Annotated in this window: 103 protein-coding genes and 2 pseudogenes (2 of these 105 running past the window's edge); 53 read left to right on the forward strand and 52 right to left on the reverse strand. The window is 72.0% G+C overall.

Annotated elements, in window-relative coordinates:
• Positions 1-63: the 5' portion of a MarR family winged helix-turn-helix transcriptional regulator gene (locus ACYVF7_RS50245; protein ID WP_460353868.1), read on the reverse strand. 501 nt of this gene lie to the left of the window's left edge; 63 of the gene's 564 nt are visible here — the first part of the coding sequence; it begins with the start codon at positions 61-63; its stop codon lies beyond the left edge, outside the window.
• Positions 64-141: 78 nt separating this feature from the next.
• On the opposite strand from ACYVF7_RS50245, the gene ACYVF7_RS50250 reads away from it, so the two are divergent.
• Positions 142-987 carry an SDR family oxidoreductase gene (locus tag ACYVF7_RS50250; protein ID WP_460353871.1) on the forward strand — a complete coding sequence of 282 codons (846 nt, stop codon included), beginning with the start codon at positions 142-144 and terminating at the stop codon, positions 985-987.
• A gap of 45 nt (positions 988-1,032) precedes the next feature.
• On the opposite strand, the gene ACYVF7_RS50255 is transcribed toward ACYVF7_RS50250, so the two are convergent.
• The gene (locus tag ACYVF7_RS50255) at positions 1,033-4,218 is read right to left on the reverse strand and encodes a LamG-like jellyroll fold domain-containing protein (protein ID WP_460353873.1); all 3,186 of its coding nucleotides are present in this window, start codon (positions 4,216-4,218) and stop codon (positions 1,033-1,035) included.
• A gap of 388 nt (positions 4,219-4,606) precedes the next feature.
• On the opposite strand from ACYVF7_RS50255, the gene ACYVF7_RS50260 reads away from it, so the two are divergent.
• The 3 genes from ACYVF7_RS50260 (at position 4,607) to ACYVF7_RS50270 (ending at position 6,586) form a co-directional block, all read left to right on the forward strand.
• Entirely contained in the window at positions 4,607-5,089 is a 483-nt protein-coding gene (locus ACYVF7_RS50260; RefSeq protein ID WP_460353875.1) for a hypothetical protein, read from the forward strand.
• A gap of 235 nt (positions 5,090-5,324) precedes the next feature.
• On the forward strand, positions 5,325-6,389 hold the full coding sequence (locus ACYVF7_RS50265; RefSeq protein ID WP_460353877.1) for a LacI family DNA-binding transcriptional regulator: 1,065 nt from the start codon (positions 5,325-5,327) through the stop codon (positions 6,387-6,389).
• 59 nt (positions 6,390-6,448) lie between these two features.
• The gene (locus ACYVF7_RS50270) at positions 6,449-6,586 is read left to right on the forward strand and encodes a hypothetical protein (protein ID WP_460353879.1); all 138 of its coding nucleotides are present in this window, start codon (positions 6,449-6,451) and stop codon (positions 6,584-6,586) included.
• A gap of 18 nt (positions 6,587-6,604) precedes the next feature.
• Here the strand turns inward: ACYVF7_RS50270 and ACYVF7_RS50275 are convergent, their stop codons facing one another.
• From ACYVF7_RS50275 to ACYVF7_RS50295, 5 genes are all read right to left on the reverse strand, one after another.
• Positions 6,605-7,552 (reverse strand): alpha/beta hydrolase, encoded by a 948-nt coding sequence (locus tag ACYVF7_RS50275; RefSeq protein WP_460353880.1) that lies wholly within the window; start codon positions 7,550-7,552, stop codon positions 6,605-6,607.
• Positions 7,553-7,790: 238 nt separating this feature from the next.
• Entirely contained in the window at positions 7,791-8,429 is a 639-nt protein-coding gene (locus tag ACYVF7_RS50280) for a response regulator transcription factor (RefSeq protein ID WP_460353882.1), read from the reverse strand.
• Positions 8,420-9,697, reverse strand: a complete 1,278-nt coding sequence (locus tag ACYVF7_RS50285) for a sensor histidine kinase (RefSeq protein WP_460353884.1) — start codon at positions 9,695-9,697, stop codon at positions 8,420-8,422. The genes ACYVF7_RS50280 and ACYVF7_RS50285 overlap by 10 nt, the downstream gene beginning before the upstream one ends.
• Complete coding sequence (locus ACYVF7_RS50290; RefSeq protein ID WP_460353886.1) at positions 9,694-10,794, reverse strand: glycosyltransferase family 4 protein; 1,101 nt, start codon at positions 10,792-10,794, stop codon at positions 9,694-9,696. The genes ACYVF7_RS50285 and ACYVF7_RS50290 overlap by 4 nt, the downstream gene beginning before the upstream one ends.
• A complete protein-coding gene (locus ACYVF7_RS50295; protein ID WP_460353887.1) occupies positions 10,779-11,975 on the reverse strand; it encodes a glycosyltransferase 87 family protein in 1,197 nt (398 codons plus the stop codon). The genes ACYVF7_RS50290 and ACYVF7_RS50295 overlap by 16 nt, the downstream gene beginning before the upstream one ends.
• 173 nt (positions 11,976-12,148) lie before the next feature.
• Here ACYVF7_RS50295 and ACYVF7_RS50300 point away from each other — a divergent pair, with 173 nt between their 5' ends.
• Both ACYVF7_RS50300 and ACYVF7_RS50305 read left to right on the forward strand, forming a co-directional pair.
• The gene (locus ACYVF7_RS50300; protein WP_460353890.1) at positions 12,149-12,892 is read left to right on the forward strand and encodes an ABC transporter ATP-binding protein; all 744 of its coding nucleotides are present in this window, start codon (positions 12,149-12,151) and stop codon (positions 12,890-12,892) included.
• A 2-nt stretch (positions 12,893-12,894) separates the two neighbouring features.
• On the forward strand, positions 12,895-15,471 hold the full coding sequence (locus tag ACYVF7_RS50305) for an ABC transporter permease (protein ID WP_460353892.1): 2,577 nt from the start codon (positions 12,895-12,897) through the stop codon (positions 15,469-15,471).
• A gap of 118 nt (positions 15,472-15,589) precedes the next feature.
• Here ACYVF7_RS50305 and ACYVF7_RS50310 read toward each other — a convergent pair whose 3' ends face one another.
• From ACYVF7_RS50310 to ACYVF7_RS50330, 5 genes are all read right to left on the reverse strand, one after another.
• Complete coding sequence (locus ACYVF7_RS50310) at positions 15,590-16,078, reverse strand: hypothetical protein (protein WP_460353894.1); 489 nt, start codon at positions 16,076-16,078, stop codon at positions 15,590-15,592.
• Complete coding sequence (locus tag ACYVF7_RS50315) at positions 16,021-17,154, reverse strand: hypothetical protein (protein ID WP_460353897.1); 1,134 nt, start codon at positions 17,152-17,154, stop codon at positions 16,021-16,023. Before ACYVF7_RS50315 ends, ACYVF7_RS50310 begins: the two co-directional genes overlap by 58 nt.
• Before the next feature lie 671 nt (positions 17,155-17,825).
• On the reverse strand, positions 17,826-18,395 hold the full coding sequence (locus ACYVF7_RS50320; protein ID WP_460353899.1) for a DNA-3-methyladenine glycosylase I: 570 nt from the start codon (positions 18,393-18,395) through the stop codon (positions 17,826-17,828).
• Positions 18,392-18,826: an SRPBCC family protein gene (locus ACYVF7_RS50325; protein ID WP_460353902.1), complete on the reverse strand. Its 435-nt coding sequence runs from the start codon at positions 18,824-18,826 to the stop codon at positions 18,392-18,394. The genes ACYVF7_RS50320 and ACYVF7_RS50325 overlap by 4 nt, the downstream gene beginning before the upstream one ends.
• Positions 18,823-19,527, reverse strand: a complete 705-nt coding sequence (locus tag ACYVF7_RS50330) for a hypothetical protein (protein ID WP_460353905.1) — start codon at positions 19,525-19,527, stop codon at positions 18,823-18,825. The genes ACYVF7_RS50325 and ACYVF7_RS50330 overlap by 4 nt, the downstream gene beginning before the upstream one ends.
• A gap of 86 nt (positions 19,528-19,613) precedes the next feature.
• Between ACYVF7_RS50330 and ACYVF7_RS50335 the strand changes: the two genes are divergently transcribed.
• Positions 19,614-20,138 (forward strand): hypothetical protein, encoded by a 525-nt coding sequence (locus ACYVF7_RS50335; protein ID WP_460353907.1) that lies wholly within the window; start codon positions 19,614-19,616, stop codon positions 20,136-20,138.
• A gap of 7 nt (positions 20,139-20,145) precedes the next feature.
• Here ACYVF7_RS50335 and ACYVF7_RS50340 read toward each other — a convergent pair whose 3' ends face one another.
• Together ACYVF7_RS50340 and ACYVF7_RS50345 are read right to left on the reverse strand one after the other, a co-directional pair.
• Positions 20,146-20,730, reverse strand: a complete 585-nt coding sequence (locus tag ACYVF7_RS50340) for an LOG family protein (protein ID WP_460353910.1) — start codon at positions 20,728-20,730, stop codon at positions 20,146-20,148.
• Positions 20,730-21,536 (reverse strand): LOG family protein, encoded by an 807-nt coding sequence (locus ACYVF7_RS50345; protein ID WP_460353912.1) that lies wholly within the window; start codon positions 21,534-21,536, stop codon positions 20,730-20,732. Before ACYVF7_RS50345 ends, ACYVF7_RS50340 begins: the two co-directional genes overlap by 1 nt.
• Before the next feature lie 115 nt (positions 21,537-21,651).
• Between ACYVF7_RS50345 and ACYVF7_RS50350 the strand changes: the two genes are divergently transcribed.
• Positions 21,652-22,131 (forward strand): hypothetical protein, encoded by a 480-nt coding sequence (locus tag ACYVF7_RS50350; RefSeq protein WP_460353914.1) that lies wholly within the window; start codon positions 21,652-21,654, stop codon positions 22,129-22,131.
• Positions 22,131-24,287 carry a bifunctional polysaccharide deacetylase/glycosyltransferase family 2 protein gene (locus ACYVF7_RS50355; RefSeq protein WP_460353916.1) on the forward strand — a complete coding sequence of 719 codons (2,157 nt, stop codon included), beginning with the start codon at positions 22,131-22,133 and terminating at the stop codon, positions 24,285-24,287. Before ACYVF7_RS50350 ends, ACYVF7_RS50355 begins: the two co-directional genes overlap by 1 nt.
• A 215-nt stretch (positions 24,288-24,502) precedes the next feature.
• On the opposite strand, the gene ACYVF7_RS50360 is transcribed toward ACYVF7_RS50355, so the two are convergent.
• Positions 24,503-24,898 (reverse strand): MerR family transcriptional regulator, encoded by a 396-nt coding sequence (locus ACYVF7_RS50360; protein WP_460353919.1) that lies wholly within the window; start codon positions 24,896-24,898, stop codon positions 24,503-24,505.
• A gap of 46 nt (positions 24,899-24,944) precedes the next feature.
• Complete coding sequence (gene dapE / locus ACYVF7_RS50365) at positions 24,945-26,000, reverse strand: succinyl-diaminopimelate desuccinylase (protein ID WP_460353922.1); 1,056 nt, start codon at positions 25,998-26,000, stop codon at positions 24,945-24,947.
• 214 nt (positions 26,001-26,214) lie between these two features.
• Here dapE and ACYVF7_RS50370 point away from each other — a divergent pair, with 214 nt between their 5' ends.
• The gene (locus ACYVF7_RS50370) at positions 26,215-27,033 is read left to right on the forward strand and encodes a peptidoglycan recognition protein family protein (protein ID WP_460353924.1); all 819 of its coding nucleotides are present in this window, start codon (positions 26,215-26,217) and stop codon (positions 27,031-27,033) included.
• Positions 27,034-27,206: 173 nt separating this feature from the next.
• Complete coding sequence (locus tag ACYVF7_RS50375; protein ID WP_460353927.1) at positions 27,207-28,031, forward strand: lysozyme; 825 nt, start codon at positions 27,207-27,209, stop codon at positions 28,029-28,031.
• 85 nt (positions 28,032-28,116) lie between these two features.
• Here the strand turns inward: ACYVF7_RS50375 and ACYVF7_RS50380 are convergent, their stop codons facing one another.
• Entirely contained in the window at positions 28,117-28,953 is an 837-nt protein-coding gene (locus ACYVF7_RS50380) for a 2,3,4,5-tetrahydropyridine-2,6-dicarboxylate N-succinyltransferase (protein ID WP_460353929.1), read from the reverse strand.
• Positions 28,954-29,023: 70 nt separating this feature from the next.
• Here ACYVF7_RS50380 and ACYVF7_RS50385 point away from each other — a divergent pair, with 70 nt between their 5' ends.
• Positions 29,024-29,848 (forward strand): hypothetical protein, encoded by an 825-nt coding sequence (locus ACYVF7_RS50385; RefSeq protein ID WP_460353931.1) that lies wholly within the window; start codon positions 29,024-29,026, stop codon positions 29,846-29,848.
• 55 nt (positions 29,849-29,903) lie between these two features.
• On the opposite strand, the gene ACYVF7_RS50390 is transcribed toward ACYVF7_RS50385, so the two are convergent.
• Positions 29,904-30,830 (reverse strand): LysR family transcriptional regulator, encoded by a 927-nt coding sequence (locus tag ACYVF7_RS50390; protein WP_460353933.1) that lies wholly within the window; start codon positions 30,828-30,830, stop codon positions 29,904-29,906.
• A 140-nt stretch (positions 30,831-30,970) separates the two neighbouring features.
• Between ACYVF7_RS50390 and ACYVF7_RS50395 the strand changes: the two genes are divergently transcribed.
• On the forward strand, positions 30,971-31,396 hold the full coding sequence (locus ACYVF7_RS50395; protein ID WP_460353935.1) for a nuclear transport factor 2 family protein: 426 nt from the start codon (positions 30,971-30,973) through the stop codon (positions 31,394-31,396).
• 31 nt (positions 31,397-31,427) lie between these two features.
• Positions 31,428-32,360 (forward strand): zinc-binding dehydrogenase, encoded by a 933-nt coding sequence (locus ACYVF7_RS50400; protein ID WP_460353937.1) that lies wholly within the window; start codon positions 31,428-31,430, stop codon positions 32,358-32,360.
• Between the two features lie 113 nt (positions 32,361-32,473).
• Here the strand turns inward: ACYVF7_RS50400 and ACYVF7_RS50405 are convergent, their stop codons facing one another.
• Entirely contained in the window at positions 32,474-34,078 is a 1,605-nt protein-coding gene (locus tag ACYVF7_RS50405; protein ID WP_460353940.1) for a flavin monoamine oxidase family protein, read from the reverse strand.
• A 224-nt stretch (positions 34,079-34,302) separates the two neighbouring features.
• Between ACYVF7_RS50405 and ACYVF7_RS50410 the strand changes: the two genes are divergently transcribed.
• Positions 34,303-35,958 carry an outer membrane protein assembly factor BamB family protein gene (locus ACYVF7_RS50410; RefSeq protein ID WP_460353941.1) on the forward strand — a complete coding sequence of 552 codons (1,656 nt, stop codon included), beginning with the start codon at positions 34,303-34,305 and terminating at the stop codon, positions 35,956-35,958.
• A 42-nt stretch (positions 35,959-36,000) separates the two neighbouring features.
• Here the strand turns inward: ACYVF7_RS50410 and ACYVF7_RS50415 are convergent, their stop codons facing one another.
• The 3 genes from ACYVF7_RS50415 to cysD are packed head-to-tail and all read right to left on the reverse strand — an operon-like array spanning position 36,001 to position 39,238.
• A complete protein-coding gene (locus ACYVF7_RS50415) occupies positions 36,001-37,023 on the reverse strand; it encodes a response regulator (RefSeq protein ID WP_460353944.1) in 1,023 nt (340 codons plus the stop codon).
• 50 nt (positions 37,024-37,073) lie between these two features.
• Entirely contained in the window at positions 37,074-38,327 is a 1,254-nt protein-coding gene (locus tag ACYVF7_RS50420; protein WP_460353946.1) for a sulfate adenylyltransferase subunit 1, read from the reverse strand.
• Positions 38,327-39,238 (reverse strand): sulfate adenylyltransferase subunit CysD, encoded by a 912-nt coding sequence (cysD, locus tag ACYVF7_RS50425; protein ID WP_460353948.1) that lies wholly within the window; start codon positions 39,236-39,238, stop codon positions 38,327-38,329. The genes ACYVF7_RS50420 and cysD overlap by 1 nt, the downstream gene beginning before the upstream one ends.
• A gap of 366 nt (positions 39,239-39,604) precedes the next feature.
• Between cysD and ACYVF7_RS50430 the strand changes: the two genes are divergently transcribed.
• Genes ACYVF7_RS50430 through ACYVF7_RS50450 form a run of 5 tightly spaced genes read left to right on the forward strand, consistent with a single transcriptional unit; the run spans position 39,605 to position 44,785 of the window.
• The gene (locus tag ACYVF7_RS50430) at positions 39,605-40,939 is read left to right on the forward strand and encodes a M20/M25/M40 family metallo-hydrolase (protein WP_460353950.1); all 1,335 of its coding nucleotides are present in this window, start codon (positions 39,605-39,607) and stop codon (positions 40,937-40,939) included.
• A gap of 5 nt (positions 40,940-40,944) precedes the next feature.
• Positions 40,945-41,835: a GNAT family N-acetyltransferase gene (locus ACYVF7_RS50435; protein ID WP_460353952.1), complete on the forward strand. Its 891-nt coding sequence runs from the start codon at positions 40,945-40,947 to the stop codon at positions 41,833-41,835.
• Entirely contained in the window at positions 41,832-42,437 is a 606-nt protein-coding gene (locus ACYVF7_RS50440) for a hypothetical protein (protein WP_460353955.1), read from the forward strand. Before ACYVF7_RS50435 ends, ACYVF7_RS50440 begins: the two co-directional genes overlap by 4 nt.
• Positions 42,434-43,453 carry a BtrH N-terminal domain-containing protein gene (locus tag ACYVF7_RS50445; protein ID WP_460353958.1) on the forward strand — a complete coding sequence of 340 codons (1,020 nt, stop codon included), beginning with the start codon at positions 42,434-42,436 and terminating at the stop codon, positions 43,451-43,453. The genes ACYVF7_RS50440 and ACYVF7_RS50445 overlap by 4 nt, the downstream gene beginning before the upstream one ends.
• Positions 43,454-43,465: 12 nt before the next feature.
• Positions 43,466-44,785 (forward strand): DegT/DnrJ/EryC1/StrS family aminotransferase, encoded by a 1,320-nt coding sequence (locus ACYVF7_RS50450; protein WP_460353960.1) that lies wholly within the window; start codon positions 43,466-43,468, stop codon positions 44,783-44,785.
• Between the two features lie 259 nt (positions 44,786-45,044).
• On the opposite strand, the gene ACYVF7_RS50455 is transcribed toward ACYVF7_RS50450, so the two are convergent.
• The 3 genes from ACYVF7_RS50455 to ACYVF7_RS50465 are packed head-to-tail and all read right to left on the reverse strand — an operon-like array spanning position 45,045 to position 46,832.
• The gene (locus tag ACYVF7_RS50455) at positions 45,045-45,350 is read right to left on the reverse strand and encodes an AzlD domain-containing protein (protein ID WP_460353962.1); all 306 of its coding nucleotides are present in this window, start codon (positions 45,348-45,350) and stop codon (positions 45,045-45,047) included.
• A gap of 2 nt (positions 45,351-45,352) precedes the next feature.
• Positions 45,353-46,120, reverse strand: a complete 768-nt coding sequence (locus ACYVF7_RS50460) for an AzlC family ABC transporter permease (RefSeq protein ID WP_460353964.1) — start codon at positions 46,118-46,120, stop codon at positions 45,353-45,355.
• Positions 46,098-46,832 (reverse strand): sulfotransferase-like domain-containing protein, encoded by a 735-nt coding sequence (locus ACYVF7_RS50465; protein ID WP_460353966.1) that lies wholly within the window; start codon positions 46,830-46,832, stop codon positions 46,098-46,100. Before ACYVF7_RS50465 ends, ACYVF7_RS50460 begins: the two co-directional genes overlap by 23 nt.
• 178 nt (positions 46,833-47,010) lie before the next feature.
• Between ACYVF7_RS50465 and lysW the strand changes: the two genes are divergently transcribed.
• Genes lysW through cutA form a run of 10 tightly spaced genes read left to right on the forward strand, consistent with a single transcriptional unit; the run spans position 47,011 to position 59,698 of the window.
• On the forward strand, positions 47,011-47,175 hold the full coding sequence (gene lysW, locus ACYVF7_RS50470) for a lysine biosynthesis protein LysW (RefSeq protein WP_460353968.1): 165 nt from the start codon (positions 47,011-47,013) through the stop codon (positions 47,173-47,175).
• On the forward strand, positions 47,172-48,032 hold the full coding sequence (locus ACYVF7_RS50475; RefSeq protein ID WP_460353970.1) for a RimK family alpha-L-glutamate ligase: 861 nt from the start codon (positions 47,172-47,174) through the stop codon (positions 48,030-48,032). The genes lysW and ACYVF7_RS50475 overlap by 4 nt, the downstream gene beginning before the upstream one ends.
• Positions 48,033-48,034: 2 nt before the next feature.
• Positions 48,035-49,060, forward strand: coding sequence for an N-acetyl-gamma-glutamyl-phosphate reductase (gene argC, locus ACYVF7_RS50480; protein ID WP_460353973.1), 1,026 nt, complete (start codon positions 48,035-48,037; stop codon positions 49,058-49,060).
• A gap of 22 nt (positions 49,061-49,082) precedes the next feature.
• Positions 49,083-49,925 (forward strand): [LysW]-aminoadipate kinase, encoded by an 843-nt coding sequence (locus tag ACYVF7_RS50485; RefSeq protein ID WP_460353976.1) that lies wholly within the window; start codon positions 49,083-49,085, stop codon positions 49,923-49,925.
• Entirely contained in the window at positions 49,922-51,979 is a 2,058-nt protein-coding gene (locus ACYVF7_RS50490; RefSeq protein WP_460353978.1) for a M20/M25/M40 family metallo-hydrolase, read from the forward strand. The genes ACYVF7_RS50485 and ACYVF7_RS50490 overlap by 4 nt, the downstream gene beginning before the upstream one ends.
• On the forward strand, positions 51,976-52,917 hold the full coding sequence (locus ACYVF7_RS50495) for a transketolase family protein (RefSeq protein ID WP_460353980.1): 942 nt from the start codon (positions 51,976-51,978) through the stop codon (positions 52,915-52,917). Before ACYVF7_RS50490 ends, ACYVF7_RS50495 begins: the two co-directional genes overlap by 4 nt.
• A 20-nt stretch (positions 52,918-52,937) precedes the next feature.
• Positions 52,938-56,975, forward strand: a complete 4,038-nt coding sequence (locus ACYVF7_RS50500; RefSeq protein ID WP_460353982.1) for a non-ribosomal peptide synthetase — start codon at positions 52,938-52,940, stop codon at positions 56,973-56,975.
• Between the two features lie 10 nt (positions 56,976-56,985).
• Positions 56,986-58,143 carry an acyl-CoA dehydrogenase family protein gene (locus ACYVF7_RS50505; protein WP_460353984.1) on the forward strand — a complete coding sequence of 386 codons (1,158 nt, stop codon included), beginning with the start codon at positions 56,986-56,988 and terminating at the stop codon, positions 58,141-58,143.
• 53 nt (positions 58,144-58,196) lie between these two features.
• Positions 58,197-59,351, forward strand: a complete 1,155-nt coding sequence (locus ACYVF7_RS50510; RefSeq protein ID WP_460353987.1) for an acyl-CoA dehydrogenase family protein — start codon at positions 58,197-58,199, stop codon at positions 59,349-59,351.
• Between the two features lie 32 nt (positions 59,352-59,383).
• Positions 59,384-59,698 (forward strand): divalent-cation tolerance protein CutA, encoded by a 315-nt coding sequence (cutA, locus tag ACYVF7_RS50515; protein ID WP_460353990.1) that lies wholly within the window; start codon positions 59,384-59,386, stop codon positions 59,696-59,698.
• Positions 59,699-59,751: 53 nt separating this feature from the next.
• Here cutA and ACYVF7_RS50520 read toward each other — a convergent pair whose 3' ends face one another.
• Complete coding sequence (locus ACYVF7_RS50520) at positions 59,752-61,026, reverse strand: helix-turn-helix transcriptional regulator (RefSeq protein WP_460353992.1); 1,275 nt, start codon at positions 61,024-61,026, stop codon at positions 59,752-59,754.
• Between the two features lie 137 nt (positions 61,027-61,163).
• Here ACYVF7_RS50520 and ACYVF7_RS50525 point away from each other — a divergent pair, with 137 nt between their 5' ends.
• Both ACYVF7_RS50525 and ACYVF7_RS50530 read left to right on the forward strand, forming a co-directional pair.
• Positions 61,164-61,496, forward strand: a complete 333-nt coding sequence (locus ACYVF7_RS50525) for a hypothetical protein (RefSeq protein WP_460353994.1) — start codon at positions 61,164-61,166, stop codon at positions 61,494-61,496.
• A 646-nt stretch (positions 61,497-62,142) separates the two neighbouring features.
• Positions 62,143-62,595, forward strand: coding sequence for a hypothetical protein (locus tag ACYVF7_RS50530; protein ID WP_460353995.1), 453 nt, complete (start codon positions 62,143-62,145; stop codon positions 62,593-62,595).
• Between the two features lie 141 nt (positions 62,596-62,736).
• Here the strand turns inward: ACYVF7_RS50530 and ACYVF7_RS50535 are convergent, their stop codons facing one another.
• The 3 genes and pseudogenes from ACYVF7_RS50535 to ACYVF7_RS50545 all read right to left on the reverse strand — a co-directional run bounded on the left by ACYVF7_RS50535 (position 62,737) and on the right by ACYVF7_RS50545 (position 66,101).
• Entirely contained in the window at positions 62,737-63,228 is a 492-nt protein-coding gene (locus ACYVF7_RS50535) for a hypothetical protein (protein WP_460353997.1), read from the reverse strand.
• A gap of 158 nt (positions 63,229-63,386) precedes the next feature.
• Positions 63,387-64,403 carry a DMT family transporter gene (locus tag ACYVF7_RS50540; RefSeq protein WP_460353999.1) on the reverse strand — a complete coding sequence of 339 codons (1,017 nt, stop codon included), beginning with the start codon at positions 64,401-64,403 and terminating at the stop codon, positions 63,387-63,389.
• Between the two features lie 79 nt (positions 64,404-64,482).
• Positions 64,483-66,101, reverse strand: a pseudogene (locus tag ACYVF7_RS50545) (acetolactate synthase large subunit).
• A gap of 176 nt (positions 66,102-66,277) precedes the next feature.
• On the opposite strand from ACYVF7_RS50545, the gene ACYVF7_RS50550 reads away from it, so the two are divergent.
• Complete coding sequence (locus ACYVF7_RS50550) at positions 66,278-66,454, forward strand: DUF3311 domain-containing protein (RefSeq protein WP_460354002.1); 177 nt, start codon at positions 66,278-66,280, stop codon at positions 66,452-66,454.
• A complete protein-coding gene (gene mctP / locus ACYVF7_RS50555; RefSeq protein ID WP_460354004.1) occupies positions 66,451-68,211 on the forward strand; it encodes a monocarboxylate uptake permease MctP in 1,761 nt (586 codons plus the stop codon). The genes ACYVF7_RS50550 and mctP overlap by 4 nt, the downstream gene beginning before the upstream one ends.
• Here mctP and ACYVF7_RS50560 read toward each other — a convergent pair.
• The 4 genes from ACYVF7_RS50560 to ACYVF7_RS50575 all read right to left on the reverse strand — a co-directional run bounded on the left by ACYVF7_RS50560 (position 68,186) and on the right by ACYVF7_RS50575 (position 73,653).
• Positions 68,186-69,328 (reverse strand): acyl-CoA dehydrogenase family protein, encoded by a 1,143-nt coding sequence (locus ACYVF7_RS50560; RefSeq protein ID WP_460358541.1) that lies wholly within the window; start codon positions 69,326-69,328, stop codon positions 68,186-68,188. The genes mctP and ACYVF7_RS50560 overlap by 26 nt on opposite strands.
• A gap of 59 nt (positions 69,329-69,387) precedes the next feature.
• The gene (locus tag ACYVF7_RS50565) at positions 69,388-71,958 is read right to left on the reverse strand and encodes an FtsX-like permease family protein (protein WP_460354007.1); all 2,571 of its coding nucleotides are present in this window, start codon (positions 71,956-71,958) and stop codon (positions 69,388-69,390) included.
• A 4-nt stretch (positions 71,959-71,962) separates the two neighbouring features.
• Entirely contained in the window at positions 71,963-72,709 is a 747-nt protein-coding gene (locus ACYVF7_RS50570) for an ABC transporter ATP-binding protein (protein WP_460354008.1), read from the reverse strand.
• Between the two features lie 182 nt (positions 72,710-72,891).
• On the reverse strand, positions 72,892-73,653 hold the full coding sequence (locus tag ACYVF7_RS50575; RefSeq protein ID WP_460354011.1) for a TetR/AcrR family transcriptional regulator: 762 nt from the start codon (positions 73,651-73,653) through the stop codon (positions 72,892-72,894).
• A gap of 134 nt (positions 73,654-73,787) precedes the next feature.
• On the opposite strand from ACYVF7_RS50575, the gene ACYVF7_RS50580 reads away from it, so the two are divergent.
• Both ACYVF7_RS50580 and ACYVF7_RS50585 read left to right on the forward strand, forming a co-directional pair.
• Positions 73,788-75,296, forward strand: coding sequence for an MFS transporter (locus tag ACYVF7_RS50580; protein ID WP_460354013.1), 1,509 nt, complete (start codon positions 73,788-73,790; stop codon positions 75,294-75,296).
• A 93-nt stretch (positions 75,297-75,389) separates the two neighbouring features.
• On the forward strand, positions 75,390-76,034 hold the full coding sequence (locus ACYVF7_RS50585) for a response regulator transcription factor (RefSeq protein ID WP_460354016.1): 645 nt from the start codon (positions 75,390-75,392) through the stop codon (positions 76,032-76,034).
• A gap of 18 nt (positions 76,035-76,052) precedes the next feature.
• Here the strand turns inward: ACYVF7_RS50585 and ACYVF7_RS50590 are convergent, their stop codons facing one another.
• A complete protein-coding gene (locus ACYVF7_RS50590) occupies positions 76,053-76,820 on the reverse strand; it encodes a sensor histidine kinase (protein WP_460358543.1) in 768 nt (255 codons plus the stop codon).
• An 858-nt stretch (positions 76,821-77,678) separates the two neighbouring features.
• On the opposite strand from ACYVF7_RS50590, the gene ACYVF7_RS50595 reads away from it, so the two are divergent.
• Complete coding sequence (locus ACYVF7_RS50595; RefSeq protein WP_460354018.1) at positions 77,679-77,993, forward strand: hypothetical protein; 315 nt, start codon at positions 77,679-77,681, stop codon at positions 77,991-77,993.
• Between the two features lie 37 nt (positions 77,994-78,030).
• Here the strand turns inward: ACYVF7_RS50595 and dapC are convergent, their stop codons facing one another.
• Positions 78,031-79,116: a succinyldiaminopimelate transaminase gene (gene dapC, locus ACYVF7_RS50600; protein WP_460354019.1), complete on the reverse strand. Its 1,086-nt coding sequence runs from the start codon at positions 79,114-79,116 to the stop codon at positions 78,031-78,033.
• 183 nt (positions 79,117-79,299) lie between these two features.
• A complete protein-coding gene (gene fdxA / locus ACYVF7_RS50605; RefSeq protein ID WP_345434536.1) occupies positions 79,300-79,626 on the reverse strand; it encodes a ferredoxin in 327 nt (108 codons plus the stop codon).
• Positions 79,627-79,669: 43 nt separating this feature from the next.
• Between fdxA and ACYVF7_RS50610 the strand changes: the two genes are divergently transcribed.
• Positions 79,670-79,975, forward strand: coding sequence for a putative acetyltransferase (locus ACYVF7_RS50610; RefSeq protein WP_460358546.1), 306 nt, complete (start codon positions 79,670-79,672; stop codon positions 79,973-79,975).
• Between the two features lie 148 nt (positions 79,976-80,123).
• Here ACYVF7_RS50610 and ACYVF7_RS50615 read toward each other — a convergent pair whose 3' ends face one another.
• The 4 genes and pseudogenes from ACYVF7_RS50615 to ACYVF7_RS50630 form a co-directional block, all read right to left on the reverse strand.
• Entirely contained in the window at positions 80,124-80,774 is a 651-nt protein-coding gene (locus ACYVF7_RS50615; RefSeq protein WP_460354021.1) for a DUF4241 domain-containing protein, read from the reverse strand.
• Between the two features lie 148 nt (positions 80,775-80,922).
• Positions 80,923-81,700: pseudogene (locus ACYVF7_RS50620) on the reverse strand (enoyl-CoA hydratase-related protein).
• A 331-nt stretch (positions 81,701-82,031) separates the two neighbouring features.
• Positions 82,032-82,979, reverse strand: a complete 948-nt coding sequence (locus ACYVF7_RS50625; protein ID WP_460354024.1) for a hypothetical protein — start codon at positions 82,977-82,979, stop codon at positions 82,032-82,034.
• A gap of 45 nt (positions 82,980-83,024) precedes the next feature.
• Entirely contained in the window at positions 83,025-83,918 is an 894-nt protein-coding gene (locus tag ACYVF7_RS50630) for a hypothetical protein (protein ID WP_460354027.1), read from the reverse strand.
• Positions 83,919-84,115: 197 nt separating this feature from the next.
• On the opposite strand from ACYVF7_RS50630, the gene ACYVF7_RS50635 reads away from it, so the two are divergent.
• The 5 genes from ACYVF7_RS50635 to ACYVF7_RS50655 all read left to right on the forward strand — a co-directional run bounded on the left by ACYVF7_RS50635 (position 84,116) and on the right by ACYVF7_RS50655 (position 87,936).
• A complete protein-coding gene (locus ACYVF7_RS50635) occupies positions 84,116-84,982 on the forward strand; it encodes a class I SAM-dependent methyltransferase (protein ID WP_460354029.1) in 867 nt (288 codons plus the stop codon).
• Between the two features lie 47 nt (positions 84,983-85,029).
• Positions 85,030-85,668 carry a hypothetical protein gene (locus ACYVF7_RS50640; protein WP_460354031.1) on the forward strand — a complete coding sequence of 213 codons (639 nt, stop codon included), beginning with the start codon at positions 85,030-85,032 and terminating at the stop codon, positions 85,666-85,668.
• A gap of 127 nt (positions 85,669-85,795) precedes the next feature.
• Complete coding sequence (locus ACYVF7_RS50645; RefSeq protein WP_460354034.1) at positions 85,796-86,398, forward strand: hypothetical protein; 603 nt, start codon at positions 85,796-85,798, stop codon at positions 86,396-86,398.
• Positions 86,392-87,141, forward strand: coding sequence for a hypothetical protein (locus tag ACYVF7_RS50650; protein ID WP_460354037.1), 750 nt, complete (start codon positions 86,392-86,394; stop codon positions 87,139-87,141). The genes ACYVF7_RS50645 and ACYVF7_RS50650 overlap by 7 nt, the downstream gene beginning before the upstream one ends.
• Positions 87,142-87,168: 27 nt before the next feature.
• Positions 87,169-87,936 (forward strand): hypothetical protein, encoded by a 768-nt coding sequence (locus ACYVF7_RS50655; RefSeq protein WP_460354039.1) that lies wholly within the window; start codon positions 87,169-87,171, stop codon positions 87,934-87,936.
• On the opposite strand, the gene rraA is transcribed toward ACYVF7_RS50655, so the two are convergent.
• Positions 87,933-88,415, reverse strand: a complete 483-nt coding sequence (rraA, locus tag ACYVF7_RS50660) for a ribonuclease E activity regulator RraA (protein ID WP_460354041.1) — start codon at positions 88,413-88,415, stop codon at positions 87,933-87,935. The genes ACYVF7_RS50655 and rraA overlap by 4 nt on opposite strands.
• A gap of 14 nt (positions 88,416-88,429) precedes the next feature.
• Positions 88,430-88,885 (reverse strand): Lrp/AsnC family transcriptional regulator, encoded by a 456-nt coding sequence (locus ACYVF7_RS50665; RefSeq protein WP_360880653.1) that lies wholly within the window; start codon positions 88,883-88,885, stop codon positions 88,430-88,432.
• Between the two features lie 127 nt (positions 88,886-89,012).
• On the opposite strand from ACYVF7_RS50665, the gene ddaH reads away from it, so the two are divergent.
• The 4 genes from ddaH to ACYVF7_RS50685 all read left to right on the forward strand — a co-directional run bounded on the left by ddaH (position 89,013) and on the right by ACYVF7_RS50685 (position 93,458).
• Positions 89,013-89,858, forward strand: a complete 846-nt coding sequence (gene ddaH / locus ACYVF7_RS50670; RefSeq protein WP_460354044.1) for a dimethylargininase — start codon at positions 89,013-89,015, stop codon at positions 89,856-89,858.
• A 49-nt stretch (positions 89,859-89,907) separates the two neighbouring features.
• Positions 89,908-91,101, forward strand: a complete 1,194-nt coding sequence (rocD, locus tag ACYVF7_RS50675; protein ID WP_460354046.1) for an ornithine--oxo-acid transaminase — start codon at positions 89,908-89,910, stop codon at positions 91,099-91,101.
• A gap of 150 nt (positions 91,102-91,251) precedes the next feature.
• Positions 91,252-91,848 (forward strand): helix-turn-helix transcriptional regulator, encoded by a 597-nt coding sequence (locus ACYVF7_RS50680; protein ID WP_460354049.1) that lies wholly within the window; start codon positions 91,252-91,254, stop codon positions 91,846-91,848.
• Positions 91,845-93,458, forward strand: coding sequence for an MFS transporter (locus ACYVF7_RS50685; RefSeq protein WP_460354051.1), 1,614 nt, complete (start codon positions 91,845-91,847; stop codon positions 93,456-93,458). Before ACYVF7_RS50680 ends, ACYVF7_RS50685 begins: the two co-directional genes overlap by 4 nt.
• Before the next feature lie 104 nt (positions 93,459-93,562).
• Here the strand turns inward: ACYVF7_RS50685 and ACYVF7_RS50690 are convergent, their stop codons facing one another.
• Genes ACYVF7_RS50690 through ACYVF7_RS50700 form a run of 3 tightly spaced genes read right to left on the reverse strand, consistent with a single transcriptional unit; the run spans position 93,563 to position 96,417 of the window.
• Positions 93,563-94,015 carry a DUF6113 family protein gene (locus ACYVF7_RS50690; protein ID WP_460354053.1) on the reverse strand — a complete coding sequence of 151 codons (453 nt, stop codon included), beginning with the start codon at positions 94,013-94,015 and terminating at the stop codon, positions 93,563-93,565.
• 6 nt (positions 94,016-94,021) lie between these two features.
• The gene (gene mshB / locus ACYVF7_RS50695) at positions 94,022-94,948 is read right to left on the reverse strand and encodes an N-acetyl-1-D-myo-inositol-2-amino-2-deoxy-alpha-D-glucopyranoside deacetylase (protein WP_460354055.1); all 927 of its coding nucleotides are present in this window, start codon (positions 94,946-94,948) and stop codon (positions 94,022-94,024) included.
• A gap of 11 nt (positions 94,949-94,959) precedes the next feature.
• Positions 94,960-96,417, reverse strand: a complete 1,458-nt coding sequence (locus ACYVF7_RS50700; RefSeq protein ID WP_460354059.1) for a serine/threonine-protein kinase — start codon at positions 96,415-96,417, stop codon at positions 94,960-94,962.
• Positions 96,418-96,515: 98 nt separating this feature from the next.
• Here ACYVF7_RS50700 and ACYVF7_RS50705 point away from each other — a divergent pair, with 98 nt between their 5' ends.
• The 5 genes from ACYVF7_RS50705 (at position 96,516) to ACYVF7_RS50725 (ending at position 102,605) form a co-directional block, all read left to right on the forward strand.
• Complete coding sequence (locus tag ACYVF7_RS50705; protein ID WP_460354062.1) at positions 96,516-98,603, forward strand: S9 family peptidase; 2,088 nt, start codon at positions 96,516-96,518, stop codon at positions 98,601-98,603.
• Positions 98,604-98,676: 73 nt separating this feature from the next.
• On the forward strand, positions 98,677-99,876 hold the full coding sequence (locus tag ACYVF7_RS50710) for a PP2C family protein-serine/threonine phosphatase (protein ID WP_460354065.1): 1,200 nt from the start codon (positions 98,677-98,679) through the stop codon (positions 99,874-99,876).
• Complete coding sequence (locus tag ACYVF7_RS50715; protein ID WP_460354067.1) at positions 99,873-101,471, forward strand: sensor histidine kinase; 1,599 nt, start codon at positions 99,873-99,875, stop codon at positions 101,469-101,471. Before ACYVF7_RS50710 ends, ACYVF7_RS50715 begins: the two co-directional genes overlap by 4 nt.
• Positions 101,468-101,911 (forward strand): response regulator, encoded by a 444-nt coding sequence (locus tag ACYVF7_RS50720; RefSeq protein ID WP_460354070.1) that lies wholly within the window; start codon positions 101,468-101,470, stop codon positions 101,909-101,911. The genes ACYVF7_RS50715 and ACYVF7_RS50720 overlap by 4 nt, the downstream gene beginning before the upstream one ends.
• 121 nt (positions 101,912-102,032) lie before the next feature.
• Entirely contained in the window at positions 102,033-102,605 is a 573-nt protein-coding gene (locus ACYVF7_RS50725) for a hypothetical protein (RefSeq protein ID WP_460354073.1), read from the forward strand.
• Between the two features lie 67 nt (positions 102,606-102,672).
• Here ACYVF7_RS50725 and ACYVF7_RS50730 read toward each other — a convergent pair whose 3' ends face one another.
• From ACYVF7_RS50730 to ACYVF7_RS50760, 7 genes are read right to left on the reverse strand one after another with little or no spacing between them, the layout of a single operon-like run.
• Positions 102,673-104,550 (reverse strand): ABC transporter ATP-binding protein, encoded by a 1,878-nt coding sequence (locus tag ACYVF7_RS50730; RefSeq protein ID WP_460354076.1) that lies wholly within the window; start codon positions 104,548-104,550, stop codon positions 102,673-102,675.
• On the reverse strand, positions 104,547-106,241 hold the full coding sequence (locus ACYVF7_RS50735) for an ABC transporter ATP-binding protein (RefSeq protein ID WP_460354078.1): 1,695 nt from the start codon (positions 106,239-106,241) through the stop codon (positions 104,547-104,549). Before ACYVF7_RS50735 ends, ACYVF7_RS50730 begins: the two co-directional genes overlap by 4 nt.
• Before the next feature lie 48 nt (positions 106,242-106,289).
• Positions 106,290-107,312 (reverse strand): ABC transporter ATP-binding protein, encoded by a 1,023-nt coding sequence (locus ACYVF7_RS50740; protein WP_460354081.1) that lies wholly within the window; start codon positions 107,310-107,312, stop codon positions 106,290-106,292.
• A complete protein-coding gene (locus ACYVF7_RS50745) occupies positions 107,305-108,315 on the reverse strand; it encodes an ABC transporter ATP-binding protein (protein ID WP_460354084.1) in 1,011 nt (336 codons plus the stop codon). The genes ACYVF7_RS50740 and ACYVF7_RS50745 overlap by 8 nt, the downstream gene beginning before the upstream one ends.
• Positions 108,315-109,241, reverse strand: coding sequence for an ABC transporter permease (locus ACYVF7_RS50750; protein ID WP_360880579.1), 927 nt, complete (start codon positions 109,239-109,241; stop codon positions 108,315-108,317). Before ACYVF7_RS50750 ends, ACYVF7_RS50745 begins: the two co-directional genes overlap by 1 nt.
• Positions 109,234-110,160, reverse strand: a complete 927-nt coding sequence (locus tag ACYVF7_RS50755; RefSeq protein ID WP_460354087.1) for an ABC transporter permease — start codon at positions 110,158-110,160, stop codon at positions 109,234-109,236. Before ACYVF7_RS50755 ends, ACYVF7_RS50750 begins: the two co-directional genes overlap by 8 nt.
• Position 110,161: 1 nt before the next feature.
• Positions 110,162-111,754, reverse strand: a complete 1,593-nt coding sequence (locus ACYVF7_RS50760; RefSeq protein ID WP_460354090.1) for a peptide ABC transporter substrate-binding protein — start codon at positions 111,752-111,754, stop codon at positions 110,162-110,164.
• A 580-nt stretch (positions 111,755-112,334) separates the two neighbouring features.
• Between ACYVF7_RS50760 and ACYVF7_RS50765 the strand changes: the two genes are divergently transcribed.
• A protein-coding gene (locus ACYVF7_RS50765; protein WP_460354093.1) for a helix-turn-helix domain-containing protein crosses the window boundary here: on the forward strand, positions 112,335-112,487 show its beginning. The gene runs 330 nt beyond the window's last position; 153 of the gene's 483 nt are visible here — the first part of the coding sequence; its start codon is at positions 112,335-112,337; its stop codon lies beyond the right edge, outside the window.

Consider the following 112,487-nt stretch of genomic DNA (forward strand, 5'->3'; position numbering starts at 1 on the left):
GATCCACTCCGCGAAGTCGGCGCCCACCGAGTCGGGCGGGAGGTCGTCCTGCTCTGCGGCCACTGGACACATCCTTCGGACTAAAATACTTTGAGGCTCAAACTTTGATGCTCAAAGCAACCTACCAAGAAGGATCCAAGCATGCCTGACACGGGAAACGACGCCCGCGTGTGGTTCATCACCGGCACCAGCAGCGGCCTCGGGCGTGCGATCGCCGATTCCGTCCTCGCCCGCGGTGAGCGTGTTGTCGCCACGGCGCGGGATCCGCAGACGGTCAAGGACCTGGTGGAGCGGGCGCCGGACCGCGTCCGCGCGGTCGCGCTCGACGTCACCGACCCGGCGCAGGTGGCGGCCGCGGTCGGCATGGCGATCGAGGAGTTCGGGCGGATCGACGTGCTGGTCAACAACGCCGGCCACGGTCTGCTCGGCGCGCTGGAGGAGTTGTCCGACGAGCAGATCCACGCGGTGCTCTCCACCAACGTGCTCGGTGTGATCGCCGTGACCCGGGCGGTGCTCCCCCACATGCGGGCCCGCAGGAGCGGGCACATCGTGCAGATGTCCTCGGTCGGCGGCGTGGTCGGCAACCCGGGCCACGCCATCTACGCGACCTCCAAGTTCGCGTTGGAAGGGATGTCCGAGGCGCTGGCCGGAGAGGTCGCGCCGCTCGGGATCCGGGTCACGATCGTCGAGCCGGGACCGTTCCGTACGGACTTCGCGGGCCGGTCGATGCGGTTCGCGGACCCGATCGACGACTACTCGGAAACGCCGGCCGGGGCGCTGCGGAAGCGGTTCTCCGCCCAGGACGGCGCGCAGCCGAACGACCCGGTCAAGGCCGCCGAGGCCATCGTCCGGGCCGTCGACGAGGAGGACTCGCCGCTTCGTCTGCCGCTCGGCCCTGAGGCGGTGGAGCGGATCCGGCGGAAGCTCCAGGGGCAGCTGGCCGACCTGGAGCGCTGGGAGCCGGTCTCGCTGGACACGCGCTACTGACGGCCGCGGCCCGGCGCGGCGGTCGCCGCGCCGGGCCGGTGGGGATCAGTGCAGGGTGAGCACGGTGACCGAGTAGGCCGGGACCGTGTGCGTGAAGGTGGAGCCGAGTCCGGTGATGGTCGTGGTCTTCGGCACCACGTTGGCGGGTTGGGAGATGGTGTTGGTGTCGGCGGGGTGCGCGGAGCTGAGCACCGTCGCGGTGCCCCTTGGTCCGATGTGTCCCGCGCCGCTGAGGTCGACGGCGACCGGCTGGGGCGCCGAGCTCGGGTTGACCACCGTCACGTAGATCCTGCCGCTCCGGCTGTCCTTCGTGGCGACGACGTTGATGCCGCCGACGCCGGTGTACGTCGCGCCGATCACCTGGTCGCCGTGGTTTCGCGCCAGCATGCTCTGTGCGTAGTAGCTGGGCGAACCGTAGCTGGTCAGCGCGTCGAACCCGATGAGGTTGGTCTTCCAGCGGTCGTCGTGGACGTTGACGAGCATCGGGGCGTACGCCTCCTGGACGACCAGGTCGGAGTTGCGTTCCAGCCCGGTGAGCCAGGACGCGTCGCCGATCGCGGCGTTCAGGTCCGGCGTGGGCGCGCCTTCCTGCGACGCCCACTCGCCCACCAGGACCTTCGGCCCGCTGCGGGAGTGGCCGTCGTACAGGTTGGCATGAGTGTTCATCCAGCCCGGCGACTGGTAGTAGTGATCGTCGACGATGTCGGGCGTCCGTGACGTCACGGGCGTCGTGGCGATCACCTGCATCGACGGGTACGCCTTCTTGACGGCGTCGTAGAACATCGGGAAGCGGTAGCCGTTGTAACCGCCGGACCTGTCGAACCAGTCCTCGTTGCCGACCTCCACATAGCGGATCTTGAACGGTGCCGGGTGCCCGTCCTCGGCGCGCTTCCTGCCCCACGTGCTCGTGACGGGACCCGTCGCGTACTCGATCTCGTCCAGGGCGTCCTGGACGTACGGCTGCAGTTGGTCCTGGGGCACGTAGGTGTGGTCCAGCGAGTAACCCGCGTAGACCGCCAGCATCGGTTGCGCGCCGAGCTGCTCGCACCACTCCAGGTACTCCAGCAGGCCCATCCCGTCCGTGGACCAGTAGCCCCAGGCGTCGTCCATGTGCCCGGGCCGGGTCCAGACGGGTCCGATGGTCTTCTTCCAGTCGAACCGGGTGCCGATGGTGTTGCCTTCGAGGTAGTTGCCGCCCGGTTCGCGGATGAAGGCGGGCTTGAGCCCGGCGAACAGCTTCATCAGGTCGGGGCGCAGCCCGTTCTCGACGTTCTTGTACGTGGGCGGGAAGAGCGAGACGTTGTCCAGCCACAGGGTCCGGCCGGCGTTGCCGCTCGTGGACAGGACGAAGCGGGCGTCGGCGGTCGTCGGCGCGTCCGCCCTGGTGCGCAGCGTCGCGGTGAACCGTTTCCAGTCGCCGCCCACGCCGTGGACGTCGGCGCTCGCGTAGACCTTGGTGCCGTCGGTGCTCTCGACGTCGGCGGTCAGCGGGCCGGTGAAGCCGGCGCTCGCCTTGGCGAAGAACGAGACCTTGTACGACCTCCGCGGGGTGACCGGGATGCCCCAGTAGCCGCCGTTGGCGACGCCCGCGTCACCGGAGAGGTCGACCTTGAGGGATCGCGTCAGCGCCGTGTTCAGCGGGTTGGCCGGATCGAGCGAGATGGCCGCGTCACCGACCGCCGACCACTGCACCGGCTTGGAAGCGTCGGCCATCATCGAACGGTTGTTGATCAGCTCGGGGTACAGGCCGCCGGTCATCGAGTGGTTGATGTCCTCGGTCATCAGGCCGAAGAAGGTAGACGGCAGCGGGTGCAGCGGTCTGCCCGCGTCGACGCTCAGCGAGCCGCCGATGTTGCCGGCGAGGTCCTGCACCTGGTGCGGGGACATCGCGTAGCCGTACATCCGCACGTCGTCCACCGCGCCGTGAAGGAAGTCGCCCGTACGGCCGGCCCCGATGACCGTGTCACCGGTGGCCTTCCACGGCGACGTATACGCGGCGGAGGCCGGCAGGCCGTTGACGTAGAGCTGCAGTTTCCCGGCGGCGACGTCGTCCACGCCGACCAGGTGGTACCACTGGCCCGTCTTGGGAGCGGTGCTCGCCGCGGCGTACGCGACGGCCGCCGACGAGGAGTCCGCGACCGGCCGGGCGAACGCGAACCTCCCGCCACGTAGCCGCAGCTCGTACGCGCTGACCTGCGAGCCGTTCACGCTCGCGAGGTCCTGGTCGCCGGTGGTCTGGTCGAGCTTCGCCCAGGCGGAGACGGAAAACGAACCGCCGGTGTCGACGGTGGGGCCCGGGGAGGTGACCTCGCCGTTCGCGGTGCCGTTCAGGGCGACGGCGTGGGCGCCGACCCGGCCGGTCGTCCAGCTCGCACCCGACCCGAGGGCGCCGGTACGACCGTTGCCGGAGGAGTCGGCGGCGGTGGTGCCGCTGCCCTCGTCGTAGGTCCAGTGCGCGGCCTCCTCGAGCGCCTCCACCTGGCCGGAGGTCAGCGCCCCCTGGTAGAACCGCACGTCGTCCACTGCCCCGTGGACGAAGTCGACCGGGTTGCCGCCGTACTTCCCGCGGCCGATGAGCGTGTGCCCGGTGGCCTTCCACCCCGAGGTGTACGCGGCGTCGGTGCCCTCGGCGCCGTCGACGTAGACCTTCAGCCTGCCGGAGGCGGCGTCGTCCACGCCGACGAGGTGGTACCAGGTGCCAGCGGCCGGCGAGACCCCGGAGTCCGCGCGGACCTCGGTCGAGTTCGAGTCGTCGGCGGTCCGGCGGGTGAAGGAGAACCCGCCGGACGCGGCGCTGAGCTGGAGGTAGAAGCCGCTGATCTGGTCACCGTCGACGCTGACCGCGGTCTGGTAGCCGGCAGTGGAGTCGAGCTTCACCCAGGCGGAGACGGTGAAGCTCTGCGAGGTGTCCACCACCGGCTCGGGGATGTCCACGTTGCCGTTGCCGGTGCCGTTGAACTGGACCGCGTGGGGGCCGATCTGCCCGCCGGTCCAGGTCGCGCCCGACCCCAGCGTGCCGGTGTTCCCGTTGCCGGAGGAGTCGGCGGCGGTGGTGCCGCCGCCCTCGTCGAGCGTCCAGTGGCCGGCCAGGGCGGGGCCGTCGGCGGCGGCCACGCCCGTGGTCGTCAGCATGCCGGCGAGCAACGCCGAACATGCCGTGACCACGAGCGCGGCTCGGGTGCGTGCTCTGTCGGCCGGACTTCGCCAGCCGATGCGATTCGAGGTGAACATGGCGCCTTCCGGTTTCTGGGGATCCGTGGGCTCCGTATTTCGGGCAGCGGGACGTGGGGTCCTCTCGGGATGAGACCGCTAACAAAGCTCGCGCCGACGAGCGAGGATTCGCGCCGAACCCTCGGCCGCCGGGAGGAGGCGCGTCGCCGGATGAACGGTCCCAGCCTGGGGTAATCGGGTCGATCGGGTGGTATCGAGCGAGTTACGCATGCACTGCCCCGGTATTGTTAGCGCTCACAATACGGAGTGTCAACGGACCCGACAGATCATGTTTCGGCGGGGCCGTACGACCGCGCCCCGTCGCCGACCACGGAGGATGTCGCGCGGGCTCGGGGTGGCGCTGCGCCAGGTTTGACATCCCACAGGGTCACATTGATAGTGGCGTGAGATGAGCTGGCGGCGTGTGCCGCGGAAGGCACAGCAGCAGGTCGCGGACGCGGCGACACCGCGTCGGCGGGGGTCGGCAATGCTGGTCACGGTCGGCCTGGTCGGCGCGGCGATCGGCTTCGCGGGTGCGGGCATCGATGCCGGGCCAGGGCCGCGCACGGTCCACGGGGCGCTCAGCGTCGGGCCCCTCTACCTACCGCCGCTGCTGGTCGCGCTGGCCGCACTCGCGCTGGCCGCCCTGGCGGCGACCCGCGTCCGCTGGACCACAGGCGTGGGCGCGGCCTTCGCCGCCATCCTGCTGATCGGCTCCGCCACCATGGGCGCCCCAGCGATCTCCTACCGGCTGACCCACCCGGCGGTGATCGTCCCATTCGCCGAAGACGTACTCCAGCTCCTCGGTGAGATGACCGCCACCGGAGCCGGCATCGCCGCGATCGTGCTCGCCCTGCGCAACCGGAACACGATGCGCCGGCACAGCGCCTGACCGGAGACCCGTTGCCTCAGCCGGGCGCGCGGCAGAACGGCGACGAGATGTCTCTCCGCGGTGTTCGCATGGGCGCGGCAGTGGATGGTCGAGAAGCCGCGTGCCGGCCTTCAGAACGGCATCCCGTCGCGCTCCGGCAGCCACATGCCGACGACGCTCGAATTCGGGTCCCGCTGCCGTGATGAGGTCGCTTGACCCCGGTAAGTTGTGAGCGCGAACATGGACCGAACAGGACGTGAACCCGGAGGGAGGAGTCCTGTCCTCGCCCCTGGATGACGTTCCGCTGCGCCGTCCGACCATGGAGGATGTCGCGCGGGCGGTCGGGGTGTCCCATCAGACCGTGTCGCGTGTCCTCCGCAACCACCCGAACGTACGGGACAGCACCCGCGCCGAGGTGCTCCAGGCGATCAAGGACCTCGGCTATCGCCGCAACTCCTCGGCCCGCGCGCTCGCCACCAGCCGCACGCACACCCTGGGCGTGGTCGCCGTCAACACCGCACTGTTCGGCCCGGCCAGCACCCTCGCCGGCATCGAGGAGGCCGCTCGCGCCGAAGGGTTCCTGACCTCCACCGTGAACCTCCGTCGGCTGAGCCGTGAGTCCCTGACCCAGGCGCTGGAGCACCTGGGTGAGTGGGGCGTCGAGGGCGCGGTCGTCATCACCCCGCAGCGTCAGGCGGTCGTCGCGCTGTCGACGATGCGACGCCCCTTCCCCATCGTGACCGTGGAGGGAGGACACGACCTCGACATCCCCGGCGTCTCGGTGAACCAGCACCTGGGCGCACGACTGATCACCGAGCACCTGCTCGCCGCCGGTCACCGCACCGTCTGGCACGTCGCGGGTCCGCAGGACTGGATCGAGGCGGAGTCGCGCATGGCAGGGTGGCGCGCGGCCCTGGACGACGCGGGGGCCGAGCCCCCGCCTCCCGTGCTCGGCGACTGGAGCCCGCTGTCCGGCTACCGGGCCGGGCAGCAGCTCACCGGAAAGGCCGTCGGCGCCGCGGGACGCCTGACGGCTGTTTTCGTCGCCAACGACCAGATGGCCCTCGGGGTGCTGCGCGCCTTCCGCGAGGCGGGCGTACGCGTGCCGGACGACGTGGCGGTCGCCGGATTCGACGACATCCCCGAGGCCGAGTACTTCGCGCCGCCGCTGACGACGATCCGCCAGGACTTCGAAACGGTCGGCAAGGCCAGCATCCGGCTGCTCCTCGACCGGATCGAGGGCAACAGCCCCGACGAGCCGCACCTGGTCATCGATCCCTCCCTGATCGTCCGCGGCAGCACCGCGACGCCCCTTTCCTAGGTGCGCAGGCGGGCGGCGAAGCCGCCGAGGAGGGACTCGAGGGCCTAGGTGAAGCGGGCGTGGTGATCTTCCGGAGTGCCGAGGCCGTCCCGGATCGCCTGGGCGAGGTCGGGGGGCGCATCGACGGCCCGGCGATGCCCGCCCGGTCCGCCGGCTCCAGCGCGGCGTCCAGCACCTTCTCGCGTGACAGTCCGTGAACCGATGTCTCCCGGCCGTCAGGCCTGGTCCGCGCGCAGGCCCCTGCGGAGCGCGTCGAGCTTGTCGGCGATCATCCGCCGGCTCACGGCGGCCTCGGTGACGAGTGAGCTGCCGTGGAACGTGCCGGGATAGTGCCGCACCTCGGTGCCGACCCCGGCCTGGAGCAGGCGCTGGGCGTAGGTGAGGCCCTCGTCGCGCAGCGGATCGAACTCGCAGGTCATCACGCAGGCGGGCGGCAGGCCGGACAGGTCCTCGGCGCGGGCGGGCGCCGCGTACGGGGACACGTCCTTCCCGGCCAGGTCCGCGAGGTAGTACTTCCAGCTCAGCTCGGCGTTCGGCCGGTTCCAGATCGGCGTGTCGACGAAGGCGCGCATGGAAGGGGTGTCGAGCCGGTCGTCGAGTGCGGGGATGCCGAGGTACTGGTAGCACAGGCGCGGGCCGCCCCGGTCGCGGGCGAGCAGCGCGACCGCGGCCGCCAGGCCGCCGCCGGCACTCTCCCCGCCCACCCCGAGCCGGTCGGGATCGATGCCCAGCTCTCCGGAGTTGGCGGCGGTCCACTCCAGCGCGGCGTAGCAGTCGTCGAGCCCGGCGGGGAACGGGTGCTCCGGGGCCAGCCGGTAGCCCACGGACACCACCACGACGCCGGCCTCGGCCGCGATCCGCGCCGCCTCGGAGTGCTCGGTGTCCAGGCCGCCGAGACAGAAGCCTCCGCCGTGGATGTTCAGCAGCCCGGGCAGGAGGCCGGCGCGCCCGGCCGGCCGGTAGATCCGCACCGGCACGTCCGCAGCGTCCTCGGGGCCGGGCACGGTGCGGGCCCGGACGTCGAGGGGGGACACGGGCTCGTACGGCGGCACCGCCTCCAGGTTCTTGCGCATGTCCGCGCGCGCCTCGACCGGGTCCACGATGGTCACGTCCGGCAGCATCTCGACCCAGGGGGCCAGCTCGGGATCGTACGCGTAGGTCATGTCGTCTCCTCGCTCGCGCCTGCCCTCGATCATGGCCCGAAGAGCAGCACTCCGTAAGCCTCCACGTGGCGCGAATCGCCCCGCCACCGCCCGCCGACCGGCGGGCTCCCCGCGCTGGCCCCCGACGGCCGCGTCTGGCTCGAACGCGACGGTACGCCCCTGCCGCTCGACGAGATCCTGCTCGAACGCCTCGCCATCGCCGCCACCGTCCTGCTCGACCACGTGCCGACCGACAGCGTCAGGCGCGGAGGTAGGTGAGGACGGCGAGGACGCGGCGGTGGTCGTCGGGGGCGGGTGGCAGGTCGAGCTTCATGAGGATCGAGCCGACATGCTTGACGACGGCGGCCTCGCTGACGACCAGGCGCCGGGCGATCGCGCCGTTGGAGCGGCCCTCGGCCATCAGCTCCAGCACCTGGCGCTCCCGGTCGGTGAGGCGCCCGAGGCGCGAGCCGTCGCGACGGCCGGACAGGAGCCGCCGGACCACCTCGGGGTCGATGACGGTGCCCCCGCCGGCCACCCGCTCCAGGCCTTCCAGGAACTCGGCGACGTCCCCGACGCGGTCCTTCAGCAGGTATCCCACTCCGCCGCCGGTCTGCAGCAGGTCGGCGGCGTAGGACTGCTCGACGTACTGCGACAGCACGAGCACCGGCAGCCCTGGATCGTCGCTCCGCAGCTCCAGCGCTGCGCGCAGTCCCTCGTCGCGGTGGCCCGGCGGCATGCGCACGTCGGTGACGACGATGTCCGGCCGGTCGTCGGCGACGGCGGCGAGCAGGGCCGGCGCGTCAGCGACCGCGACCGTCTCGTGGCCGAACCGGCCGAGGATCTGGATGAGGCCCTCGCGCAGCAGCACCGAGTCCTCGGCGAGCACTACCCGCATGGGATCTCCACCCGAATGATCGTAGGGCCGCCCGGCGGGCTGGACAGCCGGACCGACCCGTCGTAGACGGCGACCCGGTCGGCGAGGCCCTTCAGGCCGGTGCCGCCTTCCGGGTCGGCGCCGCCCGTGCCGTCGTCGCGGATCTCGATGACGAGCAGCCGCCCGTGCAGACGGGCGAACACGTGGGCGCGACCGGCCCCGCTGTGCTTCGCGACGTTGGCCAGCGCCTCGGCGACGACGAAGTAGGCGGCGGTCTCGACCGGTTCGGGCGGCCGGGCGGGCAGGTCGACGTCCACGTCGACCGGCACGGGGGAACGCTCGGCCAGGGCGCGTACGGCGGCCTCCAGTCCCCGGTCGGTGAGGATCGACGGGTGGATGCCGCGTACGAGGTCGCGCAGTTCGGCGAGGGCGGCGCGCGCCTCGTCCTGAGCCTTGGCGATCAGCTCGCGATCTCCGTCGAGCCGGGCCAGCCCGAGCGTCATGATCAGCCCGGTGAGCCGTTGCTGTGCTCCGTCGTGCAGGTCGCGTTCGATGCGCCGCCGCTCGGCCTCGAACGCGTCGGCCATCCGGGCCCGGGAGGCGGTCACCGCGACGAGCCGCTCCCCCAGCTCGGCGTCACGGGAGGGCACGAGCAGGGCGCGGGCGAGCGCGACGCGGGCGCCGGCCAGCACCGTCATGAGGTACACGCCCACGACCGCCACCGCCACTCCCATCGGAGCGGTCAGCCACGCCTCTCCGCGTGTGTCGACGGTCATTGCCGAGCCGTACTGGATCCGGTCACCGCCGCCCACCCACGCGGGCGCGCCGACCTGGACGACGGCGCCGACGACGAACACGAAGACGACGACGCCGTCGAAGGCCGACAGGACCGCGTGCAGGAACGCGTAGCCGAGCTCCCGCCACGTCGCCGCCTCCCGCAGCCGGAACCGGAACCGGAACCGTCTCACCGTACGGGGGACGTCCCGGTGCGGTGAGGGGGCCGCGCGTAGGTCGAGCCAGCGCAACCGCCGGCGCTCGACCGCCGCCAGCGCCACGGCCAGGAGCGGAACGCAGGCGAGCAGGCCGACGCCCGCGACCACCGGGGTCAGCAGCACGCCGAAGAACAGCAGCGCCGCGGTGAGGGCCAGCCACAGCAGCCCGATCGGCACGCCGGTGACGAGGTACGCGAACGCCCGCCACGGCCACGAGGAGCACAGGAACCGCAGCGGGTTCCGGGCCAGGGCCCGCCAGACGGTCACCCGTGGGTCCGTGGGCCGTACGTCGCTCACGACGCGACCGTACGCGACAGCAGCTCGCGCAGGCGTTCGTAGGAGCGGTCCCAGCTCCACGCGGCCGACGTCCAGGCGCGGCCCTTCTCGCCCATCGCGCCCGGGTCGGTCAGCAGCCCGATCAGCCGGTCGGCGACGTCCGGCACCGAACGCCCGTCGACGACGTGCCCGGTCTCCCCGTCCCGTACGGCCTCGGGCGCGCCGCCCGAGTCCCCGGCCAGTACGGGCAGCCCGGCGGCGGCCGCCTCCAGGAACACGATCCCCAGCCCCTCGGCCTCCAGCCCGTTCAGGCGGTTGCGGGACGGCAGCGCGAACACGTCCGCCGCCGCGAAGAACCACGGCAGCGCGTGGTGCGGATGCCCGCCGGCGAACACGACCCCGTCCCCGGCGAGCCACCGAAGGCGGCCCTCGTACGGTCCCGTTCCGACGATCAGCAGTGTCGCGTCCGGCACCGCGCGCCGAACCAGCGGCAGCGCCCTGATCAACCGGTCCTGGCCCTTGCGCGGCACCAACCGTGACACGGTCAGGATGACGGGCCGCTCCCCCAGGCCGTACCGCTGCCGGATCGCGGCCCAGGCCGCGGCGTCCGGGCGGAACATCGAGACGTCCACCCCGGGCGTCAGGCGCGCCATGCGCGGGAGCGGACCGAACGCCCCGGCGATCCGCCGCCGCGTGTACTCGGTCAGGTACGTCACGGTGCCCACCTGGTCACCGATCCGGCGCAGGACCCGCCGCGACCCCGGCAGCGCCGCCCACGCGACCTCATGACCGTGTGTGGTGGCGACCGACGGCAGGCCGAGCGGCCCGGCGAGCAGGCCCAGCGGCGCTGCCGCGCCGAACCACACCCGTTCGCAGTCGTACCCCTTCACCAGGGCCGCCGCCGTACCGGCCACCGCCCGCGTCGGCAGCAGGGTGCGGGCCCGGTCCCGTACGACCGGGAAGGGCAGCCGGGCGTCGAACCGGTCCCCGCCCGGCTCCCGCGACGTGTAGACGACGACCTCCTCCGGCGGGAACCGGCGCGCCAGTTCGTACGCGAACGTCTCGATGCCGCCCAGCCGTGGCGGGAAGTCATTGGTGACGATCAGGCAGCGGCGCACGGTGTGCTCCCTCCCGCGCTCGCTCCGGGCAGCGTGGCGAACGCGGCCAGGACCGCCGGGTAGAGGAAGTAGCCCCAGCGGGCGGCGGGGAGCAGGCAGATCGCCAAGGTGAGGCCGAGCGCCGCCCTGCGCGCCGCGCCGCGGACGTCCGAGGGCGGGCGGAGCACGAGCGAGACGCCGACGGCCACGGCGGCTAGGGCGAGCAGCGCCGCCGCCACCGTGTACCCGGCCGGGCCGAGTCCTGCGAGGAGGTGCCCGGGCAGGGGGCTCGCGGCGGGCGACGTCGCGGGCGTGAGGCCCAGGGGGAACAGCACGGCGTTGGTCGTGAATCCGGACGGGTCCAGCGCGGCGGGCACCCCTACCCCGGCGGTGAGCACGGCGGCCGCGGCGATGACGTACCTTCGCGCCTTCCGCCGCGCTCGCAGCAGGAAGAAGACCGTGATCAGGACCGGCCACGCGGTCGGCTTGAGCGTTCCGGCCGCGCCCAGCGCGAGTCCCGCCGCGCCCGGCCGGTTCCGGGCCAGCGCCAGGCCCAGGCAGGCGAACCCCAGGACGGGCAGGTCGTCGCCGCCGACCGCGACCGGCAGCGCGACCAGCGGGGAGGCGAGGGTGACGATCAGGATCCCCATGCAGCCGACCCGACGCGGTCCCCCATGTGACCGGCTCACCACCATCCCGGCGGTGATCGCGGCGGCGAACACTCCCGTGAACAGGACCCGCGGGTCCAGCCCGGTCAGCCCGAACACCGCCATCCCCGGCAGGTACGGGTCGTAGGAGGTGTACGCCGTGCCGGGCACGGGCGGGTACGGCGTGCCGTGGCGCAGGAGCGCGGCGCCGGACCGCGCCACCACGGAGACCTCCTCCTGCGCCTGTCCGGTGACGATGAGCACGGCGAGCGGGACCAGTGCCGCGCCCGCGAAGGCGCACGCCCTACCGGCGGTCCGGCTCGCGACGGCGACCAGCGCGGCGCACGCGTATCCGACCGCCGCGGCCGTTCCCCAGCCGCGATGCGCGGCCGTTCCCGCCGTTGCGGCGAAGACACCGGCGAACCCGCCGAACAGCGCGTACAGGTGCGGCTCCGGCACGAACCCCCGGCGGCCGGCGCGGTGCACACGCGTCCGCGGGTCGCCCGGGTGGCCTGCGATCGGCGGCGACGGACGGGGAGAGACGATGATCGTCATGCCTGTGCTCCTGCGTCGGGGGCGGGGTCGATGCCAGCCAACCGGCGGCGAGCCCGCGGATCACTACAGCGGAACGCCGAGACGCGGTAGACCCTGCGGGGTGGGGCCAGCCCTACTCCGGCTCTCCGGATCGCGCCAATGTGCCGCAGACCCGTACCGGATTGGCTTGAGGCATGACACAGACGACCGTCCTGGCGCCGGTGGCTCAGGCGGACTCACTCGTGAAGACGTACGGCTCCGGGGAGAACACCGTGGCCGCGCTGCGCGGCGTCTCGGCCTCCTTCGCGCGTGGGCAGTTCACCGCGATCATGGGGCCCTCAGGGTCGGGCAAGTCGACGTTCCTGCACTGCCTCGCCGGGCTGGACACCGTGACGTCGGGCTCGATCGTGATCGACGGGGTGGACATCACGCGGCTGTCGCGGACGCGGCTCACGAGACTGCGCGGTGAGAAGCTGGGCTTCGTCTTCCAGGCGTTCAACCTGATGCCGATGCTGACCGCCGAGGAGAACATCCGGCTGACCGCGCGGATGGCCGGGCGGCGGGTGGACCGGGAGTGGTTCCGGAGCCTGGTGGACGCGCTCGGGCTGTGCGAACGCCTTGCGCACCGGCCGGCCGAGCTGTCCGGCGGGCAGCAGCAGCGGGTCGCGGTCGCGCGGGCACTGCTGACCCGGCCGGAGGTGGTGTTCGCCGACGAGCCGACCGGCAACCTCGACTCCTCCGCGGGCGCGGAGGTGCTGCGGTTCCTGCGCGCGGCCGTGGACACGTACGGCCAGACGGTCGTCATGGTGACGCACGACCCGCTCGCCGCGTCGTACGCCGACCGGGTGCTGTTCCTCGCCGACGGCCGGATCGTGTACGAGCTGGCCGGGCCGACGATCGACGCGGTGCACGACGTGATGCGCCGGATGGAGGCCTGAGCATGTGGCTGATCGCCCGGCGGTCGTTCGCGCAGGACTGGGCGCGGCTGACCGCGACGATGCTCGCCGTGTTGTTCTCCGTGGGCCTGATGTCGGGGGCGCTGCAGTTCGCGCTGCGGGCGGAGGCGGCGGTGTCCGGGTCGGACGCCAGCGAGTACGCCCGGGTCGACGTGCTCGTGCAGCCGCGCGGCGCCGACCCGGATGACGTGTTCAGCGTGCCGCAGGGCGAGGTACGGCCCGGCGCGATCGCCTCGGTGCCGGGCGTGGCGGCGGTCGCCGGTGACGCGTCCGTGCCGATCACGATCGTCGGCGCGCGTGGAAAGCCGGTGACGCCGCCGGCGGGCGCGGCGACCGCGCTCCGTCCCTGGATCCCCGACGCGCGCCTGAACGCGTACCACCTGGTGTCCGGGCGGGCGCCGGCCGCCGACGACGAGGTGGCCGTCGTACGGCACGTCGCGAGTGCCGGAGGGCTCCACCCCGGCTCGGGCACGACGCTGCTGCTGCCGAACTCCACGCAGCGCGTGCGGGTCGTCGGCGTCGTCACCGTACGAGGGCGCGGGGCGGTGGCCTCCGGCGACCTGGTCCTCGGCACACCCGCGGCCGTTCATCGCGCAGCCGGGCTGCGCCCGGGCGCCTGGCAGGGCCTGTGGGTGAAGGCCGCGCCGGGCGTCACGGCCGCCACGCTGCGCGCCCGGCTGGTCCCGGTGATGCGCCCGGCCGTCGTGCGGAAGGCCTCCGACGTACGGAACCGGCAGTCCGCCGACCTGCAGGGGGCGGGGGCGTCCCTCGGCGGGGTGATCGGCATGCTGGCGTCGGTCGCGGTGTTCACCGGCCTGTTCGTGGTCGCGAACGCCTTCGGCACGCTGGTCCGCCAGCGCACCCGGCGGCTCGCCCTGCTGTCGGCGATCGGGGCCCGGCCCCGGCAGATCAAGCGGCTGGTCCGCCTCGAGGCGCTGGTCCTGGGGATCGTCGCCTCGGCGGGCGGCCTCGTGGCCGGGTACGGCGTGTCGGAGGTCCTCACGCGGCTGTTCGCCCAGGACGGCTTCGACATCTCCGCCGGTGAAGTGCAGGTCGGCTGGGTCGCGCTGGTCTTCCCCTTCGCGGCGGGCGTCGTGACCACGCAGCTGGCGGCCTGGCGGCCGGCCCGCCGGGCGGCGCGGATCGCGCCGATCGAGGCGCTGCGGTCGGCCACCGCGGAGGGGCGGGGACGGGTCTGGCCCCGGCTCGTCGGCGCCCTGGCGATCTTCGGGGCGTCGTGGATGTTCTTCGGCCCCGTCTTCGCGGTCGCGAGCGATCCGACGTCCGTCGGGATCGACCGGACCATCCCGATCGCGGTGCTCATCCTCATGGGCTCGATGGTGTGCGTGTCGGGGCTGGCGGTGCTCGCGCCCTTCTTCGTCGGGCCGCTCGGCGGCCTGGTCGGGCGGCTCGGCATGCTCGTCAGCGGCGAGTCGGGCCGGCTCGCCCGTGCCACGATCACCCGCAGCCCTCGCCGGGTCTCCTCGGCCGCCGCCTCGCTCATGCTCGGCGTCGCACTCGTCGCCGCGACCGGGCTGCTGATCACCTCCGTCCATCAGCGCGGCGCCGAGGCCGGCGTGCAGACGCTCGCCGCCGACCACGTCATCGCGAGCAACGGCCCCGCCTCGAACGGGGCCGCCCCGCTGCCCGGCGACACGGCGGCCCGGGTCGCGCGCGTCCCCGGGGTGACCGCGGCGGTCGCGCTGACGCGCACGGAGGTGGAGCTCGTGTCGCCGAAGACGAAGGTCGTCGACGACCCCGGCCCGCCGGTGTACCTGAGCGTCACCGGCGCGTCCGACGTCCGGCCGGTGCTGCGCTTCGGCGGGCACCTGCCCGCCCTGCGGCCCGGCGAGATCGGAGTCGCGTCGCCGCTGGTCAAGGCGTATCACCTGTGGCCGGGCCGCCGGATCGTCGTGCACGGAGCGCGCGGGAACGTGACGCTCACCGTGGCCGGCCGATACCACGACCCGTCGCACGTGTTCGCCGACCAGACGCTCGTCGCCCCGGCCACGATGGCGACGCTCGACCCCGGCGCGAGCACGTCGGCCGTGCTGGTCCGCGGCACCGCGTCCACGCGGGCCCTCACAGCGGCCATCGCGGACGTCCCGGTCGCGCGGGTGTACGACCCGGCGGCCTACGCCCGGGTCGCCGCCGCGTCGATGGAGAAGGGCCTGCGGGTGATCTACGGGTTCATCGGGATGTCGCTGGTGATCTCCCTGTTCGGGATGGCCACGACGATGTCGCTCAGCGTCTTCGAGCGGACGCGGGAGTTCGGCATGCTCGGCGCCGTCGGGACGACCGTGCGGCAGATCCGGTCGATCGTCCGCTGGGAGGCCGCGACGGTCGTGCTGCTGGGGGTACTGCTCGGCATGGCGACCGCCGTCGGCACCGTCGCGCTGCTGCACGTGGCCACCGGCAGCTCGTACATCCGGGTGCACCTGCCGTGGTGGCTGCTCGCCATGGTCGTCGGCGGCGCGGCCGCCGTGACCTGGGCGACGTCGGCACTGCCCGCCCGCCGCGCCGCCGGAGTACCGGTACTGGAGGCCGCCAAGGCGGAATGACATTCAGCGCGGGCGCCGCGCCGGTGGCAGTCCGCCCCGCTGGTGCGCGTCCTGCACGACCTTTCGCCGCGGGACCGGGAGGGATTCGTGACCGGTCTGACCGCCTGGGCCCACGAGATCACGACTGGCGGCCGGCGATCCCCTGCCCCCGTGCGAGGATCGCGGCCGAAGCGCCCCGGCCTGCCGGCCATTGGGCGATGTAAAGGCGCCGGCCGTGGCCCAGGCCCGCCTGCCACCAGGTGACACCCGGCGTGGCGGGCGGCGCGGTCCACACGACCACGACCGTCAGGCCCTGGCCGGCCAGCCGGGCGACGTTCGCGGCGGACACGTCCGCTGAGGTGTTCCGCGCGCCGAACCCGTCGTGCATGTCGGCGGCCCGGCAGTGCTGCGTGTAGGCGATCGAAGGGGCCTGGAAGCCGAGCACAGCGCAGCCGCCCCGCAGGCCACGCCGATCGAGGATCTTCGTGGCCCGCACGATCCAATGGTCGCCGGCCCGGGCCGCCGCCGACGCCCGGTCGGCCTGCACGAGCTGCAGCTCGACGCACACGATCAGGCCGGCCAGAGCGACGGTGGCGCCCGCGCTGGCCCAGAGGCGGCGGTCCGGCACGAGCCGCGCGAGCCCGGCGACGCCCTCGCCGGCCGGGACCGCCAGCAGCGCGAACACCGGGAGCAGGTAGCGCGGAACCGCCCAGGCCGACGCGACGATGTACGCGGCGGCGAAGACGCCGGCGGTGACGGTGGCCAACACCAGCGCCGGCCGGTGCCGGGCGCGGTAGGCGAACACCAGGCCCGACCCGACCAGCATGATCCCGCCGCCCACCACAGCATCGAGGTCGCGGTGATGGGCCCGCAGGACGCCGCGTGCGGCAGGCACGACTCCTTGCCGCTCATCGACCGCAGGTATCGCCACTGCGTGAGGTACAGGCCGTTGGACCCGTTGACGACGTTGATCGTGTGCAACCGCGTGACCGGTCCGCCGAAGCGGGCGTACGCGTCGACGAGCCACGCGATCGCCCCGATGGCCAGGCCGACGACAGCGCCGGCGATCGGGGCCGCGCGCCGCCATGCCCGCACCGCCGACATCCCGGCCAGCACCGGGATACCCACCCAGGCCGCGTCGGTGGGACGGATCAGCGCCATGCCCGCGAATGCCACCAGCAGCCCGGCCCACGTGCGGCGGCCCGGATGGACGGCCAGGCCGACCGCGGCCACCGCCGCCAGCGCGATCGGCAGGTTCGGCAGCACCGTGGCGGCGAACCGCAGCGCCACCCACGAGCAGGCGAACAGGGCGGCGGCGACCGGCACGGCCGCGCCGGGCCGCACCCGCAGCCACGGCCGGAACGCCGCGTACAGCAGCACGCCGGACAGCGCCACCATGTAGGCCCGCAGCGCGCCCACCGACGAGGTCAAGGCGGTGAGCGGCGCGGCGAGCAGACCTTCGCCGATGGCGCGGTGGGCGGCGTACGGGAAGCGTGGCACGCCGGCCGCGAACTGGCTGGCGTAGGTGGCCTCGTCCAGCTCCAGCGGGAAACGCAGTGCACCGAGCAGAAGCTGTGCGACGACGAATACGGCGCCGATCGCCGCGAGTGCCGCATCGGCGGTCAGCGGCCGGCCCGGCAGGCGCACCATCCGGCTGCTGCCGGGGTCGGTCATCAGGCGTTCGGGGTCGAGCCGGATCGGCAAACTCTGCCCCTTCAGTCAGGTGTGCGGCGATTCGCACCGAGACTAGGGCCCTCATCCGCTGATCGGGGCATTCACTGCATTTCCTGGGACGCGCAGAGACGTCTGATCGGCGTTACCGAAAGCGTCACACGCGCCTCGAGCGCGCCGACAGGGGCGGCCGGCGACACGTGGGCACCGGCACCGGGTATACCTGCCGTTGTGGCCTCTCGCCCGTGTCCGTCGGCGGCGCGGCCGCCGTGATGTGGGCGACGTCGGCGCTGCCCGCCCGCCGCGCCGCCGCAGTGCCGGTGATGGAGGCCGCCAAGGCGGAATGATGCTCAGCGATACGCGCCGAGGACAGGTGCGACCGGGGGCGTCGACGCCGCCCGTGGGGGTTCTGACTCACATTTCGTGGCGGTCGCGGTAACGGTCGCCCAGGCCCCGGGCAAGGCTGCATGTGTTCCCGAAGGCCTTTGCTCTGCTTACGCCGAGTAGGCGGTGGACCGTGCCAGATGTGTACTCAACGTAAGCAGAGCAAAGGGCCGTGGGAGGCGGGGCGGTGAGCGGACGGGTTCGCCTGGTTCGGAGCCGTTCACTCACGAAAATCGAGCCAGAACCCCGAGGGACGCCCACGGGTACGCCGCACCGACGACACGCCCGCCCGAGGGCGGTCGACGCCGCCTGAGGGACGCTCAGCGGTAGGCGCCGCGCCGGTGGCAGTCCACCAGGTGGTCGTCGACCAGGCCGCACGCCTGCATGAGGGCGTAGACGGTCGTCGGGCCGACGTGCCGGAACCCCTGCTTCTTCAGCTTCTTGGCGAGCGCCGTGGAGCCGGGGGTGATGGCGGGCACGTCGCTGCCGTCCTTGGGGGCCGGGGCGTCCGGGTCCGCGTACTCCCAGACCAGCGCGGCCAGGCCGTCGGGCAGGTCGAGGGCCGCGCGGGCGTTCGCGATCGCCGCGTCGACCTTCCGGCGGTTGCGGACGATCGAGGCGTCGGCCATCAGCCGCTCGACGTCGGCCGGGCCGTACGCCGCGACCTTCTCCATGTCGAAGTCGTCGAACGCCCGCCGGAACCCCTCGCGCTTGCGCAGGATCGTCAGCCAGGACAGGCCTGACTGGAACGCCTCCAGGCACAGCCGCTCGTACAGGCCCCGGTCGTCGCGGACCGGGCGGCCCCACTCGTCGTCGTGGTAGGCGATGTAGTCGGGCGCGGAGACGCCCCACGGGCACCGCGCCAGCCCGTCCGGGCCGATCACAGTCATTCGAACATGGTAGCGAGGCGACGCAGCGACGTCCGCAACATGAGCCGGGCCATCGGCCCGACCGCGAACCAGCCGACCCGGCCGAGCGGCCCGAACGGCAGGTGGATCAGCTCCGCCCAGGTCACCCGGCACCTGCCCTCCGGCAGGTCGAGCAGGTCGAACCGGCCCTCGCCGCGGACCAGCGCCCCGGTGTGCCGCACCCGGACCCGGTGCGGCGGCCGCCACTCGCTGATCACCATGGTGTCGAGGAACCCGAGCGGCCCGATCCCGGTCCACGCCTCCAGGCTCGCACCGTCGCCCGCGCCGCCCTCCGCATGGGTGAACGGCACCCATTCGGAGTGCCGGGGCCAGTCGACGAGGACCGCCCAGACCCGCTCCGCGGGGGCGGCGACGTCGGCGGAGGCGTGCACCGCGACCGTGTTCGTCCTCACGCGTCCCGCTCCCGCTCCGTGCTGCCGCCCTCGCCCGGCTGGTGACCCGAGTCGTCGTGGTCGGCGTGATCGTGGTCGGCGTCCCGGTCGGCGATGGTGGCCGCCGGGTCGAAGACGATCTTGTCGGCGATGGTCTGCGGCGGCTCGATCGCCCGTTCCCTGGGCGGCTCGGCGGCCCGCTCCCGGAGCGGCTCGTCCGCAGGCTGCGACAGGAACGGCTCGTCCGCGGGCTGCGGCAGGAGCGGCTCGTCCGCGGGCTGCGGGCGGGGCTGCGAATTGCCTTCCCAGGTCGGGGACGTGTCCGCCGGGTTGAAATCGTGGCGCGTGGTCAGCGCGTCCGGTGCCGGGGAGGCCGACGGGATGGACGGCCGCCACGGCGACTGCTCGGGCGGCTCGTACAGGCGTTGCCGCGCCTCCGCGAGCTCCTGCTCGAGCACGGCGATCCGTGTGTCGCGCTCGGTCAGCTCATGGGCGAAGCGCTCCAGCGCCTCGTCGGTGATCTGCTTGTGGTAGCCCCACAGGCCCATCGGCAGGCGGAGCAGCGCGGCGTCGGTGCCGCCGGCGGAACGTCGGCCCGGCAGAGCCAGTGGCGGGTGGTCGGGGTGCTCTACGGACAGCTCCCCGCCGCCCCCGATGGCCACGACGACGATCGCCGCCAGGACGGCCAGCGCGGCGAGGGCCACGGTGATGGTGACGAGCATATGCCGATCGTGCCACAACCATGACGTACAGTGCGTCAACCCGGTCGGACGGACTCGCGCTCGGCCGCGTATGCCACGATCGGGACATGGACCTGCGCCTCGGGACCCGGATCATTCGCCCCGGGCAATTCGCGATCATGACGGTCGGCCTGGTCGACGGCGCCGACATCGCCGAGGTCCCCGCCGACCCGGAGGCCGTCCGCGCAGCCCGGGCGGACGAGCGGGTGATCGCGGTGGCGCCGTCGTCGGAGGAGCAGGCCGTCGCCTGTGTACGGGCCGGGGCCGACCTGCTGGCCGGGGACGCCTTCGCCGGCGTCGCGGCGGCGACCGGGGCGGCGCTCCTGTGCTCGGCGCCGGAGCGGGCGGCGGGGGTGCGGCCGGACGGGGTGCTGGTCCGTGCCACGGACCCGTACGAGGCCGACCTCCTCGCCGGAGCCGGTCACGCCGTCCTGGTGGACGAGGCCGATCCCGCCGTCGTCTCGGTGTTCGCCTGGACCGGCGCGCGCGTCTTCCGCACGGCCGACCCCGACCCGACCCGTCAGGTCCTCGACATGGTCGCGTCGATCATCGGAACCCGTCCCCCCGCCGTCTCACGCCGCGGCCTCGCCTGACGATCGATCAGGGTTCGGCCTCGATGTAGTCCTCGGCGGTCGGCTGGAGGCGTACCGGCGAGCGTTCCAGGTGGTCGAACGCCTCCGTGACGGTGGTGGCCCAGCCGATCGCGTCGAAGATGCGGGGCCGGGCGAAGCCCTCGTTCAGCAGGTGCTTCATCAGCTCGCGTAGCGGGTCGTACAGGCCGTTCGGGTCGAGGATCGCGATGGGCTTCTCGTGCAGGCCCAGCACGCGCGCGGTCCAGATCTCGAAGAGCTCCTCGAGGGTGCCGAGCCCGCCGGGCAGGACCAGGAACGCGTCGGAGCGGCGGTCCATCTCGCCCTTGCGGGACCGCATGTCCTCCGTCACGACCAGTTCGCCGGAGTCGTCGTCGGCGATCTCGACGTCGACGAGGGCCTGCGGGATGATGCCGACGGTGTGCGCGCCGCCCTCGCGCGCGGCCCGGGCGACGGCCCCCATGCAGGACACGGTGGCGCCGCCGCTGACGAGCGAGTGCCCTCGCCGGGCCAGCTCGGCGCCGGCCTCGGCGGCCAGTTCGACGTAGCTGCGGTCGATGCGGCCGCTGGAGGAGCAGAAGACGCAGATCCGCATCAGCTTCCGTTCCCCCCGGCGTGCGCGTCGGCCTCCTGGGCGGCGCGCTCCTCCAGCTCGCGGGCCTGGGTCTCGTGGGCCCGCCTGATGACCTCGACGACCTCCTCCGGGTCGTCGGTGAGGTGGATCAGGTCGATGTCCTGCGGGGAGACCTTTCCCGCGGGCAGCATCCGGTTCTTGATCCAGTCGAGGAGGCCGCCCCAGAACTGCGTGCCGACGAGCACGATCGGGAAGCGGGTGATCTTCTTGGTCTGCACGAGGGTGATCGCCTCGAACAGCTCGTCGAGCGTTCCGAACCCGCCGGGAAGCACGACGAACGCCTGTGAATACTTGACGAACATCGTCTTACGGACGAAGAAGTAGCGGAACTCCAGGCCGACGTCGATGTGGTCGTTCAGCCCCTGCTCGAACGGCAGCTCGATGCCGAGCCCGACCGAGACGCCTCCGGCCTCGTCGGCCCCCTTGTTCCCCGCCTCCATGATCCCGGGGCCGCCACCGGTGATCACGGCGTATCCGGCCTCGACGAGCAGGGCGCCGATCCGCTCGGCCAGTTCGTACTCCTCCGACGCCGGCTTGGTGCGGGCGGAGCCGAAGATGCTCACCGCGCGCCCCAGCTCGGACAACAGGCCGAAGCCCTCCACGAACTCCGCCTGGATGCGGAGCACCCGCCAGGGGTCGGTGTGCACCCAGTCGGACGGGCCACGGGAGTCGAGCAGCCGCTGGTCGGTCGTCGTGGCGGGGATCGCCTTGCCGCGAAGCGTTACGGGGCCCTGCCGCCTCCGGCGCCGCGTCTCGTCAGGTTGCATGGCCCAACGTTAGCCAGCCCCGCAAGTGGTTTTGAGCAATCGGACACCGCCCTAACTACAGGACAACAAACCCATTTGTGCCGTTTGTCGTTTTGTTGGGCTCTAGACTTCGGCCGTGAACCAAGCGACTGAGGCGCTCGAGCCGAACCCCGTTTTCGTCGACGCGACGGGGCGTCGGGCGCGGATCGCGCGCCGCGTGGGGATCGCGCTCGGGTGCGTCGTCGCCGCCTATCTGGTGCTCGTGGGGATCGGACTGGCCACCGGAGCGCGGGTGCCGCTCACCCCGTGGCCCGAGACGAAGCACTCGAAGTCGGGCCGCGACGCCGCCGGGGACGGGCTGATGCCTCGCAGCGGAGGACACAACCCGCTTCCGAACCGTAGCTCCGCCGCCGGCGGGGCGCCGAGCGGCCCAGCGCCGACGGCCGGCACCTCCCACGGCACCCACACGGGCGGCACGACACCCGCCGCGTCGGGTTCCCCCACGCGGACCACCGGGGCGACCACACCGCCGGTGACGCCGACATCCGCCACCACCGCCCCTGACAAGGGACACGCCTACGGCCGGACCAAGAGCCCCAACCCGAGGAAGCCCTGATGGCACGCCGGGACCGCCGGCGTGATCCGCGCGGTCACTGGATCCTGCTCTTCCTCGGCGCCGTCACCCTCGTCGCGGGACTTCTGCTGACCGGTTACGCGCACGGCGTCGTCGGGGAGTCGACGCAGCACAACTACGAGAAAAGCGCTTCGGCGCCGTCCGCGGTCGCGGACGGCGGTCCCGTCGTGAACCTGTCGGGAGGCGAGCCGAAGAGCATCCGGACGCCCCGCCGCACCATCGCGCTCACCTTCGACGACGGGCCCGACCCCCGATGGACGCCGCGGATCCTCGACGTGCTGCGGCGCCACGGGGCCCACGCGACGTTCTTCGTCATCGGGGCGCGTGTCGCCGACCATCCCGGCATCGTCAAGCGGGCGCTCCGCGAGGGCAATGAGATCGGCTCGCACACCTACACCCACATCGACATGGCCAGTTCCCCGCCGTGGCGCATCCGCTTCGAACTCGGCCTGACCCAGCGGGCGCTCGCCGGCGCGGCCGGCGTCAACACCCGGCTCATCCGGATGCCGTACTCCTCCGTGCCGGACGGCCTGTCCGCGCCGGAGTACCGGGCGGCCCAGGAGGCCGGGAGGCAGGGCTACGTCGTCGCGCTGACCGACCGGGACACCGAGGACTGGCGGCGGCCGGGCGTGGAGAAGATCGTCCAGGCCGCGACGCCCGGGAAGGGCGCCGGCGCCGTCGTGATGATGCACGATGCGGGAGGAGACCGGGCCCAGACGGTACAGGCCCTGGACGCGCTGCTGACCCGGCTGTCGGCTCAGGGGTACCGGTTCACGACGCTGAGCCAGGCGATGCGACTGCCGTCCGCCGACGTGCCCGCCGCGACCTTCGACAAAGTGACCGGAACGGCGCTGACCGCCGCGCAGCGCTGGTCCGACCTGTGGGCCGGGTGGTTCGGGATCCTCTTCGGGATCGCGGGCGCGCTGACCACGCTGCGGCTGATGGCCCTCCCTTTGTTCGCGCACGTCCACGTACGGCGGGTCCGGCGCCGGCCCCGCCGCGGGCCCTCACCATGGCTCACCGCCGGCGGCGCCCCGCCACCGGTGTCGGTGATCGTCCCGGCGTACAACGAGGAGGTCGGCCTGGCGGCGACGGTCCGCTCCCTCGTGAACACCGCCTACCCGTCGCCGATCGAGGTGCTGATCGTCGACGACGGGTCCACCGACGACACTCCCGTCATCGGCGAGCGGTTGCAGCGGGAGTTCGCGAACGTCCGGCTCATCTGCCGACCCAACGGCGGCAAGCCGGCCGCCCTGAACACCGGCATCGCGCAGGCGAGCCACGACGTCCTCGTGCTCGTCGACGGCGACACCGTCTTCCAGCGCGACACGCTCAACAACCTCGTACGGCCGCTGGTCGACCCGCGCGTCGGAGCGGTCAGCGGCAACACCAAGGTGGCCAACCGCAAGGGTCTCATCGGCCGCTGGCAGCACCTCGAGTACGTCATCGGGTTCAACCTCGACCGGCGGATGTTCGACGTGCTGGAGTGCATGCCGACCGTGCCCGGCGCGATCGGCGCCTTCCGGCGGCAGGCACTCGCGTCGGTCGGCGGGCTCAGCACCGAGACCCTCGCCGAGGACACCGACCTGACCATGGCGATCTGCCGGGCGGGCTGGCGGGTCGTGTACGAGGAGACCGCCGTGGCGTGGACGGAGGCGCCGGCGTCGCTGCGGCAGCTGTGGAAGCAGCGGTACCGCTGGTGCTACGGCACCCTCCAGTCGATGTGGAAGCACAAGCGCGCCCTGGTCGAAGGCGGCCGGTCCGGCCGGTTCGGCCGCCGCTGCCTGCCGTACCTGACGCTCTTCCAGGTCGCCCTGCCGTGCCTCGCGCCCGTGGTGGACGTCTTCGCCGTCTACGGCATCTTCGTCCTCGACCCGCTGACCGTCGCGGGCTCGTGGGTGCTGTTCACGGTCGCCCAGGCGGCGGCCGCGACGTACGCGCTGCGACTCGACGGCGAACGCCTCACCACGCTGTGGGTGCTGCCCTTCCAGCAGATCGTCTACCGGCAGCTGATGTACCTGGTGGTCATCCAGTCGCTCGTCACGGCCGTCCTGGGCGCCCGGCTGCGCTGGCACGTCATCCGGCGCACCGGAACGTTCGCGGAGGGAGACCCCCTGCCCTCCCAGGTCGGCATCTGAGGCCCGTACAGAGCCGTCCGACGCCCGTACGGAGCCGTCCGACGCCCGTACGGAGCGCCGGACGTCTTCGCCGGGTCACGCCTGCGCGCACCGATCACCAGTCGTACGACCGTGCCGATGCGAGCGGCACCGCCCGCGATGGCGGCCGCCCGCGTGAGCAGATCGCGACGGCCGAGGCCACCCGGCTCGCATCCGTCACCGGTCGTACGGAGCCGTCAGCGGCCGAAGCGGGTGCGCTCGATCTCCTCGTAGACGTTGATCTTGTGGTCGATGAGCTCGAGGTCCTGCTGCAGCTCGTCGATGCGCGTGGCCACCTCGGCGCGGTGCGCGACGAGCAGGGCCTTGCGGTCGGCGGCCGATCCGTTGCCCTCCCGCGCCAGTTCGGCGTAGCGGAGCATCGTCGCGATAGGCATCCCCGTCGCACGCAGCCGGGTGAGCAGCGTGATCCAGGACAGGTCCCGCTCGGTGTAGCGGCGACGCCCGCTGGAGTCGCGATCCGGCGGCTCCCGGAACGCGCCGATGCGCTCGTAGTAGCGCAGGGTGTGCGTGGAGACGCCGGTGCGCTCGGCCGCCTCCGCGATCGTCAGTCCCTGGGCCAGTGCCTGGGTCATGAGGTCGCCCTTCCGCGTCGATCCCGAGTCAAGGGCCGGGCGCGGCTCACGTGGTGAGCCAGGCCCGCATTCGCTCCTCGCTTGCGAAGATACGCGGGATCTCCACGTACTCGTCACGTGTGTGCGACAGGCTGGGCTCGCCGGGACCGTAGTTCACGGCCGGGATGCCCAGCTCGGAGAACCTCGCCACGTCCGTCCAGCCGAGCTTGGCGCGCGCCTCGCCGCCGGTGGCCGCCGCGAACGCGGACGCGACCGGATCCGTCAGGCCCGGCCGGGCGCCGGGAGCACCGTCGACCACGGTCACCTCGTAGCCGTCGAACAGCTCGCGCAGGTACTTCTCCGCGTCGCCCAGGGACTTGTCGGGCGCGAACCGGTAGTTGATCGTGACGACGCACTCGTCGGGGATCACGTTGCCCGCGACGCCGCCCCCGATGAACACCGCGTTGAGGCCCTCGTGGAACTCCAGGCCGTCGACGACCGGACGACTCGGCTCGTACGCCCGCAGGATGTCGAGGACCGCCCCGGCGCCGTGGATGGCGTTCGAGCCCATCCACGCCCGCGCGCTGTGCGCCCGCTCGCCCGGGACCTTGACGTCCACGCGGATGGTGCCCTGACAGCCTCCCTCCACGATGCCGCCCGACGGCTCCATGAGGACCGCGAAGTCGGCCTGCAGCAGCTCGGGGCGGGTCTGCCCGATGCGCTTGAGCCCGTTGCGGGCCTCCTCGACCTCTTCGCACTCGTAGAAGAAGTACGTGACGTCCCGGGTCGTCTCGGCGATGGTGGCCAGCTTGAGCTGCACGGCGACGCCGGCCTTCATGTCGCCGGTCCCGCAGCCGTACAGGCGGTCGCCCTCGACCCGGGAGGGGAGGTTGTGGTTGATCGGGACCGTGTCGAGGTGCCCGGCGATCACCACCCGCTCGCTCCGGCCCTGCGATGTGCGCGCGATCACCGTGTCGCCGTCGCGTTCGACGGACAGGTGAGGGAGGGCGCGCAGCGCCTCCTCGACGGCGTCAGCGAGCGTCTTCTCGTTGCCGCTCACCGATTCGATGTCGACGATCGCCGCGGTGAGGGAGGCGACGTCCTGGGTCAGATCAAGCCGCATGCCGCATGAGCCTACGCCAGAGGTGCCCGGATCCGGCCAGTCGCCCTACTGCCGGAAACCAGCGTCGACCAGGGATCAGCTGGGCGGATGTGACGATGTGCCAAGAAAACGGCTGAGGTTAGGGGAATTTTCCACCTATTCGATGGCCCTTTCGTTGGATATTTACATATGTGGGAGCAGGTCCCTTTCACCCCCGCCGGAAGGAGCTCCCTCCATGCCGGAACCCCCCGCCGGCCGCCCCATCCCAGGGATGGCCTTCACGTCCCCCAGCCCCGTCCCCCACCGTCGCGAGTTGCTCACGCGGGCGGCCGCCATCGCGGGCGGTGCCGCTCTCATCGGCGCGGCCGACCTGGCCCGGCCCCGGCGCGCGCGGGCCGTCACCGCGCCCCGCGTCTACACGCGCGCCGAGTGGAGCGCCCGTCCGCCCACCTCGCCGGCCACGATCATCAACGCGCCCGACCACCTGATCGTGCACCACATGGCGTTCCCCAACTCCACCGACTACTCCCTGGCCCACGCCTTCCAGCTGTCCCGCGACTGCCAGAACCTGCACATGGACACCAACGGCTGGAGCGACACCGGGCAGCAACTGACCATCAGCCGGGGCGGCTACGTCATGGAGGGCCGCAACCGCACGCTCGAGGCCATCGGGAAGCGCAAGAACGTCTTCGGCGCCCAGTGCGCCAACGAGAACGGCCACACGCTCGGCATCGAGAACGAGGGCACCTACACCACCGAGCTCCCGCCCACCGCCCTCTGGGACGCCCTCGTCCAGACCCTCGCCTGGCTCTGCGACCTGTACGGGCTGTCCCCGGCCACCGCGATCGTCGGTCACCGCGACTACAACTCCACCACCCAGTGCCCCGGCGACGCGCTCTACGCCCAGCTCCCCCGGCTCCGGTCGGACGTCGCGAGCACGCTCGGCCTGGCGTCCGCCGCGCGGACCGGCTCGGTCACACGATCCGGCCTGCCCGGCCCCCGCACCCTCGGCGACCACGGCCCCGCCATCGGCGCCACCGAACCCCGCCCCTGACCGCCGCCCCGCCGTCACCCGCCCCGCCCCGCTCACGGTCGACTCGCCGTCACCCGATCCTGCCCGCTCACGGCCACCCGCCGTCACCGGGCCCCCGCACGTGGCATGCCCCGGCCAAAGGGGCGGCCACCCCGTCCGCCCTCCCGCCCCGCCACACGACCCCAGGAGGAACCGTGGCCCCGTCCCCCCGTAACCGCATCATCCGACGGCTGAGCACGATGTTCGCCGCGCTCTCCCTCGCCGGAGGCGTCCTGGCCGCCGGTCCCGCCGCCGGCGCGTCGCCGAACCCGATCACCCACCCCGACAAGGACCATGCCGGCTCCAGCCTCGAGGGCAGCGGGTCCGGCACCGTCGCCCCGCTCGTGGCCGGGCTCCCGGGCCTGGACGTCTCCAGCCACCAGGGCAACGTCGGCTGGAGTACGGTCAAGAGCAACGGCGCGCAGTTCGCGTACGTCAAGGCCACCGAGGGCACGACGTACCAGAACCCGTACTTCTCGCAGCAGTACGTCGGCTCCTACAACGTGGGCCTCATCCGGGGCGCCTACCACTTCGCCACGCCGGACACCGCGAGCGGCGCGGCGCAGGCCGACTACTTCGCCGCCCACGGCGGCGGCTGGTCGGCGGACCATCACACCCTGCCCGGCGCGGTCGACCTGGAGGGCAACCCGTACGGGGCGTCCTGCTACGGGCTCAGCCAGGCGTCGATGCGCAGCTGGATCCACGCGTTCATCAACGAGTATCACGCCAAGACCGGCCGGTGGGCGGTCATCTACACCAGCCTGAGCTGGTGGACCAGCTGCACCGGTAACAGCGACACGACGTTCGCCACGAACAGCCCGCTGTGGATCGCGAAGTGGTCGAGCTCCGCAGGCACGCTGCCGGCGGGCTGGGGTGTCTACACCTTCTGGCAGTACGCCGACAGCGGGACGTTCCCCGGCGACCAGGACACCTTCAACGGAAGCTCGGCGCGCCTGCTCGCGCTGGCCGACAACACCTGATCGCGTGACGGCATGACGGCGCGGCGCCGGGGCATGGCCCCGGCGCCGCGCGCGTACATGTCCAGTCGGTCGCCGTACGGGCCCGTCAGGCGCTCAGGCCGTGGTCGCGCAGGACGTCGTTGAGCTGCGACTTGTCGTGCCGTACGCCCGGCTCGAGACGCTTGATCACCAGGACGGCGGGCATCCCGAAGGTGCCGCCGGAGAACTCCTTCAGGCGCGTGCCGCCGACGGCGACGCACCAGTCGGGGATCCGGCCGCGGCCGAGCTCCTCACCCGTCTCCACGTCGATGACCGGCATCGAGGCGGAGAGGTTCGTGCCGGAGCCGACGACCGCGCCCTTGCCCACGCGGGCGCCCTCGACGATCATCGAGCGGCTGCCGATCATGGCCTCGTCACCGATGATGACCGGCTTGGCGTTCGGCGGCTCCAGCACGCCGCCGATGCCGACGCCACCGGACAGGTGGACGTTCTTGCCGACCTGCGCGCAGGATCCGACCGTCGCCCAGGTGTCGACCATCGTGCCGGAGTCGACGTAGGCGCCGATGTTGGTGAAGGACGGCATCAGGACGACGCCCGGCGCGAGGTAGGAGCCCCAGCGGGCGATGGCGCCCGGCACGACGCGCACGCCGTCGAGGCGGGTCTTCAGCGGGATCCGGTCGTGGTAGTGGAAGTCGCCCACCTGCGCCCGAGCCATGCCCAGCACCTTGAAGCTGAGCAGGATCGCCCGCTTGGCGCGCTCGTCGACGATCACCTCGTCGGTGGCCTCGTCGACGAACGCCACACGTGCCTGCCCGGCGTCGAGCAGATCGACGGCGGCCACGATGGCGGAACGGGCGTCGGTGTCCTCAGGGCTCAGGTCGGCCCGGCCCTCCCACAGCTCATCGATGGCGCTTGAGATCGGGCTGGTGAACGTGTCGGTCATGCCGGTGAGGATAGCGGCGGCCTCGGCGCAAGATGTCCGGCAGGGTGTGCGAACCGGGTACCTTCGTGCCGTGAGTCGGAGGAGTGGGCGGCTACGGCTCGCCATCATCGGATTGGCCACGACGCTCGTCATCGTCGGCGGCGCCATCGCGCTGTACGTCCACTTCCGCCCCTACCTCCACGGCACCAACTGCGAGGCCCGGACGACCGCCGGCGTGATGCCGCTCGACCTGGACCAGGCGGCCAACGCCGCGACCATCGCCGCCGTCGCGCTGCGCAAGAAACTGCCCGAAGAGGCGGTGATCATCGCGTACGCGACGGCGCTGCAGGAGTCGCACCTGCGCAACCTCGAGAGCGGCGACCGCGACTCGGTCGGCCTCTTCCAGCAGCGCCCGTCGCAGGGATGGGGGACGGTCAACCAGCTGAAGGACCCGGTGTACGCCGCGAACCGGTTCTTCAGCGCTCTCGTCAAGATCAAGGACTACAGCGGCATACCCGTCCACGAGGCGGCCCAGAAGGTGCAGCGCAGCGCGGACGGCACGGCGTACGCCCGGCACGAGGAAGACGCCAAGATCATGGCCGCGGTCTACACCGGGCGCGTGCCCGGCGCGATGCGGTGCTGGTATCCCCCGAACAAGCGCAAGAAGCAGGACGACCCGCGGCAGGCTCTGGACGCGCTGGACAAGGCGCTGAAGCGCAAGGACACCGGCGGCGACGCGATCACCGCGGCGAACTCCCGCGCGGGCTGGACCATGGCGACCTGGATGGTCGCGCACGCCCAGCCGTTCGGGCTCCGCGAGGTGCGCTACGCCGGCAAGCACTGGCAGGCGGAGCAGGGGCACGACGGCTGGACGCGCGACAAGGCGGCGCCCGCCGACCGGATCGTCATCCGCTGAGGCCCGCCGCGCCGGCTGGACGCGCGACAAGACGGCGCCGCCGCCGACCGGATCGTCATCCGCTGAGGTCCGCCGCGTCGGGCGTTCGGAGCCAGCCGTGGGCACGGGCCGTGGCGGACGCCGTCCGCAGCAGCGGAGAGAGGGCGGGGGTGGCGCCCTTGCCGCGGGTGAGCAGGTGGATCTCGATGGTGGTCGCGGGGGTCAACGGCCGCCAGACCAGGTGGGACGGCAGGCTCCCGGCGGCGGACTGCCCGACGATGGAGACGGCGTCGTCCCGCGCCACCGGGGTGTGCGCGGCGTCGAACGACAACTGACGCGGCCGTAGCCGCGGGGAGACGCCGGCGCGGCGCAGGATCTCCATGATCGCGTCGTAGTGGCCGGGGTTGGCCTCCCGGGCGTGCACCAGCAGGGTCTCCTCGCCGAGGTCGGCGGCGGCCACCGCGCTCCGGTCGGCGAGAGGGTGTTCGGCGTGCATGAGCACGCCCTGCGGTTCCAGTCTGAGCATGGTGCGCACCAGGTCGGGTACGGGCGGCGGGCAGCGCACCAGGCCCGCGTCGAGGGTGCCGTCGGCGACGCCGCCGACGATGTCGGTCGTGGACAGCAGCCGAGTGTCGACCGTGATGCCGGGGTGCCGTTCGGCCAGGGCCGCGAGGAGGGCGGGGGCGGTCTCGTAGCCGAGGCTCGCGCTGTAGCCGACCGTGAGGGTGCCGTGCTCGCCGTCAGCGTAGGCGCGCACGTCGCGCCACAGGCGGTCGGCCTCCTCGCACAGGGCCGCCCCGCGCTCCATCAGCACCCGGCCGGCCTCGGTGGGCTCGACGTACTGCGTGGTCCGGTCCAGCAGCCGTACGCCCAATTCCTGCTCGAGCTGCCGGACGTGGCGGCTCAGCGCGGGCTGGGCGATGTGCAGCTGCTCGGCGGCACGGGTGAAGTTGCGTTCCCGCGCGACGGCCAGAAAGCAGCGAAGGCGGTGAAGATCTGGCACGCGACGCATTCTACATGGGATCCGACCTGCACTTATGCCGTTGCGTTCTAAGCCGAGAAGCAAGAGGTCTTTCCCTTCGCCGACCGGCTCCGCCTAGGTTCGAGACGTCCGAAAGGGACTCTTCGAGAAAGGCGCGGGAAATGACCGCAACGCTGAATTCCGCTGACGTCACGGCGCAGAGCAAGGCCGTTGTCCTGGATTACATGAACGCCCTCACCGACGGCGACTTCGCGGTACTCCGCGATTTCTTCACCCCCGAGACGACCTGGACGCTGGCGGGCGACCTGCCGTTGTCGGGGACGTGGACCGGGCCGGACGAGATCCTCGGCGAGTTCGTGCCGGCGATGGTGTCCCGGATGGTGCCGGAGTCCATGGCGCTGGAGTTCACGGGAGTGATCGCCGAGGGCGACCAGGTGCTGGCCGAGTGGAACACCCGCGCGCTCAGCAGGTCCGGCGGACGCTACGACCAGCACTGCCTGGCGATCTTCACCGTCCGCGACGGCAAGATCGCGGCGGTCCGCGAGTACTTCGACACCCTGCACGCGAAGACCGTCGTCTTCGGCTGACCCATTCTCGAATACCCCGAAAGGTTCCAAAATGAAGGCGATGCTTCCCGGTTCAGCCGCCGACAAGCCGGTCATCCTCGGTGAGGCCGCCGAGCCCGAGCCCGCCGACGACGAACTCGTGGTCGCCGTGGAGGCGTACTCCGTCAACCGCGGTGAGACGTTCCAGCTCGACGGCGCGCTCGACCGCCGCTGGCCGGGCTGGCGCCCCGGCAAGGACGTCGCCGGCACCGTCGTACGCGCCGCGGCGGACGGCACCGGACCGGCCTCGGGCACGCGCGTCGTGGCCCATCCCCCGGCCTACGGATGGGCCGAGCGGGTCGCCGTGCCCACGTCGAGCGTCGCCGAGCTGCCCGACAGCGTGGACGCGGTGACCGCGGCGGCGCTGCCGCTGGCCGGGATCACGGCGCTGCGGCTGCTCCGCGCGGCCGGCCCGCTCGCCGGCCTGCGCGTACTCCTCACCGGCGCGAGCGGCGGCGTCGGCCACTACGCCACCGAGCTCGCCGCCGCGTCCGGCGCCCAGGTCACGGCCGTCAGCGCCACTGAGGAACGCGGCGCCCGGCTGCTCGAGCTCGGCGCGACGGACCTGGTGACCTCGGTGAACGACGCGACGGGCCCGTACGACGTCGTGCTGGAGTCGGTCGGCGGCGACAGCCTGCCCGCGGCGCTCGCGCGGGTGGCCCCGGGCGGCCTGCTCGTCTGGTTCGGCCAGGCCAGCCGTACCCCGGTGACGCTCGACTTCTTCGACTTCTTCAAAGGCCCCGGGCAGGCCGCCATCAGGCACTTCGACTACACGGTGTCCGACGTGACCTACGGCCGGGACCTGGCCGCGCTCGTCAGGCTGGTCGCCAGCGGCCGGCTGCACCCCGAGATCGGCACGGTGCTCGACTGGAGCCGTACCGCCGACGTCATCACCGACCTGCGCGCCCGCAGGATCCGCGGCAACGCGGTCCTGACGGTCGGCTGACGCGACGAGCCCGGTCGTGGCAGTCGTCGGCTAACGCGACGGAGCCCGGTCGTGACGGTCACGGATGAGCCCGGTGACACGTCCCCCTCCGGCGAGGGGAACGCGCCGGGCTCCTACCGCGGGGTGGCCAGGACACGTTTGTGGATCTCGGTGACGATGTTGCGGGCCGACAGGAGCGCCCCGGCCTGCCAGCCCATGAAGCGCGTCAGCCACTCCCCGCCGAAGTAGACGCGCCCGTGCGGCCGGTTCAGCAGGTCGTACTGGCCGCTCGTCCAGGACGGCCAGGCGACCCACCCGGTCTCGATGTGGGGGATGCGGTCCCACGCGACGGCGAACCCCGACACGAGCTCCGTCGCGTACTTCCGGCCGTGGATCTTCACGCCCTGCGCGACCGCGTGCTTGATCCGGTCCGCCGGCGACATCGCGTCGAAGGCGTCGGTGCCCGGGCCCTCCGTGTAGTAGCCGAGGATGACGCCGCCCTTGCCGTGGTACCCGTAGGAGGGGTACCAGATCTGGGTGATGTCCAGGTCGGTGTTGGTGATCCCCCCGTAGATCCGCTCGTCCTCCTCCCACCACCGCCGCCGGTACTCCAGGCCCAGCTTGCCGACATGGGTCCGGGTCGGATACTTCAGGGCCGCCGTCACGTCCGCACCCAGGTTCGTGGGAATCCGCGCCATCAGGTAGGACGGCAGCGTCGCCACGCAGTAGTCGCCGTGCTCGAGCCGCTGCCGGCCGTGCGCGTCGCGGTACCGCACGCGCACCGCGTCCGGCAGGTCCGTGACCTCCAGCACCTCGGCCTGGTACTCGATGCGGTGGCCGCCGATGCGGTCGACCAGGGCGTACGGGATGCGGTCCATGCCGCCGACCGGCTGGAACATCATCATCGCCTGGTCCCAGCCGAGTTCGAAGGACAGGTTCCGGCCGAGCTGCGCCGCGAGCACGTCGTGGAGTGACGGCGGCGGTCCGAGGATCTTGCCCGGCCGGGCGCCCGCGTCGGGCAGGACGGAGTACCCCCGGCGCTCGGTCCCGGTGTACCTCCACTCGCCGCCCGTGTGGGTGAGAGCGCCGAAGTCCTCCAGGAACGCCATCAGCCGGTTCTTGTCGTCGACGGACAGCTCCGCGTCCAGTGCTCCCTGGCTGGTCGCCTTGGCGAGCAGCTCGCTGACGTAGCCGAACACGTCGGCCTTGACGGCACGGTCCGTGATCGGCCGGGCCGGCATCTCGGAATTCTCGTAATAGACGTAGGCGTCCGCGTTCTGATTCACGAACGGCTCGATCGGGACGCCCAGTTCACGACAGTAGTCGAGAGTTAACATGAACTGCGCGATCCTCGCCGGGCCGGCGTTCATATAATGTCCGGGCGCGAAGGTGGCGCGCTGTACGTGGCCGCCCAGTTCGCGTTCGGTGGTGCCGCCGCGAATCGTCCAGTTACGGCCGCCGGGACGATTCTTCGCCTCGAGGATCCGGCAGTCGTATCCCGCCTTTCCCAGTTCGTACGCCGTCGCGAGACCGGTGATTCCGCCGCCCAGGATCACCACCTTCGCGGCCTTGCGGCCCGCCAGGGCGAGGTCCGAACGGCTCGGCGGGACGTACGCGGTCCCCTTCGCGTCCGCCGCCGTCGGCGCCAGGCCGAGCGCGCCCATCGTCTCGAACAGCACGCCGGCGCCGCCGGTGACACCGACGGCCCGCAGGAACGATCTTCTGGTGACGGCGCCCATAGGTCCTCCAGCCGATTGCCATCGGCACGTGACGATAATCGCCCTCCCGCGCCGCATTAACGAATCGCAAGTGTTTTCATCGTCGATTCATCGGACCGATTATCCGGAACGGCCGCCTCATCGCGATGATTACCTATCGGTCATCCGGAGGATGAATATCCGGCGTGCCCGGAAGACGCTTTTTCATGGCGGTTATCGTGGGTGCACCGTCAAGGAGGGAGCTTATGCGAAATCCAACGGGAAGATTTTCCAGATCGAGGGCATGGGCCGTCTCGGCCGGGGCGTTCCTGGCTCTCGGCTCTCTGGTGGGCACCGTGGCGTGCACGTCCCATTCCGCCTCCGACGTCTCGGCGCGGTCCCCCGTCAACGGGTCGGCGGACGAGTGGCCGTCCGGCGGGCAGAACACCCTCGACACCCACGGCAACCCGGCCGAAAATCAGATCAACGCGTCCGACGTGTCCGGGTTGGCGACGCGCTGGACGGCGACCATGCACGGGGACGTCTCGGCGACCCCGGCGGTCGTGGGCGGCGCGGTCTACGTGCCGGACTTCGGCGGCTACTTCACGAAGTACGACGCCCGGACCGGCCGGGTCATCTGGTCGCACAAGGTGTCGGAGTACACCGGTGACGAGAAGAGCTTCTCGCGGACCAGCCCCGCCGTCTCCGGGAACACCGTCTACCTCGGCGACCACTACGGTCTGCACGCCACCGGCTCGGCGCCGCCGGTCACGGCCGACGCCGCCCGGCTGCTCGCCGTCGACACCGCCAGCGGCAAGCTGCGCTGGAAGAGCGTCCTGGACACGCAGTTCGCGGCCTGGCTCACCCAGTCCCCGCTCGTCCACGACGGCGTCATCTACGAAGGCATCGCCTCGGGCGAGGAGGACCAGGCGGCCGCGCCGACCTATCAGTGCTGCAAGTTCCGCGGGAACATGGTCGCGATCAGCGAGCACACCCACAAGGTGCTGTGGCGCACGTACTTCCAGCCGCCGAACGGCGGGAAGCCCGGCGGCTACAGCGGAGCGGCGATCTGGAGCGGCACCCCCGCCATCGACCCGGTGAACAACACGGTCGTCATCACCACGGGGAACAACTACGCCGTCCCCGCCAGCGTGACCAGGTGCCGCAAGGCCGGCGGGACGCCGGAGAAGTGCTTCTCCCCGGACAACCACATGGACTCGATCATCGCGCTGGACCTGCGCACCGGAAAGCTCCGGTGGGCGACCGGCGCGAAGAGCTTCGACTCGTGGAACTCCGGATGCCTTCCCGGCGCGCCGCCGAACAACTGCGCCCCCGACCACGGCCCGGACGCCGACTTCGGCGACGCCGCGCACATCTCCGTCGTGAACGACCACGGCATCCGGCGGGCTCTGGTCGGAGCAGGGCAGAAGAGCGGGATCTACTGGCAGCTCGACGGGGCCACCGGCAAGATCCTCTGGAGCGCGGCCCCCGGTCCCAGCGGGCAGCAGGGCGGCATCCAGTGGGGCAGCGCGACCGACGGCAGGCGGGTCTACGTCGCCGAGTCCAACGCCGACTCCCATTCGTACCGGCTGCCGAACGGCAAGGCCATCGACTACGGCTCCTTCGCCGCGCTCGACGCCGTCACCGGCAAGCTCGCCTGGCAGACCGCCGATCCGTCGAAGGGACATGACAAGGCGCCGCTCACCGTGGCGGACGGCGTGGTGTACGCCGGCTCGACGACCGGCCACATGTACGCCCTGAACGCGGCCACCGGGCGGGTCCTGTGGGACCAGAAGGGCCAGGGGTCGTCACTCGCCGGGCCGGCGGTCGTCGACGGGACCGTCTACTGGGGGAACGGCTACACCGCCAAGTGGGCCACCCCCGGCACGACGTTCTACGCCTTCGGGCTTCCGGGGCGCTGAACGGTGACCTTCCGGGAAGCGACCGGGCGGCGGTGCGGCGGACTACCTTCCCAGTCCGTTGGCCCGGCCGCCCGGCCGCGCCCGGGTGGCACCGTCATACGCCCGCCCGGCACCGTCATACGCCCGCCCGGCACCATCGGTCGTACGGGCCGCACCCTCGGACCTCCGCGCCACGCCATCGGGCGTACGGACCGCGCCGTCGGGCGTCCGTGGGACACCATCGGATCTGCGGGCGGTGCCCTCGGGTCTCCGGGCGGCGCCGTTGCGCGGCCGCGCGGTCCCGTCGGGCGTCCGCGCCGCGCCGTCGTTGGTTCGCGGGGCTCCGGTGGAGCCGTTGGAACGTCCCTTTCCGTCCGGGTCGAAGCGGCCTCCGGACGGAGGGCCGTTCCGGTCCGGCCCGAGCCGCCGGGCCTCCTGCATCAGGCCCGCGCGGTAGGCGAACGACACGAGCTGTGCCCGGTCCTTCAGGCCCAGTTTGCAGCGCAGCCGGTAGACGTGCGTCCGTACGGTCGTCGTGCCGATGAACAGCTCCGAGGCCACCTCGTCGATCGTCAGTCCCCGCGCGAAGAGCGTGAGGACCTCGCGTTCGCGGGCGGTGAGCGACTCGACGTCGGACCGGAGCGGGGCCTCGGCCGGCGCCTCCTGGCGGCGGAACCAGTCCACCAGCCGGGTCGTGACCTGCGGGGCCAGCATGGTCTGGCCGTCGGCCGCGGCGCGCACGGCCGAGCCGAGCTGTTCGCGGGTGACCTCCTTGACCAGTAGGCCGCTCGCGCCCGCGTGGAGGACACGCGTGATGGTCTCCTCGTTCTCCATCATCGACAGGACGACGACGCGCGGCTTCGGGTCGATGTCCTCGTGGTTCAGTCTGCGTACGAGCTCCAGGCCGGATATTCCGTCCAGCACCAGACCGGTGACCACCACATGGGGCTGGTGCCGGCGGACGAGGACCATGGCGTCGATGCCGCTGCCGGTCGCGTCGATGACGTCGATGTCCTCCTCGGCCTCGAGCAGGGCGGACAGTCCGTGCCGGACGATCGACAGACGGTCACAGACGATTACACGCATGGGTCTTCCTTCTACACACAAGGGTCTTCCTGTCAGTCCTGGGTTCGGGTTCAGTCCTGGGTTCGGGTGTCGACCATTCCGCCGGCGACCGTGCGGTTCGTGTGCGGGTCGATGAGGATGAAGCTGCCCGTGGTCCGGTTGCGGGCGTAGTCGTCGCACATGACGGGTTGTGCCGTGCGCAGCCTGATCCGGCCGATGTCGTTCGCGCCGAGCGAGTCGGCGTCCTGGCGGTGCAGGGAGTTCACGTCGACGCGGTAGGCGATCTCGCGCAGCTGGGCTCGTACGCTCCGGCTCGTGTGCTTCATGACGAGGCGCGCGCCCGGCTCGACCGGGGTGTCGTCCATCCAGGAGACCATCGCGTCGAGGTCCTGCGTCATCGCGGGCCGGTTCCCCGGCCGGCAGATGAGGTCGCCGCGCGCGACATCGAGGTCGTCCGTGAGCCGCAGCGTCACCGACATGGGCGGGAACGCCTCGTCGACCCGGCCTTCGGCGGTGTCGATCGCGGCGATGCGGCTGGTCATGCCGCTGGGCAGCACCATGACCTCGTCGCCGGGGCGGAACACCCCGCCGGCGACCTGGCCTGCGTAGCCCCGGTAGTCGTGGAAGTCGTCCGAGCGCGAGCGCAGGACGTACTGCACCGGGAACCGGGCGTCCACCATGTTGCGGTCGGAGCGGATGTGCACCGACTCGAGGTGGTCGAGGATCGTGCCGCCGTGGTGCCAGTCCATCGTGTCGGACGGGGTGACGATGTTGTCGCCGCGCAGCGCCGAGATGGGAATGAAGGTCAGGTCGGGGGCCCGCAGGCGGGTCATGAACCGCGAGCACTCCTCCCGTACCCGGTCGAAGTCGGCCTGCCGGTAGTCGACGAGGTCCATCTTGTTCACCGCCACCAGCCAGTGCGGCACGCCGAGGAGTGACAGCAGGAAGGCGTGCCGCCGGCTCTGCTCGGTGAGCCCGGCCCGGACGTCGACGAGCAGCAGCGCGAGGTCGGCGACCGAGGCGCCGCAGACCATGTTCCGCGTGTACTGCACGTGCCCGGGGGCGTCGGCGATGATGAACTTCCGCCGGTCCGTCGCGAAGTAGCGGTAGGCGACGTCGATCGTGATGCCCTGCTCCCGCTCCGCGCGCAGGCCGTCGGTCAGGAGCGCGAGGTCGGTCTCGTCGAGCCCCATGCGGCTGCTCGACCGGGCGACGGCCTCGAGCTGGTCGTCGGTGATGGACTCGGTGTCGTAGAGCAGGCGCCCGATCAGCGTGCTCTTGCCGTCGTCGACCGATCCGGCCGTGACGAACGTGAGCATCTCCATCAGAAGTAGCCCTCCCGCTTGCGGTCCTCCATCGCCGTCTCGGCGAACCGGTCGTCGGCGCGCGTCGCGCCGCGCTCGCTGAGCCGGGAACGCGCCATGTCCTCGATCACCTCGGCGGGCGTGGCCGCGCCGCTCTCGATCGCACCGGTGCAGGTCATGTCGCCCACGGTCCGGAAGCGGACTTCCATCTCGCGGATCTCCTCCCCCTCCGCCGGCTCGAGGAAGGGGCCCACCGCGAACAGCATCCCGTCGCGCAGGAGGACGGATCTGCGGTGCGCGTAGTAGAGGGCCGGCAGGTCGACCTCGTAGCGGTCGACGTACTGCCAGACGTCGGCCTCGGTCCAGTTGGACAGCGGGAAGACCCGCAGGTTCTCCCCGGGCGCCAGCGTGGCGTTGTGCAGGCTCCACAGCTCGGGACGCTGGTCGCGTGGGTCCCACTGCCCGAACTCGTCACGGAGCGAGAAGATCCGCTCCTTGGCCCGGGACTTCTCCTCGTCCCGCCGTCCGCCGCCGAGCAGGGCGTCGAAGCCGTGCTCGGTCACCGCCTCGACCAGGGCGGTGCCCTGCAGGCGGTTGCGGGTGACGGTGCCGGGCGGCTCGGTGAGCCGGCCGTCTTTGATCATTTCCGGCATCGAGACGACGACCAGCCGCATGCCGAGTTCGGCGAGGAACTTGTCGCGGAACTCGATGACCTCGGGAAAGTTGTGTCCGGTGTCCACGTGCAGCGCCGGAAACGGCACAGGCGCCGGCCAGAACGCGCGGCGTGCGAGGTGCGCCATCACGGCGGAGTCCTTGCCTCCGGAGAACAGCATCGCCGGGTTCCGCAGCTCGGCGGCGACCTCGCGCAGTACATGGATCGCCTGTGCTTCGAGCACTTCCAGATGTGACAGGTGCAGATCTTTTTCGCCCATCGGCCCTCCACAGATTGCCGTGGGCCGCTGTACCCAGCAATGCCGAGATAAACACAAATCGACAGAAATGACGCAAAGGCCCACTCGTCCCGCACGACCTCGCGTTTCTACGCCGTGTAGTTCACTCTCATACCCCGCGATATTGATCATGAACCGCCGCTCAGACTACATAGAGTAAGAACGGCGATTCGTCGTCATCGCCACGTCCAAATACCCCGCCGAGAAGACATGCGGCGGCTGACCTGGCCGACGATGGCCCGGCGTTAGGCTCGTCTTAGTTTCCGCAAATTCGGTGCAGGTGACGGACCTGACAAGGTATTTACCGCCACCGCACAGCACCATTTTCGGTCAACCGAAGGGCCACGTATGGCTTATCGACTCGACGCCGCGCCCGACCCGGTGACACTGACCCAGCGACTGGTCCGGTTCGACACCACGAACCCCCCGGGGAACGAGGCGGCCTGCGTGGAGTTCGTCGCCGGCCTCGCCGCCGACGCCGGACTGCCGCATCACATGGTCGCCGCCCGGCCGGACCGGCCGAACCTGCTGATCCGCCTCCCGGGCCGCGGCGCGGCGCCGGGCCTGCTCATGCACGCCCACGTCGACGTCGTCCCGGCCGAGGGCCAGCGCTGGTCGTACCCGCCGTTCGACGGCGCCGTCCGCGACGGGCACGTCTGGGGACGCGGCTCGCTCGACATGAAGGGCGGCCTCGCCATGATGCTCACGGCGATGCTGCGGCTCCACGCCGAGGGGGTGACTCCGGCCGGCGACGTGCTGCTCGCCGTCATGCCCGACGAGGAGGCGGGCAGCGCGGTCGGCGCGCGGTACCTGGTCGACCGGTGCCCGGAGCTGTTCGACGGGATGCGGTACGCCGTGGGCGAGGACGGCGGGGCCGACCTCGAGCTCGACGGCGCCGTACGCCTCCACCCCATCGTCGTCGCGGAGAAACGGGCCTGCTGGCTGCGGATCACGTTGCGCGGGCCGGGCGGGCACGCGTCCCGGGTCGCGCTCCCGGACAGCCCGCTGCGCCGGCTGACCCGCCTGCTGCGCGCGATCGAACCCGGCGGGCTTCCCCCTGTGCTCACCCCGGCCGCCGACCGGATGCTGCGCGAGCTGAGCGCCGCGCTCCCCGGGCCGCGGGCCGGCGTCTTCGACCGGCTGCGCGCCGACCCGGGCGACGAGACCGCCCTCGGCGAGCTGTCCGCCGCGGACGCGCAGTACCTCCGCTCGGTCCTGCGGCACTCGGTCAACGCGACCGTCATCCGGGGCGGCACGACGACGAACGTCCTGCCCGAGGAGATCACCGTCGACCTCGACTGCCGGGCGCTCCCGGGCGGCTTCGGAGCGGCGGACTTCGTCGCGGCGCTCTCCGAACGCGTCGGCACCGACCTCGACGCGGAGGTGCTCGTGGAGGGCGAGGCGATGCCGGAACCGGAGTTCGGCCCGTTCTACGACCGGCTCGCCGACGTGCTGTGCGCCGCCGACCCCGACGGCGTGCCGGTGCCGATGGTGACGACCGCGTCCACCGACGCCCGCCTCTTCCCCCGGCTCGGCATCGCCTGCTACGGGTGGCTGCCCCTGATGCTGCCGGCGGGCTCGGGCTACCGGAGCCTGCTGCACCGGCCGGACGAGCGCGTCCCGACCGAGGCGCTGCGGTTCGGGGCCTCCTGCTTCACCGATCTGCTCCGCGGCTACCGGTGACGGCGATGACCGACCTGAAGACGACCCCGCACGACCTCGCCTTCGTCCGCCTCACCGGCGACGAGGCGGCGATCCGCCGGTGGGCCGAGCCGATCGCGGCGGTCACACGGCAGGCGTACGCCCGGTCGGACCCGATCCATGGGCTGCCGCCTCCCGACGGGTCCCGCGACACCGCCGCGGAGGTCGCGGCCGAACTCCGGGCGGGCGTACGGATCTGGCTGGCGCTCGCCCCGGACGGCACTCCCGCGGGCGCGGTCCGCGTCCGCGAGGCCGGCGACTGGGAGATCAGCCGCGTCGCCACCGCGCCGGCCGGCAAGAGGCGGGGCGTGGCACGCGGGCTCATCCACGCCATCGAGGACGCGGCGCGCGAGAACGCGGTCCCCCGCGTCCGGCTGAACGCCGTCGTCGAGCGCTGCCTGCCGTCGTTCTACGCGGCGCTCGGCTACGAGGTGGCCACGCACTGGCCGAGCGCCGACAAGCCGCTCACCGAGGTGACCATGGACCGGGACCCGGCTGCCCCGCGCCGGCCGGACCCCTTCCCCTGGGCGGCCATGCCACCGCCGGCGGCACCGGTCGTCTGCTGGCTCACCGAGCCCTCTGGGCTGTGGGCCGTGGTCGTCGACGGCGCCGACGGCGTTCCGGCGGCGGTGCGCGAGGCCGGCGCCCGGCTGGTGAGCACCGGAGTGCCCGCCGTACGGCTCGCGGGTGTCGACCTGCCCACCGAGCGCGCGCCCGACCCGCACGAGCTCCTTGAGACGCCGGACCTGCGGTACGCGGGCCCGCTCCGCGCCTCGGTGCCGGCGCACGTGGCCCCGCGCACCGTTCACCCCGAGTTCCTCGCGTTCTGGCGGCTTCCGCCGGGCCGCGAGGCGGAGATCGCCCCCTGGAGGTGGTGACCCTTGACGTCCGTCCGGCAGGAGACGACCGGGTCGATGATCCTGATCGACCTGTCCTCTTTTTTGACAACACCGGGATCACCCTGCGGAAGGACCTGTCCGGCGGCGCCTTCAACATCTGGCGCAACACCTTCCCGGCCGAGGAACTGCCCGCCGAGGCGCCGACCGTGCTCGGCGGCGTGCCGTTCCGGTTCCCCGAGCGCGGTCCCACCGGCGCGGACAACGTGCGCTGCGCCGGCCAGCTCGTCTCCGTGCCACCCGGCCGGTACGACTGGGTGTACCTCGTCGCCGCCGCCGAGCGCCGTACGGAGGATCCCGTCCTGCTGCACTACGCGGACGGCGCGATCGCCCCCGAGTGGCTGCGTGTGTCCGACTTCTGGCCGGAGACGGACCCCCGCTTCGGCGAACGCCACGGACTGCGCTGCCGGACCCTGCACTACCCCCGGCACGTGCAGGAGCGGATGGGCCCGGCGATCTGGCGCGAGCGGGTGCCCGTGCCCCGTGAGACGCCGCTCGTCGCGATGCGGCTGCCCGACAACCCGGCCGTGCACGTGTTCGCCATGACGCTGCTGCCCGCGGCCGAAGAGGTGGACCCGCGATGAAGGTCGTTCTCGACGGCGTCCGGCCCTGGCGGCACGACCTGGCCGGCTGCCTGCACGCCTGCGCCGCCACCCTGCTCGCCCACCAGGGCGTGGCCCCCCTCGACGCGCTCGGCGCCTCGTGGGGCTTCTACTACCCGCCCGGCGACTTCCGGCAGGAGGAGTACTACTTCCCGAGCCGGCCGGGCGCCTCCCTGCTGTCCGCGATCGCGCCGTACCACCCGGTCACGTCCCGGTGGCACACTCCCGGCGGGCCCGACCAGGGCTGGGCCGAGGTGCGCGAGCGCGTGGCCGCCGGGACACCGGTCGCCGTCGCGGTGGACAACTTCGAGCTGCCCTTCCGCCCGGCGTACCAGGACGTGCACGCCAACCACCTGATCATCGTGTACGGCTTCGACGACGACGAGCGGACGGCCCGCGTCCTCGACGCCGTCCCACCGCATTTCGACGGCGACCTGCCGATCGGCGTCCTCACCGCCGCCCGCGACTCGGGGAACGAGGCGCACCACGACCGCGACATGTTCTTCGCCGAGAGCCCGATCGCCGACCGCTGGCTCGAGGTGACGGTGGACCACACGCGGATCCTGCCGGTCGACCGGGAGGTCGTCACCGCGCGTCTCCTGCGGAACCTCGCCGGGTTCACCGCCCCCGACGACGGCGACGACCACGAGGGGCTGTCCGGGCTGGAGAGCTTCCTCCGCGTCATGGAGCAGCGGCTCGTCCGCGGCGACGAGATCGCCGACGAGCTGTTCGTCGTGGCGGGCGGGGTGCTGGCCACGACGGCGCTGCACGCGGACTGGCTGACCGACGTCGGCCGGACCCTCGACGCGCCGTTCCTCCGCGAACTGGGCCGGACCGTGGAACGCGTCGCGCACCACTGGACCGCCCTGCGCATCACCGCCGCTCTCACGCGCAAGGAAGACGTCTCCGCCCGCCGCCTCCGGCGACGGCATGACGCGATCCTCGGCGCGACCGAGCAGGCGCTGTTCCAGACCGAGGCCGCGCTGGCCGACCTATGACCGGGAGTGACCATGGAAGAACTCGCGATGCTCGGCGGCGCGCGGACCGTTCCGCGTGACCGCCGCATTCCCAAGTGGCCGCTGGTCACCGCGGACGATGAGGAGGCCGTACGCCGCGTGCTGGCGAGCGGCCGCTTCACCGCGGCGTCCTCCGGCGAGAAGGAGATCGAGGGCCTGGAGCGCGAGTGGGCGCGGGAGACCGGCACCCGGCACTGCGTCGCCGTCAGCAACGGCACCACGGCGCTGTCCGTCGCCCTCGCCGCGGCGGGCGTCGGGCCGGGCGACGAGGTGATCGTGCCCGCCCTGAGCTTCGTCGCCTCCGCCATCGCGCCCCTGCACGTGTTCGCCGTGCCGGTGTTCGCCGACATCGACCCGGTGACCTTCAACGTCGACCCGGCCGCCGTCGAGGCGGCGGTGACCCCGCGTACGCGCGCCGTCATGGTCGTCCACCTGCACGGGCTGCCCGCCGACCTGACCGAGCTCCTCAATGTGGCCGACCGGCACGGCCTCACGGTGATCGAGGACGCCGCCCAGGCCCACGGCGCGCACTACCACGACCGGCCGGTCGGCTCCTTCGGCGCGATCAACACGTTCAGCCTGAACGTCAGCAAGAACCTCGCCACCTGCGGGGAAGGCGGCCTGGTCACCACCGACGACGCGGACCTCTACCGCCGGGCCACGATGATGCGGCAGTTCGGCGAGCTGATCCCCCGGCGCGGGCCGCGCAGCTACGTCTCCCACCTGCTCGGCTGGAACCACAAGCCGAACGCGATCCAGTGCGCCTTCACACGGAGCCGGCTGACGCGGTTCGCCGAGGAGTCCGAGGCGCGCGACCGGAACGTCCGGCACTTCCTCGGGCGGCTCGCGGAGCTGCCCTGGCTGAAGGTCCCGACCGCGCCGGACGACCGCACCCACGTCTGGCACATCCTGCGGCTCCGGGTCGACCCCGAACCGTTCGGCCTCGGCCCCGAGGCCGCCGGGCCGCTCCGCGCCGTCGTCATGCGCGCCCTGCGGGCCGAGGGCGTCCCGGCGACGCACTACCAGCTGATGCCACTGCCCGCGCAGCGGCTGTTCCAGTCGCCGCTGCCGGGCGTCGACCGCAAGTACCGGGGCGAGGACCACCCGAACACCCTGCGGGTGATCGACGATTCGTTCACCATCCAGAAGGCGCACCTGCATCCAGACGCCCGCCCGCTCCTCGACCTGTACGCCGACGCGGCCGCCAAACTCTGGGAGCACCGCGACGTCATCGCGGCCGAGGCGACGGCCCTCGATTACACGCCGCCGTGGCGCGAGGCCGAGCAGATCGCCGACGCCGAATGGGCCGGCTGACCGGCCTTCGGAGCAGCCGTGACCGGCGCGCCCATCCCGAGGACGCGCCGGTCATGGCGTGTTCGGACCTCGATCCGCCGGGCACACCGGGTCACGGCGAGTCGGCGTACGGAAGGCTCCGGTCACGGCGCGTCCATGGACGATGGTCGCCGGTCAGGACGTGTCGGCGTACCGCAGGCGCCGGGGACGGCGCGTCGATGAACGGCAGATGCTGGGGACGACGGCCGGTGAACCGACAGACGTCGGTCGCGGCGGGCGGTCAGACGACCAGTCGGCACAGGATGGTGACGAGGACGCCGCACAGGATGGCCGGCAGGTCGGGGCAGCGCAGGAGCCGCGCGGCCCCCGCCCCGCCCAGGCCGGCGATGACGGTCCAGTCGAACTTGCTCCAGTGCGCGCCCGCGACCTCGGCGACGATGAGGGCGGCGAGCAGGGCCGGTGCCAGCAGGGCGATGACGTCCCGGACCTGCCGCGGGAGGGACCGCCCGCCGAGCACGGTGGGACCGAGGGCCTTGAAGAGCACGTTGATCACGGCGACCGAGACGATGGCCGGCCAGAGAGGCATGGTCACTCCTTTTCGGCGAAGCGGTCGGTGCGCTCGCTCTCGGGCTCTTCGACGGGCTCGTCCGCTGGTTTGCCGACGGGAAAGAGGCCGAGCAGGGCCGCCGACGAGGCGCAGAGCAGCGCCATCCCGACGGGGACCACGAGGACCAGAAGCGCCGCGAGCACCGTGGCGAGGGCGGCCGCGCGTCGCGCCGCCGCGGACTCGCGGAGCTCGTCGATCAGCAGGACGAGGAAGAACGCCGGGAAGATCACATCGAGGGCGAAGACCTGGACGATGTGGGACGACGGGTGCAGCACCGCGCCGATCGCCGTGCCGCACACCCAGGCCGGCCATTGCGGGAGGGTCGCGCCCACGAGGCGCTCCGGATCGAACCGGCCCTCGCCGCGGTGCGCCGCCACCCACGAGCCGTCGACCACCGCCTGCCCGATGAGCGCCCGCCGGACGACGCCGCCCCGAACGCTCGGCGCGATCGCGACGGCCATCGGGATGAACCGGGCGTTGATCAGCGCGGCGGCGGCCACCGCCGGGACGGCGCCTCCTCCTCCGGCGAGCGCCGTGGCGAGCGCGAACTGCGCGGAGCCGGAGAAGACGACCAGCGAGCAGACGATCGCCGGGACCATGCCCCAGCCCAGCGTCCGGGCGCTCGCTCCGAAGGTGATCGCGAGAGCGAACGACGCGGAGGCGAGGCCGAGCCCCGTCCAGATCCCCTTGCGCAGCCGCTCCCGGGGGGTCTCGGCGGCCTCCGGGTCAGCCGACGAGGCGGCGGGCATGGAGCATCTCGTAGAACGGGAGGTGGTGGCGCAGGTAGTCGCCGTACACCGGGTGCGACTCCACGTCGACGCCGGACCGCTCCTCGACCTTGACGAAACCGGTGCTCGCGGCGGCGTCGGCGTGCCAGCGCCCGGACGGCGCCCACTCCTCACGGTGCCCCGCCTCCCAGGTCATCGCCTCGGGAAGGTAGGGGATGCCGACGCTCTCGCAGTACGACTTGACCACGGCCTCCGGCCGGTCGAGCAGGTCGTCGGAGTCCACGACCACCGGCTCGCGGCCGGTCTCGTGCTCGACCTGGGCGTACAGCTCGTATTGGGACTCGAAGCCGATCTGGTGAAGGGCGACCTCGGGGTTGAGCTTCCGGTAGGAGGCGATCGTGTCGCGTGGATGCCGGATCAGGAAGGTGTGGACGGCGCCGGTGGCGAGGAAGTGCCGGTCGGCGAGCACTCCCGGATAGCGCTCGTCCGTCGTGTCCTTGACGAAGACCGGACCGCGCGCGGCCAGCGACCGCAGCTGATCGATCAGCTCGGGCTCCGAGGTGACACGGACGCCGTCGATTTCGACGTATCCGAATTCGGCCAGATAGGAGAATGGCTCGTGCACCGGCGTGAAATCGCCGCGCTCGGCCATCATGCGGAAAAAGGCGGTGGACCGGCTGCGCGGGGCGCTCCACAGCACCAATATCCCGGGCAGCGAGGATCGCTCTGACATGGCTGCTCCCGCAGGCGGACGGCATGAACGGAATCGGTACTACCCCAGTTCATCCGAAGCATCCTCGAGGGCTGTAATCACCATGACGAACCTCGCGGGAAGAGCATCATCGCGTGGCCGATCCGCCTTCTGGCGACTCTCTCTAACGTGGATCGTGAGTCGACGGAAAGAGAGAGCAATGCCTACCTGTCCGGAATGCTCCGCTCAGATCGGTGTCGAGGACGAACCCCAGCTCAATGAGATTCTGCAGTGCCCGGAATGCGGTTCCGAACTCGAGGTCGTCAAGACGTCGCCGGTGGGTCTCGCCACCGCTCCCGACGTCGAGGAGGACTGGGGGGAGTGAGCGGGGCCGCGGAGCCGGTCGGCATCGTCGCGTCACGCGTGCGCCTCGACGAGAAGCGCATCATGACGGCGTTCGATCGCCGGGCGGTGAAGTACGAGCACGTCGACAGCCGCACCTGCTGGTACGAGCTGGACGCGGAGGCGCCGCGCTGGGCGGTCGCCCTCAACCGGGAGATCGGCCAGGTCCGTGCCGCAGCCGCGGCGCGCGGCCTGGAGGCGCACGGTGTCGTCGTCGTCAACGGCTCGGCGGCGATCGAGCTGTGCGGCGACAAGTGGCGCACCTCGGTCGCGCTGCGTGACGCCGGCCTGCCCGTGCCCCGCACCGCGCTGGCCCTGACCCCCGAGGCCGCGCTCGACGCCGTCGAGCGGATGGGCTACCCGGCGGTCATCAAGCCGCTCACCGGGTCCTGGGGCCGGCTGGTCACCCCGCTGTACGACCGGCACGCCGCGACGGCCGTCCTGGAGCACGTCGCGGCGCTGCCGTCCCCGCAGTCCCACGTCGTCTACGTACAAGAGATGGTGCCGACGCCCGAACGCGACATCCGGGCGATCGTCGTCGGGGGCGAGGTCCTCGGCGCGACGTACCGGCGCGGCGACCAGTGGCGTACGAACGTCGCGCTCGGCGCCACGACCGAGGTCTGCCCCGTCACCCCCGAACTCGAGCACCTGGCCCGGTCCGCCGCGCTGGCGGTCGGAGCCGACATCGCCGGCGTCGACCTTCTCGAAGAGCCCGGCGGCCGGCTGCTGGTCCTAGAGGTCAACTCCGGTGTGGAGTTCTCCGGGTTCCAGGAGGCGATGGGCGAGCGGGTCGACGTCGCCGGCCGGATAGCCGACCACGTGATGACAAGGACGGTCTGATCATGATCACTGTCGCGGTCATCGGCGGCTCCGGGTACATCGGCGGCGAGCTGATCCGGATCCTGGCCGGTCATCCCCGGGTCGAGCTGCGCGCGGCGACCTCCAGCCGGTTCGCGAAGCGCCGGATCGACTCCGTCCACCCCAACCTGCGGAAGGTCTGCGACCTCACGTTCACGCACCCGGAGGACCTGGGGTCGTACGACGTGGTGTTCCTGGCCGTCCCGCACCTGGAGAGCATGCGGCAGGCGCCGGGGCTGCTGAAGCTCGGCGACGTCGTGATCGACCTGACCGCCGACTTCCGGCTGCCGGACGAGGAGCTCTTCCGCCGCTACTACGACGTGCCGCACGAGGCCCCGGAGCTGCTCGGCGAGTTCGTCGGAGGCCTGCCCGAGTTACACCGCAAGGCCCTGCGCGACGCCGACCGGATCAGCGTTCCCGGGTGCATGGCCACCGCCGCGATCCTCGCGCTGTGGCCGGCCGCCGACTCCGGCCTGCTCCTGCCGGAGGTGTCCGTCGACGCGCGTACCGGATCGAGCGGCTCCGGCGCGTCCGGCGGCCCCGCCGACGCCCACCCCGAGCGCGCGAACGTCCTGCGGGTGTTCGCCCCCATCGGGCACCGCCACGAGGCCGAGATCGCCCAGGCGACCGGGCTGCGGGTGACCATGACGGCCACCGGCGTCGACGCGGTGCGCGGCGTCCAGGTGCTGTGCCGGGGACGGCTGGCCGCGGAGATCGACGAGCGGCTGCTGCGCACGATCTACCGGGAGTACTACGGGGACGAGCCGTTCGTCCGCGTGGTGGCCCAGCGCCGCGGCCTGTACCGGCTGCCCGAACCCAAGATCATCTCCGGGTCGAACTTCTGCGACGTCGGTTTCGCCCTGGACACCGAGGAACGCCGGCTCGTGCTGATCGGCGCGCTGGACAACCTCGTCAAGGGCGGCGCGGGCAACGCGGTCCAGTGCATGAACGTGCGGTTCGGCTGGCCCGAACGGCTGGGGCTGGAGTTCCCCGGCCTGCACCCGAACTGAGCACGAGCCGAAGGGATGTCCGATGACGGGGATCACAGTGATCAAGTGCGGCGGCCACGAGGCGGTCGACCCGGGAGCGGTCTGCGCGGACGTCGCGGAGCTGTACCGCCAGGGGCGGGCCGTCGTGCTGGGGCACGGAGGGTCCGCGGACATCGAGGCGCTGGCCGAGCGGCTGGGCGTCCCACGACGGCGGCTCGTCTCACCCGACGGCGTCTCCGCCCGCTACACCGACGACGCGATGCTCGAGGTCGTCACCCTCGCGCTGGCCGGGCGGGTGAAGCCCCGGCTGGTCACCGCCCTCGCCGCGCTCGGCGTCCCCGGCGTCGGGCTGACCGGGCTGGACGGCGGCGTCCTGCGGGCCCGCCGCAAGGCCGTGCACCGGGCCGTCGTCGACGGCCGGCGTGTTTTCGTCCGCGACGACCACAGCGGCCGGGTGACCGGCGTCCGCGGCGACCTCCTGACGGGACTGCTCGACGCCGGTCTCATCCCGGTCGTGTCCCCACCGGCGCTCGCCGAGGACGGCACGCCGGTCAACACCGACGCCGACCGCGCGCTCGCCGCCGTCGCCGCCGCGATCGGCGCCGAGACGCTGGTCATGCTCACGGGCGCGCCGGGCGTTCTCGCCGACGTCACCGACGAGCGATCCGTGGTGCCGGTCTACCGGGTGCCGCCCGGCGGAGCGCCGGCGGACGTGTCCGGCGGGATGCGGCTCAAGCTGGTCGCCGCCCGTGAGGCGCTCCTCGGTGGCGTACGGCGGGTGCTGGTGGCGGACGGCCGGTGCGCGCACCCGCTGAGGAGGGCGCTGTCGGGACAGGCGACCCGGATCGTGCTGGACGAGGAGAAGACCGAGGAGATGACGGCGTGACCGACACGAGCACGGAGGAGTCCCCCCGCCGGGACGATCCGATAACAGAGGAGTACGCGGTCGATCTACTGCGCCGGATGCTGGAGATCCCGTCACGTTCCTACGACGAGGGACGGCTGGCCGCCTTCCTCGTCGAGCGGATGCGCGAGCTCGGCTTCTCCGCGTACGTCGACGAGGCCGGCAACGCCATCGGGGAGATCGCCCACGGCGACGGGCCGACGGTGATGCTGCTGGGGCACATGGACACCGTGCCCGGCGACGTCCCCGTACGGTACGAGCAGGGCAGGCTGTACGGCCGCGGCTCGTCGGACGCCAAGGGCCCCCTCGCGGCGATGGTCTGCGCCGCGGCCCGCGCGACGGACCTGCCCGGCCGGGTCGTCGTGGTCGGCGCCGTCGAGGAGGAGACCGCCCTGTCGCGGGGCGCGACGGCGATCCGCGACACGCTCCCGGCCCCGGACGCGCTGATCATCGGCGAGCCGAGCGGCTGGTCGACGGTCGTGCTCGGTTACAAGGGCAAACTCGACCTCCGGTACGAGGTGGAGTGCGAGGCGATGCACCCGACGCGGCCGGTGCCGAAGGCCGCGGAGCTGGCCGGCCGCTGCTGGGCGCAGCTCCTGGAACTGCTCGGCCCCGACATCGGCCACGACGCGTTCGACCGGCCCGGCGCCGACCTGGTGTCCTTCTCCGGCGACCTGCTCCGGGCGGACGCCGAGTTCAGCATCCGCACACCGCCGGGGTTCGACGCCGAGGAACTCGTCGAGCGCCTCCGGGCACGGACCCCGCACGGACGGCTGACCGTGATCAACTCGGTGGCCGCGCACCGCGTCGGCCGGACGGACCCGGTCGTACGGGCGCTGAGCGCCGGCATCCGCGCCCACGGGGTACGCCCTGCGGCGAAGCTGAAGACCGCGACCGCGGACCTCAACATCCTCGCCGAGAAGTGGCACGTGCCGATGGCCACCTACGGGCCCGGCGACAGCGAACTCGACCACTCCGCCGACGAGTCGACCGACGTCGCCGGCTACCTGCGCGCGATCTCCGTCCTGACCACCGCCCTGTACCGGCTCGCCGAGCGGCCGGCCGCCGAGCGCGAGCCCGCGCGGCCCGTCCCGCTGCGCCGCCCCGCGGCCGGCGCCGGAGACGAGCGGCCGGAGACCGAACCGGCCGCCGGCGACTCCGACGGAACGGACGCCGGCCCGCGGGAACCCTCCCGTACCGACGGCGACCCCAGGGGGCTGGCGGAGTCGGCGGAGCGCGCCGCGCGGATCCGTGAACGGATCATCGAGATGTGCACCGGGCGGAGCGGCGGCCACCTGGGCGGGTCGATGTCGCTCGTCGAGATCCTGGTGACGCTGTACTCGCACGTGCTCCGGATCGACCCGGACGACCCGGAGGCGCCCGGCCGCGACCGCCTCATCCTCAGCAAGGGGCACGGGGCGATCGGCCTGTACGCGGCGCTCGGCGAGTACGGCTTCTTCCCCGCCGACCGGCTCGGGGACTACGGGAAGGCCGGGTCGCCGTTCATGGCCCACCCGAACAGTCACCTGCCGGGTGTCGAGGTGCCGTCCGGCGCGCTCGGGCACGGGCTGCCCCTGGGCATCGGGACCACCCTCGCCGCGAGACTCGACGGCGCGGACCGCCGGTGCGTCGTGCTCATGGGCGACGGCGAGCTCCAGGAGGGGTCGGTGTGGGAGGGCGCGATGGCGGCGAGCAGCCTCGGGCTGGACCGGCTCACCGCGGTCATCGACCGCAACCGGCTGCAGATCACCGGTGGCACCGAGGACGTGGTCGGCCTGGAACCGCTCGCCGAGCGCTGGCGGGCGTTCGGCTGGACGGCGCGGGAGGTCGACGGCCATGACCTGGGCGCGTTGTTCGACGCGCTGACGACGCCCGCCGAGCAGGGCCGCCCGACCGTGGTCATCGCCCGGACGGTGAAGGGCCGCGGCCTGCCCTACATCGAGGGCGACGTGCGGAGCCACTTCGTGAAGTTCAGCGACCGGCAGCAACGGCGTGCCCTGACGACGCTGCGGAAGGCGACGAAGGAGGAGGAATGAGCGACGAGACGCCCCCGGACCGGAACGTCTTCCGCGACACGCTCGTGCCGATGATGGCCGAGGACGCCCGGCTGGTGTGTCTGGACAGCGACACCGGCCTGTTCAACGGGACGGACTTCGGCCCGGCCGCTGGCCGGTACTTCAACCTGGGCATCGCCGAGCAGGACCTCATGGGGGTGGCCGCGGGCCTGGCCAAGAGCGGGCGGATCCCGGTGGTGAACACGATGGCGACGTTCGCGAGCACCCGCGCGCTGGAGTTCGTCAAGATCGACATCGCGTACAACGCGGTGCCGGTGCGCATCGCGGCGACGCACAGCGGGCTGTCCGCGGCGAGCCTCGGGCCCACCCATCACAGCCTCGAGGACCTCGGGGTCATGCGACTGCTCCCGAACATGACGGTGCTCGTCTCGACCGGCGGGGAGAGCACCGAGCGGTTGTTCCGGCAGAGCGTCGACCTGCCCGGCCCCGTCTACCTGCGGCTGGGCCGCGGCGCCACGCCGCAGCTGCCCGAAGACGCACCGCCCGTACGGATCGGGGAGGCGCAGGTCCTCCGGCACGGCGACGACGTGACGCTCGTCGCCTGCGGCCCGTACCCGGTGCACGCGGCGCTCCTGGCCGCGGACCGGCTCTCCGAGTACGGCGTCGAGGCGAGCGTCCTGAACATGCACACGATCAAACCGCTCGACGTGGCCACGCTCGTCGAGCACGCCCGGCACGCCCGGTTGGTGATCTCCGTCGAGGAGCACTGGGAGCACGGCGGCCTGGGCGCCGCCGTGAGCGAGGCCCTCGCCGGCCTTCCCGTGCTGGTCCGCCGCGTCGGCGTGTCCGACGAGTTCGTCTCCATGGCCGGGGACCACCCCTACCTCCTCGAACGGAGCGGCATCACGCCGGACGCGGTGGTGGACGAGGTCCGCGAGGCGCTGGGCGACATCGACTGAGGGGCGAGACCGGAATGACGGTGACGGACAGGGAAGACCGACTCGAGAACGTACGGCGGGCGCTCCTGGACCTCCGGTGGCGCCGCAGCCGCGAGGCGCGGCACGCGACCGCGCCCATCACTCCGGTGGACCGGAGCGGCCGGCGACCGCTCACGTTCGAGCAGGAACGCCTGTGGTTCGACGACGCGGCCGGACGGCTGCCGCCGGAGGCCGCCGTCGAGGTGGTCGCGGTGCGCCTGCGCGGCCAGCCGGACGCCGTGTCGATCCGGCGTTCGCTGGCGGCCGCGATCGCCCGGCACGAGACGCTGCGCACCCGCTTCGGCAGCGACCACGGCGTTCCCCACCAGATCGTCGATCCCCCACCGGGCGACCTCGGCCCGGACGCGGTCCCCGTGCTGGATCTGCGTACGGCCAACGGACCGGAGCGCGACGCGCGGTGCGCCGAGGCGCTGCGTGAGGCGGCCGAGCACCGCTTCGACCTGGCCACCGGCCCGCTCGTACGGGCCCGCCTCCTCCTGACCGGGGAGGACGAGAGGCTGCTCGTGGTGAGCGCCCACCGGATCGTCATCGACGGCTTCTCGCTCCGCGACGTCGTGGGCGAACTGTGCGGCAGGACCCCCTGGCTCGGCGGGCCGTCCCCGCAGCCGGTGGACTTCGCCGCGTGGCAGCGGGCGTTCCGCGGCGGCGAGCACCTCGAGCGCGAGCTGGAGCACTGGACCGGGCGTCTCGCCGATCTGCCGGCGCTGGACCTGCCCGCCGACGCGCCGAGGGCGGCCCGGAGGTCCCGGGCCGGGGCCGTGCACGAGTCCGCGCTGTCTCCCGGGCTGTACGCGAAGGTCCGCGGCCTGGGAGAGCCGCGCGATGTCCTGCTCGCCGGATTCCTGCTGGTCCTGGGCAGGTACACCGGCCAGGACGACTTCGCCGCCGCCGTCGTCGTGGACGGCCGGACCGGGGAGGTGCCGCGCGGATCGGCCGGTCCGTACGCGCGAACGCTCGCCCTGCGCGCCGACCTGTCCGGCGATCCGGCCTTCGGCGAGCTCACGCGGCGCACCGAGGAGTCCCTGACCGAGGCGCTGGACCACCGCGACACACCGTACGAGGCCCTCACGGACGCGCTCGGCGCCGAGCCGGCGCAGGTCGCCTTCTGCCTCGTCGATGGGGTGCACGAGTGGTACGGCGCGCTGGGCGTCGAAGAGGTGCCCGTCCCCCACGGCGGGAGCCGGTTCGACCTGATGCTCCAGGTGATCGAGACCTCGGGCGGCGGGGCGCGGCTCCGGATCACGTACGCCGCGGAGCTGTTCGAGGCCGGCCGCGCCGAACGGCTCGCCGGTCACCTGCGCGCGGCCCTGGAAGCGGCGGCGGACGACCCCGGCCGGCCGATCGGCCGGGTGCCGATCCTCGGCGAGGACGAACGCCGGCAGGTGCTGTGGGACTGGAACCCGCGTCCCCTGCCGCACCCGACCGACGGGCGGCTGCTGCACGAACTCGTCGCCGAGCGGGCCGCCGAACGGCCCGAAGCCCCCGCGATCCGCTTCCAGGGACGCACCGTGCCGTACGCGGAGCTGACCGAGCGCTCCGACCGGCTGGCCCGCCTCCTCGCGGGCGACCGGCAGGTAGGCACCGGGCGGCTCGTCGCGCTGCTGCTCGACCGCGGACCCGACGCGCCCATCGCCCAGCTCGCGGTCGTCAAGGCGGGCGGCGCCTGGCTGCCGCTCGACCCGGGGTATCCGCCGAAGCGGATCGCCTTCCAGCTCGAGGACTCCCGCGCCGATCTGGTGATCACGACGAGCGATCTGGCCGACCGGCTGCCGGACGGCGTCGACGTCCTGCTCCTGGACGACGAGGACCTGGGCGAGGCGCTCGCGGCTCAGGAGCCGGGCCCGCCGCCCTGCCCGGCCGGCCCCGACGACCTGGCGTACGTCATCTACACCTCCGGCTCGACCGGGACGCCGAAGGGCGTCATGATCAGCCACCGCAGCGTGGTGAACTTCGTGGGCAACTGCCGGGAGCTGTTCGGCATCACCGCCGACGACAGGGTGCTGCAGTTCGCCAACCTGGCGTTCGACGTCAGCGTCTTCGACCTGTACGCCGCGCTCGCCCACGGCGCCGTCGTCGTCGCCGCGCCGCGCGAGGAGCTCCTCGACCCCGACCGGCTCACCGCGCTCATGCGCGCGGAGCACGTCACGCTCAGCGACCTGCCTCCTGCCGTCCTCAAGCTGCTGGACCCCGACAGACTGCCGACCCTGCGGGCGCTGTTCGTCGGGCTGGAGCCGTTCCCCGGCGAGCTCGTCAACCGCTGGAACGTCGACGGCCGGCAGTTCCACAACGGCTACGGCCCGACGGAGGCGACCGTCGCGTGCATCGACTACCGGTGCCCACCCGAACCGCTGCGCTCGATGCCGCCGATCGGCCGCGCGATGGGCAACCACCGCGCGTACGTGCTGGACCGGCACTTCGAGCCGGTGCCGGTCGGTGTCCCGGGCGAGCTGTTCATCGGCGGCACCGGACTGGCCCGCGGCTACCTGAACCGGGCCGAGCTCACCGCCGAGCGGTTCCTGCGGGACCCGTTCGTGCCGGGCGAGCGCATGTACCGTACGGGCGACCTCGTGCGCTGGCGGTCCGACGGGAACCTGCAGTTCGTCGGCCGGGCCGACGACCAGATCAAGATCCGCGGCCTGCGGATCGAACCGGGCGAGGTCGAGCACGCGCTGGCCTCCCAGCCGCGGGTACGGGACGCCGCGGTGGCGGCCCAGGACGGCCCGGGCGGGCAGCGGCTCGTCGCGTACGTCGTCAGGGACGGGCTCGACGTGGACGCGCTCCGCGACGACCTGGCCGACGAACTGCCCGCGCACATGGTGCCGTCCGAGCTGATCGCCCTGGACGAGATCCCGCGCAACGCCAGCGGGAAGCTCGACCGGTCGCGGCTCCCGGCTCCAGGTTCTTCCAGCCCTTCCAGCTCGGAGGGCGCCTCCGGCGGGCCGCCGACCGCGACGGAACGCACGCTCATCGACCTGATCCGCGACGTCCTGGAGCTCGGCGACGAACCGCTCGGCCCCGGTGACAACTACTTCTCCGCAGGCGGCAACTCGCTCAACCTCATCCGGCTCCTCAACCGGGTCGAGGACGAGACCGGCGTGGCGCTGGAGAGCCGCGAGGTGCTGCTGGCCCCGGACATCCGGCGGATCGCGTCGCTGCTCGACGAGCGCGCGGGCGGCGGTCATGAGGTGCCGGGCGAGGGGTCTCCCGGCTGGCTCGTCCCGATCCGCGCCGAGGGAGAACGCGCGCCGTTCTTCTGCGTGCACCCCTCCGGCGGGTCGGCCGTGCCCTACCTCAGGCTCGCCGGGCTGATCGACGATCGGCAGCCGTTCTACGGCATCGAGGCCGTCGGCCTGCACGGCGAGGCCGACCCGCCCGACGTGCCGGCGATGGCCGCCCGCTACCTGGAGGCCGTCCGCGTGATCCGGCCGCACGGCCCGTACCTGCTGGGTGGCTGGTCCATCGGCGGGACGCTGGCCTTCGAGATGGCCCGGCAGCTCCGGTCCGACGGCGAGACGGTACGGCTGGTGGTGCTGATGGACTCCGCGGTGCCTCCGCAACTGGACGAGCCGCCCACGCACACGGAGATGCTGGAGTCGTTCGCGCACGACCTGTCCGGCCTGCAGGGCAAGGAGCCGCCCGAGGTCGACTGGGAGCGGATCGTCGAACTGCCCCCCGACGAGCAGACCGCCGAGGTGGTCGACGCGCTGGAGCGCACCGGCCGCATCCCCGGCGACATCCGCGCCGAGCTCGGCCGCCGGATCCAGGTCTTCATGGCCAACGCGGCCACGGCCCTCACCTACCGGCCCGGGCACTACGACGGCTCGCTCGTCTCGCTCGGCGCCAAGGAGGGTCAGTACGACGGCGGATGGGAGCCCCTGATCTCGGGCGACATCGTGGAGCGCACGGTGCCGGGCACGCACTACACGATGCTCCAGCAGCCGAACGTGGACACGCTCGCGGCCGAACTCGGCCGGTTCCTGGACGAGGCGTCCGCCGGTCGCGAGACCGGCGGCGAATGAGGTGATGTCGGTGGAGTACGGGCTCAGCCCCGACGAGGAGTCCTTCCGGCGGGAGGTCTGCGACTTCCTGTCCCAGGACTCGGTACGGAAGGTCGTCGACGAGATCCGGCACGCCCCGGCCCGCGAGGAACCGGGGCTGGTAGAGGTGTACCGATGGCTCGGCGAGCGACGGTGGCTCGCGGTCAACTGGCCGGAGGAGTACGGCGGGCTCGGCCGCGGGATCGTCGAGAAGTCGATCCTGACCGAGGAGCTGATCCGGCACGGCGTGCCCGACCTGGTGCACATCGTCAGCGTCGACATCGTCGGCCTGATCATCCAGATGGTCGGCACCGCCGAGCAGCGCGAGCGGCTGCTGCCCCCGCTCGCCCGCGGCGAGCAGTCCGCGAGCGTGCTGTACAGCGAACCCGGCGTCGGCTCCGACCTCAGCGCGCTGCGCGCCCGCGCCGTACCCGACGGCGACGGGTGGCGGCTGTACGGACGCAAGATCTACAGCCTGAAGTCGCAGTTCGCCGACTTCGCGCTCTGCGCGGCGCGCACCACCGAGTCCGAGGTGGCCGCGCACGGCATCACGCTGTTCGTCGTCCCGCTGCGCACGCCCGGCGTGACCGTCCGCACGATCCCGAGCATCTCCGACGACGCCTTCGGCGACGTCAGCCTGGAGGGCATCCGGCTGACCCGCGACGACGTCCTCGGCGAGGTCGACGAGGGCTACCAGGTGATCAACCAGGTGATCCCGGTGGAGCGCACCGGCCTGGAGTTCCAGGCCAAGGCCAGGCGGCTCCTCGACCTCATCGTGCGCCGCCTCGCGGAGATCGACGAACTGGCCGACCCGTACGCCGCGGAACGCCTCGTCGACCTGCACGCCCAGGCCCGCGCGGCGGAGCTGTTCTCCTGGCGGGTCATCACCGAGCTGCGCGAGGACCGCCTCGACAACGTCGGGACCGCGATGGCGAAGTGGTACACCACCGAGCTGTTCAAACGGATCACCCACACGGGGATCGACCTGCTCGGACTCGACGCCGTCCTGTCCGCCCGGGACGAGCGGACGCTGTACACCGGGGCGCTGGAGAACGGCCACCGCGAGGCCACCGGCTTCACTCTCTCCGCCGGGACCTCGGAGATCATGCAGTACCTGATCGCCTCTGTCGGCCTGCAGCTGCTGACCTGATCTGTCGGCCTGCAGCTGCCGGCCTGACGCCCGCTGAGAAGAGGAGGACCACCGTGCGGTTCGCACCGAGCGACCGGCAGCGCGAGATCCGGCAGCGGTTCGAGCGCCTGTTCACCGACGAACTGGCCCCCGCGATCCGCCGGACGAGCGGCCGGGAGGTCGGCCGCCCGCTGAGCGCCGAGGACGGCCGGGCCCGGCGGCTGATGTGGGAGGCGATGCTCGACCTCGGCGCGGTGCGCCTGGGCCTGCCCGCCGCCCACGGCGGCGAGGAGGCCGGGCTGTCCGGTTCCATCGTCGTGGCCGAACTGGCGGGCGCCGCGCTCTACCAGAGCCCGCTCCCCGACACGCTGTTCGCCGCCGACCTGCTGCGCGAGGCGGGCCCGGCCGGCGCCCCCGGCCTGGAGCGGATCGCCGGGGGCGCGACGGTCGCAGTGGCGGCCCGGGACCGAGGCGACCGCACCCTCACCGTCCCCGCCCCGCTGCCCGCCGACGGCGCCGTCGCGACGACCCGGCGATTCGTGCCCTTCGCGCCGGACGTCGGCCACCTGCTCCTCGCCGGGACCACGCCCGGCGGACTGCGCTGCGCGCTCGTCCCCCGCGACACCCCCGGCGTCACGGCGATCCGCCACGAGGACATCGCCGAGGGCGACCTGTACACGGTCTGCTTCGACCCGTCCGCCGGAACGGCCGACGACTGGATCGGCAGGCCGGGCGCGCTCGAGGACGCCTGGGCCACGGCCGTGTCCGCGGCCCGCATCCGGCACGCCGCCTACCTGGTCGGCCTTGCGCAGGGCGCCCTCGACCTCACGGTCGCCTACGCACGCGAGCGCCGCCAGTTCGGCCAGCCGATCGGACGCTTCCAGTCCCTCGCCTTCCGGCTGGCCTCGGCGGCCACCGAGGTCGAGGCCGCCCGGCTGCTGACCCACCACGCGGCCTGGCTCGCCGACAGCGGCGGCGACGCGACGATGAGCGGCCTGGAGGCGGTCGCCACCGCCGGCGACACCGCGCGCCGGGTGGCCGCCGAGGCGGTCCAGATCCACGGCGCCGTCGGCATGACCGACGACTGCGACGCCCAGCTGTTCTACCGCCGCGCCGCCGTCGACTCCGTCCTCCTCGGCAGCCCCGCACGGCACCGCCGCGAGGCCGCCCGCTTCCTGCGAGACCAGCCATCCGGCCCCGCCGTCTGCCTCGACCGCGCCACCGCCTGACGCCCGTCGCAGTCCCGTCTACGCTCCGTCGCATGACGGAACACGTGCAGGTGTCGACAGCCGCGGAAAGTCGTGACGCCGCGATCGCTCTGCTGAACTCGGCGGTCAAGGCAAAGCTGGCCGCGTCCGGGCAGGTCTCCGGACCGGTGGCGACCGCGTTCTGGCATCTCGGCGAATTCGGCACCGGCGAGGAATGGCAGGTCATACTCAAGACGACCAAGGACCGCTATCCGGATCTGGAAGCGCATCTCATCGCCGCGCATCCATGGGACAACCCGGAAGTCTCCTTCACCACCCTGGGAGGCTCCGAGGCATACCTGGAGTGGGTGAGCCGGGCGACGTCCTGAGAAGCGACTCGGCCTCGTCGATGAGACCCGCAACGGCTCGATCGAATGGGCCGTCAGCCGCCTGCCGGACGGCACAGCTCTCTGTAGGCCTCCTGTAGCTCGACCGCCTCCGGGATGCCGGCGGTCTGCACCGCACTGATGACCTCTGCGGCGCGCCAATAGTTCGAGGGCACGAGTACGCCACTCGTGACGGCCGTCAGGGTCTCCTGGGCGGCTTCGTCCGGCCTGTCGGCCGCGATCAGGGCAAGCGACAGGTCCAGCCGGGCAGCTGCCACGCGGCGTGCCCGTACCCGACCGTTCGCGGGTGCCTCCATTCTTGCGAGTACCTGTCGCGCATACGGCTCAGCAGCGGGATCGCCGAGCCACGCCAGCGTCGTCGCGGTGTAGGCGTCGGCCTTCGCCGGGTCGTACTGATAGTGATGCTCTGGCCGGTCGGGCGCCTGCAGGTTGGCGGTCAATGCGGCGACCCTGTCGATCTGTGCATGTGTCTCACGGGCCGCCCTCAGCCGAGCCCAGGCCCGCCCCTCCTGCGCGGACGCCTGGATGTAGGCCGAGCTTCCGGCGGGTGCGACGATCTGGGCGCCCTGGGCCAAGGTCACGGCCTCCCGGTAGTTGCCATCCGTGAGCGCCTGCCACGCCTGGGTCTCCAGGCACCAGGCCGCCATCTCAGCGTGACCTGTGTCTTCGGCGAGACCGGCAGCCGTACGCAGCCGGGCTTGGGCGGCTGAACGCTGATGCAGGTCGATATGGCATGTCGCACCGAGCAAGGACAGCCAGCCTCCGACGACCAGAAGTCCTCGATGCTCGGTCAGGGTCTTTCGGGCGTCGAGCAACTGCGTGACATAGGCCAGGTGCTGTCGTATCCGCTCGAGCAACTCGGCGGGCGGCGTCCGCTGGTAGGCGACCGCCAGGTCATCAACGGCTTCTCGAAGTCGCCGGAGCGTATCGGCACCCACGTCGGTCGCGGCGGCTCTGCGCGCGAGCTCCAGCGCCTCGATCTCATCGTCAGGTGTCGCGTCTCCGAGCGCTTTTAGCCGTCCTGGGCCGGCGGTTTCCGCCTTCTTCGCCGATCGCCTCGCGTTGAACAACTCCTCTACGGGAAGGTCGAACACCGCGGCATACAGCATCTGGTACCGCGGGCCGGGTGGATGCTCGCCGGACTCGTGGCCACGGATCGTCCGCCGTAAATCCTCCAGCTTGGGCATGCTGCGGCGGTCACGTTCGCTGGCGATATCACGGAGCGCCTCGGCGAGCGCGGCGACACTCATACAACGCTTGAGGCGTTCGGAGCGTAGGCGCGCGCCAATGCGTTTCGACTCGGCTGACATGTTGCGTGCACCTCGGCCGGGGAGATTCGCGGATACGAGCTCTCGTGTCCGTGTACGTCCCCCAGTATCACCGTGACGACGCCGACCCGCAGGTCTTCACTTTAAGTGATGGATCAATTACAGATGCGGGAGGTCAGATGCAAGCACGTCCCACGGCTACACCGTCGATCGACGTCATCAAGACGGCGGCCCTACGACTCTCGCCCCTTCTCATACGACAGAACCTGAGCGTCACCGTCGACCGAGACGGAACCGTCGAGGTACGCAATCCCCGCAACGCTCGCATGAGCCAGCCGCTGGTGCTCCGCGTGCACCAGGGCGGCCTGTGGTGGCACTGGCAGTGGTCAGGGCCGACCCGCGACGCGCCGCTGGACCATGAGCCGATGGTGCCCGCCGAGAACGTTGACGAGGCGGCCCGCCGCATCGCCAACGTTCTCCGTACCGACGAGACGGCCGGAGCCGAGCGTTGATCCGGCGGCTTCTCGCCGTCGCCGGCATTCTGGTCCGCGAGCCCGGCCGACCTGCGGCACCTCGGCCTCGTCGACCTGCGCGGTCAGACCCATCTCGCGCCGAACTCGCCAGGATTCAGGCCGCCGTGCCCGACTGGCTGGTCATGTGGTGCTGGTATCGGCGCGAATACACCGCTCTCGCCAAGTTCGGTGCGGAGCCCACCATCATCTACGACCGCGACCCACGGCAACTCCTGCGGCGATGCCGGGAGATTGAGTTCGCCGCCGCGCGCGGACGGCATCGGGCGCACGGCGTGCCTGGGGTTCCACGAGCCCCTCAGGCCCCAAGCCCGTCCAGACCCCGTACGGCCGTTCACCCCCCTGAGGACGGTCGCGCGGACAGGGACACCTCGCTGGCGGCTTGAGGGGGCCGCTCCCGAGGTCTCCGTCTCCCTTCACTGTCCGTGAAGGGCCACGCCGAGGACCGGGAGGAGGTGGGTTCGTGAACGAAGCGGCATGGCGTAAGGCCACGCGTCGATGCGGCGGCTATACCGGCGAGGACGGTGAGGCCTGCGTCGAGATCGCCGTCATCGGCATGCAGTGAGTGACAGGGCGTCCCCCCGAGGCGAAGTCGGGGGGACGCTCCCACGATCCTAGGGACTGATCCGTGCACTTCCATGCGTACCTCTACCGAGGTCCCGGCGAGGCGATCAAGCCGTTCGACGACGCGCGGCGCGCCGGTACCACCGAGTTCCAGACCGCCGTGGTCCCGCCCGAGGCGACCAGCGCCTGGCTGGCCAGGCCCGCCCGGATGGTCAAGGGCACCTGGGACGACCCCGGCGACGCGGTCGCCTGGCTTTCGCAGCAGTACACCGACATCGCCGACCAGCGGATGCACCTCGAACGGCAACAGCGGGCCCCCTCCCTGGAGACGATGGCCGCGAACGCCCTGGACACCCTGCGCCGGGGCAACGACGTCGTCTGGGCCTGGTGGCTACGGGGCGGCAACTTCATCGACCTGACCGTGGTCTGCTGCCCGAATCGCGACGGTGACGGACGCTGCCCGCTCGGGCGGACCGACCGGCGGCCGCAGGGTGCGAGCGCCGACCTACGCCGCTGAAGCGCGACCGGTGGGCTCGGTCGACGCGTCGACGCATCCTTGGCCGTACAGGAGTTCCGGAGAACGCCGCAACAGGCCTGAGGCTTCTTCGCCCCGGGAGATTCGACGCCGTCTTCCTCTACAGTCCCGTCCGACACCGCCCTAATGGGGACCCGGCTTCCCACGCAGGTTGATTCCGTGCTCCGTCGCGAGATGCCGGAACAGGTTTGACGAATGCGCGTTGACCGGCGTGCTGAGCGTGGCCGAGCAGATCCAGCATCGGGTGTAGTGATTAGAGTCGCGGTAGACGCACTCGACGCAGTCGTCAATATGGTCCTGATGCCGCACTCGGCCCTCGCAGCCGTGGGTGGCATGAGCGTCAGCCCACTCGATCGCTTCAGCGCGGGTGGGAAAGGTAAGCATGAAACCGCATCCCATTCCCTGGAGGATGAGCCGATCCTCGACTTCGGACCGCCTTTTATCGATCGGGGCGTAGGTCATATCACACTCGACCGTGTACCACGGGTTCGCATCGGGCACTGCGGCGTCGTCACCGGAGTGTTCTTCGAACACTCGCACCAGGTCGCCGGCCACATGAACAACGCGATCGCGTGGTTCGCGTATCCAGCCCTTCTCGGGATCGAGTCGCCTCATGATCACAGGCTATGGCTGACCGCAGCGACGCCTCGACCGAAATACGGTGAAGCTCCAGGCCGGATGCTGTGAACGGCCGCCCCCGACCCAGGCCCCGGCCCTGTCCGTCCGGAGGACGAACAAGGACCAGCGCTCGGCTTATGGCTCGCTTGGGGTATTCAGGCGCTTTGATGGGACTCACTGCTGGAATCGGGCTCGTCCTGCTCGCCGCCGGAGTCGCCGCGGCGGGCGGCGAGGGTGGCGAGGTAGAGGGCGGCCAGGACGATCGCGCAGCCGCCGAGCTGCAACAGCGTGGGGCGTTCGCCCAGGATGACGGCGCCCAGGAGTACCGAGCCGACCGGCTGGAAGAGCAGCAGCGCCGCGCCGACCGACGCGGACAGGCGGGGCAGCGCGCTGGCGATGAGCAGGTAGCTCGCCACCTGCCCGGTCAGGGCGATGGCGGCCAGCCAGCCGAACGCCGGCCAGCCCGGCAGCAGGGCGAGGCCGTGCCAGAAGGGGCCGACGAGGAGCGCCACGACGCCGGAGGCGGCCGCCGACTCGGTGACGGGTACGACGACATGGTCGTCGTCGCTCGCCTGGCGCAGCAGGAAGAGGAACCCCGCGTAGCACAGGGCCGCCGCGGCGGCGAAGATCGCGCCCTGCGTCGGGTTGCGACCGGAACCACCGCCCACCACCCCGCCGGCCAGCGCCACGCCGGCGAGCATGACGGGTACCACCGCGGCGAACGCCGCGGTCGGCCGCTCCCGGAGGAAGATCCAGCCGAGCAGAGGAACCAGGATCACCTGGGCGTTCACGATCACGGTCGCGATTCCGGCGCCGCTGTCGGCGATCGCCTGGTTCCACAGCAGGATGTCGCCCGCCAGGAGAACGCCCGCGGCCAGGGCCATCCAGTGTGGACGCGGCGGCCGGGCAGGCGCGGTCCGGGCCTCGGAGAGCGCCATCGGGATCAGCAGCGGCATCGACAGCAGGCTGCGGAATAAGGTCACCGTTCCGGTCGAGACGTGCGTGAGAGGCACGAAGACGGACGACAGCGCGACGCAGACGGCGCCCGCCAGCATGGTGGGCACCGGCATCCGCGTGGCGGCCTTGTTGAGGAGATCGACGACCGATCCGGACCGGGGTCGCGCGGCGTCCGCGCGCTCCGGCGTTGCGACGTCATCGCGCCGGTCGAGCATCTCACGCCCCTTCCGTGGTGAGGTTCGTCTGGGCACGCGCTTGCCTTACCCCGGTCATGACGGAGCTACCCGGCGCGGGTCAGTGTCGGATGACGGCCTCGATGAAGTGCGGCCCGGACTCGGCCAGGGCCGCTTTCAACGCCCCGGCGAGCTCCTCGGCGGTGGTGACGCGGATGGACGGGACGCCGAGCCCCTCCGCGAGCGCGATCCAGCCGATCGCCGGCCGGTCCAGGCTCAGCAGTGCCCGGGACGCGTTCCCGAACGGCCGGTCGGCGTTGGCCATCTCCATCTTGACGATCTCGTAGCTCTGGTTGTCGCAGAGCACGGTCGTGACGTCGAGGTCCTCGCGGGCCTGGGTCCACAGCGCCTGGATGGTGTACATGGCGCTGCCGTCCGCCTGGAGGGCGATCACGGGGCGGTCGGGGCAGGCGATGGCCGCGCCGGTGGCGAGCGGCAGCCCGTGCCCGATCGCGCCGCCGACCTGGGCCACCATGCAGGTGTGCTCCGGGGCGGGGATCGCCGCCTGGTGGTAGCCGAATCCGGCGGTGAGCGACTCGTCCACGACGATCGCTCCCTCCGGCTGCCCGGCGGCCACCGTGGCGGGCAGCGTCTCGGGCGTCAGGAATCCGGCGGGGACGGTCGGGTGGTCCCCCCGTCCGTTCTCCCGTGCGACGTGCGCCGGCCGTCCCGTGCCGGCGACGCGCTCGGCCACGCGCCGCAAGGCGTCCACGGCGTCGTCGGGTGAGTCCTGCGGGGCGCCGGCCAGCGACTGGACGGCCGCGTCGGCGGGCACCAGGCTGCTGGGCAGGCCCGGGTACCCGAAGGAGCTGACGGGCTCGCGCGCCCCCACCAGGATGACCGTCTCCACGCCTTTCAGCGTCGCCGCGGCGTCGGCGTACACGTGCGGGAGCCGGACGGGCGCGGGAAGGCCACCGCCGCGCTCGACGCGGGCGGGGAAGGTCTCGTGGATCAGCCGGCAGCCGGTGGCGCGCGCGATCGTGTCCGCCGCCAGCAGCCCCGGCCGGGACAGCGCCTGACCGCCCAGGAACAGGACGACCGGGCCGTCGCCGCGCAACGCTCCGGCGGCGGCCACGACGCGCTCCTCCTCGACGGGCGTCCACGCGGCATCGCCGGAGGCGGGGTCCCGGACCGGCCGCGTGGACTCGCCGGAAGCGGGGTCCTGGACCGGCCTCGGGGAGTCACCGACGTGCTCGTCGGCGAGATCGGCGGGCAGGATCAGGCAGACCGGCCCGCGTCTGGACCGTACGACGGCGTCGGCGAGGTCGGCGGCCATCCCCGACGCGGACGTCGACCGCCCGGTCCACGTGTAGAAGGGCGCGGCCACCGCCGCGATGTCGCTGGTCAGCGGCGCGTCCGCGGCGAGGTGCCAGGTGGCCTGGTCACCGACCAGAGTGACGACCGGCGTCCCCGCCCGCCGCGCGTTGTGCATGCAGGCCAGCCCGTCGGCGAGACCGGGGCCGAGGTGCACGAGCGTCAGGGCCGGCCCGTCATGCGCCCGTACCCGTCCGCGGCACCGGCACAGACGGCCTCGTGGAGACCGAGTACCGGCCGGATGGAGCCGACCCTGTCGAGCGCGCTCACCAGCGGGAGTTCGGTGGTCCCTGGATTGGCGAAGCAGACATCGACTCCGTGGGCCGCCGCCGTACGCAACAGACTCTCAGCGCCGTTCATGACCATTCATTCCTCGCGTAAAGAGTGAAGACTCTGACCGGACGTGCCCTGCTCGCCATTCTCACGATTTCGCCCGGCCCTGCCGATCGCTGATTCAATGACAGCATCGGCGGAATGTAAGCGTGATGATTACCGGCGATTTAATCCTTTGAAATGGCGGTTGCCGGGCATTAACGAGATCCATGAAGGCACTACTGCTGGTGCCCCTCGCGGGCACGTTGATCCCGGTCGTGTACGACCGCCGGAGCCCGGAGTTCTTCGGGATCCCGTTCTTTTACTGGTACCAGCTGCTCTGGGTTCCGGTCACCATCGCGCTGATCGTGATCGTCTATCGCGCCACGAGGGACGATCCACGATGAAATGGACCGAGCTGACGATTCTCATCGTGGTGTTCGCCCTCGTCACGGGCATGGGGTTCGCGGCGTCGCGGTGGCGGCGCGCGGAGCGGCTCGACCACCTGGACGAATGGGGGCTCGGCGGCCGCAATTTCGGTTCCTGGCTGACGTGGTTCCTCATCGGCGGTGACTTCTACACCGCCTACACGTTCGTCTCCGTTCCGGCCCTGGTGTTCGCCGCCGGCGCGACCGGTTTCTTCGCGGTTCCGTACTCGATCGTCGTCTATCCGATGGTCTTCCTCCTGCTGCCGCGGCTGTGGACCGTCGCGCGGCGGCATGGGCACGTCACGGCGGCCGACTTCGTACGCGCCCGGCACGGCTCGGGCCTCCTCGCGCTCGCGATCGCGATCACCGGCATCGTCGCCACGATGCCGTACATCGCGCTGCAGATCGTCGGCGTCGAGGCCGTGCTCAAGGCCACGGGCGTGCACGGCGAATGGCCGATCGTCCTGGCGTTCGCCGTCCTGGCCGCCTACACCTACCAGTCCGGGCTCCGCGCGCCCGCGCTGATCGCCTTCGTGAAGGACGCCCTGATCATCATCGTGGTGATCATCGCGGTCCTGTACATCCCGGCACGGCTGGGCGGCTGGGGTCACGTCTTCGCCGCCGCCGACGCGAAGTTCGCCCACAGTCCCGGCACCGGTGACGGGACGCTCCTGCCGGCGGGCGCCCGGCTCGGGTACTCGACGCTGGCGTTCGGCTCGGCGGCGGCCCTGTTCCTCTACCCGCACTCGATCACGGGCGTGCTCGCGGCCGGCAACCGCGACGCCGTACGCCGGAACATGGCGGCGCTGCCGGCGTACTCGCTGATCCTCGGGCTGCTCGCGCTGCTCGGGTACATGGCGATCGCGGCCGGGATCAAGCCCGTGTCCTCAGGCGGGAAACCGGACGCGAACACCGTGGTCCCGCTGCTGTACGACACGATGCTCCCCCACTGGTTCGCCGGCGTCGCCTTCGCGGCCATCGCGATCAGCGCCCTGGTCCCCGCGGCGATCATGTCCATCGCGGCGGCGAACCTGTTCACCCGGAACGTCTTCACGGAGTACCTGAAGCCGGACGCCTCGCCCGCCGCCCAGGCGCGGGCGAGCAAGCTGGCGTCCCTCGTGGTCAAGGTCGGCGCGGTGGCGGTCATCCTCGTCCTGAACCCGCAGTTCTCCATCGACCTGCAGCTGGTCGGCGGCGTCATCGTCCTGCAGACGCTGCCCGCGGTGGTGCTCGGCCTCTACACCCGCCGGTTCCACCGATGGGCGCTGCTCGCCGGCTGGGCGGCCGGGATCGGCAGCGGACTGTGGATGCTCTACGTCACGCCCGCCACGGACGTCGCCACGGGGCGGATGATCCGCCGCCACTGGGGCAGCGCGCAGTACGCGTTGAAACACCTGGGCCTGCACACCGAGCTGACGGTGTACGCGGGGGTCCTCGCGGTGGCCGTCAACCTCCTGGTCGTGCTCGCGCTGAGCCCGCTCCTGCGACGCGCCGGTGCTCCGGAGGGAGAGGACGGCACCGCCGAGCGGGCGGACGGCGCGGGTGAGGGACCCGACGACACGAGCGCGGGACCCGACGGCGCGGCCGGACAGGCCGACGGCACCGCTGAGCGGGCCGAGGGCGCGGGCCGCGGTGACGCGCTCCGGGACGCCCGGCCGGAGGGCGGTGAGCCGTCCCCGCCCGCCGGCTCCGGGGCACCGGCGGCGCCGCCTACACGCCGAGGCCGCGGCCGATGATCTCCTTCATGATCTCGGTCGTGCCGCCGAAGATGGTCTGGATCCGGGAGTCGAGGTACGCCTTGGCGATCGGGTACTCGCTCATGTAGCCGTAACCGCCGTGCAGTTGCAGGCAGCGGTCGATGACCCGGTTGCACAGCTCGGTGTTCCACCACTTGAGCATGGAGGCCTCCTCGGTGCCGAGGCGGTCGGCCACGTGCTCGGTGATGCACTGGTCGGTGAAGGCGCGGGCGACCGTCAGCTCGGTCTTCATCTCGGCCAGGGTGAACCGGTTGTGCTGGAAGCGGCCGATCGGACGGCCGAACGCCTCGCGGGTCTTGCAGTACTCCAGGGTCTGTTCGAAGGCCTTCTCCGCGCCCGCCAGGGCCGTCACGCCGATCGACACCCGCTCCCTCGGGAGGTTCTGCATCAGGTGGACGAATCCCTGGCCTTCCTCGCCGAGGAGGTTCTCCCGGGGCACGCGGACGTCCTCGAAGTACAGCTCGGCGGTGTCCTGGGCGTGCATGCCGATCTTGTCGAGGTTGCGGCCGCGCTCGAAGCCCTTCATGCCGCGTTCGACGACGAGGAGGCTGATGCCCTGGTGCCCGGCGTCGGGGTCGGTCCGCGCGACCACGATGACCAGGTCGGACAGGATGCCGTTAGAGATGAACGTCTTCTGCCCGTTGAGGACGTAGTGGTCGCCGTCCCGTACGGCGGTGGTGCGGATGCCCTGCAGGTCCGAACCCGCGGCCGGCTCGGTCATGGCGATCGCGGTGACGATCTCGCCGGAGCAGTAGCCGGGGAACCACCGCCGCTTCTGCTCGTCGGTGGCGAGCCGGTTCAGGTACGCGCCGTTGATGTCGTTGTGCACCGCGAAGCCGGGGCCGTGGACGCCCGCGCGGGCCAGCTCCTCGTTGAACACGACGTAGTAGCGGTAGTCGGGGTCGCCTCCGCCGCCGTACTCCTCGGGGATGTCGATGCCGAGCAGCCCCTGCCGGCCGGCGGCCAGCCACACGTCGCGGGAGACGACGCCGTCCTTCTCCCACTGCTCGTGGAACGGCGCGATCTCCTTGGCGATGAACGACCGCACCATGTCACGGAAGGCCTCGTGCTCGTCCGTGAAGATCTCGCGCCGCACCATCGGCCTCCCTCGGGCTGACCAACCGACTCGCGAGTAATTTATCACTTACATGCCGATCACTCCCGGCTTCGGAGAGCCGCGATCGGCCGATAGCGCAGCACCATCCCCGCGGGCAGGACGCTGACCAGCACGCCGAGGACCGCGACACCCGCGAGGACGAGCGCGTACCGCGACGGTGAGACGTGGAGGCCGAAGGAGCCGGTCAGGGCGCCCGTGGCACCAGCCAGCGCCACGAGGCCGATCACCGTGCCGATGGCCGTGCCCACCAGCGCGACGATGGCCGTCTCCAGGCAGATCGTCCGTACGACCTGCCCGCGGGACCCGCCCACCAGCCGCAGGAGGGCGAACTCCCTGGCCCGCTCGGCCGTCCCCATCACGCAGGTGTTGACGATGGAGATGGCGGTGAACGCGACGAGCAGTCCCAGCACGATGTAGATGTTGGTGGTGCTCTGCGACAGCGCGCTTCGCGCCTGCCTCGCGTAGGCGCCCGCGTCCAGCACCCGCACCGTCGGCGTCCGGTCGGCGAGCCCCCGCAGTTCCCCGTCCAGCTTCGTCATGGCGCCCGGCCTGGCCCGGACCAGGATCGCGTCGTCCAGGTTCTCGTGCAGATGGCCTGCCAGCGACCCGCGGGAGAGCAGGAAGTCACCGAGCCCGAGGGCCCGGTCGTACACGGCGACCACGCGCAGGTCCACCGGCGTGCCGTCCCCCAGCCAGCCGTGGAAACGGGTACCGACCTTCCAGCCACGCTCGTTCGCGTGCGTACGGCTGACCGCGGCGGTACCCGGTTCGGCCAGCGCGGCGAGCGACCCCTCGCGCACCTTCGGGTCGAGTACCTGGCCGACGGACTCGGGATCGACGCCCTGCGCGACCAGCGTGTCGGGCGAGCCGAGCACGTCGGACACGAAGGTCGTGGACCGCAGCGGCGACACGGCCGCCACGCCCGGCAGCCCGCGTACGGCGTCGGTCACGGCGGTGGGCAGGCCGGGCGCGTCCCTGGCGGTCAGCACCCGGTCCGCGACGACCCGGTCCCGGCTCTGCGCGATGGCGGTGGACTCGATCGAGTCTCCGACGAGGAGCGCGGTGCTGCCCAGCGCCACGCTCAGCATCAGGGCCGACGCGGCGGAGGCCACCCGGCGTACGCCCGTCCGGGAATTCGCGTCCGCGAGCCGGCCGGACTTCCGCGCGAGCGCGCCGATCACCGCCCCGATCGGCGGCGCGATCAACCAGGTGAGGAGGGGTGACGCCAGCGCCGCCGCCATCATCAGGATCATGACCGTGAGGTACTGGAACGCGACCCCGACCTCACCCCCGGCGTGCTGGGAGAGCAGGAAGATCGGCACGCTCCCGCCGAGGGCGACCAGCGCGAGCAGGAAGCGGGGCACCGACATGATCCGCCGGGGGGCGGCCGCCTCGCGCAGGGCCTCGGTGGCCCGCACGCGCGCGGCCCGGTTCGCCGAGAGCGCCACCGCGAGCAGCGTCACCAGCAGGCCCGCCCCGGTGGCGATGACGAACGGCAGGCTCTCGACATGGACGTGGAAGTCCTCCGGCGCGACCCCGTTGTCGATCATCAGCCGGAGGACCAGGTGGGCGAGGGGGACGCCGAGCAGGCAGCCCGGGATCGCGGCCACCAGCGCCACGGTGACGGCCTCGGCGATCAGCATCCGCCGGACCTGCCAGGACGTCGCGCCGATCGCCCGCAGGAGGGCCATCTCCCGGCCGCGCTGCAGGATCGACAACCCGAACGTGCCCCCGATCACGAAGATCGCCAGAAAGAGTCCGATCCCGCCCATCGGGCCGAGGAACAGCGTGGCGTACTCCAGCCGGTCCCCGACCTCCGGCGACCCGGCCCGCGCGCTCTCGCGCCCGGTGAGGACCTGCAGGCCGGGAATGCGCAGTGTGTCGCGGAGGCGCCCGCTCAGCACCACCGGTGACGTCCCGGGATCGGCGACCACGCCGAGGAACTCCGTCCGGTCCGCTCCGGACAGCGCGCGGACGGTACCGGCCGTGAAGAACAGTCCCGCCTGCCCGGGAAGGCCGTCCCGGCCCGGCGGAGCCGCGATGCCGGAGACGCGCATGCTCCGGGTGCCCGTCGCCGTGACGACCTGAACCTGCCCGCCCGGCCGTACGGAGGTCCGGCGTGCCAGGTCCGCGTCCAGGACGACCTCGTCGGGCATGGCGGGCGCCCGCCCGGCGCGCAGGGTGAACGGGGTGAGCGCCGCGGCCGACCAGGGGTGCCCCATCGAGGGGCCGCCGTCCGGGCCGGGCAGCGGACCGCCTCTCCGGCCCACCGCCTGGGCGTAGAAGGGGGTGTCGGCGATGACGGACCGCACGCCGGCGATCCCGCGGATCCGCTCGGCCGTGCCCGGAGGCAGCCACGGCGGCTGGTCGAGCGGCAGCCGCTCGCGATCGACGTTCTGGCCGGAGCCGGTCGTGACGACCAGCACCGGGTCCACGCGCACGACGGCGGTCGTGGCGCCGAACCGGTCGACGGCGGGCGCGGCGCGCCGCCCCGACAGGAAGAGGGTGAACCAGGCGCACACCAGCGCCACCGCGAGGACGACGGCGACGAAGGAGCCGGCGAAGCCGAACCTCCGCTCGCGGACGGTGCTCAGGGCGAGTCGCAGCACGCCGTCACGCTCCCAGGAGCGTCATGCGCTCGGCGATCCGGGCGGCGCCGGGTCGTTCCATGGCGTCGACGATGGTCCCGTCGGCGATGAACAGCACGCGGTCGGCGTACGACGCCGCGGCCGGGTCGTGGGTGACCATCACGAGGGTCTGCCGCCACGTGTCGACGGCCGCCCGCAGCAGCGTGAGGATCTCCCGGCCGGTGGACAGGTCCAGCGCCCCGGTGGGCTCGTCGGCGAACACGACCGCCGGCCGGGCGACCAGGGCGCGGGCGATCGCCACCCGCTGCTGCTGGCCGCCCGACAGCTCGCCGGGCCGGTGCTTCAGCCGCCCGGACAGGCCGACGCGGTCCACCACCTCCCGCATCCAGTCGTGATCCACACGGCGGCCGGCCAGCCGCTGCGGCAGCGCGATGTTCTGCTTCGCGGTGAGCGACGGGACGAGGTTGAACGACTGGAAGACGAATCCGATCCGATCCCGGCGGAGCCGGGTCAGATGGGCCTCCCGGAGCTTCGACAGGTCCGTGTCCTCCAGCAGCACCCGCCCGGAGGTCGGACGGTCCAGTCCCGCGGCGCAGTGCAGGAAGGTGCTCTTGCCCGATCCGGACGGCCCCATGATCGCGGTGAACGAACTCGTCGGAAGGGCCACCGACAGGCCGCGCAGGGCCTCGACGGCCCCGCGACCGCGGCCATAGCGCTTGGTCACCTCTTCCAGGCGTACCGCCGTCCCCGTCGTCGGCGTGGTCTGCGTCATCGGCTCGGCGGCGTCGCCGCATCGGCCGGACGGCGGGTGCGGCCACGCCGCACCCTCCCTCGGGTGCGTGGACGGCCTCCGCCGGTCGCGGCGGAGAGAACGATGTTCACCCTCCCGCCGCGGGGCCGCGCCGATCTACCAGGCGGTCCCCGAACCTCCTCAGGGCTGACCCTTATCGACGCTTACCGTCGGCCGGCGTCGTGACGGTCTCCGGCGTCCCGCGGATCGAGCCACGACTGCAGGCCGTCGAGGAGCCGCTCCACCCCGAAGGCGAAGCTGTCGTCCTGCATGCCCTCGGGGTCCAGCTCCTTGTTCTCCTCCCACCACGCGCCGTAGTTCTCGTAGCGGGAGGCGACCTCGTCGATGTACGGCCGTATCTCGTCGACCGCCTCGCTGGGGGTCTTGCCCGACGAGGCGAGCGACCCCTTCCACGCGGCCTCCATCGCGGCCGAGCCGATGGCATGGGACATCACCAGCGAGCTCGCGTAGGCGAGCTGCATGCCTGAGAAGCCGGCGTCCGTCAGCAACCCGATCAGCCGATCGCTCATCCGCATCGCGTTGGGACCCATGAAGGGACGGACGCCGAACAGAGCCGTGACCCAGGGGTGGCGCAGGATCACCGCGCGCAGCCCATGCGCCACGGCGGAGGCCGCGGTCCGCCAGTCCGCCGCGTCGGTGTCCGGGATCTCGATCTCCCCCATGACCTCGTCGACGGCCAGCTCGAGCAGGTCATCCTTTGTCGCGACGTACCAGTAGACGGAGGTGGCGCCGGCGGCCAGCCTGCTGCCGAGGCGACGCATGCTCAGGCCGTCGAGCCCCTTCTCGTCGAGCAGCTCGATGGCGGCGCGCACGATCTGCTCGCGGCTCAGCGTCGGCTGGCCACCGCGCGAGCGCTGCGGCCGGGTCCAGACGGAGCTCGCGAGGGAATCCGCGTTCGACGGCATTCGACGTCCTTCACCAGGGGTGGCTTGTCCTCTCACTCTACCGCCGCTCGTACAGTGTGCGAGAAGAATCGTACGGCGTTCGAGGTGCATGGTACGGTGTGCGAGAAAATCGCACACCGTACGAACGGACGCTCATGTCGACCTCTCATCCGCGCCGCTGGTGGATCCTCGGCGTGCTGTGCCTGAGCCTGCTCGTCCTGGTCATCGACAACACGGTGCTCAACGTCGCCATCCCGTCGCTGATCCGAGACATCCACGCGAGCAGCTCCGACATCCAGTGGATCATCGACGCGTACATCCTGGTCTTCGCCGGGCTCCTGCTCACCGCGGGCAGCCTGTCCGACCGGCACGGCCGGCGCCGCGGGCTGATCATCGGGCTGATCCTGTTCGGCGGCGCGTCCCTCGTCGCCTCCTTCGCGGGCAACCCCGGTCAGCTCATCGCCGCCCGCGCGGCCATGGGCATCGGCGGCGCGTTCCTGATGCCGGGCACGCTGTCGATCCTCACCACCGTCTTCGACGACACGGAACGCAAGAAGGCCATCGCCATCTGGAGCTCGGTCCTCATGCTCGGCGCGGTCGGCGGCCCCACCCTGGGCGGCTTCATGCTGCAGCACTTCTGGTGGGGCTCGGTCTTCCTGCTCAACGTGCCGATCGCCGCCCTCGGCATCCTCGCCGCGCTGCTGATCATCCCCGAGTCACGCGGGCCCGCCGTCCGCCCCGACCTCGTCGGCGCCCTCCTGTCCATGATCGGCATCACCGCCCTGGTGTGGGGGGTCATCAACTCGGCCAAGGACGGCTCGTCCTCCGCGCAGACGCTCGGCGGGTTCGCCGTCGCGGTCGTGGCCCTCATCGCCTTCGCGGTGTGGGAGCGGCGTTGCCCGGAGCCGATGCTGCCGCTGGCCCTGTTCCGCGACCGGAACTTCAGCGGCGCCAGCCTGTCGATCGTCCTGCTGTCGTTCTCCGCCGGCGGCGTGCTGCTGGCGCTCACCCAGTACCTGCAGTTCGTACTCGGGTACGGGCCGATGAAGGCGGGGACCGCGCTCATCCCGCTCGTCATCACCGCGATGGCCTTCAACGGCATCGGCGTGGTGGTCGACAAGAAGTTCGGCGCCCGGGTCGCGCTCGCCGCCGGGCTCATCCTGCTGGCCGGCGGGTTCGCGGTGCTCTACTCGCTCTCTCCGGGCGACGGCTACCTCAAGCTCTCCATCGCCCTCGTGGTCATCGGAGCGGGCAGCGGAACGGCCGGACCCGCCGCCTACGGCACCCTGCTGGGCGCCCTGCCTCCCGAGCGGGCCGGGGTCGGCTCGGCCGTCAACGACACCGTCCAGCAGGTCGGCCAGGCGCTCAGCGTCGCCATCCTGGGCAGCGTCCTCACGGCGGCCTACACCTCCTCCATGCCCAAGAACGTCACCGGCCCGGCGCGGCACTCGATCGGCGAGGCCCTCGCCATCGCGGCGGCACGCGGCGACGCGACGCTGGCCCGGACCGCGAAGGACGCGTTCGTCGACGCCATGTCGACCACCTCCATCGTCGGGGTGTTCGGCGGCATCGCCGCCGCCGTGCTGGCCTTCTCGGTGCTCCGCCCCAAGCCCCGTCCCGAACCGGAGCAGACCGCCGAACCGGCCGTCGAGAGCAACGCATGATCACAGCGGTCTAAGGGGGCGTCCGGTGGATCTTGTTCGTAGCGAGCCGCGCAGCCGGACGAAGATCCACTGGACATCCCCTAGCCTCGGCCCATGCGCGTGATGCTCGCCGAGGACGGCATGCTCTTCCGGCGTGGTCTCACCCGGCTGCTCGAGGACGCCGGGATCACCGTCTCGGCCGCGGTGGGCGACGCGACCGCCCTGCTCACCGCGGTCCGGGCCGACCCGCCCGACGTCGCGATCGTGGACGTACGGATGCCGCCCGGCTTCCGGCTGGAAGGACTCGACGCGGCGCTGCGCCTGCGGACGGAACACCCGCAGGTCGGCGTCCTCGTCCTCTCCCAGCACGTCGAGGCCCACCACGCGCTACGGCTGTTCGGCGACGACCCGCGCCGCATCGGCTACCTGCTGAAGGACCGGATCGCCGACATGGCGGAGCTGACGGACGCCCTGTCCCGCATCGCGGCGGGCGGCGCCGTCGTCGACCCGGCGCTCATCGGTCCCCTCCTGGGACGCGGGCGCGCGCAGGGGCCGGTCGCCCGGCTCACCGGCCGGGAGCTCGAGGTGCTGGCGCTGATGGCGGAAGGCCGTTCGAACCAGGCCATCTGCCGTTCTCTGCAGCTGAGCCCGAAGACAGTCGAGGCGCATGTACGCCGCATCTTCCAACGACTCGGACTCCCGGAAACCGCCGACGACCACCGACGGGTACTCGCGGTCCTCGCCTACCTGCGCTCCTGACCGCCCCAGCCCTGGCGGTCAGCGACGATCCTCGCGCCTACGCGGCTCGGCCGCCGACGGGCGCCCCAACCGGCACCCTGACCGCCTGCCGCTACCCGCAGGGCCGCCCGCCGGCGGGCGGCCCCGCCGACAGGCACCACGGCCACCGGCCGCTACCCGCGATCCCGCCCCTGCTCGGGTTCCAGGGCGCGGACGGGCAGCTCGGCGACGATTCGCGTGCCCGCTCCCCGGGGGCTCTCGACCGTCAGCCGGCCTGCCCAGCGCGGCGACCCGATCCGACAGGCCGAGCAATCCGGTGCCGCCGCCCGGGTCGGCGCCTCCGGCGCCGTCGTCGGCCACTTCGACCGTCAGCCGGCCGTCCCGTTCCGCCACGGCGATGGTGATCCGCGACGCCCGCGCGTGCTTCAGCGCGTTGGCCACCGCCTCGGCGGCCACGAAGTAGGCCGCCTCCTCGACGCCCTCCGGCAGCCTGTCCTCGGGGGCCGAGAGAACCGTGACCGGGGCCGCCGAACGCTCCGCGAGCGACGTCAGTGCCGGCCCGAGTCCGGCCTCGCTGAGGATCGACGGATGGATGCCCCGCGCGAGCTCACGGACCTCCCCGATGGCGGCGCGCAGCTCCTCCGCGGCCTCGTCGAGATCGGCGGCGGTGCCGGGCCCGGCGTCCCCGGTCGCGAGCCGGGCCCGGATCCTGCCGATGACGAAGGCGAGGGCGACCAGTCGCTGCTGGGCCCCGTCGTGCAGGTTGCGCTCGATACGGCGGCGCTCGGCGGCGGCCGCCTCGACGATGCGGGCCCGTGAGGCGCGGACCTCCTCGAGCGCCGGCCAGTTCGGCGCGCATCCGCTCGTTGTCGAGCACCAGCCGTGCGACGGCGGCGGCGGACCGGACCAGTTCCGGTTCGGCGTCGAGGCCGGCGTCGTGGATGAGGACCGCCACCGGCTCGGCCGACCCTCGCAGCGGGGTGACCGACCGGCCCGAGCCGGGCAGCGGCAGGCTCACAGGCTGCTGGTCGCCGTCGACGTAGTCCGCCGAGTCACCGACCCGGTACGCCAGGCGCAGGGTCGGATCGTGCAGCACCACGCCGAGGGAGGTCTCCAGCGACCGGGGCGCCGTCGGGACGCCGAGCCGGTCGGCCAGCGCGCCCACGGCCGCCTGGTCCAGCCTGACCCGTACGAACCCGGCGAGCAGGCCGAGGGGCCACAGCACCAGCAGGAACAGCGCCACGGTGTCGAGGACGTTCCGCAGGGGCCCGGGCGGATCGGCCGGGAGCACTGACAGCCCCTCGCGCGCCCCCAGCACGAGCACCGCCGGAACCCCGGCGAGCGCCACGGGGGCGAAGACGTGCCGGCGCGGCTCGGGCAGCCCGAAGAGCCACCGTCTGAGCAGCGTGCCGGCGAGGAGCAGCCCGTACGCCCAGAGGAAGATCGCCGCGATGGTGAGCGACGGCCGTCCGGGCAGGTCCGGGAGGGTCCGCAGGCAGACGCAGCCGCCCTCCGGCGTACGGCCGAACCGCAGCCAGACCGCCAGTACGAGTCCGTGGACGACGTAGGCGGACACCACGACGGTCCGCTGCGCGCGGGCGCCGGCCCTTCCCCTCCGGGACGACGAGCACCACGTGGGCCAGCACGGCCAGCGCGGCGATGCCCATGGTGTTCCCCACCGCGAGCGGCACTCGTCCGCTGAAGTACTGGATTCCCGACAGGAGGACCAGCAGCCCGATCGCCACCATCATGCGTCCCGTGCCGTTCGCCGGGCGCAGGGCCCAGGCGGTGAGGCCGGAACCCACGAAGGACACGCCGGTCGCGAGACCGACGATGAACAGGGAGATCTCGTCGGCGGACGGCGCCCGCGGGTGCGCCAGCAGCGCGACGCCTCCCGGGGCCGCGCAGCCGAGCGTCAGGATGATGACCCACGCCCACGTCGCCCTCCCGACGCCCGCCGCCGCGGGAGACTCCCGGTGAAGGCGGGACGCGACCGGGGGCACGCGCGGCTGGTGGATCAGGCGGTCAGCCGGGCGACGGCGGCGTCGACGCGCTCGTCGGTGGCGGTGATGGCGACGCGCACGTGCCGCGCGCCCGCCTCGCCGTAGAATTCGCCGGGGGCGACGAGCACGCCCAGCTCCGCGAGGGCCTTCACGGTGTCCCAGCAGGGCTCGTCGCGGGTCGCCCAGAGGTACAGCCCCGCCTCGGAGTGATCGATGCGGAAGCCGTACGACTCCAGGGCCGTACGGAGGACGGCGCGCCTGCGGGCGTAGCGGGCGCGCTGCTCCTCGACGTGCGCGTCGTCGCCGAAGGCGGCCGTCATCGCGGCCTGGACCGGCGCGGGCACGATCATGCCCGCGTGCTTGCGGATCTCCAGGAGCGCTGCGACCAGGGAGGGGTCGCCGGTGATGAAACCGGCGCGGTACCCGGCGAGGTTGGAACGCTTGGACAGGGAATGCAGGGCGAGCAGGCCGCGGTGGTCCCCGTCGCAGACGTCGGGGCGCAGGACCGAGACCGGCTCGGCGTCCCAGCCGAGCTCGACGTAGCACTCGTCGCTGATGACGATCGCGCCGCGCGTCCGCGCCCACGCCACGACCTTGCGCAGGTGCTCGGCCGGCAGCACCTTACCGGTGGGGTTCGACGGCGAGTTGATCCAGACGATCTTCGGGGTCTCCGGGCCCAGGGCGAGCAGCCCGTCGACGGCCCGGGGCGTCGCGCCGGCCAGCCGCGCGCCGACGTCGTACGTCGGGTAGGCCAGCTCCGGGAAGGCCACGGTGTCGCCGGAGCCCGCGCCGAGCAGCGTGGGCAGCCAGGCGACGGCCTCCTTGGTGCCGATGACCGGCAGGACCGCGGCCGGGTCGGCCTCGATGCCGAGTCGGCGGGTCAGCCAGCCCGCCACGGCGTCGCGCAGTTCGGGAGTGCCGTACGTCGCGGGGTACCCCGGCGCGTCGGCCGCGTCCACCAGCGCCCGCCGTACGATCTCAGGCGTGGGGTCGACCGGCGTGCCGACCGACAGGTCGACGATGCCGCCGGCATGCTGCCGCGCCTGTTCCTTGTACGGGGCCAGCAGGTCCCAGGGAAAGTCCGGCAGCGTCTTGATCATCTGTCCCCCTGCCCATGGCGCTCACGCTTCTCACTCGCTCCGCGTCCGGCCCCTTGGCCGGGCACTCGGCTCGCTTCGGCGCGTTCGCTCGAACGTTCGCGCGCCGCCTGCCGATGGACGGCAGACGGCACGCCTCGGCCTGTGTTGAACCTCACGCGTCCGGAAGGCACCGGGCGCGTGGGATCAGGCGTCCTCGCCCTGCGGCGGCAGCGCCGCCACGACCGGGTGGTCCTTGTCGATCTTGCCGACCTTGGACGCCCCTCCCGGCGAGCCCAGATCGTCGAAGAATTCCACGTTCGCCTTGTAGAAGTCCTTCCACTGATCCGGCGTGTCGTCTTCATAGAAGATCGCCTCGACCGGGCACACCGGCTCACAGGCGCCGCAGTCGACGCACTCGTCCGGGTGGATGTAGAGCATGCGCTTGCCCTCGTAGATGCAGTCGACGGGGCATTCCTCGATGCACGCCTTGTCGAGTACGTCCACGCAAGGCTGCGCGATGACGTAGGTCACGTCCTACTCCTCAACGTCTGTGGCCATCGCCACGCTCGCAGCGGTGTCATTGCCTAGTATTGCTGCTGTCAGTCAACGCTTTCACCATGGGGGGCGTCACATCGGACCGCGTTTCTCCGCCCGGTATGTCGTTTCGATAGCTCCGTCCGACATCGGACGTCGCGTGTCGCTCCGACGCCGCCTTGAGAGCGGATCGTACAGCGACGTGGTCGGTGAGCTACAGGAGTGGGTGGACGGCCGGCTGACCGTACGCCGCCGGGACGGCTCGATCGTCTCGGTCCCCGAGACGGAATTGGTGGCGGGCAAAGTCGTGCCCCCGCCTCCCCCACGCCGCGCCCCTCGCTCCTGATCCCCGCCGCCGAGCCACCCGGCCAACGCGCCTGGAAGCCCACCCGGCCGCCCATCCGACACGAGCCCGGAAGCGCGCCCAGCCGCCCGGATCTGGCCCACTGGCCGGTCACGTGGATTCCCGGGAATCGGCTTCGCCCGCGGGCCACTCACTCGATGTCGTGCATGAACGTCGTCACGATGCAGGCGACCTCGCCGTCGGCGTCGCGGCCGACCCAGTTCGGATAGAGGCCATCACCCGCGCCCGAGCGGGTGACCGCGATGGCGTGGCCGGTGGCCGGATCGGCGACGACGGCCGGAACGGCGTCCCAGTCGCGGGACGCTTCGGTCAGGTTCTCCCACGGGTCGTCCTGCTGGGCGAAGGCGGTGTTGGCGGCCGCGTCCATGAAGCAGGCCAAGCCGGTGTCGACCGGGTAGCCGTAGAGGACCTCGGGATCCTCCTGACCCTCCAGCAGCGCCGCCTCCCAGGCCACCGCAGGGGTGTCGCGGACGACGAGCCGCATGGCGGCGATCTCGCTCCAGGTGCCTTCCGGGTAGTCGGCCATCGCCGTGGTCAGCCTCGCCACCGAGACCGGATGGCGGCCGGGCTCGATATGTTCGGCCAGGGTCGGCAGGTCGGAACCGACGAGCATCGGATCGCAGACGATGACCCGCCCACTCGGCGTCGACAGCTCACCCAGGTGCTCCACCGTGATCTTCTGGAGGTAGTCGTACGGGTCGCCGACGATCGTCGTGCCCGTGTCCCGGTAGCTTCTGCCGTCCGTGAAATACGCGGACAGGTCGGGCGGGACGACGGGCATGGGCTCTCCCGGAAAGCGGCGAAGGCGGACGATGTGGAGTGACTATAACCACACGTTGATCATGTTCCAGGCCACCGCGATCGAGCCCCTGACCGTCCGGGCGCCGGTCAGGGAATGGCGGACCGGACCCGCGGCGGCTGGTGTCCGGTCACCGGGCCGGCCAGTCGGGGACCTCCGCGGGCAGGTCCTGGCTGACCTTCATCGGGAAGTCCGCCGAGCGCTTCTCCAAGAACGACGTCACGCCCTCGGCCGCGTCCGGCGCGGACCCGAGCGTGTACATCAGTCGGGAGTCGGCCCGGTGCGCGTCCCACGGTGTGGAAAGGCCAAGGCCGGACCACATCAGCCGCCGTACGGCCGCGACGGCCACCGCCGAGGTGTTTGCCGCGATCTCCCCGGCGAGGGCGTAGGCCGCGTCCAGGAGTTCGTCCGCGGGATGCACGGCTGACACGAGCCGCCCGCGGAGCGCCTCTTCGGCACCGAAGACCCGGCCCGTCGCGGCCCATTCCATGGCCTGGGAGATGCCGACGATCCGCGGCAGGAACCAGCTCGACGCGGCCTCGGTGACGATGCCGCGCCGAGCGAACACGAAGCCGAACCTCGCACCGTCGGCGGCGAGCCGGATGTCCATCGGGAGCGTCATCGTGACGCCCACGCCCACCGCCGGGCCGTTGATCGCCCCGATGACCGGCTTGAGGGACCGGGCGATCCGCAGGGCGACGGTGCCTCCGCCGTCGCGGGGCGCGCCGTCCTCGAAGGTGTCCTCGCCGCCGAACATCTCCTTGGCGGCCTTGTAGTCGAAGGTCGAGCCGCCACGCTCGAGGTCCGCGCCGGCGCAGAAGGCCCGGGCCCCGGCCGGTGACGACGACCGCCCGCACGGCGTCGTCCGCGTCGGCGCGGTCGAAGGCGTCGATCAGCTCGCCGCGCATCACGAGCGTGAAGGCGTTGAGCCGATCGGGCCGGTCGAGGGTGATGGTGGCGACTCCGTCGGCCACGGTGTAGTCGATCTCGGTGTACGTCACTGCTGCTCCTCGCGCCCGCGGACGAATACAGAATCGGATTCTAGAGCTGTGGCCGGCGACCGCCACGAGCACCGCCCGGTCGACCTACCCGTACGACGAACGCGCTCGGCTCGGCGAGCCGAACCACCCATCGGCCGTCACGCCCCACCCCCACCGGCCGTCACGCACCCTTGGCCGCCCCGCGCTCCGGCCTCGCCGGCCATCACGCCCCGCTCCCCGACAGTCGTCACGCGGTCGGTCACGCGCCGCCGGCGGAGCGGGCGTGGGCCGAGTCCTCGTCGGCGGGGCAGCCGACCAGGGGTGGCATCGCCGGAGCGAGGACCTCTCGGCTCCAGTCGGCCACGGTGCCGGCGTAGCCGTCGGGCGGGGCCACCTCCAGCGTCGTGGCCGAGCTTGTCACCAGGCGCGTGACGACCGGGCGGCCGTCCAGGTAGGGCGTGGCGCCCCAGAAGGCCCAGAAGTCGTCCGGCTCGATCTTCGGGTGGTCGTCGAGCCGGCGCGTGGGTCGTGCCGGGCGCTCCCGGCACCACCGCCACTGGTCGGTGAGCAGCCGGGACGCGACCGCGCGCAGGAGGTTGAGCGCGGGCAGGTCCTGGGCGCAGGCGACCTTGTCGATCGCGAGGTCCGGCAGCCCGAACCGCCGCAGCCCGAGGAGGGTGATGCGCAGGCACCCGCAGGCGGTGGGGTCGCCGCCGGGCGAATGCAGGCGGCGCGCCGCCTCGTCGACGTCGTAGCGGGTGCCGAACCACTGGTCGCCCATGCGGAACCAGCCGCGCTCGGCGCGGGCCAGGCCGTCGCGGAGGAGGACCTGCCGGGCCTGCGGGTCGATGAGGACGCCGCCCGTGGCGTCGGCGAGGGCCCGCGCCACGGCGCGCGCGACCTGCTCGCGGTGCGGCTGCTCCACGGTCAGCGCCTGGTGCACGAGCAGCATCTGGTGGGAGGACTCGCGGATGCGCCGCCGATCCTCCTCGCAGGCCAGGACGTCGTCGAGACGCCAGGTCGCCTCGCCGGCGTCGATGGTGAAGATGCCGAGCCGCGGGGACTTGAGCGCCTCGATCGCCGGCTTGCGGAACGGCTCGGGCACGCGCCACGGGACGACCGCGTAGGGGTCGGCGGGCGGCTCGCTGGTCGCGATCACATAGTGCGAGGTGACGACCTCGGGAACGGACAGCACGAAGGGGGACATGACCGTCTCCTGGTGTTCGTGGTGGACGGGCGCGCGCTCCGCGGCTCAGGCGGCGGTGCGGCGTGGTGCCTCGGGGACGTACGGCATGGCCAGGTCGACGACGTCGTTCCACCACAGGGCGGCGGGGGCGTCGAAGCCGGCGGGCGGCCCGGCGACGAGATAGGGCAGGGTGTCGCCGCCCTCGGGCGGGGCGGGCCGCAGGCGGACGCGCACGGGCGCGCCGGCGGCGCCGGCCGGCTCGGCCGCCCAGTAGCGCCACACGTCGGCGCCGTCCACGCGCGTCTCGTCGGGGATGCGGCGGCGCCGTGCGCCGGGGTTGCAGGCCAGCCACGCCCAGTGCTCGTCGAGCAGTCCCACGGCCAGGCAGCGCAGCAGCGTGATGGCCGCGAACAGGTTGCCGCCGGGGACGCCGACGGCCTCCAGCTCGGGAAGGCCGAAGCGGTGCAGCCCGGCGGTCACGAGGCGCAGATCGCCGTCCTCCTCGCCGGTGACGAAGGTCGCGAGCCAGTCGTCGGCCAGGCAGAACTCGGGATGCTCGGCACCGAACCGGAAGGCGTGCGGCAGCACCTGGTGGGACCAGGCGTCGTACACGATGCCGTCACCGGCCTCGGCGACGACCCGGGCGATCTCGCGGGCCGCCTGCGCGTGCTCGGGCTGCGAGACGGGCGGGGCGTGCCCGGTGATGACGATGTGGTGCCGGGCCTTGTCGAGGAGGTGTGCCTGCTCCGGACGCGCCCAGGCTGCGCTTCCGAGCAGGTCGGCGTAGCCGGACTCGGCCGCGGGGCGGCTGCGGAACCGCAGGAGCGACGAGCCGAGCAACTCGGCCGCTAACGGCAGTCGCACCCGGCCGCGTGCGGCGGCCTCCGGGTCGTCGAGCGGATGCGCGGTGGCCACCACGAAGGGGGCCGTCACGGACTCGGGAATCGTCAGGTCGATCATGGAAAGCCTCCGGGGATCGGTCTCCCGGTAAGCCTGTCCCGGCCCGCTCGTGCGCCGTAAGTCCCTCATCCCGGTCTGTGGATAACCCACCCTCCGGGGAGAAGGATCCTGACACGGACGTGACACGAGTCACTACTAACGATCCAGGATGCGAGACGTTACGGCACTTGCAACCTTTGTCCTATATGTTTCGGCTCATGCAATGGGCCGTGGCGACGTACGACACCGCGTTCGGGTACGTCTCCGCGCACGGGGCGCCGCTGCTCGACCTGCTCGATCCTCAGCCCGATGAGCGCATCATCGACCTGGGCTGTGGGACCGGCACGATGACCGTCGAGATCGCCGCGCGCGGCGCGGAGGTACTCGGCATCGACGAATCGGTCGAGATGGTCAACGCGGCGCGATCCGAGCACCCCCACCTGTCGTTCGCCGTGGGCGACGCCCACGACTTCGCGACCGGTGAGCGATACGACGCGGTCTTCTCCAACTCGGCGCTGCACTGGATGTCCCGCGACCCCTCGGCGGTCATCTCCCGCGTGCACGCCGCCCTCCGGCCGGGCGGACGGTTCGTCGCGGAGATGGGCGGGGCGGGCAACTGCGCCGAGCTGATCGCCGCCGTGCAGACGGCGTGGCGCGTCTTCGGCCTGCCCGAGCCCGAGCTGCCCTGGTACTTCCCCACCCCGGCCGAGTACGCCGCCCGGCTCGAGGAGGGCGGGTTCGTGATCCGGCTCATGGAGTACTCCGACCGGCCCACCCGCCTGGCAGAGTGCCCGGACGGCGCGGCCGACTGGGTCCGGCTCTTCGCGCCGGAGCTGATCGCCGAGGTCCCTCCGGAGCTCGCCGGCCCGCTCCTCGACCGGGTGAACGAACTCGCCGCACCCGCCCTGCGCCGCGAGTCCGGCTGGATGGCCGACTACGTACGGCTCCGGTTCGCCGCCGTACGCAAGCCCGGCGGCGACGAACTCGTCCAGCCGCCGATCCCCCAGGCACCGTCCACGCCTCCGCCGCCACCAGCCCCTCAGCCGCAACCCGCCCCGCACGTGCCGTCCACTCCGCAGAGCTGAACGTTCCCTCCGGCGGTCCTGGGCGGAGAGGTCGGGTTCGCGGAGAGATGGGTACTGTCGTCGGCATGGTGCGCCTGTACGACCCCGGAACCGGCCGCGTCGCTGAGGTCGTCCCGGCCCGTCCGGGAGTCCTCCGGGTGGGCTGCGCCGAAGAGCTGCGCGCCCAGGTGGTCGGCGACCTGATCCGCCGGCTCGCCGAACACCATCGGCTGCGCGCGGTGGGGATCTGGAACGCCGTGCCCGGCGCGCCGGACCTGGGGATCCGCCCCGCCCAGCTTCCGTCGGGACCGGCCGACGTGCGCGTCGGCGAGGCCGTCGGGCGCTGGGACCCGGCGCCCTGGGACGGCCTGGACCCGCTCGCCGTGCGCCTGGCGCTGCTGGAGACCCACTACCGGGTGGACGTCGCCCACACCCGGGCGGACCTGGCCCGGGCCGACGCCTCGCTCACCGCGTGGCGGCGCGGCGTCGCCGGGTGGGCCGAGTCGCCGGGACGGCCGCTCGACCGCTCGTACGTGGCCGAGGCGGTCGCGCACCTCGACGACGACCTGGACACTCCCGCCGCGCTGTCGGCGCTGTCCCGGCTCGCGACGGACGAATCGGTACCACCCGGGGCGAAATTCGAGACGGCGATCGCGCTCGACATGATCCTGGGGCTTGACCTGGTTCGGCTGGTCGGTCGCCTCTAATCAGGGAGCCGTCTCTAATACGGGATAAGTCCCGGACCGATCCACCGGTTCTTGGGAACCTCTTTTCTTGCCCCTACCGTCTCAGTAAGCTCATGAGGTAATTTGCCCCGATGCCCGGGAATTGACGATGCGATTCCGCTTGTGCGTCGGCACACTGACCCTGGTGGGCCTGCTCACAGCCTGTGGAGGCCATGCGAGCGGTGGCTTCCATCCCAGTGGGCAGGTCCTGCCGGATTCCCCCACGACCTCCTCATCCGGCACCTCCGCGCCGCAGTCCGACGGCACGGCGGGCACCGCGGACCCGGGGAGCTCCCCGGCGACCGGTGGCGGCCCGCTCCCCAGGACACCGCAGTCCGCCCTCACCGCCTACCGCGAGTATCAGCGGATGTACGAGCAGGCGTACGAGTCGAACGACACGAGCCGGCTCGACGCGGTCGCCATGGATCCCCTTCTGTCGATCATCGACAAGGACGTCGCGAACATCCAGCGACAGGGTGTCTTCTGGCGATTTCACAATGTGCTGAATCCGCGCGTTCAGGGCGGTTCCAAGGACGACTCGATCGTCGTGATCATCGACTGCGTGCGGACCCTCGGGTCGTACCGCTTCTCCGCGAAGACCGGAAAGCGGCTCGCGGCCTGGCACGACGGCAGCAACCTGTATCAGGCGATCATGCGCTACACCGACGGCACCTACAAGATCTCCGACGCGACGGAGGGCAGGAAATGCTGACCAGACGATCCTCCATCGCCGTCCTGCCGATCCTCCTCGCGGGCGGCGTCGTCGGCCTGACGACCGGGACGGCGTCCGCGGCCCCGATGTGCCTCCCCAACGCCTGCGCCCACAGCGGCGGCACCATCCCCGGCGGTGGAGGCGGCACCGGCGGTGGGGGCGGAGGCGGCGGTGGCGGGGGCGGCGACACCGGTCCCGGCCTCGGCTGCCCGACCGTGGGCGGCCAGGTGGTCTGCGCCCCCGGCGGCGCCGCGCCCCAGGCCGCACCGCACATCCCCACGATCGACCTCGTCTACGACGCCCGCGACAACCTCCAGCTGCCCGTCCCGAAGATCAGCACGGCGCCGAGCCCGCGCACGTACATCCGGATGACGACCGGCCTGTGGGTGGACGACGTGGGGAACAAGACGGCACAGGCCACGGTGCCGAATCAGCAGGTGACGGTCACCGCCACCCTGCGGAACGTGACCTGGAACATGGGCGACGGAAAGAGCGTGACCTGCACCGGGGCAACGGCGGGCACGCCCGGCGGCACGGACTGCGGGTACACCTACGACAGGTCCTCGGCCAGTCAGCCGGGCCACAAGTACACGGTCACCGCGACCCTGACTTACGACATCGCCTGGGCGTGCCAGGGCGCCGAATGCGACAGCGGCGGCGGGCCGGCCGGGCAGATGAACGGCCCCGCCGGCAACCTCGCCCTCGCGGTCGGCGAGGTGCAGACCCAGTCCCAGACCGGCTGATCCACGCCGCCAGAGGAGGAGCGACCGGTGTTCCGACCACGTCCGCGTGTCCTCGGGGGTGTCCGGTGGATCTCCGCCGGACGCCCCGTGGCCCTGCTCGCCGCCGGCGTCCTCCTCGCCGGGTGCGGCGGAGGCGGCCACAAGGCGGCGAAGTCCGCCGGGCCGTCCGCCCGTACGACGCCGGCGAGCCCGTCTCCGGCGCCGAGCTACGCGCCCGGCCGCGTGGCGGCGGCCCTGCTGTCGACCCGCGACGTCGACCCGCACGTCGCCGAGCAGCCGCTGAGCACGCCGGCCCTGAAGGACCACGCCGTCCCGTCCTGCTCGCTGTCGGCGATCAAGCCGTCGGGCAGCCCGCAGGTCAAGGCCCACGAGTTCAACACGAGCAAGTACGGCGGGGCGAACTTCGGGCAGATCGCGCTGACCTACCCGGACGCGGCCGCCGCGTCGGCCATGTTCGCGACCGTCCGCGCCAAGGTCACCGGGTGCCCGGCCAAGAAGCACGTCCCGCAGAAGACCCTCTCCGGGGACCGCGTCGCCCTCGCGCACGACGACACCTGGCGCGTCTCGGACGAGACGACGCCCGGCTGGTCGCACGTCCGCGGCTCCGAGAAGTCGCTGTTCTCACCGTCGTCCAGCGTGATCAACGTGATCTACCGCGTGTACGACTACGTGAGCCGGGGCAACGTCGTCCTGGTGTCGATGTACTGGGAGCGCGTCGGCCCGAAGGCGTCCGGGGACGGGGTCGCCAAGAAGGCGACGGCGTTGCTGACGAAGCAGCTCGGCCGCCTCACCTAAACCGGCAGGCGGCGGGACGCCACGACGAGGCCGTCCTCGTCGGCGTACAGCCATGACCCGGGCCGGAACTCCACCCCGCCGAAGACGACCGGCACGTCGGCCTCGCCCGTGCCCTCCTTGGCGCTCTTGCGCGGGTTCGAGCCCAGCGCCCTGATCCCGAGATCGAGCCCACGGAGCGCGACGACGTCGCGGACCGCGCCGTTGATCACCACGCCGGCCCATCCGCTCGCGACCGCCGACCCGGCGATCATGTCGCCCATCAGCGCGGTGCGCAGCGAGCCACCGCCGTCGATGACGAGCACGCGGCCCTCTCCCGGCGTGGCGAGGATCTTCTTGAGCAGCGCATTGTCCTCGAGGCAGCGGACGGTCGCCAGCGGCCCCGCGAACCGTTCCCGCGCCCCGTACGAGCGGAACTGCGTCTCGCAGCTCGCCAGCTCCGGACCGTACTCGTCGAACAGATCAGCCGTCGTGAAGCTCATCCACCGCATGGTAATCAGGTGTCCGGCCCGCCGGTCGGGCGGCCGATCAGGCGGGACAGGACGATGGACGTCTTGGTCTGCACGATGTTCGGTTCGTTGCGCAGCCGCTCCAGGGCCTCCTCGAGGGCCTGGATGTCGCGGGCCCGCAGGTGGATCAGCGCGTTGGCCTCCCCCGTGACCGTGTACGCGGCGACCACCTCGGGGTGCCGGCGGACGCTCGCGGAGATCTCGTCGGGGGACGTGCGCCCAGCGCAGAACAGCTCCACGAACGCCTCCGTGGTCCAGCCCAGCGCGGAGGGGTCGACGACCGCGGCGTAGCCCGTGATCACCCCGTCGTGGCGGAGCCGGTCGACCCGGCGTTTCACCGCGGGCGCCGACAGTCCGATCTGGTCGCCGATCTGGGCGAAGGACGCCCGGGCGTTCTCCAGCAGACACGCAACGATCTGCCGATCGAGGTCGTCAAGACGCAAGGATCAGACCCTCCCACGCGCATATCCGTTATTGGTGTTGCGGACATGCCGACCTTACGCTTCGAGTGGTGCCTCACCAACCACCTGGGCGCGATATCGGGCCCGCATTGCCAGGAGAACCACATCGATGACGATGCAGACCCTTGCCCGCGACGGCGCGGGCATCTCGGCGGGGCAGCCGGCACGGACCTACCTGATGTGCCCGCCGACCTACTTCGACGTCCGATACGCGATCAACGCGTGGATGGACCCCAAGACCCCCGTCGACCGTGACCGGGCCCGCCACGAGTGGGAGCACCTGCGCGCCACGTACGTCTCACTCGGGCACACCGTGCACGTGCTGCCGCCCGTCCCGGGCCTGCCGGACATGGTGTTCGCCGCGAACGGCGCGACCGTCGTGGGCGGCATGGTGCTGGGCGCGAGGTTCCGCCACGCCGAGCGCGCCGCCGAGGCCGACGCGCACCGGGCGTGGTTCGAGGAGCACGGCTACCGCCGCGTCCGGGCGGCCGAGCACGTCAACGAGGGCGAGGGCGACTACGCCTTCGCCTACCGCGCGATCGTGGCGGGGCACGGCTTCCGTACGGACCCGGTCGCGCACAACGAACTGCACGACGCCTTCGGGCTGCCCGTGGTCAGCGTGCGGCTCGTCGACCCGCGCTTTTACCACCTCGACACGGCGCTGTGCGTGATCGACCCGTTCACGGCGGCGTACTACCCGGGGGCCTTCGACGAGGACGGCCTGATCAAGCTCAAGACGCTGTTCCCCGAGCTGATCGAGGCCACCGAGGGGGACGCCCTCGCGTTCGGCCTCAACGCGGTCAGCGACGGACGTCACGTGATCGTCCCGGACGACGCCATCACGCTGATCGCCCGGCTCACGGAGCGTGGCTACCAGGTCATCCCGATCGAGATGACCGAGCTGCGCAAGGCGGGAGGCGGCCCGAAGTGCTGCACTCTCGAACTCCGCCCGTAGCAGGAACAATGGGACTCGGGAGACCCCGCGGGTCCGAGAAGGAGCACCGGTGAACACGAAGGAGCTGCGGGCGCTGTCGGAGGAGCACAGCGCGCACAACTACCACCCGTTGCCGATCGTCATCGCCGAGGCCGAGGGCGCCTGGGTGACGGACGTCGAGGGCAAGCGGTATCTCGACATGCTCTCGGCGTACTCCGCGGTCAACTTCGGGCACCGCCACCCGCGGCTGGTCGAGGCCGTGCGGCGGCAGCTCGACCGGGTGACGCTGGTCAGCCGGGCGTTCGACCACGACCAGTTCGGGCCGTTCGTGGCGGAGCTGGCCGAGCTGGCCGGCAAGGACATGGTCCTGCCGATGAACAGCGGCGCCGAGGCCGTCGAGACGGCGCTGAAGACCGCCCGCAAGTGGGGCTACGAGGTCAAGGGCGTGCCCGCCGAGCAGGCGAACATCGTCACGTTCGAGGGCAACTTCCACGGCCGTACGACCACGATCGTCAGCTTCTCCACCGACCCGGACGCGCGGAACTCCTACGGTCCGTTCACGCCGGGCTTCCGCACCGTGCCGTACGGCGACGTCGAGGCGCTGCGCGCGGCCGTCGACGAGAACACCGTCGGCGTGCTCGTCGAGCCGATCCAGGGCGAGGCCGGCGTGAACGTCCCGCCGAGCGGGTTCCTGACGGCGGTGCGCGAGATCTGCACGGCGCGGGGCGCGCTGATGCTCGCCGACGAGATCCAGTCGGGCCTGGGCCGTACCGGCACGACCTTCGCCGTCGAGCACGAGAACGTCGTGCCGGACGTCTACATCCTCGGCAAGGCCCTGGGCGGCGGCATCCTGCCGGTCTCGGCGGTCGTCGCGGACCGCGACGTGCTGGGCGTCTTCAAGCCCGGCCAGCACGGGTCGACGTTCGGCGGCAACCCGCTCGCCTGCGCGGTGGCGCGCGAGGTCATCGCCATGCTGAAGACCGGAGAGTTCCAGGAGCGGTCCCGCACGCTCGGCGCGCACCTGCACGCGCGCCTCGGCGGACTGCCGTCCGACCACGTCCGCGAGGTGCGCGGGCGCGGCCTGTGGGCGGGCGTCGAGCTGAACGGCAAGGCCCGTCCGGTCAGCGAGAGGCTCATGGAGCTGGGCGTGCTGGCGAAGGAGACGCACGAGACGACCCTCCGGCTGGCGCCGCCCCTCGTGGTGAGCCAGGAGGACCTCGACTGGGCCCTCGACCAGCTGGAGGCCGTGCTCACCGAGGTGTGACGGTCGTTCCGGCCGACCGCCTGCGGAGGCCCGGTCCCTCGGGGGCCGGGCCTCCGCTTTACCTGTTTGTGGCCATAAATCGGATTGCAGCCGCCAGACGATGACCTTATAGTCCAACTGGATTATTCAGTACGGATTAGAAACGGGGCCATGTCACGACCGCTCACGCCTCTCGCACTCGCGGTGCTCAGCCTGCTCAGCGAGGAGCCCATGCACCCGTACGAGATGCAGCAGCGCATCCGGGACTACTCAATCGATCACGTGGTCAAGGTCGCGCACGGGTCGCTGTATCACACGGTGGAACGGCTCGCCGGCCAAGGCCTGATCGAGCCCGTCGAGACGACGCGGGAGGGCCGCCGTCCGGAGCGCACGGTCTACGCGATCACCGAACATGGGCGCGAGGAGGCGTATTCCCGTCTTCGGGAATTCCTGCGCCACCCCGCGCAGGAGTACCCGATCTTCGACATGGCGCTGTCGTTCCTGGGGATGCTGCCGCCAGAGGAGGCGGCCCAGTTGCTCGACCGCCGGGCCGTCCGGATCGAGGCGCAGCTGGCAGCGCACGACACGGTCCTCGCAAACCTGGCGAAGCAGGGCCTCGAACGCGTGGCGCTGATCGAGCTGGAGTTCTGCAACGCGCGGCTGCGCTCCGAGTTCGCGTTCGTCAACGCGCTGAGCGAGGACATCAAGAACGGCCGGATGACGTGGCGGCCCCCCGGCCGCCGAAACGGGGAGAACAACGACAAATGAAGAAATGGCACGGTAACCCCTGGGCGATCCTCGTGACGCTCAGTCTCGGGTTCTTCATGACACTGCTGGACCTCACGATCGTGAACATCGCGATGCCCAGCATGATCGACAAGCTGAACGCGTCGCTGGACGAGGTCCTCTGGGTGGTCAACGCCTACGTCCTCATCCTCGCGGTCCTGCTGATCACCGCGGGCCGGCTGGGCGACCTGCGCGGCCAGCGCACGCTGTTCATCGGCGGGGTGGCCATCTTCACCATCGCCAGCCTGCTCTGCGGGGTCTCCCAGAACCCCGCCGAGCTGATCGCCGCCCGCGCCGTTCAGGGCCTGGGCGCGGCCATGCTCATGCCGCAGACGATGGCGATCATCATCGCCACCTTCCCCGCCGAACGCCGAGGCGCCGCGCTGGGCATCTGGGGAGCGGTCGCGGGCGTCGCGACCATCGCCGGACCGACCCTCGGCGGGCTCCTGGTCACCGCCTTCGACTGGCGGTGGATCTTCTTCGTCAACCTGCCCATCGGCGTGATCGTGCTGTTCCTGGCGTTCACCGTGATCCCCGGCGTCCGCGTCGAGCGCACGCACCGTCTCGACCTCACCGGCGTGCTGATCGCCACGGTCGCGCTGTTCTGCCTCGTGTTCGCCCTCACCGAAGGACAGCGGTACGACTGGAACGGCGTCATCTGGGCCCTGTTCGCCGCGGCGGCCGTCGTGTTCGCCGTCTTCCTCGTGCAGCAGCGCGGCCGGCAGGACCGCGAGCCGCTGGTCCCGTTCGCCCTGTTCCGGGACCGCAACTTCACGGTCATGAACTTCGTCGGCGCCATCGTGTCGATCGGGATGATCGGCATGTTCCTGCCGCTGACCATCTACCTGCAGTCGGTGCTCGGCTTCAGCGCGCTCAAGGCCGGCCTGGTGATGGCGCCGTCCTCGGTCGTGTCGATGTTCCTCGCGCCGGTCGCCGGACGGCTTTCCGACAAGATCGGCGGCAAGTTCATCCTCATGGCCGGCCTCGCGCTGTACGGGATCGGCATGGGCTGGGTCGTGCTGATCGCCAGCGCCGGCACCCACTGGCCGGCCTTCGTGCCCGGGCTGGTCGTCGCCGGTGTCGGCATCGGCGGCGTGTTCGCGCCGATGGCCACCGAGGCCATGCGCGGGGTCGACCCCCGGATGGCCGGCGCGGCCTCCGGCGTCAACAACACCATCCGGCAGGTCGGTTCCGTGGTCGGCAGCGCCGCGGCGGGCGCCATCCTGCAGAACCAGCTCGCCTCCCACCTCCGCGAGGAGGCCGTGAAGCGGGCCGGTCAGCTCCCCGCCCAGGCCCGCGCCCCGTTCATCGACGGGTTCAAGAAGGCCGCCAAGGGCGGTCTCGAGGTGGGCGCCGGGCAGACCGGCGCGGCCCAGCACCTCCCGCGGAACCTCCCCCAGCAGGTCGTCGACCAGATCACCCACGCCGCCCAGAGCGTCTTCGCGCACGGGTTCGTCGGCGCGATGAAGCCGACGATGACCCTGCCGATCATCCTGGTGTTCGTCGGATCCCTCTCCTGCCTCGCGATGCGCGGGTACCGCGGCAAGACCGCGAAACGCTCTCCCGAGACGGTCGAGGCGGCCACCGGCTGACCGAGGCCCGGGTGCGCGCCCGCGCGGGCACGCACCCGGTCCGGAGCATGTGCGGCGAAATCGTCCCGTCGCCGTACGGGCCGTTCCCCCGCTCGGCTCGGCGTTCAGTCCCTCGGCGGGACGCCCTGCGGGAGCCACGGCCGCGCCGGCCGGGTGGCCACCGCGGCGGCGACGGCGGCGATCGCCCCGCCGAAGATGAAGACGTACCCGCCGGTGGTGCCGGTGACGATGAGGTCGCCTTCCGGGCGCCGGCTCGACAGCAGGACGACGACGATCAGCCACGGGACGGCGATCGCGGCCACGCCGAGCCGGCCGCTCATCCCCCACCCCGCGAAGCGGAAGGCCGCGAACTCGACGAGGGACAGCAGGATGGCGGCCACCGGAACGCTCCCGGCCGTCCAGGAGAACTCGAACGATCCCACCACGCCGAGGAACAGACCCAGCACGGCGAGCGCGCCGTACGCGGCGCCGGTCACCAGCCCCGGCTCACTCGCCGGCCCCTGAGGGGCAGGGACACCCGTCTCCTGAGGGGCGTGAGGGCCCGTCCATCCGTCCACAGCGGGTCAGGCTACCGGCTCACCGAGACCGGACTCACGCCCGTCCTCACCCAGCGGCCCCGACTCCCCGAGGCCGGACGCACGCAGCGGCCCCGGCTCACCAAGACCGGACTCACGGCCGTCCTCACCGAGCGGCCCCGGCTCACCGGCCAGCAGCGTGTAGTACTCGACGCCCGGGAGCGGCTGCCCGATGTCGTTGGACAGCGCGAAGTACGGCGGATCGACGGTGAGCTGCGTCCGGTGCGCCCGCATCGCGGCCTCCTTGGCCGGCAGGTGGTCGCGGGCGTCGACGCGCGTGGTCACCTGCTCGTCGGGCACGCCGAAGCCGAAGTCGGACACGGACTCGACGCGCTGGAACGGCCCCCGGCCGACCCCTTCCTCGAGCACCGACAGGGGCACCGCGGTGGCGTAGAACCGCGACGGCCGCCACGGCGCGCCCGCGCCGAAGGACGGGTCCGCAGCGCGCTCGAACGCCCGCCACGCGACCCTGTGCGCCTGGATGTGGTCCGGATGGCCGTAGAAGCCGTTGGCGTCGTAGGTGACGATCACCTGGGGCCTTACCTCGCGCACGACCGCGACGAGCTCGGCCGCGGCCTCGTCGACGTCGGCCCGCCAGAAGCACCGGGGATGGTCGTTGGCGGCCATGCCCATCATCCCGGAGTCGCGCCAGCGGCCCGTGCCGCCGAGGAACCGGTGGTCCGTCACGCCGAGGGCGGCGCACGCCCGCGCGAGCTCGCCGACGCGGTACTCCCCCAGCGCGTCACCGTCCAGGTGGCGCAGCTCCTCGGGGACGATGTCGCCCTCCTCCCCGCGCGTGCAGGTGACCAGGCAGACGTGGGCGCCCTCGGCGGCGTACTTCGCCATGGTCGCCCCGGTCTCGATCGACTCGTCGTCGGGATGGGCGTGCACGAACAGAATGCGCAGGTCGGCCATGACCGAACACGTTATCCGGCGGCGGGATTGGTCGCCTGGCCGGTCGGCCCCTTCCCGCCCGTGCCGTCGCCGGTGCCTCCGGTGCTGCCTCCGGTGGGCTTCGAGCCGCCCGTCGGCTTATCGGTCGGGGTCGTGCCGCCGCTCGGCTCGCCCGTGGGCGAGCTCGTCACCGTATGGGTGGCGGTGGGCCGGTGGGACGTCGGCCGCTGGGTGTGCGACGGCTCGTGCCGCGTGGTCGGCGCGGGCTGTTTCGGCTGGTCGGTGCCCTCCGACGGCCCGCTGGAGCTCTCGACGGTCTGCCCCGGTCCGTGGTCGCCGGTGGTATTGGCGCGGTGCGAGGCCGCCCAGACGATCATGGCGGCGATCCCCATCGCCAGCACCAGACCGGCCACCGCCGCCAGGACCATCCGGGGCGACATCCCACGGCGGTCCGCGGCGCCCGGATGCGTCATCCCCGGGTAGTGCGCCATGGTCGGCGGGCCGCCGGCCGCCCCCATCGCGCCCAGACCGGCGCCCGCGACCGTGGGCGCGGCCGGGGTGACCGGCGTGGTCGGCGTGGTCGGCGCCGCGCCGGCCATCCTCGTCTCGGCGAACGCGGCGCCCTGGTCCAGGATCGCCGTCTGCGGGCCGCCGCCCGGCATCGGAGCGGCCGGCGTGACGCCCTCCTGGCCGAGCAGCAGCATCAGCAGCTGCTGGGCGGTCGGGCGCGCGGCCGGGTCCTTGGCGAGGCAGGCGGCGATGATGCCGCGCAGCGGCTCCTGCACGCCGCCGAGGTCCGGCGGCTCGCTCAGGATGCGGTTGATCACCGCCATCACGGTGTCCTGCCCGAACGCCGCGGCGCCGGTGGCGGCGTACACCATCGTCGAGCCCCAGGCGAAGATGTCCGCCTTCGCGGTGATCTCCTTGCCGGTGAGCTGCTCGGGCGCCATGTAGGCGGGCGTGCCGATGGCGGAGTTGGTCATCGTCGCGGCCGAGTCGAGGGCCTTGGCGATGCCGAAGTCGATGACGCGGGGGCCGTCGGGGCCGATCAGGACGTTCTGGGGCTTGAAATCACGGTGGACGATCCCCGCCTGGTGGATCGCGACGAGCGCGGTGACCGTGCCGATGGCCAGGCGCTCGAGCTCGGCCTCGGAGCGCGGGGACTCACTGGTGACGAGCTGCTGCAGCGATGGCCCGGGAACGAACTCGCTGACGATGTAGGGCCGGTCGCCGTCGACGTCGGCCTCCAGCACCTGGGCGGTGCAGAACCGGGCGACGCTCTTGACGGCGGCCAGCTCCCGCAGGAACCGGCCGCGCGCGGTGTCGTCCTGGGCGAGGTCGCCGCGGAGCAGCTTGACGGCCACCGGGTCTCCGGAGGCGGAACGGCCGAGGTAGACGGTCCCCTGGCCGCCTTCCCCCAGGCGACCCGTTATCTCGTACGACCCCAGCCTGTCCGGGTCACCGGGCTTGAGGGGACGGGCGTCGGGCATCAAGACTCCTGGGGGAAACGGCACGTGGATGGGAACAGTCTTCCGCATGACCGGCGGACTTGCACGGAGCATTCACACGCTCCTGGCAGGATCGAGGCATGACGACGAGCTTTCCCCGGCAGAGCGCGCGTACACGGCGGTTCACGCTCGGAGCCCCGCGCGGTTTCCAGGTCTCTCCCGACGGTTCACGGGTGGTGTTCCTCCGCTCACGAGGGGGCACCGATCCGGTCACGTGCCTGTGGGCGCTCGACGTCCCCGGCGACGGCGCGGAGGCCAAGGAGCGCCTCATCGTCGACCCGCGCGCCCTCGACCTGCCCGGCGAGGAGGACCTGCCGGCCGAGGAGCGGGCCCGCCGCGAGCGCGCCCGTGAGCAGGCGGGCGGCGTGGTCGCGTACGCCGCCGACGAGCGGCTCTCGCTCGCCGCGTTCGCGCTGTCGGGGCGGCTGTTCGTCACCGACCTCGACGCGGAGGTCCGGCCTCTGGACGCGGCCGTCCCCGTCTTCGACCCGCGCCCGGACCCGAGCGGGACCCGCGTCGCGTACGTCTCCGGGCGCGCGCTGCGCGTGATCGAGGTCGCCACCGGCGCCGACCGCGCGCTGGCCGAGCCGGAGGACGAGCAGGTCTCGTACGGCCTCGCGGAGTTCATCGCCGCCGAGGAGATGCAGCGCATGCGCGGGTACTGGTGGGCGCCCGACGGCACCGCGATCCTGGCCGCCCGCGTCGACGAGTCGCCGGTGCGCCGGTGGCACATCGCCGACCCCGCCAACCCGGCGGCGGCGCCCCGCGAGGTCGGCTACCCGGCCGCCGGCACGCCGAACGCCGACGTCTCCCTCGTCGTCCTCGGGCTCGACGGCGGGCGGCAGGCGGTCGAGTGGGACCGGGCCGCGTTCCCGTACCTCGTCACCGCCCGCTGGGACTCCCGCGGCGTCCTGCTCGTCGTCCAGACCCGCGACCAGAAGACGATGCGGATCCTCGAGGCCGACCCCGAGACCGGCCGGACCACGCTCGTCCGCGAGGACACCGACCCGGTCTGGCTGGACATCGTGCCGGGCGTGCCCGCCCGCACCGCGAACGGCGACCTGGTGTGGGCCGCCGAGGACGGGCACGACGCGCGCGGCCTCATCGTCGGCGGCGAGCGCGTGACCCCCGACGACCTGCACGTGCGCTCGGTGCTCGACGTGGACGGCGACACCGTCCTGTTCACCGCCTCCGAGGAGCCGACCGAGATCCACGCCTGGGCGTACGGCCCCGGCGGCCTGAGCCGGGTGAGCGACGGCTCGGGCGTCTTCGGCGCGCGGCGACGCGGCGGCACCACCGTCGTCACCGGCAGCCGGCTCGACCGGTTCGGCGTGGAGACGACGGTGCTGCGCGACGGCCGGCCGGTCGGCCGGATCGCCTCGCACGCCGAACAGCCGTCCCTCGACGTCGGGGTGACCCTGATCCGCGCCGGCGAGCGTGAGCTGCGCACCGCGGTGTTGCTCCCGACGGGGTACACCGGGGACGATCCGCTTCCGGTCCTGATGGACCCGTACGGCGGGCCGCACGCCCAGCGCGTCATGGCCGCGCGCCGCGCCTTCGCCGAGCCGCAGTGGCTCGCCGACCAGGGGTTCGCGGTCGTGGTCGCGGACGGGCGCGGCACCCCGGGCCGCGGCGGCGCGTGGGAGCGGGCCGTCCACAAGGACCTCGCGGACCCGGTGCTGGACGACCAGATCGCGGCGCTGCGCGGGGCGGCCGAGCGCTTCCCCCTCGACCTGTCGCGGGTGGGCATCCGGGGCTGGTCGTTCGGCGGATACCTCGCCGCGCTCGCGGTCCTGCGCCGGCCGGACGTCTTCCACGCCGCGATCGCCGGCGCGCCGGTCACCGACTGGACGCTGTACGACACGCACTACACCGAGCGCTACCTCGGCCACCCGGGCGAGGACCCCGAGCCGTACGAGAAGACCGACCTGACGCGGGCCGCGTCCGGAGGCGCCGACGTCACCCGGCCGCTGCTGCTCATCCACGGGCTGGCCGACGACAACGTCGTCGCCGCGCACACGCTTCGGCTGTCCTCCGCCCTGCTGGCCGCGGGCCGCCCGCACAGCGTGCTGCCGCTGTCCGGGGTCACGCACATGACGCCGCAGGAGGTCGTCGCCGAGAACCTTCTGCTGCTGCAGATACGGTTCCTGAAGGAAGCGCTCGCGTGACCGTTGCTCCGGCGCCCCGGAGCGGGCACCATTCTTCCGACGGTGCGATGGGCACCCCGACCCCCGACGAGACGTGAGCGAGATAATCGAGCATTCGACCTCGGTCGTTCCCGGCGACGGGAAGCTGGAGATCCTGCTGATCGAGGACGACCCGGGCGACGCCTTCCTCTTCGAGGAACTCCTCGACGAGGAGCTGCCGGACGCCCACATCATCCAGGCGCGCACGCTCCGCGAGGCCCGGGAGCGGCTGCACCCGGGCGTCCACTGCGTCGTGGCCGACCTGTCGCTGCCCGACGCCGAGGGGCTCGACCTGCTGCGCGCGGTGCTCGACATGGCTCCGCGCTCGGCCGTCCTCGTCCTGACCGGACGCAGCGACGCGGCGGTGGGCGTCGCCGCCGTGGCCGCCGGCGCCGAGGACTACCTGATCAAGCACGAGGTCGACGGGCCACTGCTGGCCCGCTCCATCCGGTACTCCCTGGAGCGCAAGCGCGCCGAGGACTCCGAGCGGCAGCTCATGGAGGCCGAGCTGCGCAGCGAGGAGAACGCCCGGATCGAGCTGGGGCTCCTGCCGGTCCCGCTGATCGACGACACGGAGCTGCATCACCACACGCGCTACCGCCCCGGCCGCGAGCGCGCCCTCCTCGGCGGCGACTTCTACGACACGGTGCAGACCGCCGACGGCACCGTCCACCTCGTCATCGGCGACGTCTGCGGGCACGGCCCGGACGAGGCCTCCCTCGGCGTCCGCCTGCGGATGGCCTGGCGCACGCTGGTGCTGGCCGGGCACACCGGCATGGACCTGCTGGGCACGCTCGACACGGTCCTGTGCCACGAGCGCTGGTCGGAGGAGATCTTCACGACGCTCAGCATGGTCACGATCGCACCCGACCGGCAGCGCGCGCGATTCCACATGGCGGGCCATCCCGCGCCGCTGCTGTTCGGCGAGACCGCGGCCACGGCGCTGCCCGACGACGCGTACGGCCCGGCGCTCGGCCTGTTCCCCGGCTCCGAATGGCCGGCCGCGGAGGTCGAGCTGACCGGCCACTGGTCGCTCATGCTGTACACCGACGGGCTGATCGAGGGCCGCGTCGGCGGCGGACCCGACCGCCTCGGCACCGAGGGCCTGGTCGAGATGGCCTCCGGCGCGCGCGCCCAGGGGCTCACCGGCGACCTGCTCATCGACCACCTCGTCGCCGAGGTGGAGGCCCTCAACGGCGAGGCGCTCACCGACGACCTCGCCGTGGTGATGCTGTCCGGAAAGGCCCCCCGGTGACGACTCCCTCGATACGCCGCCCGCGCCAGCCGACGCTGCAGGTGGACGCCGAGGGCGTACCCAGGTTCGGCGTCGGCCACTGGTACGGCCTCGGCATCGTCCTCCTGCTGCTCGCGGTCGTCGCCGTCGGCACCGTCATCGGGCTGGCGGTCCGGGACGGCGCCTCGGCCCGCACCACGCTGCTCCGGCACATCGACCCTGCCGTGCTGCAGTCCGGCCGGCTCAGCACGTCCATCGCGGCGGAGGTCGGCGCGGTGCGCGCGTACACGCTGACCGGCGCCGCGACGGGCCCCGCGGACTACCGGAGCGCCGAGGCCGAGACCTCCGCCGCCATCGCCGAGACGACGCGGCTGCTGCGCGACACCCACGACGCCGGGCCGGCCCGCGCCGGGCTCACCGAGGTCGGCTCCCGGCTGGCCTCCTGGCGGCACGACTACGCCGACCCGGTGATCACCAAGACGGGGAAGCCGTCCGAGGTCCTGGGCGAGCAGCGGTTCGCCGCGGTCCGCGACGCGGTCGCGGCCGAGCGCACCCGGCTCGCCGCGTTGCAGCACCGCGCCGCCGACCGGCTGAACGACCAGGTGGACCGGCTGTACGAGACCCTGCTCGGCGGCGCGATCGCCCTGGTCGTGGGCGCCCTCGGGCTCACCCTCCTGATCCGGCGCACCGTCCTGCGTCCCGTGTCCGCGCTGACCGGCCAGGTCCGCCGTGTCTCCCAGGGCGACCTGACGCATCCGCTGCAGGTCTCCGGGCCGGCCGAGATCGCCGAGCTGGCCGCGCACATCGACGCGATGCGCAACCACATCCTGGAGGAATGGCGGGAGGCGTCCGAGGCGCGCGCCAAGCTCGACGAGCAGACCCAGGAGCTCCGCCGCTCCAACGCCGAGCTGGAGCAGTTCGCCTACGTCGCCAGCCACGACCTGCAGGAGCCCCTGCGCAAGGTCGCGAGCTTCTGCCAGATGCTCGAACGCCGCTACTCCGACGTCCTCGACGACCGCGGCCGGCAGTACATCGACTTCGCCGTCGACGGCGCCAAGCGCATGCAGTCGCTCATCAACGACCTGCTGAACTTCTCCCGGGTCGGCCGGGTGACCCGCGACATGGCGGTCGTGGACTGCGAGACGGTCCTGCAGCGGGCCATGGACAACCTCGGCCTCGCCCGCTCCGAGTCGGACGCGGGCATCAGCTGGGACCCGCTGCCCAAGGTGACCGGCGACGCGCCCCTGCTGACCCAGCTGTTCCAGAACCTCATCGGCAACGCCATCAAGTTCCGCAGCGACGAGGCGCCGCGCGTGCACGTCTCGGCCCGCCGCGCCGACGAGGTCTGGGAGTTCGCCTGCAGCGACAACGGCATCGGCATCGACGCCGCGTACGCCGACCGGATCTTCCTCATCTTCCAGCGCCTGCACCCCAAGGACGAATACGCCGGGACCGGGATCGGGCTGGCGTTGTGCAAGAAAATCGTCGAATACCATGGCGGGCGCATCTGGCTGGAAACCGAGCCGGAGCAGCGGGGCACCACGATCCGGTGGACGCTGCCCGCGATCGACGAGCCCGCCATCGACGACGACAGCACGGAGAACTCCGAGCAATGACCGACGTGATCATCCGCCCGATCGAAGTGCTCCTCGTCGAGGACGATCCCGGTGACGTCGTGCTGACCAAAGAGGCGTTCGACGACAACAAGGTCAGCAACAAGCTGTCGATCGTGAGCGACGGCGAAGAGGCGATGCGGTTCCTGCGGCGGGAGGGTGACTACGCCGACGCGCCCCGCCCCGACCTGGTGCTCCTCGACCTCAACCTGCCGCGCATGGACGGCCGGCAGGTGCTGGAGGAGGTCAAGGCCGACGAGGCGCTGCGCACGATCCCGGTCGTCGTCCTCACCACCTCCGAGGCCGAAGAGGACATCCTCCGCAGCTACCGGCTGCACGCCAACGCCTACGTCACCAAGCCCGTCGACTTCGACCAGTTCATCAAGGTCGTCCGGCAGATCGACGACTTCTTCGTCAGCGTGGTCAAACTCCCCCGCTCCTGACGCGGGCGACGCGGACCCCGCCGGCCGAGGCCGTTCAGCCGAACGAGACCCCAGAGGCTTGGCGCGTAACACCTGACGGTGTTCCTGCGGCCGACGGTGTCGACGCCGCTAGAGTCGGCCGATGCGTGATCATTTCTGGAGCTTCTATCTGCTCGAGATGTCCCTCCACCGTGCCGGCTACGAGCACTGCCATCTCTATCTGGTGCCCGAACCGAAAGGGATCGAGGCCATTCTGGAGAGTGTCTACGATCCGGCCGACGACTGGCGCACACCCATGCCGGAGTACGGCGAGACCGTGGCCGCGTGGGTGGTGCAGAAGGGTGTGCTGACCGATGGCATCGACCTGCGTCCGCACCTCGCCGGTCACCAGGACGGCGCACGGCGGACGTTCGCGGAGATCGCCGAGTGCAACGGCGCCGTGGAGCAGAGCCCGGTGACGGACATCCGGATCGATCGGACCTCCATCGCCGCGGCGCTGCCCGCGCTCTCTGAGCCGGTCGCCGGCTCGGACGCCGGTGCGGAGGAGCCCGAGGACGGCTACCGGTTCCGCCTGGACGGACCGCGCCCTCTGCCCGAGTTGGACAGCTATATCGACACTCTCCTTGAGGATTGGGCGGAGGACGAGGTCGACGAAGAGGAGGACGAGGAGTACTTCGCCCCCGGCCTCGAGTACGGGGAGAACGTCCTGACCTGATCGGCGAGCCGGAGCCGTGAGTGCGCGCGTGGAGATCGCCCTTCCCGCTCGGCCGTGGCGAGGCCGGTCAGACGTGGCCCTGGCCGTGCCAGGACCGCCAGAGGGCGGCGTAGGAGCCGTCCCGGGCGATCAGGTCGTGGTGGCCGCCGAGCTCGATTATCCGGCCGTCCTCCACGACGGCGACGCGGTCGGCGTCGTGGGCGGTGTGCAGCCGGTGCGCGATGGCCACGACCGTACGGCCGTCGAGCACCGCCGACAGGCTGCGTTCGAGGTGCCGGGCGGCGCGCGGGTCCAGCAGCGAGGTCGCCTCGTCCAGCACCAGCGTGTGGGGATCGGCCAGGACGAGACGGGCGAGCGCGAGCTGCTGCGCCTGGGCCGGTGACAGCGCCGTGTTGCCGGTGCCGACCTCGGTGTCCAGCATCGCGCGCGCCCACGACGCGTCCACCGCGTCGAGTGCCCGCGCCAGCTCCTCGTCGGTCGCGTCCGGCCGGGCCAGCACCAGGTTGTCGCGCACCGTACCCCGGAACACGTGGTGCTCCTGGGTGACCAGGGCGACGTTGCGGCGCAGGTCCTCCAGCGGCAGGTCGACCAGCGGCACCCCGCCGACGGTGACCGCCCCGGTGCGGGGCCGCAGCACGCCGGCGAGCAGACGGCCGAGGGTGGACTTGCCCGCGCCGCTCGGCCCCACCATGGCGAGCCGTTCTCCGGGTCGCAGGCGCAGGTCGACCCCGTGCAGCACGTCCTGGCCGTCCCGGTAGGAGTACCGGACCGCGTCGACCGCCATCCGCTCGCCGTCGGGCCGCTCGTCGCTCGGCACGCGGTCCGCCGGCACCTCGGAGACGCCCAGCAGCCGGGCCAGGGACGCGCCGCCGACCTGCAGCTCGTCGACCCAGGACAGGAACCGGTCGAGCGGGTCGATGAGCTGCTGGACGTACAGCGTGGCGGCGGTGACCTGGGCGAGCGACGCCAGGCCATGGAGGTAGAAGAGCCCGCCGATCAGCAGCGTCGCCGCGACCGGGAGCACGTAGCCGATCTCCACCAGCGGGAACCACACCAGGCGCAGCCCGAGGGTGTACCGCTCGGCCTTCCACGCGCCGGCGAGGTCGGCGTCGGTCCGCGCGACGCGGCGGCCCTCCAGGCGAAGCGCCTCGATGGTGCGCGCGCCGTCGACCGTCTCGGTGAGCCCGGAGGTCACGCCGCCCCACGCCTCGTTCTCCCAGAGGTACCCGCCGCGGGCCCGTTTGAGATACCACCGGGTGCCGCACCACAGCAGCGGCACCCCGACGAGGCACGGCAGCGCCAGCAGCGGCCCGACGAGGACCAGCGCGCCCACCGCGAACGCGCCGGTGACCATCGCGATCAGCGTCTCGGGCACGGCGTGCCGCACCGTACGGGCGAGGGCGTCGACGTCGCGTGCCGTACGGGTGACCAGGTCGCCGGTACCGGCCCGCTCGACCGTGGACAGCGGCAGCTCCAGGACCCGGTCGACGAACTCCTCGCGCAGTCGCGCCAGGACCTTCTCGCCCAGCCGCGCGGACATGAACACGGCGTACCGCAGCAGCACGCCCTGCGCGACGACGAAGACCAGGATGGCGATCGCGATCCGGTCGACCGTCACGTGCGAGGACCCGTCCCGTACGTTCTGCACGAGCTCACCGAGGAGGCGCGGGGCGACCAGCCCGGCGATCGCGGCGAGGCCGTGCAGGCCGAGCACGACGGTGAGCTCTCGCGGATAGGCGAGCGTCAGCCGCCGCGCGTACGCCCGCACCTGGGCGGCCGAGGCGACCGGCAGGATCCGCGCGGCCCCTGGCGCGTCGCGCCCCTCGCCCGGCCGCCGGGTCTCCTCGTCGGTCCGGTCACCGCGCTCTTCCGCCGCGACGTCCTTCCCCTGGAGTCTCTCTTCGACGATCTCCGTCGTGACGTCGAGCCCCTCCGGCACGATCATGGCTCCTCTCGGGTCACGGTGGTGGCGTAGGCGGGCTCGGCGGTGAGCAGGTCGTGGTGGCGGCCCGTCGCCGCGGCCTTGCCGTCCCGGACGAAGATCACCTCGTCCGCGTGGTCGAGGACGAGCGGGCTGGTCGTGCACACGACCGTCGTGCGCCCCTCGCGGTGCCCCCCGAGGCGGCCCGCGATCCTGGCCTCGGTGTGGGCGTCGACCGCCGACGTCGGCTCGACGAGGACGAGGACGTCCGGGTCGGCGACGAGGGCACGGGCGAGCCGGAGCCGCTGCTGCTGGCCGCCGGAGAACTCCCGGCCGCCCTCGGCGACCGCCGAGTGCAGGCCGTCCGGCAGCTCGTCGACGACGTCCTCCGCGCACGCCGTGCGCAGTGCCGCGCGGACGGCCGGCTCCGGCGCGCCGCCGGGGCCGCCGAGCTCGTCCAGCAGCCGCCCGGAGAACAGCCGCGCCTCGTTGTCGGCGACCAGGATCGCCTCGCGCACGGACGGCAGGGACAGCTCCCGCAGGGGGACGCCGCCCCACGTGACCGCCCCGTCGGCGAAGCGGCCGAGCCGGTCCGCGATGGCCTGGGCGTCCTCCGGAGCGGTCGCGGCGATCGCGGTGAGTCGCCCGGGCCGTACGACGACGCCGGACTCCCCGTCGACCAGGTCGCCGCCGGCCGGGGACCGGGTCCCCAGGTCGGGCGGCTCGGGGGTCATCCGGAGGATCCGCACGACCCGGCGCGCGGCGACGTGCGCCTTGGTGAGCTTGTCGGCCGCCTCGGTGAGGGTCCGCAGCGGGTCGACGAGGAAGACCGCGTATCCGTAGAAGGCGACCAGCTCGCCGGTCGTGATCTCGCCGTTCAGGGCGAACCGCGCCCCCGCCCACGTGACCAGCGCGACCAGCAGGCCGGGCAGCAGCACCTGCGCGCCGTCCAGAAGGGACTCGGTGCGCGCGACGCGGACGCCGGCCGCGCGGACCGTCTGGGACTCCTCGCGGTACCGCGCGGCGAACACCTGCTCGCCGCCGATCCCGCGCAGCACGCGCAGCCCCGCGACGATGTCGCCCGCGCGGGTGGCCAGCTCGCCCTGCAGCTCGCGCTGGTGCTGCTGGTACCGGTGCAGCGGGCGCAGCAGCGGGCCCACCACGAAGGCCAGCAGCGGCACTCCGGCCAGCACGATCAGGCCGAGCCGCCAGGAGGTCGTCAGCAGGACCGCGCCCGCCACGCCGATCGAGACGACCGCGCCGCTGCCGCGCCCGAAGATGTCCATCGCCGAGCCGATGTGGGAGATGTCGGCGATCCCGACGCTGACGACCTCGCCGCTCGCGAGCCGATTCGGCAGCGTCGCTCCGAGCCGGGCGGCCTGGCGGGTCGTCACCTGGACCGTGCGGAACGCCGCGCCCAGCCAGTTGACCGTGGAGTAGCGGTGCCGCAGCACGCCGGTGGTCGCCTGGATCACGCCGAGGGCCAGCAGCACGCCGGACCAGGTCACGAGGGCCCCGGCGTCGCGGGAGGTCAGGCCGGCGTCGATCGCCCGGCCGATCACGGCGGGCATGAGGGCCTGGCTGGCCATCCACACCACGCCGGAACCGGCCGCGGCGGTCATCGTGCCGGCCTGGGCACGCGCCGCCCACAGCAGGTAGCGCGCGGGCGACCGGTCGTCGGGCATGCCGGGGTCCGGCACGGGAAATGAGCGCATGGGAACCGCCGATCAGGAGACGGCAGATCCTTCGACGCTACCCAGCGCTCACGATCGGGCGCGACTGATTTTCTCGTCGGCGAAGTGGCACGCGCTCGGGTGGAGCGACCCCGTCGTCCCCCCGTCCGGGCCGCGTGCGGCCCTGATCTCCAGGAGGGGCTCCTCCGTCGCGCAGACGTCCTGCGCCTTCCAGCAGCGCGTACGGAACCGGCAGCCGGACGGCGGGTTCGTCGGGCTCGGCACGTCGCCCTCGAGCACGATCGGGGTCCCGCGCCGCGTCGGGTCGGGCACCGGGACGGCCGACAGCAGCGCCTGCGTGTACGGGTGCGTCGGATGGTCGTAGATCTGCTCCTCGTCGCCGACCTCGACGATCTTCCCGAGGTACATCACCGCGACCCGGTCGGAGATGTGCCGGACGACGGCCAGGTCGTGCGCGATGAAGACGTACGACAGGCCGAACTCCTCCTGCAGCTCGACGAGGAGGTTCATGACCTGCGCCTGGACCGAGACGTCCAGCGCGGACACCGGCTCGTCGCAGATGATCACATCGGGCCGGAGGGCGAGCGCGCGAGCGATGCCGATCCGCTGCCGCTGCCCGCCGGAGAACTGGTGCGGGTAGCGGTTCACGTGGTCGGGGTCGAGGCCGACGATCTCCAGCAGTTCCCGGACGCGGCGGCGCCGCCCGCCGTCGGGGTCGCCGTGGATCGCGAACGGCTCGCCGACGATGTCACCGACGGTCATGCGCGGGTTCAGCGAGGTGTAGGGGTCCTGCAGGACCATCTGCACCCGGCGGCGCAGTCGCCGCAGCTCCGCCTTCGACAGCGCGAAGACGTCGCGGTCCTCGAACCGCACGGTGCCGGAGGTGGGGCGTTCGAGGGCCATGAGCAGCTTGGCGAGGGTGCTCTTGCCGCAGCCGGACTCCCCCACCAGGCCGAGCGTCTCGCCCTTGCGCAGCCCGAAGGAGACCCCGTCGACCGCCCTGACCTGCCCGATCTGGCGTTTGAGCACGACCCCCTGGGTGAGCGGGAAGTGCTTGACCAGGTTCTCGACCTGAAGGATCTCGTCAGCCACCGAGCACCTCCTCCGCGTAGTGACAGGCGCTCCCGTGCCCGGTGCCGGTGACGTCGCGCAGCTCGGGCACCTCGCCGGCGCAGCGCTCCTCCCGCGCCCGCGGGCAGCGCGGATGGAACGCGCAGCCCGAGGGGATCGCGGCCAGGTTCGGCGGCGCGCCCTTGATCGGCGTCAGCGCGCTCTCGCGTACGTCGACGCGCGGCACCGACGCCAGCAGCCCCTCGGTGTACGGGTGCGCGGGCCGGGCGTACAGCTCCTTGACCTCGGCCTGCTCGACCACGCGCCCGGCGTACATCACCACAATGCGGTCGGCGACGTCCGCCACGACGCCCAGGTCGTGCGTGATGAGGATCAGGCCCATCGCCATCTCGTCCTGCAGGTCCCGCAGCAGCTTCATGATCTGCGCCTGCACGGTGACGTCGAGGGCCGTGGTCGGCTCGTCGGCGATGAGCACGTCGGGTTCGAGGGCCAGCGCCATCGCGATCATCACGCGCTGCCGCATGCCGCCGGAGAACTGGTGCGGGTAGTCGGTCGCCCGGGTGGCGGCCGACGGGATCCGCACGCGGTCCATCAGCTCGATCGCCCGCTTCCGGGCGTCGCCGCGGGACACGCTCCGGTGGACCTGCAGCATCTCGGCGATCTGGTCGCCGACCCGGTGCACCGGGTTCAGCGCCGACAGCGCGTCCTGGAAGATCATCGCGAGGTGCGCGCCCCGGTAGGTCCGGCGCTTCTTCTCCGGCAGGCCGAGCAGCTCGGTCCCGCGGAACCGTACGGCGCCCTTGGTGACGTACGCGGGCGGCGTGTCGAGGATGCCCATCACGGCCTGCGCGCTCACGCTCTTGCCGGACCCCGACTCGCCCAGGATCGCGAGCGTCTCGCCCTCCTGGAGCTCGTAGGAGAGCCCGTTGACGGCGTGCACCGTCGATCCGCGCATGCGGAACTCGACGTGCAGATCCTCGACCTGGAGCAGCGGTGTCCCCGGAACGGGGTCGGGTGTGTTCATCAGCGCAGTTTCGGGTCCAGGGCGTCGCGAACGGCGTCGCCGAGCAGCAGGAAGCTCAGTACAGTCGCCGTCAGGAGTATCGCGGGATAGATGAGCAGGTAGGGATAATCGGTGAACAGCTCCTGGGCCTGGCTCAGCTGCAGCCCCCACGAGACGGTCGGATACCCCAGGCCCACGCCCAGATAGTCGAGCGTCGCCTCGTAACCGATGACCACGCCCACGTTCAGCATGGCGTAGACGAAGACGGGTGCGATGGCGTTCGGCAGGATGTGCCGGGCCATGATCCTCACGTCGCCGGCACCGAGCATCCGGGCCGCCTGAACGTAGTCCGCGTCGCGGACCGCCAGGACCTGCCCGCGCATCAGCCGGGTCATCGTCGGCCACCACAGCACGCCCAGCACCAGCGACATCGTCCACACACCGTGGTCGGGGAACGCCGTCAGGATCACCAGCGCGCCGAGGACTAGAGGCAGCCCGAAGACGATGTCGGTGATCCGGGAGATCAGCGCGTCGAGCCAGCGCCCGAAGTACCCGGAGAGCGAGCCGAGCACGATCGCCAGAGTGAGCGCGATCCCGGTCACGACGAACCCGACGATCATCGGGGCGCGGGCGCCGTGCACGACCTGGGCCCAGTAGTCGCAGCCGTGCGTGTCGTACCCGAACGGGTGGCCGTCGGCCGCGAACGGGTTCCACGACGACGGTCCGTGCTTGGCCAGCTTCACGTCGCACCGGTCGTTGGACCCACGGTCGGTGAACAGCGCCGGGAACGCCGCCATCAGGCCCATCGCCAGGAGGATCACGACCGACACCCAGAAGATCACGCGTCGCCGCAGCTCGCGCCACGCGTCACTCCACAGCGACGCGGACGCGCCGACGACCTCCGATCCGGTCTGGGCGACCGCGAGCGTGTCCGTCGTCTCACTCATACCGGATCCTCGGGTCCAGAGCGCCGTACAGGATGTCGACGACCAGGTTGGCCGCCAGGTAGACCAGGACCAGGAAGGTCGTGATCCCGACGACCGTCGGCCCGTCCTTGACCTGGATCGCCAGGAAGATCTGCTGGCCGATGCCGGGCAGGTTGAAGATGCCCTCGATGACGATCGCCCCGGCCAGGAGGTTCCCCAGGTCGATCCCGAGGAAGGTCACCACGGGGATCAGCGAGTTGCGCAGGGTGTGCCGCACGACGATCCGCCGGCGCGGCAACCCTTTGGCGAGGGCGGTCCGAACGTAGTCGGCCCGCATGTTCTCGATCAGGCTGGTGCGGGTGAGCCGGGCGATGTACGCCAGGCTCAGCGAGCCGAGGATCATGCCGGGCAGCAGGTAGCTGTACGGCCAGCCGTCGTCGATGCCGACGGTCGGGAACCACCCGAGCTTGAGCCCGAAGACCAGCTGCGCGGAGTAGCCGAGCACGAAGGCCGGGACCGCGATGACGAACGTCGTGCCGCTGAGCACCAGCGAGTCGACGATCCCGCCCTTACGCAGCCCCGCCCACACGCCGAGGGAGATCCCCACGACCAGCTCGAAGATCCACGCGGTGAGGGCGAGCTGCACCGTCACCGTCCAGCTCGAGGCCATGAGGCTCGAGACGGACTGGCCGTTGAGCGTCTCGCCGAAGTCACCGCGGAAGAGCCCGAACAGGTACCGGCCGTACTGCGCGATCAGCGGCTCGTCCAGGTGGTAGTGGTGCCGGAGCGCCTGGTAGACCGACGGCGGCATGGGCTTGTCGCCGCCCAGGACCCGGATCGGGTCACCGGGCAGCGCGAACACCAGCACGTAGATCAGGAAGGTCGTGCCCAGGACGACCGGCACCATCTGCAGCAGGCGCCGGAGAACGAAACGCCACACGCTACTTGACCGTCACCTTGTCCAGCCGCAGCAGAGGCATCGTGTACGGATCGACGGAGACGCCCGAGATCCGGTTGGAGTAACCGGCCTGGTCCCGCCAGTTCCACAGCGGGGTGAGCGGCATGTCCTTCAGCACGACGTCCTCGGCCTGCTGGTAGTACTGCTGTGCCTGCTGCGGGTCACCGGCGGCGTTCCCCTTCTTGATCAGGTCGAGGCAGGCCGCACCGTCGTAGCCGGAGCGGATCGGCGGCGTGCAGCGCGGGGTGAGGTAGTCCTCCGCGCTCGGGTAGTCCATGATCCAGTTGCTGCGGTACGGGCCGGTCGCCTTGTGGTCGCTCAGCTTGGTCAGGTAGTCCGACACCTGGACCTTGTCGAAGACGATGTCCTTGATGCCGAGGTTCTGCTTGAGCTGGTTGGCGATGTCCGTCATCCACTGCTCGTACGTCGAGTCGGCGTTGGAGAACATCAGGTGCAGCGTGCCGTCGAAGCCGCCCGCCTTGGTGAACAGCTGCTTGGCCGCCTGCGGGTTGTACGTGCACGCCTGGCCGCAGGCGTTCTCCCGGTAGCCGGGGACGATCGGCGCGAGCAGCGACCCGACCGGCTTGAACGCGCCGTTGTAGACGGAGTCCACGATCGACTGCCGGTCGATGGCCATCGAGATGGCCCTGCGCAGGTCCGGGTTGGCGAACGCCTTGTCGTACAGCGGGAACTCGAGGAAGTCCATCGTGCCGCTCGGCACGCTCAGGAAGCGCTTGGCAAGCACCCGCTTGGCCTGCGGGACCTTGGCCGCCGGGATCTGGCTGTCGAAGTCGACCTTCCCGGCCTGCAGGTCGGTGTACGCGGCGTCACGGCCGGCGTAGATCTTGAAGGTGAGCCCGTCGGCGTGGGCGGGTCGCGGCCCCTTGTAGCCCGGGAACTTCTTGAGCTTGATCTGCCGGTTGTGCTCCCAGGCGCCGTCCAGCATGAACGGCCCGTTGCCGATCGGCTTCTGCTCGAACCCCTTGAGGTCGCTCAGCGCCGCCTTGGGCAGCGGCGCGGTGCCGGCGAAGGACAGCACCAGCGGCAGCTGGCTGAACGGCCGGGAGAGCGTGATCTGGAGGGTGTGGTCGTCGACGACCTTCAGCCCGCGGAGCTTGTCGGCCTTGGGCTTGGCCTTCTCGTCCGACGGGTTCATGTCGTCGTAACCGTCGATGGTGGCGAAGTAGGCGTTGTTGCCCCAGCCGTTGGGGCCGTACGCGGCCTGGTTCCACGCGTCGGCGTAGCTCTGCGCGGTGACCGGCTCGCCGTTATGGAACGTGAGCCCCGGCTTGATCTTGGCGGTCCAGACCTTCTGGTCCGTGGAGGTGAGGGACTCGGCCTCCTGCGGCACGGGCTTGCCCGTCGGATCGAGCGCCATGAGCCGGTCGAACAGCGCCTCGTCGACGTTGAGGCCCTGACCGTCGTTGGTGTTGCCCGGCGTGAGGTGCTCCGGCTCGGTGATGGCGAAGCTGAAGGACTTGTCCTTGGCGCCGCCGGATCCGCCACCGCCGCAGGCGGAGGCCGCGAGCGCCACCGCGGTCAGGGAGACGAGCCAGCGGCTCTTTTTCACGGTCATCGGGCCGTCCACCTCCGGAGTCGTACAGGGAACGGCCCTAGCGTGGGGCAATACGGCCCGGCGTCGGTAGATCTTTACGTCAACCGTTTTGATATTGAAATATACCTACCAACGATCGCGGGGCGCGGGGTCCGACCGGCGGCGACCGCGACCGTACGGCTCGTGATCGAGCCGCAGGCCCCTGCCGGGCCGCATCCGCGACTGCGAGGATCACCGCGCGGCGCGGACCACCCGACCGCTCTTTCCAAGATCATTTCCCTACCGGAGCCGGTCCACACATGAGAACGCTCAGAGCCCTGCTGTCTACCGCCACGGTCGCCGCCGCCCGGCTGTCCGCCGCCGCGGACGCCACGGCCCGCCGCCCCCTCCACCACAGCCCCCGAGAGCGTTTGCTCTGCTCACTTCGAGTATGCACTTGGAACGACCAATGCCGACTCGAAGTAAGCAGAGCAAACACCCGCGGAAGGTTGGGCAGAGTGCGGTGGTACGGCCGACGGAGCGTGGCGGTGCCGCACCGGTCCATCCACATTCCGGTCCGTGCGGCCACGAGGCAGGCTCCGGACGCTCGAGAATCGGCACCATGAGACTTCGACGCATCGACGACGAGCCCCACCTCACCCTCTTCCCGATCTCGGGGCTCGTCCGGCGCGGCCGGCGTATCGCGCGGATGAGCCAGCGGGAGATGGCACGGCTCGCCAAGGTCTCGCCGGCGCTCGTCGGCAGGATCGAGAGT

Source organism: Actinoallomurus acanthiterrae, from assembly GCF_054775715.1.

Coding starts and splice junctions, on each gene's coding strand:
- ACYVF7_RS50250 (WP_460353871.1), top strand. CDS start 142: ATGCCTGACACGGGAAACGACGCCCGCGTGTGGTTCATCACCGGCACC.
- ACYVF7_RS50255 (WP_460353873.1), bottom strand. CDS start 4,218: ATGTTCACCTCGAATCGCATCGGCTGGCGAAGTCCGGCCGACAGAGCA.
- ACYVF7_RS50260 (WP_460353875.1), top strand. CDS start 4,607: ATGAGCTGGCGGCGTGTGCCGCGGAAGGCACAGCAGCAGGTCGCGGAC.
- ACYVF7_RS50275 (WP_460353880.1), bottom strand. CDS start 7,552: ATGACCTACGCGTACGATCCCGAGCTGGCCCCCTGGGTCGAGATGCTG.
- ACYVF7_RS50280 (WP_460353882.1), bottom strand. CDS start 8,429: ATGCGGGTAGTGCTCGCCGAGGACTCGGTGCTGCTGCGCGAGGGCCTC.
- ACYVF7_RS50295 (WP_460353887.1), bottom strand. CDS start 11,975: ATGACGATCATCGTCTCTCCCCGTCCGTCGCCGCCGATCGCAGGCCAC.
- ACYVF7_RS50300 (WP_460353890.1), top strand. CDS start 12,149: ATGACACAGACGACCGTCCTGGCGCCGGTGGCTCAGGCGGACTCACTC.
- ACYVF7_RS50305 (WP_460353892.1), top strand. CDS start 12,895: ATGTGGCTGATCGCCCGGCGGTCGTTCGCGCAGGACTGGGCGCGGCTG.
- ACYVF7_RS50320 (WP_460353899.1), bottom strand. CDS start 18,395: ATGACTGTGATCGGCCCGGACGGGCTGGCGCGGTGCCCGTGGGGCGTC.
- ACYVF7_RS50330 (WP_460353905.1), bottom strand. CDS start 19,527: ATGCTCGTCACCATCACCGTGGCCCTCGCCGCGCTGGCCGTCCTGGCG.
- ACYVF7_RS50335 (WP_460353907.1), top strand. CDS start 19,614: ATGGACCTGCGCCTCGGGACCCGGATCATTCGCCCCGGGCAATTCGCG.
- ACYVF7_RS50340 (WP_460353910.1), bottom strand. CDS start 20,730: ATGCGGATCTGCGTCTTCTGCTCCTCCAGCGGCCGCATCGACCGCAGC.
- ACYVF7_RS50345 (WP_460353912.1), bottom strand. CDS start 21,536: ATGCAACCTGACGAGACGCGGCGCCGGAGGCGGCAGGGCCCCGTAACG.
- ACYVF7_RS50355 (WP_460353916.1), top strand. CDS start 22,131: ATGGCACGCCGGGACCGCCGGCGTGATCCGCGCGGTCACTGGATCCTG.
- ACYVF7_RS50360 (WP_460353919.1), bottom strand. CDS start 24,898: ATGACCCAGGCACTGGCCCAGGGACTGACGATCGCGGAGGCGGCCGAG.
- dapE (WP_460353922.1), bottom strand. CDS start 26,000: ATGCGGCTTGATCTGACCCAGGACGTCGCCTCCCTCACCGCGGCGATC.
- ACYVF7_RS50370 (WP_460353924.1), top strand. CDS start 26,215: ATGCCGGAACCCCCCGCCGGCCGCCCCATCCCAGGGATGGCCTTCACG.
- ACYVF7_RS50380 (WP_460353929.1), bottom strand. CDS start 28,953: ATGACCGACACGTTCACCAGCCCGATCTCAAGCGCCATCGATGAGCTG.
- ACYVF7_RS50395 (WP_460353935.1), top strand. CDS start 30,971: ATGACCGCAACGCTGAATTCCGCTGACGTCACGGCGCAGAGCAAGGCC.
- ACYVF7_RS50400 (WP_460353937.1), top strand. CDS start 31,428: ATGAAGGCGATGCTTCCCGGTTCAGCCGCCGACAAGCCGGTCATCCTC.
- ACYVF7_RS50405 (WP_460353940.1), bottom strand. CDS start 34,078: ATGGGCGCCGTCACCAGAAGATCGTTCCTGCGGGCCGTCGGTGTCACC.
- ACYVF7_RS50410 (WP_460353941.1), top strand. CDS start 34,303: ATGCGAAATCCAACGGGAAGATTTTCCAGATCGAGGGCATGGGCCGTC.
- ACYVF7_RS50415 (WP_460353944.1), bottom strand. CDS start 37,023: ATGCGTGTAATCGTCTGTGACCGTCTGTCGATCGTCCGGCACGGACTG.
- ACYVF7_RS50420 (WP_460353946.1), bottom strand. CDS start 38,327: ATGGAGATGCTCACGTTCGTCACGGCCGGATCGGTCGACGACGGCAAG.
- cysD (WP_460353948.1), bottom strand. CDS start 39,238: ATGGGCGAAAAAGATCTGCACCTGTCACATCTGGAAGTGCTCGAAGCA.
- ACYVF7_RS50430 (WP_460353950.1), top strand. CDS start 39,605: ATGGCTTATCGACTCGACGCCGCGCCCGACCCGGTGACACTGACCCAG.
- ACYVF7_RS50435 (WP_460353952.1), top strand. CDS start 40,945: ATGACCGACCTGAAGACGACCCCGCACGACCTCGCCTTCGTCCGCCTC.
- ACYVF7_RS50445 (WP_460353958.1), top strand. CDS start 42,434: ATGAAGGTCGTTCTCGACGGCGTCCGGCCCTGGCGGCACGACCTGGCC.
- ACYVF7_RS50450 (WP_460353960.1), top strand. CDS start 43,466: ATGGAAGAACTCGCGATGCTCGGCGGCGCGCGGACCGTTCCGCGTGAC.
- ACYVF7_RS50455 (WP_460353962.1), bottom strand. CDS start 45,350: ATGCCTCTCTGGCCGGCCATCGTCTCGGTCGCCGTGATCAACGTGCTC.
- ACYVF7_RS50460 (WP_460353964.1), bottom strand. CDS start 46,120: ATGCCCGCCGCCTCGTCGGCTGACCCGGAGGCCGCCGAGACCCCCCGG.
- ACYVF7_RS50465 (WP_460353966.1), bottom strand. CDS start 46,832: ATGTCAGAGCGATCCTCGCTGCCCGGGATATTGGTGCTGTGGAGCGCC.
- lysW (WP_460353968.1), top strand. CDS start 47,011: ATGCCTACCTGTCCGGAATGCTCCGCTCAGATCGGTGTCGAGGACGAA.
- argC (WP_460353973.1), top strand. CDS start 48,035: ATGATCACTGTCGCGGTCATCGGCGGCTCCGGGTACATCGGCGGCGAG.
- ACYVF7_RS50485 (WP_460353976.1), top strand. CDS start 49,083: ATGACGGGGATCACAGTGATCAAGTGCGGCGGCCACGAGGCGGTCGAC.
- ACYVF7_RS50495 (WP_460353980.1), top strand. CDS start 51,976: ATGAGCGACGAGACGCCCCCGGACCGGAACGTCTTCCGCGACACGCTC.
- cutA (WP_460353990.1), top strand. CDS start 59,384: ATGACGGAACACGTGCAGGTGTCGACAGCCGCGGAAAGTCGTGACGCC.
- ACYVF7_RS50520 (WP_460353992.1), bottom strand. CDS start 61,026: ATGTCAGCCGAGTCGAAACGCATTGGCGCGCGCCTACGCTCCGAACGC.
- ACYVF7_RS50525 (WP_460353994.1), top strand. CDS start 61,164: ATGCAAGCACGTCCCACGGCTACACCGTCGATCGACGTCATCAAGACG.
- ACYVF7_RS50535 (WP_460353997.1), bottom strand. CDS start 63,228: ATGAGGCGACTCGATCCCGAGAAGGGCTGGATACGCGAACCACGCGAT.
- ACYVF7_RS50540 (WP_460353999.1), bottom strand. CDS start 64,403: ATGCTCGACCGGCGCGATGACGTCGCAACGCCGGAGCGCGCGGACGCC.
- ACYVF7_RS50550 (WP_460354002.1), top strand. CDS start 66,278: ATGAAGGCACTACTGCTGGTGCCCCTCGCGGGCACGTTGATCCCGGTC.
- mctP (WP_460354004.1), top strand. CDS start 66,451: ATGAAATGGACCGAGCTGACGATTCTCATCGTGGTGTTCGCCCTCGTC.
- ACYVF7_RS50570 (WP_460354008.1), bottom strand. CDS start 72,709: ATGACGCAGACCACGCCGACGACGGGGACGGCGGTACGCCTGGAAGAG.
- ACYVF7_RS50575 (WP_460354011.1), bottom strand. CDS start 73,653: ATGCCGTCGAACGCGGATTCCCTCGCGAGCTCCGTCTGGACCCGGCCG.
- ACYVF7_RS50580 (WP_460354013.1), top strand. CDS start 73,788: ATGTCGACCTCTCATCCGCGCCGCTGGTGGATCCTCGGCGTGCTGTGC.
- ACYVF7_RS50585 (WP_460354016.1), top strand. CDS start 75,390: ATGCGCGTGATGCTCGCCGAGGACGGCATGCTCTTCCGGCGTGGTCTC.
- ACYVF7_RS50595 (WP_460354018.1), top strand. CDS start 77,679: ATGGTGTTCCCCACCGCGAGCGGCACTCGTCCGCTGAAGTACTGGATT.
- dapC (WP_460354019.1), bottom strand. CDS start 79,116: ATGATCAAGACGCTGCCGGACTTTCCCTGGGACCTGCTGGCCCCGTAC.
- ACYVF7_RS50615 (WP_460354021.1), bottom strand. CDS start 80,774: ATGCCCGTCGTCCCGCCCGACCTGTCCGCGTATTTCACGGACGGCAGA.
- ACYVF7_RS50625 (WP_460354024.1), bottom strand. CDS start 82,979: ATGTCCCCCTTCGTGCTGTCCGTTCCCGAGGTCGTCACCTCGCACTAT.
- ACYVF7_RS50630 (WP_460354027.1), bottom strand. CDS start 83,918: ATGATCGACCTGACGATTCCCGAGTCCGTGACGGCCCCCTTCGTGGTG.
- ACYVF7_RS50635 (WP_460354029.1), top strand. CDS start 84,116: ATGCAATGGGCCGTGGCGACGTACGACACCGCGTTCGGGTACGTCTCC.
- ACYVF7_RS50640 (WP_460354031.1), top strand. CDS start 85,030: ATGGGTACTGTCGTCGGCATGGTGCGCCTGTACGACCCCGGAACCGGC.
- ACYVF7_RS50645 (WP_460354034.1), top strand. CDS start 85,796: ATGCGATTCCGCTTGTGCGTCGGCACACTGACCCTGGTGGGCCTGCTC.
- ACYVF7_RS50650 (WP_460354037.1), top strand. CDS start 86,392: ATGCTGACCAGACGATCCTCCATCGCCGTCCTGCCGATCCTCCTCGCG.
- rraA (WP_460354041.1), bottom strand. CDS start 88,415: ATGAGCTTCACGACGGCTGATCTGTTCGACGAGTACGGTCCGGAGCTG.
- ddaH (WP_460354044.1), top strand. CDS start 89,013: ATGACGATGCAGACCCTTGCCCGCGACGGCGCGGGCATCTCGGCGGGG.
- ACYVF7_RS50680 (WP_460354049.1), top strand. CDS start 91,252: ATGTCACGACCGCTCACGCCTCTCGCACTCGCGGTGCTCAGCCTGCTC.
- ACYVF7_RS50685 (WP_460354051.1), top strand. CDS start 91,845: ATGAAGAAATGGCACGGTAACCCCTGGGCGATCCTCGTGACGCTCAGT.
- mshB (WP_460354055.1), bottom strand. CDS start 94,948: ATGGCCGACCTGCGCATTCTGTTCGTGCACGCCCATCCCGACGACGAG.
- ACYVF7_RS50700 (WP_460354059.1), bottom strand. CDS start 96,417: ATGCCCGACGCCCGTCCCCTCAAGCCCGGTGACCCGGACAGGCTGGGG.
- ACYVF7_RS50705 (WP_460354062.1), top strand. CDS start 96,516: ATGACGACGAGCTTTCCCCGGCAGAGCGCGCGTACACGGCGGTTCACG.
- ACYVF7_RS50720 (WP_460354070.1), top strand. CDS start 101,468: ATGACCGACGTGATCATCCGCCCGATCGAAGTGCTCCTCGTCGAGGAC.
- ACYVF7_RS50725 (WP_460354073.1), top strand. CDS start 102,033: ATGCGTGATCATTTCTGGAGCTTCTATCTGCTCGAGATGTCCCTCCAC.
- ACYVF7_RS50730 (WP_460354076.1), bottom strand. CDS start 104,550: ATGATCGTGCCGGAGGGGCTCGACGTCACGACGGAGATCGTCGAAGAG.
- ACYVF7_RS50735 (WP_460354078.1), bottom strand. CDS start 106,241: ATGCGCTCATTTCCCGTGCCGGACCCCGGCATGCCCGACGACCGGTCG.
- ACYVF7_RS50745 (WP_460354084.1), bottom strand. CDS start 108,315: ATGAACACACCCGACCCCGTTCCGGGGACACCGCTGCTCCAGGTCGAG.
- ACYVF7_RS50750 (WP_360880579.1), bottom strand. CDS start 109,241: ATGAGTGAGACGACGGACACGCTCGCGGTCGCCCAGACCGGATCGGAG.
- ACYVF7_RS50760 (WP_460354090.1), bottom strand. CDS start 111,754: ATGACCGTGAAAAAGAGCCGCTGGCTCGTCTCCCTGACCGCGGTGGCG.